The following is a 105,309-nucleotide window of genomic DNA, read 5'->3' on the forward strand; positions in this document are numbered from 1 at the left end:
AATTCGGATGTTTCTTCCGCTTTAATAAAGTTTTGGTAGAGCTTTTGAGCCATTCGTTTTTTGAGTGCCATTTGGTTGGCGACACGAGCAACTAACTCTTCATGAGAAAAGGGCTTTGTGATGTAATCATTAGCTCCTTCGATTAATCCTTCAAGTTGTTCTTCATGTGCTGCTTTTGCGCTGAGCAGTATTAATGGGATGTGACTCGTGTTGTTATCTGATTTAAGTTTGTGAGTCAGCTGTAAACCATCCATAACTGGCATCATAATGTCTGAGATGATTAAATCTGGTTGTTGGATGATAGCTGCTGATAAGCCTTGTTCGCCATTAGCTTCACAGGAAATACGATAGTGTGGCTGTAAAATGCGCTTTAATAAAACTTGCATTTCCGGGTTGTCTTCAATGATCAGCACGAGTGGTTTTAGCAGGGTATCTTGAATTGACTTTTCTTTGTTGGAGTCAGTCACTGTATTACGGTCGAATTCATTGTTATCACTATCATTTTGGAAAGTAACATTGTCTGGTACTGGAGTTTTTTCGTTTTCGTCGGCTGAATTTTCACTTAATGGAATCTGTGCCGCTACTGGAGTTGAGGTGATTAACTCAGAAATTAGTTCGTTTTCCCTTGTTGTTTTTGTAATTTGTTCTTGTTGTTCTCTCGAGTAGTGAGTCATTCCTTGCTTAAGTGTGATAATGAATTCTGCGCCTTTATCACCGTGGCTTTTTACACGAATTGAACCATTGTGTAATTTTAATAAGTCGCGAACTAATGCTAAACCAATACCGGTTCCTGGTTTTTGAATACTACTGCTCGACTGTCCTTGATAAAACCGGTCGAATATATGCTCCAGTTCTTCATTGGAAATACCAATGCCATAATCTCTAATAGTAATGATAAGTGAGCTATCTTCGCTTTTAGAATCGAGTGAAAGCTCTATCTTAGAGTTTTCAGAAGAGAACTTAATGGCATTAGTGATTAAGTTAGTCATTATTTTGTCAAAATGATCGGGGTCAAAATATAGGGTAGGTTTCGTTTCCAATCCATCGGCTACTAATTCTAGTTTTTGTTGTTTCATTTCCGTCTTAAACCTGGATACACAGCTTGTAATGGCATCTGCCACATTCAATTCTTCGAGTTGTACCTGCATTTTTCCTGATTCGATTTTTTCAACATCGAGAAATTGATTGATTAAATGCATCATATGTAAGTTATTATGTAATGCTGACTCAACTAGCTGTTTTTCTTCACTATTGTTTATTAGGTTTTCTCTCAATAGAATTTTTAGTGAGCCGACCGAAAGGGTGACCGCTGTTCTAAATTCATGAGAAATGTTGGTAAAAAAACGTGATTTAGTATCACTCAGTTCTTTTAGCTTATTCGCTAGAATACTTTTCCTTCTTAAGTTAGTGAAAATTAGCCACATCACTAATCCACTAAATACTAGAAATATGATAAATAGCCAGAATTGAAATTCTTTCTGACGTTTTTCAGCGAGTTTTAGCTGCTTTTCTTGCTCAATTAATTGGCTTTTAACTTCTGTTTCGAGTTCCAATCGTTTTAGCTCACTGTTTGACGCAGCTCGTGCAGCTCGCTCTTTAAATTCAGGTTCAATTACAGACTCGTAGTAGTGATAAAATAACTCTAGACCTCTAGTTCGAATCGTTGGGTTATTAATTGATATCAGTCGCTCATAAATGTCACTTCTTGCTTCTGCGGGTGTATTTTCTGGGAGTTGATAACAAGTATTTAAATCAGTGTCTCTATCCCAGTGAAATTGTGTAAGCTTTTGATAACAGGTTAAATAAGATCCCACGACTGTATTTTTTATGGGGGCAAGATCTGTGTCTTCTAATAAGTTTTGTGCTTGAACTATGTTGTTTGTTTTTGCATAGGAAAGCGCAAGAAAAACTTTCGCGTCTTTTAAGTAAACAGCTTCCATCTCAACAACTTTTTTAAAGTAAGGAATGGCTTTTGAGTAATCATTCAAATGTAATGTATATGCGGAGCCGATATTATAATAAGCCAGCTCCAAAAATTCATGTGAATCTCTAAGTGAGAGGCCCGATGCGGTTTTTATTAGCTCCTTATGTTCCTCTGCAAACTTTTCGAGCAGGCTGATTCCCTTTTTAATATACTCTTTATTGCCGTAAATAATATAAATAGTGGCGATGTTAAAATTGGCATCATAGATGTAGTCTTTGTATTTTTTAGGGCTGTTTTTTAAGACGTACTGATAAGTTGATAAAGCTTCAGCAACCATTCCTTTCGACTGTTGAAGCCACCCTAGCTCATTGTGCGCAAACATTAAGGCTCGTTCTTCACCTAATTCTTTTGTCGCTTCAATTATTTGGTCGTATGCGAATTTTATTTCTTCGTAGGGTTGAATGTTTGAAAGGCTGTCTAAACAGCGAATTCGCCATAAAAAATCAGTTGGGTATACTGTAAAGTTGTTGCAAATTTCAACGGCTTTGTCTTTTACTCCTGAAAAATAATATTCATCGAACAACAGCCTCTGCAGTGCATAGTTCTGAGAAATAAACGTTTCAGGTTGGTTGAAGTCTCTAGAAAAAGCGTTTTTATTAACTTTCGCTTCTAACCACTCTATTTTTTTTCTAACGCTCCAGTCATGAAAGTCTTCGGGTAATACTTCTTGTTCTCTATCCAAAACAAGTTGAAGAATTTGCTGTTGAAGCGCTAACTCTGAATAGACAAACTTTTGGTCGTTGGCAGTAGTTTGTGTCGTCAATATAAGAACTAAAACGCATTTGAAAAATAGTCGCAGAAAATTGTTCATCTTGTGTCTCAAAGAGTCGTTTTTATTAACTCTGCTGTAAACCTTCGCAAAAGATTCAGACAATAGCAAGAGTGGTAAATAGAGGTTGCTTTATGCAAGTAAATGGGCATTTATACTCGATATTTGCATGATTTATAATACTCTTCTTAATTTCGACGCTAATTATAGCAGCGACTCGCTAAAAAGCTGTCAATCGCTTCACAGTTGCAAACAATCTGACATCTCATAGATATCGACTATTCGGGGAGATAACGGGTCTTTGTTAAATTTCTCCTTCGATTTCTCAGATCGACCTACTATTTTAGTCATTTTTATTCTTGAAGCATTGTTTTGTTTAAATAATACATGAAACTTTCTGATGATAGGATTCCCAGGAATATTTTGATAGGCTGGTGGAGTTTAAAGTCAAGTTAATGGAGTGATGACAATGTGGGAATATAAAATAGTTGATTCTAATAACGCCGAGAAGGGTGGATTTTTGAAAGGTAGAACGGTTGAGCAAGTTGAGGCGTATCTGAACCAACTGGGGCAAGAAGGTTGGGAGATTATCGATCTCGATTTTCAAATGGATCCGACAATTCCCGGCGGTCCAGCGCATTTTCATGGTGTGGCCAAAAGAAAGAAATAAATGTTTTTGTATTTCAAAACCACAGTTTTCATTGGCCTTCACATTGTGATTACAATTGCTCAATAAGGGTGACTCAATTAAAATAGTCAAATGATAAATCTGGAATGGTCTGGTTTTTAAAATCGGGACTTTCGATGAGAGGTCTTATGCTACTTGATGATATTTCCATTGCTCCTCATTCTGTGGACTGGAATAAGGTTTTACATTATTGGGATTGGTTGCTGGCAGAGCAGCCTGAGTTTTCTATTTGGATGGTAACCCCATTTGCTGAGTTGATTACCGCTGATAGTGAAGGTTCTGTTTGGTTTATTTCAACTTCTGGCGCGAACTATGAAAAAGTAGCTGACTCTAAAGATGATTTTTTAGCGCTGATCGAGGATAAAGAAGCGCTTGATTATTTCTTTATGCCTTCCTTGGTCCATGAGTTAGTCGAGTCTGGGATGACACTGGGCCAAGACGAATGTTACAGCTTTATCACGCCTAATGTTTTTAAGGAGTGCTCGTTTGATCCCGAAAATTTTAAAGTTGCCAATATTGAAGATTACTTAATGGGTCTGGGTGATTTATTAGGTAAGCTCATGAAAACCGAGGCAGGACAAACGGCAACCTTGAATGATGATGGCGATTAAACGCAATTAACTTCCGCGTTTATAAAAAGTAGTCTCGGTTGCCAGTTTCATCTCGGCCGTGGACTCTTTTTGATCATCTTCCCTTTAAGGTTTTCGCCTCATCCATCGTTCGTCGATAGAATTTACCGAGTGCTTTATCTTTGGCGCGTTTTTCTGCAATGTTTGCCGAGTTTATAGACTCTTCACGGAGTAAATTTAAGTAATTTTTCAATCGTCTTTCATCCAGATCACCTAAGTCAATTGCATTGCGAACTGCGCATCCGGGTTCTTTTAAATGTTTACAATCTGAGAAGCGGCATTGATTCGCGAGCTCTTCAATATCAGTAAACGTTTTGGCGATACCGTCTTTGCAATCAGTAACCTGTATTTCACGCATGCCGGGGGTATCTAAAATTAAGCCGCCCGATTCTAGAATGATTAATGAACGTTGGGTTGTCGTGTGTCGACCTTTGTCATCATCTTCACGAATACTTCCTGTAGCTTGACGGCTGTTGCCGAGTAGGGAGTTAATTAAGGTGGATTTTCCCACGCCCGATGAGCCAAGCACACACACTGTGTTACCTTTTTTTAGCCAAGGCATTAGTTTGGAAACGCTATTTTCGTCGAGGCAATTGACATCCTCGACAGGCAAGAAGGCGTCGAGTTTTCTTACTTGAGCAACGAAGTGGTCTGGAGAAGAGCAAAGATCACTTTTACTTAAAATGACTACTGGATCGGCCCCGGCTTCATTCACTAGTGATAAAAATCGTTCAATTCGGTTAAGATTAAAATCGTCATTCATTGAGCAGACAATAAATGCGCTGTCTACATTGGCGGATATCAGCTGTCGCTTTAATTGTGATCCTGCTGCCTTTCTTTGAAAGCAGGTTTTGCGGTCGAGTAAACGTAGGAATCGATGCTGTTCGTCAAGTAAAAGCCAGTCGCCTACGACAAGGTCAGGCATTGAATGTGTTATGGGAATTTTAAAAGATTCTGAATCAGCAGTAACTAAAAGCTCATTTCGATGTTGCTCAACGACTCGAGCGGGGAGTGCACTTTCACACTCTTCTAACGATAATTGCTGTTGAAAAAAAGATTGCCAACCGAGTTTGGTTAATAAAGCGAAGTCAGACATGATAAACCCCTTAACTGGAGTGATGACTGGATAACAAAGAGGCTTTTTACCTCGATTTTTTAAACTGAGCTCAATGCCATTTACAACCGGTATGGAGCATCAAGTTTGGTCTGAAGTGATAGCGCTTTTATTCAACCCTAACCCATTCGATGCGATTATAGTACAGACAATTGAGCTGCACCATAGTCAATCTATCGTTTTTGAAAGAGTAGTATTGCTGCGTAATTCAGTTAAGTTTGACTATACTTAATTGTCGTCGTTTAACGACTTTCTTAAACATATTTTTGTGAGACTTAGTATTATTTGTTTAATTCAGCCGATAATATCGAAATCAATTGATAGCCGGAGAATTGACGGTTTTATGATGAGAAAGAATATTTTCAATAATGCTTTATTAATGCAGGAATAAGCATCATGGGTAAAGAAATTGAGCGAAAGTTTCTAGTTAACGAAGAGCTATTACCGCCGCTAGGGGAGGGGAATTATATATCTCAGGGTTATATTGATACTAAAGATAACACGGTAGTTCGAGCACGAATAAAAGGTGATGTAGGTTATTTGACGCTCAAAGGGGAAAGTGACGGAATAAGTTGTCTGGAGTTTGAATATGAGATTCCTTTGCTCGATGCGCAAGAAATAATCGAAGATCTCTGCAAAGGTAAAAGTATCGAAAAAACTCGGTATGAACTAAAAATAGGGGGACACCTTTGGGAAATCGATCGCTTTCATGGTGAAAATGAAGGGTTGATTATTGCTGAGGTCGAATTGGAGGATGAGAATGACGAAGTCGAGCTACCTGAATGGATAAAAAAGGAAGTGTCCGGTAAAGTCCAGTATTACAATTCGAGTTTATTGATTCACCCTTACAAAAACTGGTAGGAACAATATCCTTTTCTAAAAAATATCCATTACTTACGTCATCTTGCAGGACAATCCTTAGCCACTAATATGTGTTCCGTCCTTAGTTAAAAATCGACCTATTTTATAAACAGTTATAAATAGGTCGATTACTAATGTTCTATCAGCGAACTAGTCGCACGATGTGATTTCCTTTTCTAAAAATGTTCCATTACTTCTGTCATCTCGCAGGACCGTCCTTAGCCACTAATATGTGTTCCGTCCTTAGTCAAAAAGCGACCTATTTATGGTTACCCATAAATAGGTCGATTACTAACGTTCTATCGGCGAACAAGCCGCACGATGTGATTTCCTTTTCTAAAAATGTTCCATTACTTCTGTCATTTCGCAGGACCGTCCTTAGCCACTAAAATGTGCGCCGTCCTTAGTAATGAAGCCCCTGCGCTGTTGACGATTGACATCTTAGGGTCAGAGCTCGGTTTTGACGAGAAAAATGGGTTTCAGAAATACGACATCGTATATAACAAATACGACATTTCTTTATAAAACAATAAGATAGCGCGGCCCTAAAAGAGGGTTTTTAGTGGCTGAATGTTAAAATGACAACTCCTCGACTTCAATTTTTTGAACATCGATGGGTTGATTTTTCATAAATTGAGCTATGATTTCTTCAACTTTTGGTGAAGACATGAATAAATTATGGCCAGCATTTTCGACTAGAATTTGCGAAACATTGCTGTGATGTTGTACGGCTTGTCGCTGACTATCTGGATAGGTTCTCCCATCGAGGGTTCCACTAAAAAGTAATAGTGGTACGTTACTTTTTTGTGGCGTTCTGAACGTATCACCCAGATCTAAATCCGGATATATATTGACTAGTTGTGGCATTGGGAAGTTAAGTAAGTTACCCAATAGAGCGGTTTTTGCTTGCTCTTTAACAGTGGATAACCGCTGTTTAGTGATGCCAGAAGCAACGTCCATTGCCAGAGGCATTAGTTCAAATTTTATTCGTGGATCACTGAACATGCCTCGTTGTAAAACTTGTGTAAGCATTTGAGTGTTGCCAACCTCAATCATTTTATAAAGTTGCATCAATAGCATGAGATACTGTCCCGGATCGGCAATGGTCATAGCAGCAAGCCATTGCATGTGATGCTTTTGAAACAATAAATCAACCGGCGCTCCTTTCTGGTTTGGTATTGAAACTTTAATGGGATTTGCATCCAGTTGCGCGTGAACTTTGTTCATTAAAGCCGTCAAATCTGGGTAAGCCGATTTAAGATTGGGTGATTGATCGATCATTTTTTGGACACGCTCAAAGTAACGATCGGTTTGAAAGGGGAGTTTAACGGTTTGATCGAGACCTTCGGCGCTGGCCAAGATCATCTTATCGATTTTATCTGCAAAGAGTTGTGCGGCGGTTAAGGCCAGATGACTACCGTAAGAAATTCCCCATAACACGACTCTTTTAGCGCCTAAATGTTTTCTGAGAGCATCGATATCTAAAGCATTTTGAACGGTAGTGTAGCCTGTTACATCAAATCCTTTTTTACGCCAAAAAGCAAAGCATTCGGTTGCTGCTTTTCGATAGCGTTGCGTTATTGATTCAACAGAAATTGCTTGAGTAAGATTCAGTTCCTCAGAAGAAATACATTTGGGAGCCTTATCGGATTCGCCAGTGCCTCTTTGATCCAGCGCGATGACATCGCCAAATTCGCGCATTGCCATAAATAGTGGAAAGCGTTTGCCTTTTGCGGTAGCAATTCCAGAACCTCCAGGTCCACCTGATAAATAGATAATTGGTGGACCCTGTTTGGTACCTGTTGCTGGAAATCGAACGTAACGGATTTTAATTAAACGGCTTAGTGGATCGCTTCTGTTTTCTTGAACGTTAAGGTATCCCTGATAAGCTTTAACTGGGTTGCCGTGAGTCGGTTGAAAGTTGATGTTTACCTCGTTTTGTATGGGAGCACTCTTATGAATTTGATTATTTGCCCAGACATAGGAATACATAATGGATAAAACGATGATGGCAATCTGCTTTAGCTGTCGCATAGGGTGTTGTCTCTCGATTAATAAAAACCTTATGACATCAGAATTTTCATTTACAAGTGAGTGAATTTCGTTCAGAGGTGGTTGTTTTTGGGATGAATTCGGTTAACGGTAGCGCTTTTTCGGTAAGCGGTTATGCTTAATCTGTCACTTATTGATAGGTCGTGGCAATCTCAAACGTTTGAATATAACTCCACAGGAATCCAACTTGACTAACAAGCTGTCCTTTTTGTATTTGCTAATTTTGCTGGCTTATTCGGCAACACTTTCAGCAGACACATTGCGATCGTTAACTAAAAAACCCGTTTGGGTGTGTGACTCACTCGAACCAACATCGATGAAATTTCAGGACCTTGATAGCCGCTGTGACTCTCAAGAACTGGCTTCGATTGATCCACAATTGGGTCTTGTTTGGATCGTAATTTCCTTTACTTTGGATGACTCCTGGCAGTTAGATAATGAACCCTTGGGCTTGTATATTATGGGTAAGGCATCGAGCCGAATTTATCTCAATGGAAAGTTAGTGGGTAACAATGGCACACCGGCGAATGAACCTCAGAATGAGTTACCGGGTTATATGGATTCCGTCTTTTTTTTGCCCCGTCGATTGCTCAAATCAAAACAAAATTACATTGTTTTAGAAATGTCCTCACAACATGGTTATTTGCATTTAGGACGACCTCTGCACTTTATTGGCCTTGCTCGTTATGGTGAGGCAAATCGTTTTGTTCAGCAGTTCAGCCAAATTGGCTTGGTATTATCAGGTATATTTTTATTGGCATCCATTTATTACCTGACACTCTGTTTCAATTTACAGCAGCGAAAGCATGCATTGATTTTCTTTTTCATGTCGATTCTTTTAGCCGGCCAGTTATTTGCAGAAATATTTCGAGGCCTTTTTCAATATTCATATCCCATTCATGATTTGCGATTACTTCTGGTTACCGGCTTATCACTTGGGTTTGGTATTTGTGTGTTGTTTTATATTAGCCGTAAATATCAGGCCCGGCATTACTGGCATTGGACCTATTCGGGAGTACTATTAACGATAACTGCAGTGTTATTGTCACCTGGCTTTGATGCAAAAACAGGTATGGCAACTTTAATTCCAAGCTGTGTCGCCATTGTAATATTAGGTATTGAAATTAGGAAAACCTTTAAGTGGTCAAACTTTATTCTTTTACTTTCATTTTTGTTTTTTGCTTTAGCTATTATCGTGACACGAGGCTTTTTTCATGAAATTCTATTCTATGTTTTTGCGGCACTATTTATGTGTTATCTATTTGTTCTTCAGGCTAAAGAGTTTTCGCGCGAACAGTCGAAACGACAACATGAAAAAGAACTAATCGCTAAACTTGAATATAAGTTGGATCAAAGAAAGCAGCAAACAAAGCCAGCCAGTTTATCAATTCACAGTTCAGGAAAGTTAGAGAAAGTGATGACCTCAGATATTGTCTACGGTAAAGCATCGGGTGATTATGTTGAGCTGTATCTTAAAGAAAACCGTCAGACTTTATACAGTGGTTCGTTAAAGAATTTACTGGAGCAATTGCCAAATACCTTTATCAAAGTGCATCGATCTTTTATTGTTAATTTGGATAGTGTGCAAACGTTAGAAAGTGAATCTGGAACGGGCTCGTTACTGTTGAATGATCGCAGTAAAATTCCGGTGAGTCGACGAATGATGCCGAAAGTTCGTGAGTCGCTGCAAGTGAATTATTCGTGAATATTGACTCGCTTAGTCCGAAAATTTGAATCTTTACATACATCTAAGACGATATAGGCTTTTATCTTTCTGCCATTTCTATTAAAGGTTACTTGCTCAAACCTTGGTGATTTCTTTGGGGGACAATTATCCATTCGAGAATAATCTTATTCGAAAGTAATTTGAACGGATATTTTCAGACCACTATTCAATTGGGTGCGAACTGTTGGGGTTACCATTAAAAGAAATTAATCGCGAACATTGATGTCTAGTCGTTTCTAGTAAAACAGTGCATTAACACTATCAGTGAAATTTATACAGACATCATAGTGGACTTAAGTAACTTGTAAGAAAAGTTGACAGCTTCCTTGCTGTCTTAATGAGTTAAAATTATTCGTCGGATAATATTTGCATAAAAAACTCGCCAATATTGGACTCCACTTGGCCATCGCTAGCAACAATTTCGATTAAGTCGGTGCCAAAGAAGTCCTGATTTGGTGTGTAGGTAAAAGTAGGTCCTTCTCCGGTAATGGTGCCAAAATAAGGAGGAGCGACAACTCGATAAGTAAGTTCGTCATTTTCAGGGTCAAATGCCTCAACCGTAAACTCTAAAGGTTCGTTCATAAATCCATAGAATTGGTCACTTTCAATGACTGGAGCGGTATTTCTGGAAGACGCAATCACAATGGTTGCTGTTGCAACATTTGAATTCACGACGCCGTCATTAGCAACAAAAGTAAAAGTATCTTGACCCACAAATCCGGAATCTGGCGTGTAAATAAAGTTTGGACCTGCGCCTGATAGTGTTCCATTTTGCGGTGGAGAAACAATAGCAAATGTTAAGGGATCGTTATCAAGATCAATAACATTGACGGTAAATGTTAATTGACTGTCTTCTTGACCATTTATTTGAATATCCTCGGCGACGGGAGCATTGTTCAACGATGTAATATTCAAAAATATTGTCGCTGTATTAGAGTCTGCTTGACCATCGTTAGCAACAAAGTTAAAGCTGTCGTTACCACTAAATCCTGGATTAGGAACATACAGGTAAACAAAGTCACTACCAATCAAAGTCCCATTTTGTGGTTCCGATGTGACAGAGTAAGTAATGGGGTCACCATCAGGGTCATTGGCGACTAGAAATATTATAATGATTTCATCTTGCTTACCTTCGTATGACCCACCCACCGCAATAGGCGGAACGTTTTGGTCAACATTACATTCTGTTGGACCCAGGTAGATAAAATCCAACTTTCCTTTTTTATCCTTTTTCATTTTTGTTTTAGTCAGTTGGATGTTTGCAAAGCTGCCGATTTGGTAATCGAAGTTATCATCTTTTCCTTTCCCTTTTCTTCGCTCGTCGACTTCTCTTCGGTTAGACCAGACAGGAATGGTTATGATGGTATCTTCAAGATCTTCAAGTCGTTCTTTTGCATCTTTATTTTTCTTTACTTTTTCACGTGATTGAACAAAATCGCCAATCGATAAAACCGTATCATTAAAGTCATCCGGATTGATGTATATCTCACTATTCCCTGGAGGGATAAGGCTCTCTTCTAAACTACGTTTATCTTGATCGCCATCCCAGGTGAGCCAGTCAAATTCATCTAGCTTATCGCCAGCTTTGATTTTTTTGAACTTATCACCTATTTCAGCATCTTCAAAAAGTTCTTGAGATACCGTAATGGGATAAATTTCACAATGCTCATCGGCTTTAAGTGGAATAACAAGGAAAGTTAAAATAAAAGATATTATGAATGGATTAATGTTTTGCATCTTACACCTCGACAACAGATACTCAATCTACTTCATAGTATAAATTAACAGAGATATTGATAACTTCGTCGAGATATCTCTAAACTATTTTAGATTTTATTTCGAATAATCAGTATCGCAATATTTTTTGTGCGCTAGGTCACTATGATTTAGATAATGAACGCAGGTTTTGACTGCAAATTATTGTGAGGTATTTCGTAGCGCAAAGTTTGAACTAACATCGCAATAGTGAGTTATCTTTTACAGTTTAGAAATATAAAAGCATTTAAACTTAGTACGCTGAGTAAAGACTGTATTTATCAGTGACAGGTTTAATTAATGTGGTTTTTTTCGGAACGAAGCCAACTCAACATTTTAGGAAATCCATTTGGCTGGGTGGGTAGTTCGCACATATACCATGAGTAAAGCATCGGATATCCGAAACCATGCCCATTTTGAAATGCATTAATGATTGAATTTGAACCACCTTTGTAGCCATCAGGATGAAAAACAACATCAGGTGGCAAGTTTATATGGACTATAGCAGCCCAAGACCAGGCGATTGCTGCCATTTCATCACTGGCAGAATGACCGAAATCCTTAGCATCCCCACTTATAGAGAATCTTTGCTCTTCTGTTGAAATGGCGATGTGTCCTGCTTCATGGAGGATATCTCCCGAATGTTCTAGTCGTTCTGTATCAATTAATAGCGCACCATTTTCAATTTTCATACCAGGTAAGAAAGTTGTTTCGCTAATTGAACATAAGGAGAAATCAATATCGACTTTTTTAAGGAAACTCAGAATTTTGTCAAATGTATCGTTATGCATATTGTTTAAATTTCTTTAGTGGTTTTGGTGAATACTCGCAGTGCAAACCTATTTAGATAATCATATATTTATTATTATAGCGACAACATGTCTTTTGATAAGGCTAATAGTTTCTTTTTACTTATAAAGTATCAAGCAAAGAGTCTACATGAGGTGTTGTATTTGGGGTTGAATATGATTGCCAGGTTGCAATTTAGAAACCTAACTGCGTAGTTAAATAAGCAGTTAACTTTGATCATTTATTCTGAAATATTGAACCGGTTCATAATAATTATTTTAATTTTATCACATTGTGGTATTTTCTAAGTTGACGCTTATTGATTATCGGTTATGTTGAATGCGCTTTTATTTAATTTACAATGGAGTAACTAAAATGAATAAAAAGTTAATTGGACTTTCAGCAGCTTCTTTATTGTCAATGAGTCTTTATGCTGGCGATTATGTAGGCGTGAGCTATAAAATGGTCGAAGTAAGTGAGGGGAGCTTTTCTATTGAGCCGAGTGCTATTGATGGAAAATATGGGCATATGTTAACGAATAATATTGCTTTAGAGAGCCGTTTTGGAATTGGTGTAGCGGATGATGAAGACGTTGGCATTGATTCAATGATAGGTATATTTGGTGCTTATCATTTTAAATTAGATAGTATCGTTACTCCTTATGCAATTGCTGGCTTTTCAAGTACAGAACTATCTGTTCCAGGCGGTGACTCTGTTACTAGAAATGATTTTTCGTATGGCATTGGTGCTGATATTTCAATAGATAAAAAATCATCCATTAGTGTGGAATATGTTCAATACTTCGATAAAGACTTTTTAGAGGGTACGGCCATTAGTGCCGGTTGGACCTACAGTTTTTAATCAATCGATTAACGATTATCTTACCCGTCAACTAAGCAACAAATTATTCGTTGCTTAGTTGCTAAATTTTAATGTTCCACAATTCGCTTATCTAAATAATATTTATTTTTGAGTTTTGTTCTACTATTCAAATGTAAATCTTTACAATTTTTTAAAGAATTTTATTGACGAATTTGCTGGCCTAGCTATTCTTACGCTTTCGAAATAAAATGAACACTTAATGGAGTAATAAAATGAATAAAAAAGTTATCGGATTGGCCTTGGCATCTTTACTTTCAGCAGGAGCGTATGCTGACAATTATGCTGGCGTAAGTTACAAAATGGTTGAAATTGATGGTGGCGGAGGGTCGGTAGAGCCAAGTGCAGTTGAAGGGAAATTTGGTAAATTATTTACTAAAAACTTTGCTGTTGAAGGAAGACTAGGAGTAGGTATCGCTGACGATGACAGCATTGATGTTGATAGTATGATTGGTGTTTTCGCTGCATATCATTTTATGCCAAAAGAAAAATTTAATCCTTATGTCATTTTGGGATATGCTCGAACTGAAGTTTCTTTTCCTGGCGGTTCAAACTCTGAGACTGATGTTTCATATGGATTTGGCGGTGATATTGCGATGAATCCTGGTTCTGCTCTTAATTTTGAGTATGTTAACTATCTCGATAAAGACGGTGTTGAAGCCACTGCAATCAGTGTTGGTTGGACTTGGAAGTTCTAATCTATCACTAAATATTAATAGGTGAAGTTGATAGAATTTTATTGGCTTCACCCATTCCAACACACAAAGCAATTAGATAAAGCCATCTTCCCACAAGTCATTTATAACCTCTCATTCTTCACGCTTTGTTTCAAATCGCCCCGATTCCTAAAACAGTAATTCTGTTCAAACTTTGAATCTCATCACGCCTTGTGTTTGAACGCCGTATCAGAATGTCTAAAAAGTATTCGTTACTATTAACTTGCAATAATAAAAATTAGCGAAAGTGAGTTTAGCTGTACCCGAAGGGAGTAATTTTTTCTTTGAGTTTGTGTGCTGGTTCACTTTTTAGCTGAATTGAAACGCACATGGCCGTGTCACTAGAGATAGTTTTTGGTTTGGACCAAGCGTTATGGATGTTAATGGCGGGTAATTAAAATGATGATAAACGGGATCATTCAACGTTTTACAATGCTTTTTAGAAAAGCGTTCTTACTTCTTTTACTAACGACTCTTCTAAGTGCTTGTGGAGGTGGGGAATCTGAAGATTCCGATACGGATAACGGCAATTCTGATGATGATACGACGGAAGTGTCTGGTAATGGTCTTTGGGCCCACAAATTCGATGGTAGTTGGACATTACTTCCCGATTTTGCCGCGCTAACTCCCGTTTCAAGCCAAATTGTTGAAACTGTAGGTACCCATGATTTAGGTGAAAGCGATTATGGGCTTGTGCTAAACGGTTTGATAACGATTGATTCCGCTGGACAATATGAATTTCATCTTAATTCTGATGATGGATCAAAACTTTATATCAACGGTCAACTGATAGCTGATAACGATGGCGCCCATGGTGCTGTTACTGTCATTTCAGATATGCTCTCTCTGGACACCGGAGATCACCAGCTTCGTATTGAATACTTTCAAGGTGGTGGATCTCAGTCGCTATCATTAAGTTATCAATTGAATGGTGGAGATGTTATCGCTGTACCACCATCGATGCTGTCGCACACCGATGACCATATTGATCCCAATTTCGGCATTGATGACGGTTCAGATGACGGCTCAGATGACGGTTCCGATGATGGTTCCGATGATGGTTCCGATGATGGTTCCGATGATGGTTCCGATGATGGTTCCGATGATGGTTCCGATGATGGTTCCGATGACGGTTCAGATGACGGTTCAGATGACGGTTCAGATGACGGTTCAGATGATGGAACCGGAGACGATCCTGATAGTTGTGATACCGATTCTCCAACCGCAACCAATAGTTTAGCGACAGAGCAACAACTTGTTGCTAATGAGTTTCTTGAGTCAACTAATGAAAATTATCGGCTTTATATGCAAGGCGATGGCAATCTGGTTCTGAGAGAACAAGCTTCGGGTAACGCCATATGGTCCTCTGGCACTCACAATCAAGATGCGGTTCGAGTTCGATTACAAGGCGATGGGAATTTAGTCATTCGCAATTCAGAGGGCGGAGCAGTTTGGTCCAGTCGAACCGCAGGTTCTGGCGCAACTTATTTGATGTTACACAACGATGGTAACTTAATTTTGCATAACGCGAGTGATGAAGCTGTTTGGCAAACCGATACTAGTGATGGCACCGAAGATTGTCCAACCGATGATTCTGGTGGTGATACAGATACGGGTTCCGATGATGATACCGGTGGCTCAGGTGATGGCACCGCAGATAGTTTGAATCGTTTCTCTTCTCCCGATGCAGCATTGTATGCACGAAATGATGATCGCCAACTTGGTTTTCCCCAAATTATAGACACTGGCTTTGGTGGTAATGGGCATTCTGTTACTTGGGATGGAAGAGTCATTGTTCGTAAACGTACTCAAGGCTGGTTCGCCACGGCATTTCGACCAGAACGCATTGCGCGCAATAGCGACGGTTCAGTGGATTTTAAACAGGGTGCTTTTGGTAGTGATTTGTTAATGCTCGCTAATGACGATGCACCAGATATGCAAATAAACTGGTTAGCTATTGTCATTGATCCTGCCGAAACTCGTGAAAATCCTTATCCTTCAGATGCCAACGGAAATTTCGCTGCAAACGGCACACATCGTACATACAAAGCACTGGTTTATCATACTTCTAAGCGAAATGGTGATAATGATCAAATGGGATTTCAACGAGCCACAATCATTGTTAGTGACGCGAATACCCGAAATGCGCAAGTATTAAGTGCAGAATTTACAACTGAATTTCAACGCTTTCAAACAACAGAAAATTTAGATTTTCGCTGTATCGAACCTTCGGCAACCATTGATGGACGATTGGTGATTTGTCAGGGACATCCAGACAATGACGGCCGAATTGATAACTTAGTTTATAGTTGGAATCATACGCCAGGTGGAGTTAACGATTGGAGCGTTCCAAAGTCAATCGCCAATATGTATTGGGATGATAAGGATACATTGGTTGATGGTCTTCCTTTCTATGTGCGCTACCCGATTGCCGAACGTCCGTTATTAGACGCGACAGGTAACGATTATAATCCAGGTGAATTAGTTAAAGGTGCTTACCCTTGGGTGAGTCGAGATGGCTCCGAGTTATTTTTCCAAGCTTCACGAGAGGGCGTAAGTGCCCGAAGAACGGCGACGACAGTAGTTGGGCGATGGACAGGTTGGACTTTTCGACATATTGATGGGCCAATCAATCCAATGCGCGGTAAAAGCCGACTCTTCTTATCTTCTCCAGGAGCTTTTACGACCATGTGGGCTCCGTTCAAAGACGTCGATGATTTGAAAATTCCTTATTCTTTACGGGGACCGGTCTATCCAATTATTGGAAGTAACTCGCGTGATTATTCTGAAGTAGGATTCAACGATTATCTCGACGGCAATTTTATTCTTTATTATGGAATGAATGAGCAAGTCAATCGTGCCGGAAGTTATCAAGTTAATAAAACCAATGATACGTCGGGCAACTTTAATAATGGGGAGTTAATTGGCGCAAAATTTCCGCTTGAGTTTAATGAGCAAGATGAAATTGTTGGCCGTTATGGACAGGCGATTTATTTTAACGGCGGTGACTATATCCAGGTAACAAAAAATAGAGGTTGGAGTTCTTTAGCGAATGGCTTCACTATCGACTTTTGGGTAAAGAAAGTTAATGGTAGTGGTACAATTCAATTATTTAATATGCAAGATGGAATTTCGGTATCGCTTGCCAATGGTAGCAATTTAAAGGCTGAAATATGGGATTCTGAAGGTAGCTCTCAACGATTAACTGGTCCATCGATAACCACCAACGAATGGCAACATGTTGCATTAACTTTTGATGCAACAACAAAGGAAATGAAACTTTATTTAAATGGCATGACTCGTGCCGAACAAATTGCATCTAATTTTGGGGCGTTAAACACTACCGGACAAGTCAGAGTTGGTCCTCAGAACTCAAGTGGCTTGTTACTATTAGATGAAGTGAAAGTGTCGAATGTTAAGCGTTTAAACTATGAAATTGGTTACTATGCAAACGTAGATATTCATAGTGAAGCGAGTTCCACTCTTAAGGCAATGATTCCCTCGCATTTGCAGTCATTAAGCGGGCAGGCTATTTCAATCGACAATTTCAGTGAATCAGCAGCGGAGTTAGGTGAAGATTTATTTAATGACGTTATGCTGTCTAAAAATCGAGAGACTTCATGCGCAACCTGTCATGATCCAGAAAGAAACTTTACCGATGGACTCGCAATTGCTGAGGGCAATGAACCAACGGATGCTGGTGTTAGAAATACGCCAACTTTATTAAACCGATTGTTTTCGACATTTCAAGGTTGGAGTGGAAGTGCGGGTAGTTTAGATCGACAAGCGTCAATACCCATTCAGGCTGAGCATGAAATGAACTTACCGATGAATGAATTGATTTCACGTTTAAGCACAGAAGGTGAGTATGCATCGCGTTTTCAAAGTGTTTTTGGTGAAGGACCGAGCGAACAAACGATCAATTCTGCTTTAGCGAGTTTCCAGGCGATTCAGTTTTCGCCAAGAACTCGCGTTGATGATTTTAAAGCTGGTGATCGTTCTGCATTAACTGATTCAGAATACCGAGGTTTCTTGTTATTTGAAGGTAAAGCGCGTTGCAGTGGTTGTCACTCCGGTGATAACTTTACCGATGAAAGTTTTCGTAGTACAGGTCTGGTAACGAGCGATGATATTGGTCGCGCTGAAATGACGTCTCGAGATCGCGATTTCAAATTATTTAAAGTGCCGACTTTAAGAGGTATCAGCCAAACTGCGCCTTACATGCATAATGGTAGCATTGCGACTTTACGAGAAGTGCTTGATGCCTATAATGAGGGCTCAAATGAGCAGGTCGTAATCGATACCGATATTAAGCCATTAGAACTGACCGACAGTGAAATCACTGACTTGCTCAACTTCTTGAATGCTTTGTAAGCTTGAGTTTTCTAGTGAGAAGAAGGCCCGTATAGCGGGCCTTTTTAGTGGCTGGTTTTTAACCTTTTACAAAAACATAAACGAAGCGATTGGTTTTTCTGCGCAAATCTTTTTCAAAAACACTGACGTTCATGGGGTCGTTTGTATTAACTAATACATCGGAAGAATTTATTAGTTTAAATCCACTTTCTTCTAGTTGTTTTCTCGCAAAAACGCTTTCGATGCGATGCAGGTTTTGAGCGTCGTTTTTGCCACGTCCTGGTAAACTCTCATGATCGATAATTAATAGCTTTCCGCCAGGTTTTAATGCTTTATAAAGTTGAGGAATCGCTTTATCAAAAGTCACGTCCCAGCCGTTATCTTTATAAAATAAATCGTGAAAGCCTAAAACAAAAAAGACACTGTCATATTTGGCGCTTCCTAACTTAAAATTATCGACCTCACTGATTATTTTAGAAACATTATTAAGTCGATTGTTTGCTAGCCTTTTTTCGAGCTCTTTACCAATATAGGGTAGGTAGGCTTTATTGTTATGAAGTGTCACAGAGCCGGATGGTCCAACTGCTCGAGAAATCAATTCTGAGTAGTAACCTCCACCACCAAGAAAATCGAGTACCGAGTCACCAGGTTTAACTCCAACCAGTTCAATGATTTTCTCAGGATGGCTTGTTTTGTCGCGAGTTAAATCTTCTGGAGAGCGGAGAGTTAAATCAATGGCTGAAGCATTAACGGCGGCGAAGAGCAAGACCAATACTAAAGGAGAGAGGCGTTTAGATTTTTTCATGTAGAATCCTCGGTAAGTGAATTTGAAGTGATTCTACTCGATATCATCTTTTCCTGATCTTTAATAAAGCCTCATAGATGTAACCAGGTATTAGACTATTTAAATTTTATTCAATCTAGAATGAGCATCTATTTATAATAAATCAGTCACTTAGCTGTCGTTTTTAATGCTGATATCGAATTGGGCTATGGAACGGGATGAGTTTGAATCTCGGTCATCTAGAGTGACGCGAAAACATTAATTTTTCAGTGTTTGATATAATGTTCGTCTAAACTAAAGGTTACTCTTGGCATTCCATGGAGACGCCTATGAATCGAAAGCAGGAGTCGCTTCAAGCTTTATCCCAAAGCGGAACGGTCAATGAAAAATTATCCGTTCTACATAAGACAGTGAAAGAACAACATCCGTTTGTAGCTAGAATTGCTGTTGCTTTGTACGATACTTCAACGGGAAGTGTTCGAACGTTTGCTTATAGTAGTGATGATAGAACACCGTTAAAGCATTATGAGACTCAATTGGAAAACTGTCATTCGTTAAAAAAAGTGGCCGAATCAAAATCGCCACGTGTAATAAATGACTTAACTACTTATCAGTTGGATTCTAAAAATGAACATTCTAAAACGTTAGTGAATGCTGGGTTCGAGTCCAGCTATACGTTACCTATGATTTGGGAAAATTATTTTTTCGGATTTATTTTCTTTAATGCTAAAGAGAAAAACGTATTCCATGATCGAGTATTATCTGACTTAGATATGATTGGACATATGATTACGTTGATAGTGTTTAACGAACGTTCCAGGGTAAGAACATTATTAGCAACCATTAAATCCGCTTTAGATATTACCCACTCAAGGGATCCAGAGACGGGAAATCATATTGAGCGAATGTCACGTTATGCAAGAATAATTGCCAGAGAAGTGGCTGTACAATATCAATTGGACGATGCTTTTGTTGAACATGTCTACTTGTTTGCACCATTGCACGATATTGGCAAAGTTAAAATACCAGATAGTATCTTGCTGAAGAATGATAAATTAACTGAGAGTGAATTTGAAGTTATGCGAACGCACTCAGAGGCTGGCAAAAAGCTCGTGGAGAAGTTACTTGATAATTATGGACTATCCGGCGTAACCCACATTGATATGCTGAAAAATATTGTACTTTACCATCATGAAGCGATTGACGGATCGGGCTACCCTAGCCACTTAAAAGGATCGCAAATACCGCTCGAGTCGAGAGTCGTCACTGTAGCCGACATTTTTGATGCACTCACCAGTGAGCGTCCCTATAAAAAAGCATGGACTAATGACGAAGCTTTTAAAAAGTTAGATGAGTTAGCAAAAGATAAAGTGGATCCTGACTGTGTTGCAGCTTTAAAAAAGCATCGTGATAAAGTGGAACAGATTCAAAAACATTTTCAGGAAAATCCTTTCGGTTAAAGATTGTTTTTAGCATGATTAAAACGGATTATATGCCTGACTGACTTTTCACTTCTAACTGTAAATCATATTAATGTGTTTTAGATTTGTTTACCTTTGCCTGGTGAAAAATCAATCTCTCTGGTTATACGATCCGCAATGAAACCGTAAGCGATTTGTAAGTAAGTTTGTTGTTGATCGTTCTCTGAAGACCAAATACTCGCAATTTAGATTCTCCTGATATTCAATTAACCTATTGAAAAATAACAATAATTGTAAGTGGTAAGATGAGGTCAGTTAGCTTATCAATTGGAAATCAAAATAAAACCCCCATTTCATAATCCCTTTAAGAAGAAATTCTGTTTGCAATTCTTGGCAAGTTTTTTACCATTTTACGAGATTTTTTAGTATGGTATGCGGTCAAAATAATTTGTACATGAAGTTTAGGTTTATCAGGAGGTAAGATGAGAAAGTCATTAGTAGCGCTGGGTGTAGCCGCCGCTCTTGGATTAACAGCTTGCAGTCAATCAGATGATTCGTCTGATGAGAGTGTGGCAAAAGCGAAAAGCGTTAAAACCGTCCCAGAAAAAGCTGATTCAAAAACAAAAACGGAAGACTCTCAAGGCAAGGCCGAGATGGGAAGTTTCGGTGTCGAGTTAGATGCTCGAGACTTAAGTGTTAAGCCGGGTGACGATTTCTTTATGTATGCTGGCGGAACCTGGTATAAAAACTTTGAAATGCCCGCGGATAAAACTCGATTTGGAGCTTTCGATAAACTGGCCGATCGCAGTGAAGCGCAAGTCAAAGCCATAATTGATGATCTTGCCGATAAAAAAGATCTCAAGGGTGAGGCGAAGTTAGTAGCTGATTTTTATAATGCTTATATGGATGTCGAAGCCATCAATAAAAAAGGTATTACTCCTATTAAGCCGGTTTTAGATTCCATTACTAACATCAAAGATGTTGCTGGTTTAACCTCAACGTTCGGAAAAGCTTGGTTGGAGAATAGCGAGTCTCCACTGTCTGGCGGTATGTGGTTTAATCGTAAAAATCCTGATCAATATCAGTTCACTTTAGGAGCAAGTGGTTTAGGAATGCCAGATCGCTCTTATTATTTGGAAGACGGTGAGCGTTTCGCAAAATACAGAGATGAATATGTAAAACACATCGCTCAAATGCTTGAGTTTGCTGGTGAAGACAAAGCTCAAGAAAAAGCTCAAGCTATTTTAGATTTGGAAACAAAAATAGCAGAAGCACATTGGCCACGAGAAAAACGTCGAGACCGAGATTTAACTCTGAATCAATTTGATCGTTCTGAGTTTGAAAAAGAATTTTCAGGATTTGACTGGAGTGCCTTTTTTAAATCATCGGGCTTTAAAATTCCTCATATCAATGTCTCTCAGCCAGAGCCAGTAAAGAAAGTTATAGAGCTCATTAATAATGAGCCGCTGGACGTTTGGAAAAGCTATTTGACGTATCACACGATCAGTAATAATGCGTCACTATTGTCTGAAGATATTTACAAAACAAACTTTGAATTCTTCGGAAAAACGTTACGCGGTCAACAAGAACCTCGTCCTCGATGGAAACGGGCTATCAGTCAAATGTCGGGAACCGAGTCACTCGGATTTGCAATTGGCAAAGTTTATGTCGATCGTTATTTTCCTGAGTCATCGAAAGAACAAATGTCTGAGCTTGTCGAAAATCTTCGGACTGCTTTAGGTGAGCGTATTGAAAACTTGGACTGGATGGGAGAGGAAACTAAAGTTAATGCGCTGGAGAAGCTAAAAGCATTCCGCCCTAAAATTGGCTATCCTGACGAGTGGCCTTCGCTTGATGGATTAGAAATTACATCTTCGGATTTAATGAAGAATGTTCGTAATTTAAGACAGTTTTTCCAGGAGAAAGAAGTTGCACGTGAGTTAGAAAAAACGGATCGAGAGCGTTGGGGTATGGTGCCGCAACGAGTGAATGCCTACTATAACAGTTCATTCAACGAGATTGTTTTTCCTGCTGCAATATTACAGCCTCCGTTTTTCGATCCGAATGCTGATCCTGCGGTGAACTACGGTGCGATCGGTGCTGTGATAGGTCACGAAATGGGACACGGTTTTGATGATCAAGGCTCTAAATCGGACGCGAAAGGTATTCAAAGAAATTGGTGGACGGACGAAGATCGTGCCGCGTTTGAGAAAAAGGCAGATATGCTAGCTGAGCAATACAGCCAATATGAGCCTATCGAAGGTAATTTTGTGAATGGCCGTAATAGTTTGGGTGAGAATATCGGAGATGTCGGTGGGCTTTCAATGGCCTATCATGCTTATAAACTCAGTTTGAATGGCAAAGAAGCACCGGTTATTGAAGGGCTTACTGGTGATCAACGTTTCTTCCTTGCTTGGGCGCAAGTATGGCGAGAAAAACGAACAGAAGAATCTATGCTTTCGCAATTGCGAGCGGGAACGCATGCTCCTGGGCGTTTTAGAGCTCTAGCGCCACGTAATCACGATGCCTGGTATAAAGCATTTGATGTTAAACCAGAAGATGATTTGTACTTACCACCCGAGAAACGCGTAAAAATTTGGTAATTTAAATGTGCAATAAAAAAGCCGGCATATGCCGGCTTTTTTATTGGACGAAATGAATCGTTGGTCAATTACATATTGTCGAGTTGATTGACAATTTGATTGTACTCTTTGCCTTTAATTTGATCTTTGTATTGTTGAACCAGTTGATTGCGCTTTCTCATTGAAAGACGAGACGCTAAATTGCGGCCCATATCGGCGATATGGAAGAAATAGTTTCGACCTGAAATACGGTCGTAAACAATGTAAGTACAACTTCCACGTGTGTATCCAAATGACGCATCATCTTTTGGCTGTAATTCGATGAGTGATTTCATTGCGACATCGTTATTGACTTCAGATTTCTCTACACCGTCTTTGCGAATGATAATGTCATCACATCGGCCTGTAGGGTAGCGCAATTGAATATTTCTTGATATGTAGCTATTCGCTTGGCTGCCTAACTCGGTTAGTTTTTGATGCAAAGAGTTCGCAATGGCAACAACATAAGCATGATCAATTTCACCCTGCAATTCTTTTTCAACAAAAACAGCAATTGTTAATGCCGCTGCTAACGAATAGCTGCCTGTCAGTAAGTAGGCATTGTCATTATAACTATCACGATAGGCGCGATGGTTTTTCAATGAGGTTGCATAATTAATTAACAGTGGAAGAATCGACAAGTCAGGTGAATCGTCTTGTGCAGATGCATTGTAATATTCCATCATGTCTTGAAATGAGAGCAGTTCACTTTTCGCATCTTCGACATCGCTGGTTAAAACAACTTCGCGAACAATATTTTCGATTTGTTGTAATGATTGCTCATGCAATAAAACGTAGTCAGGGCCGCCAGATCCAAACAGTGCGTCTTTAATAAATGATTTAACGCCATTAACAATAGCGCTTTTTGCTCCGGATAAAATCCAACCGCCAACTGTTGACATGGTAATGGGATCAACAACTGATTGTTGTTCCATCAAAACATGATTGACACTGTGTTTTTCAGTGGCGATCTCTGGAACTTCTTCAAGTTTTTTTGCAGAAGTTAGTGTACTAAAAACTAAAGCAGAACAAACCAATAAATGTTTCATAATTAAAAATCTCCTTTAAAAATAAGAATAAAAAATGCACATTGATTTATCTAATCGTCCGTAACGTGCAGGCTGCAATCTATTGATCTCTTTCGATCAACTCAATATCAAAAGGTTAAAATACGGAGCAAGTTCATCAATAAGTGCTTATATATGTCTAAAGGAGATATTGGTGAGTTCAAATATAAACCAAGTTTATACTGAGCTTTGATTTTAAGAATAAGAGAAGTGTTAATAAAGGATGAAAGAATAAACAATTAACAAAGAAAGGATACTTTAAAAATTAAAAATTAATTGTTTTGCGTATAAAAAAAAGCCCGCTTTTGCGGGCTTTAAATCTGTATTAGCTTAGTACTATTTGGTTTTTCGTAGAAGTCTTGTTAAACCTAACAAGAGTATCGATCCAAATGCGAGTGAACCGCCGCCAGAGCCGCCGCCACTGCGTTTGTTTTTAACCGTTACGGTTACTTGCGCCGTGCTTGAACCACCCTTACTGTCGCTAACCGTTACTTCAAATCCAAGTGTTGAATCTGCAGTGACACTCGGAGCAGTAAACGTAGCAAGTGCCGAGTTAGCGTTTTGTAAAGTGACATTGGTTCCACTGGTTTGAGCCCAGCTGAAAGTTAATTGATCGCCATCGGGGTCACTACTTGAAGAAGCGTTGAGCGTAACGGTTCCGCGTTCGTCAACTTCGATTGATGCATTGGCAACTTGAGCAACCGGTAATTGATTTTGCTTATCAACGGTTACAGTAACCTGCTGGGTATTTGAAGCACCTGAAGGATCTGAGACGGTAACTTCAAAAATGAAGTCTGTTGCTTCATCCACACTTGGTGCAGTAAAGCTTGCTTGAGCCGTTGTTGCATTTTCAAGAGTGATGGTATCACCACTAATTTGCGTCCAACTGAAAGTTAAATCATCGCCATCAGGATCGCTACTGGGTGAAGCATCAAGCGTCACGTTTTCGCCTTCTTCAACACTGAGTGATGACTCGGTAACTTCAGCCACAGGAACTTGATTAATGTCGTTAATCGTTACTGTGACTTGAGCGGTACTGCTACCTCCGAAGCCGTCAGATACGGTAACTTCAAATACAGCCTCAGATGTATCGCTAACGGTTGGTGCGGTAAAGTTGGCAACGGCGCTATTCGCATTTTCAAGCGTGATTGTGTCACCGCTGATTTGAGTCCATGAGAAAGACAGCGCGTGTCCTTCAGCATCAGTACTGCCCGAAGCATCTAAGGATACAGACTCACCTTCGTCAACTGTAATGCTATCGGCAGCAAGATCGACGACGGGTGCTGTATTTTCAGCATCGATACAGGTAGTTTCACCGGCAAGGTTTATTGCCCATGAATTGATGGTTCCGGTATCTTGTCCTGCGCCATCAACAACACTCAATGTCCATTCACCAGCCAACGTTTTTCCTTCGAAGGCAGCTAACGATTCTGCAGCATCGAAATCGCCAGGAATGTTACCGATAATATCATCGGCAGAACCACCAGAAGGACTACGTAGAAGAACTGAAGTATCATCGGGACCAGTCAGTCTTATTGTCAGATCGCCAATCCAGGTATGGCTGATGTTTAAATCAATGGAGAATGAGTCTGCATCGATTGTTTGATCGCCAGTATCAAATGTGATGGTCGAAGTTACGCCATCAGGATCATTGTCTGGGATACTCGTCGCAGTTTCGTTGGTTTCTGTCACTGTGGCCGTTTGACCGGTTGGTAATTGATAGTTAGCCAATAAACTTTCTGCTGTACCATTGGCGGTATATTCAACGTTAAGGGCTAAGTCGATTGGTGCACCACAAACATGGTTTGCCGGCACAGACACTTCAAACAGTGACGTGTTGTTGGCAGTTTCTCCGGCACTTAAATCTGGGTATCCGCTTTCTGAAACTGGAATTTCGATATTGGCTGTTGTGCTCGATAAGGTGCCTGTGACATTGGTAATATCAAATTGACCGATATTTTCCATTGGGATTTGCACGTTAAATGTTTCGCCCGGATCAATGTCACCATCGTTGCCGGTATTAGAAACAACCAGCTCACCTTCTGCCAGGAATGACTCGAGAATACTCACTTGTCGGAATTTGGCACTTAACACTTGAGCGTGTGGACCATCGGGAAAGAGTGTTGCTGCCGTGGCAACTGTTTCTCCGGCCAGGTCACGCATTTTTAATCCAGAACCTAATCCGAATTGTGCTTCGAGAATAATTTGATCGACTTCTTCTCGAGTTTGGCCCTGGTTAATGAGCTCGATTAACGACTGGAATAATGGCGTCGACCAAAGCTCATCTCCCAGTTCACCATTGACGGTTGCATGAGCGCCGTAATTTTGTGAATGGTCATAAGTGAAGCCAGTTTGATCCATAACGCGGCCGGCCCAGCAGCTGCTGTGACCATCCCAGGTGAAAACCCAATTTGGATTAAAGGTTGGCCCATTAGCAGTACTGTAACTGTAAGAGCCGGCCCAGTAATCTCCAAAGCCTTCACCCATGGCACCCGTGTCACCGCCTGACCAGTTACTGTTAATGGAGTGATTGATAGCGTGACCGTATTCGTGAAGGATTACATCGGCATCTTCGTTATCGTCGACACAGCCGTGACCAAAAGCCATTCGGTTAGCACCGGGTTGGAAATAGGAGTTGTCATCGCCATTGGCACCATTCGCGTCTGCGACAATGGCACCTTCTTGAATGCCTGAATCGCCAGTAAAGCCAAGTGATTGCATGTACCGTTGATTTTGGTCAACGTGGAAGTAGGTCATGACGTCATTAAAGGCGACATCACCTCGTTTCTGATCCCAGTTACCCGTCGTTGAAGTGCTAGGGGCCGATGTCGGCGAATCCCAATCTTCGATGGAAACCCATGGGCCCTGTAAGCTATAGGTGCCATCGGCTAAAGTAATGTCTTCTAATGTTCGTGTTACGTAGGCTGCGTCAAAAGCAGAATCGGGTGAAGTATCAACAAGAGAACCATCGTTTAATGTTGTGCGTGGATCGGGATCAAATACCAAGGCACTTCCGGTTGCCATGACACCTTGTTTTTGAGTTTTTTGAGCCGTTTTTGCTTGAAACTGACTCAGAGCTGTTGTGAAGGAAACAGCTGCTTTATTGTGTTTAAACTGCCATTTTTTGTCTTTTGCATTGGCACTTTTGTCGATCGGCAAATCGGTTCGATATACCTGGATAAGCTTTCCAGTATTCGCATTAATGATTTGCTCCCATTCTCCGCGAGGTGCGGTTGCATTGATGCGAGTCACGTAAACTAACTCGAGACGCTGGCCAACTGGTAGGTAAACGAGTTCTGCTTTGGGCTCAGCTTGTAACTCACCATTGGATTGTAAGTTTTGCCAACTCAGTTCAAGAGAGCGATTGGCTGATAACGTTGATTTCGACTTTTGAGGTGCACTTTTGTAAGGATAAAGGTTATTAAACACTCTAACTTTTGACGCATCGCTATTGTCTATTGAAACGATAAGCTCACCACGCCAAACCGGAATTCCATTAACTTTTTGCTGATAGTGGTAGTGCGTTGCGGTTAAACTTTTTTTCGTTTTGTACAAAGAGACTTGGTTTAACAGTTCATTCAGTTCACCGTGAAGTTTGGAGCCTTGGATGGCGGATAATGGATTGTTGAGGTGTTTGTGATTATTGAGTTTGAAGTGAACGATTTTGCTGCTTTGACGGTGGTCGGTGTGTTCTGAAAGACTTTGTTCGGCCAAGGCTAGAGTAGAGCCAGATGCGAGTAGCGTCGATAGAATTACCTTCGACAAGGTGTTCTTCTTAAAGTGTCCCATTTTAGGTCCTTACATTTTTATACGAATTTTTAGAGTTGTAAGCGCAATTTTTATTATTTTTATTTTGCGATGCTTCGATTCTAAAGGACTTGGGTTTAAGATTTTGTGGTACTATTAACATTCAGCTCAGGTAATAATACCACTCTTTATGTACTATTTTTCGACCAGTTACGGCGTGGTTGCTGGTTCATTTTTATCAGGACAACTAGACAACTCGTCCCTCAAGAAGCAACCTTTTTTCGAACATTGCTAAATAGGCTGGCATGGCTTCTTCGGCTATTCGTTGCTGCTCAGTGGTTAGTTTAATTTCTTTTTGGGACGTACGTTTGAAGTGAGTGCTTTGCTCAACGGATGCGTACCAGTAGGGTGCCCAAACACCATCACTGTCTCTTTTTCCGCTTGGCCATTGCAACATTTGTTGATCAAATGGAATAGACAAGTGAGTGCATAGTTGCGATAGCATTTGCTGTGGGTGGTTTAAAACATCATCGGACTCAATAATGGGTATTTTTTGCTCAGTGAGTTCACAAAGTTCTTCATACAACTCAAACTGTCTCAGTACTCCAATATCATCTTGATTGACGGTAGGTCGGGAGCGAACATAGGACGCTACCACTGCGTGGGGATTTCTGATTAAGAAAACATGGGCTAGCGATTTTGCCCAATCCATGGAGTTCCCACGGAGCATATGATGAGTCATGTGTTTTTGATAAAAAATCGGAGATTCAACGTCAACTTCGGTGAGTTGCTGCTGTACTTCTCGCCAGCTGGTTGACTGTGACTCGATGATTTCTTGAAAGCCTGGATGATTAAAGCCGGTCTCTTTTAAGTAGCACGCATAAAAAGGTTCATCGACGACCGAGCAATCGGGACGATTTTCCCAGCTGCGCATCATCGCTGTTGATATGTTGCGTGGACCAGACCACATGGCAATACGCTTGGTCATTAAGCATCCTCCTGATGACAAGATTGTTCAACTAGAGCTGCGTAAAGATTGGATAATTTTTGCGTCATTGGTCCCATAGATTCATTGCCGATGGATCTTCCGTCCACATTAATAACCGGTGTGAGGCCGCCAAAGGTTCCCGTGCAAAAAGCTTCATCGGCAGAGTAAACATCGGTGAGGGAAAAGTTTTTCTGAAAAACCGGAATATTGTTTTCTTCGCAGGTTCGAATGACATTGGCGCGCGTGATACCTCCCAGGCAATAGTCACCACTGGATGTCCATACTTCACCATTACGAACAATAAAAAAGTGCGTCGAATTGCAAGTGGCAACAAAGCCATGAGGATCGAGCATAAGTGCCTCGTCGGCACCGGCTTTTGTCGCTTGAATACAAGCAAATATACAGTTTAATTTAGAGTGAGAGTTGAGTTTGGGATCTTGGACATCTGGATAACCGCGTCGCACATGAACAGTAAATAATTTAAGACCTGGATTGGGCACTGAAGCTTTGTACTCTGGAATAATAACGATGGTTGCTGGTGTTACTGTTATTCTTGGATCTTGATAGGGCGTTGCTTTTTCACCGCGAGTAACCATGAGTCGAATGTGCACGCCATCATGCATATCATTTGCTTCAAGTGTTGCGTAGATTCTTTCCACCAACTCTTTTTTGCTGAGCCCAATGTCCATATCTAATGCTTTCGCGCCTGAGAATAATCGCCCCATATGAGAATCAATAAATGCGAGTTTTCCCTGATGCAAACGAATGCCTTCCCAAACGCCATCGCCCAAAATAAATCCACTATCAAAAACACTGACTTTGGCTTCTTCCCGTGGATAAAGTTTGCCATTAATATTAATTTGAATAGACGCATTGCGTGGATCGTTTTGATAATTGTGAGCACCAAATCCCATAGAAATCACTCATAAATAAATTAGTAGAAAGCTAGACTAACGTATTCCTTGAGTTCCGCAAAACAAAATTAGACACATCTGATCATTTCGCTAACCCTATAGTTTCATAATATAAAGTGGTATCGAGACGACACTCTAAATAAGTATCAACAATTTGTTTTGACAAATGAAAGAAATCAAAAAGGCAATTTTCTTTCATGAATAACTAGATAGATCATCAAATCAAATAAAAAATCTCGAACAAAAATGAAAAACTATCTCACCTTGGAACATCTTGTCATTTAATTGTAATGAACTCTACTTTGCTGCCTAATCTTTAAACAGCTGGCTTGATTGAAGGAGTCATTTGATAGGGCAAGTATCAGGCCAGTGTGATTTTATCTTAAACAAAGAGAAAAACGAGGAATGCAAAAATGAAGACAATAAAAGTAAGTTTGTCGTTTTTGCTTTTCGGAATTTTAAGTAGTATTCCTTTAAGCGGAATTGCGAAGACATCTGTAAAAAATGAAAAAATAATTAGCGTACTCGAAGATGAAAAGCAAAACGATAATTTCTATCGTGTTTATTTTCCAAATGAGACTTTAGGTAACAAATTAGCAATAACTTTTCACAGTCAGCTCAGAGCAACTTTTAAAGACAAGGGTTACTCTGTATTAGAACTTAGTGAGAAGGATATTGAACGGTTAAAGCCATTCGGCTTTAAAATTGTTAAAGCACATGAGTTTATTCGACAAGAGAAGCAGCGTCTTGAAGGGTTGCAACAGCAACTCCGACAAAAACAGAATCTTCTCGAACAATCTGCGATCCCTGGTTATGATTGTTATGAAACCGTTGAAGAAACATTTGCGACAGCCGAATCAATGGTAACTGATTTTCCACAACTGGCATCGTGGATTGATGTTGGTGACTCTTGGGAGAAGTCAACTGGACAAGGTGGTTACGATATCAAAGTGTTAGTGTTGACCAACCAAAACAACGCGTTTGAAAAACCCAAATTATTTATCAATAGTGCGATTCACGCACGCGAATACACAACGGCACCGCTCAACTTAGATTTTGCTCGATGGTTGGTTGAAGGGTATGCAACTAACGCCGACGCGCGTTGGATATTGGATTATCACGAAGTCCATCTGATGTTGCAGACCAATCCTGATGGTCGAAAAATGGCAGAGGGTGGAAGTAGTTGGCGAAAGAATACCAATCAAAATTTTTGTGGGGCAACGTCAAGTCGGCGCGGTGCCGATCTGAATCGAAACTTTAGCGATCGTTGGAATATAACCAATGGACGTGGTTCGAGTGGTTGGGAGTGTAGTGATACTTATCGTGGGCCTTCTGCTGGATCAGAACCTGAAATTCAAGCGATAGAAAATTACATTCGCTCCATTTTTCCCGATCAACGTGGACCTAATGACGATGATGCAGCACCACTTACCGCAACCGGAATGCACATCGATATTCACAGTTACTCAGAGCTTGTATTGTGGCCTTGGGGTGATTCTGACGAACCGGCACCTAATGGCAGTCAGTTGCAAGCCTTAGGACGTAAGTTTGCTTTTTTTAATGGTTATATGCCACAACAGTCGATAGGGTTATACGCGACCGATGGAACCAGTGACGGAGTGAGTTACAGCGAGTTAGGCGTTCCCGCCATTACTTTTGAATTAGGCACCAGTTTTTTTCAACGTTGTTCCACGTATGAGAACACTATTAAGCCGAATAATTTACCGGCATTAATTTATGCGGCTAAAGTTGTAAACGCACCTTATGTGACACCATCCGGTCCCGATACTTTACAAGTGTCATTGAGTGATAACGCATCGACCGACGGTGTACCTGCAGGAATCGCAGTGACCTTAACGGCGAATACCAGCGATTTACGTTTTAGCAATCGTAATGGGACTGAACCGACTCAAAACATCGCTTCTGCGGAATATTATATTGATGTTCCACCCTGGCAATCTGGTGCGACAGCAATTCCTTTGACTGCAGCGGATGGTAGCTTTAACGCTAAGCAAGAATCGGTCACTGGAACGATTGATACCAGCAATTTATCGGTGGGTGAACACATTATATTTGTTCGGGCGAAAGATACGTCGAATATTTTCGGTGCGGTATCGGCTGTCTTTTTGCAAATTAATAATGAGGAACCACCTCTACTGGATTTTTCTTACGATTGTAATGGACTTGTATGTTCGTTTCAGGCATTAACCAATGGCACTGTTGCTGACTATCAATGGGACTTTGGTGATGGTAATTCGGGCAGTGGTCAACAAATAAGTTACGAGTATTCATCCGGTGGAACTTACTCAGTGACTCTGATTGTTACCGATGCGCAAGGTAACTCTGATAGTTTAAGTAAAGCGATAAATGTCTCAGGGGTAGATGATAGTTCGCTAGAAAATGGGATACCAAAAGCCGATCTATCGGCTGCACAAGGTGAGGAAATCAGATACTTAATGAACGTGCCTCCTGATGCGAGAAATCTATCCTTTGTTATCAAGGGCGGTACCGGTGACGCTGATTTGTACGTTCGATTTGGCGCAGAGCCGACAACCAGTGAGTATGATTGTCGCCCATATCGAAATGGTAATAGTGAAGTTTGTACGATAGATAACATTCAAACCGGCACTTATTACGTAATGTTGCGTGCCTATCGAGATTTCCGTGGGGTGAGTCTTACCGGATCTTATGATGTTGGTCCAATTGACGATGGCTCTTTTGAGGAATTGAATGTTTCCGGTGCACAAGGTGAATGGAAACACTATCAAATCGACTTACCTGCAGGTACCAGTTTATTGAAAGTTTCTATTGAAGGTGGAACCGGTGATGCCGATCTTTATGTGCGTCAAGGCAGTGAACCGACGACCAACCAATACGAGTGTCGACCGTATCGTTGGGGCAATAACGAAAGCTGCTCTTTCAATAATCCAGGCGCTGGGACTTGGTTTATTAGCTTGAGAGGATATTCGGAATTTAGTGGTGTTAATATCCGTGCAAGCTGGAGTGATAATTAGGCGAGGAGGGTTCTCGTTAATTCTTAGGAGGTGAAAGGATTCACCTCATTCAATATTCTTATGATTTTTATTTTTCAATCAATCGACGCATTCGACGTTTTGTTTTTCGTTCGTTGGATAGTCGCTATTATCTGATGGTATATTCTTCAAGACTTCTTTATCGCCTAACTCTAGCTTAAATGATGTGAGTTCTTTGTAATGCTTTCGACATAAAGAGATGTATCTTTCATTACCGCCAATTTCGATTTGCGCACCTTGAGTGACAGGCTTTCCTGAGGCATCAACTTTGGCAATAAAATTGGCTTTTTTCCCGCAATGACAAATCGTTTTCAGCTCGATGAGCTTGTCAGCCCAGGCCAACAAGGCTTCGCTACCTTCAAAGGTATCGGCTTTAAAATCGGTACGAATGCCAAAGGTTAAAACAGGTATGTTTAAATTATCAACGATTTCAGTAAGTTCATACACTTGTTTTCGTGATAAAAATTGAGCCTCGTCAACTAAAACACAGTCCACTTGATGGGATAATCCTTTTAGATGGTTTAAAAAGCTGAACGCTTGATTAAACGGGTAAGCTTCTTCGCTTAGTCCTGTTCTTGAGGCCACCAGATTTTTACCGTAGCGATTATCAATTTCGGGAGAATAAATGGCCGTGGTCATACCGCGCTCGCGATAATTGAAAGAGCTTTGTAGCAGGTAGGTCGATTTACCGGCATTCATTGAAGAGTAATAAAAATAAAGTTGTGCCATAACGACCCAATATCTGAAAGCTATCGCTGAATTATATCGTTGACGATGTGTGATGCAAGTGCCGATAGGCCCTGAGCAATAACATTGTTATAATTTCCACAAAATGAACCAAGAAAGAAGCATTATGCAGATTGTTGATTACAAAAGCGCTGAAGCACCTAAATTATTTGTTGAGTCACTGAGGGAAACGGGGTTTGGTGTGTTGGAAAATCATCCTATCGACCAAAACTTAGTCAACTCCATTTACGAAAAGTGGCAAGCTTTCTTTGATAGTGATGAAAAACATCAGTATCAGTTTGATGTTGAAAAACAAGATGGATTTTTTCCTTTTGAAACTTCTGAAACCGCGAAAGGTTTTGATGTTCCTGATTTGAAAGAATTTTATCATGTCTATCCTTGGGGGCGAATTCCTGAGCATTTGAAAGACGATATTTTAGAGTATTATCGTCGCACGTCTGAATTTGCGGCACAGTTGTTAAGCTGGATTGAGCAATACAGTCCATCGGAAGTGTCTGCTAATTATTCAGAACCTTTGTCGCAAATGATTAAGGATACGCCCAATACGTTATTACGTGTTCTGCATTACCCTCCGTTAGATGGCGTTGAACGAGAGGGGGCTGTTCGCGCGGCGGCTCACGAAGATATCAATTTGATTACTATTTTACCTGCGGCTAATGCGCCTGGTTTACAAGTGAAAAAGAAAGACGGTAGCTGGATGGATGTGCCGTGCAATTTCGGTAATTTAATCGTTAATATTGGCGATATGTTACAAGAAGCCTCAGGTGGTTATTTTCCATCTACCAGTCACCGGGTGATCAATCCTAGCGGAGAAGAGGCTAAACGTTCGCGCATTTCATTGCCATTATTTCTTCATCCACGATCGGAAGTGAAATTGTCCGAACGTCATACGCAGGCCAGTTATTTACTCGAACGGTTACGTGAATTAGGAGTCAAGTAATCGGTGTAAAATTCGGTGACACCAAGAATAAAAAAGGAGCAATTAGCTCCTTTTTTATTCTTAATAAATTAATTATTTAAATTTCGTTGCTGTGTAATTAGCTGATAGAAATAAATAGTCCAGCGATTGAAGCACTCATCAAGTTAGCCAGAGTTGCAGCAAGTAATGCTTTAACACCCATCGAAGCGAGTTCACCACGACGATTAGGAGCCATCGAACCGACTCCGCCCAATAAGATGGCGATGGAAGAAAGGTTTGCAAAACCGCACAGGGCAAATGTAATGATAACTTTCGTATGTTCGCTGAGAGAATCTTGGTAATTCACAAAGTCCAGATAAGCAACGAACTCATTGATGATCATTTTTTGTCCCAAAAAGCTTCCCGCAATGTGGGCTTCATCCCATGAAACACCCATTGCCCAGGCAATCGGTTGGAACAGGTAGCCAAGTATCGTCTGTAACGTTAGGCCATCGACACCAAAGAGGCTACCGACGTAACCGAGCGTGCCGTTAATCAATGCGATGAGTGCGACAAAGGCAATCAACATGGCGCCAACATTCACCGCCAATTGCGCGCCATTAATGGCTCCTTCGGCTGCAGCATCAATGACATTAACCTTTTTGGGTATTGCTTCTTTACCAAGATCTTCAATATCGTTTTTCGGCTCTTCGGTTTCTGGCATAACGAGTTTTGCCATCAGTAATCCGCCAGGAGCCGACATAAAGCTGGCAGCGATTAAGTACTTCAACTCGATACCAATACCGACGTAACCGGCAAGAATAGAGCCCGCAATGGATCCCATTCCACAGACCATAACCGCGAATAATTCGGAGCGCGTCATTTTCGCAACAAAAGGGCGCACAACTAAAGGTGCTTCTGTTTGGCCAACAAAGATATTGGCTGTAGCGCAGAGAGATTCAGGCCGGCTGGTGCGTAGCACCTTACGTAACCCACCGCCTAGAATCCGAATAACAAATTCCATGATTCGTAAGTGATACAAAACCGCGATGAGGGAAGAGAAGAAGATAATGACGGGAAGAACATGGAAGGCAAAAATAAAGCCCATATTGGTTTTGTCGGCCGCTTTGCCGAACATAAAACTGATACCGTCATTGGCGTACTCTAATAAGCTATTGACCGCATTGGAAAAAGATAAAAGCAGGTCTTTCCCAAATGGAACATAGAGCGCAAAGGCTCCGATGGCTAATTGAAGACCTAGCGCACCGCCAACGGTTCGCCAATTAATGCCTTTTCGATTACCAGATAACAGGTATCCCACCAAAAACACAGTACTAATGGCCAAAAGGCCTCGAATGATTTGTTCCACAGGTCCGTCACTGATGATTAGTTATTCATCGCTCTACGAAATAGAGCTGCTTAAAAAAGGGGCGCATCATACCAGTAATTCGCCTTAAATTCTAAAGGAGATTTATTTTGAGTCATTGAAAATCTTACGAACGCTCATGTTCAGTGGGCTGGAGAGACTATTGGATGGATAAAAAAGCTCACTTCAGTCGATAACGTGACTTAAGAAAGTCTGCTTTTCGTTTCAAAAAAATCCCTACTTGCTATGCGTTGATACTCCATCCGAAATTCAGTTATATTGACGCTCTGCCTAATAAGGAGAATAAAATGCACAGGCTCATTCCGTTTTTGTCTTTATTGATTATGTTGTTCGATATCGCCGCAGAAGATGCGGTGAAAAGTGACCCAAGGGCTGAGTTTATTCGCGAGCATTACGCCAAATACGAATACGAAATTCCCATGCGTGATGGTAAAACATTATTTACGGCAGTCTACGTTCCTTATGATGATTCACGTACATACCCGATGTTAATGTTGCGCACACCTTATTCTGTTGCTCCTTATGGCATTAATAACTACCGTAAATCGCTAGCCCCATCGTCTGAATTTGAAAAAGAAAAATTCATATTTGTCTGGCAAGACGTCCGCGGTCGTTTTCGATCGGAAGGTGAGTTTGTCAATATGAGACCACAAAACGCGTATCAGCGCGGTGGTCAAGCGGTGGATGATGCGACGGATACTTACGACACTATCGAATGGCTGGTTAAAAATATTCCTAATAATAATGGTCGCGTGGGTATGTGGGGCGTTTCTTATCCGGGTTATTATGCTTCGGTGGGGTCGATTAACGCTCATGATGCGTTAAAAGCTATTTCTCCACAGGCGCCCATTGCTGACTGGTTCTTTGATGACTTCCATCGCAATGGTATGTTTGCTTTGCCAATGGCTTTTGTTTTTTTCGATCGTTTCGATAATTTCCCCAAAGACAAACACAATTTTTGGCCTGAAGGTTTGGATTTACCAACACATGATGGTTACGATTTTTTCCTGGAGTTGGGTTCATTAGCTAACGTTAATAAAGTCTATTTTAAGAATGAGCGGCCTTTCTGGAATGATTTGGTAGCCCATCCTAATTATGACGACTACTGGAAACAACGGAACGTTTTACAGCACTTGAATGATACAGAACCAGCAACCTTGGTTGTTGGTGGTTGGTACGATACCGAAGATTTGTATGGACCATTACAAACCTACAAAACTATGTCGCGTAAAAACAAAGAAGATCATGTTAAGTTGGTGATGGGGCCATGGTCGCATGGCCAGTGGAACGGAGAAGACACCGATAATTTGGGCGAAGCAGAGTTTGGCTTTCAAACGGGTGAATGGTTTCAAGAGAATGTGTTATTGCCTTTTTTTTCTCAACACTTAAAAGGTAAAGATGCAAAAATTGCAACGGCGACCATGTTTGAAACAGGTGCTAACCGCTGGCGTCGATTCGATCAGTGGCCACCCAAAAATACCAAGTCATTGAGTTTGTTCTTTGCTGAGAAAGAATCCTTGTTATCCGAGCCACAAGACAAGCAAGAGCCGTTTACTGAGTACCTTAGTGATCCGCATAATCCAGTTCCACATTCGAAAAAAATTGGTCGCGGTTGGGATCGTCCCTACATGGTGGAGGATCAACGGTTTGCCGATCGCCGACCCGACGTTGTTTCGTTTGACACCGAACCGTTAAAAAATGATTTGACCTTGGCAGGCGATATTAAAGTTGACTTATACGTCTCTACTGACAAAACAGCGGCCGATTTTGTGGTGAAGTTGGTTGATGTGTTTCCGGGAAAGGATCCGAATACGGGAAAGCTCGATAAGAAAAATGGTAACCGACATGAGTTGGTTCGCTGGGGAGCCATAAGAGGTCGGTTTCGCGACTCGATGTCTAATCCGATTCCATTTAAACCGAACGAAATTACTCGAGTGTCATTTGAACTTTATGATGTACTGCATACGATTAAACGCGGACATAAGTTAAAGATTATGGTGCAAAGCTCAATGTTTCCGTTTTTGGATCGTAATCCACAAACTTACGTTGACAATATTTTTTATGCGAAAGACAGTGATTTTGTTAAAGCGAATCACCGCATCTATCATGATGGTAAACACAACAGTAAAGTGGTGTTGAGTGTACTTGATTAACATTTGTGGTGTTCGCTTGAATGATAGGTCGAGTATTGCGGGTAGTTAACTCAGGTTTGATGGTACATAAGCTTTACTGCCTAACTGCTTCTGGGTGATTTTCGGATGAATATAATATTTCTCGTTAATCGAGATATTGCGGGTAATTTTGCGTTAAATCATTTGTTGCCTCAGTTATCTGAGCACAAGGTGTCTTTGTTTCTTTCTGAGCGAGTTGGAAAACCAGGTTCTATGTCCGAACATCGCCAGTCGTTAGCCTTTTTTGAACAAACGTTATTTAATCAATTAGTAACGCCGCTATTGAATCAAAGAGAAAGTTACTCAAATTTTAAAACCTTTGAGCAGATGGCGCCTTTATTGGTTCAGCCACCCAAGGTTATGAATGATATTAACTCCTCTGAGAATTTGCGTGAGATCGAAAGTCTGAAACCGGATTTAATCATATCTATTCGCTATGGATGTATTTTAAAACAGCCGGCTATTGACGTACCTCGTTTCGGTGTTCTTAATCTTCACTCGGGTTTGTTACCTGAATATCGTGGCGTGATGGCAACTTTTTGGGCGATGATGAATGACGAGCCAACGATTGGCACAACGCTGCATTACATTGATAATGCGAAAATTGATCAAGGACCTGTTGTTAGTCGAGCACCTGTTTCTATGAATCCATCAGACTCCTATTTAATGAATGTTTTAAATTTATATAAGCCAGGTTGCGATCTGATTTTAAAGTCGATTGATCAATTGAGCCATCATGGCTCGCTGGATACTTTACCCCAAAATTTATCAGGTGCTTATTATACTTTTCCAACGGAAGAACAATGGGCTATGTTTTCTGACAAAGGACTGAGGTTGGTGGAAGAAGATAAGTTGACCGACTTTATAAAAGAGTATTATTTAGATGATTTAAAAGAAGACTTTAAAGTAAGCAGCCGATAATCCGTTAAGAGGTGCTTGATTAGTTATCGACTGCTACTTTATGGTCGTATTCTTTATTAGTGCGGCATCGGTTAATAAACGACTGATGATTTTTTGGTGAACCAATAACTCGAGCCAATAAATAGAATACTCGCAATTACGATTGAGTAAATGACAGCTTGTAATTGCATGTCTGATTGACTACCGACAGTTGCCATTGTGATGTAGCTCCATGGGTGGTAAACCCAATACTCAGAACTGCCAATTTGTATAATGCCCATTGTCGCAATGACTCCAACCGCGAGAGGAACAACGATGTTACTGAATCGCCAACTAATAGCATGTTGAATAATTAATACCGGTAAACAGGATACGAGAGAAAAGGTTAACGACTTGAATATCTTAAACTCAGATAGATCAAAGGTAATATTTAAACCGTCTGACACTCCAAATAAATGAAGCAGTAGAATACTGAATCCTAACCAGATATAGAGCATCACATTAGCGGCAAAGCAATAAACAAATGCTAAGATTAACTTCGCAATGTAAAGTTTAAATTGACTGACTGGCTGAGTGAGCATAAATCGCCAAGTATCATTTTTATGTTCGTTACCATTAAGCAAAGCCGTTATTAAAGCTAAGAAAAGTGGAAACATAAAGTAACTCCACAGCGCATTTGCTGTCATCCATAATGAAATCCAGCCCTTTTTTTCAATGGGGCCTAAGCCAGTTTTAACCAACACCATGGTTTGTAGTAGAACGACCATTAGTGGACAAACAATCATCATAAGCAGTGACAATGAACGCTTGGTTTTTAATAGTTCTACTTTAATTAACGTTATTAGCATCATTGTTGTTACCTTTGGTTGGTTTTTAAAAACCACTCTTCGAGAGAGGGCTGGTGGTAAATGGATTGAATAAGAGGGACATTTTGTTCAATGAGTTGTTGATTAACTTGTGTGACAGAGCTTTTGGCCAATCCTGTAACGCGAACTAATGACGATCCCGAAATTGATACGTTGTAAGCGTTGTGTAATAGAATCTGATGAGCTTTGTCTTGGTTCTCGACTTCCAGAGTGAGGTAGCCTTCACTTGATTGAGTGATTTTTGAAAGCTCATCTGTTTTTTCAACAACACCATTTCTGAGTAATGCGACATGAGACGCTACTTTCTCTACTTCATCCAGCAAATGACTTGATAAAAATACCGTGCATTCCATTTGATTGGGTAAGTCTTTGATGAGTTCTCGAATGTCTTGCATACCTTGCGGATCAAGGCCATTAGTTGGTTCATCTAATACGACGAGTTGCGGTGAGCCGAGTAAGGCATTTGCCAGTGCCAAGCGCTGTTTCATTCCCAGTGAAAAGTGACCGATTCGTCGATGCTTTGCTTCCAAAAGACCAACAATGCACAAAGTCTTATCGATTTCTGATTTTTTGAGTTGCTTAAGGTGACAGGTAATCGACAAAAACTCTTTTGCCGTTAGTTGGGGATAAAGTGAAGGAGCTTCAACTAGACTCCCTGTTTTTTGCTTGATCGTATTGGCATTATCTTTAAAGTTGAGTCCTAAAACGGACACTGATCCGGAATCCGATTTCAACAACCCCGTTATTAATCGTATGGTGGTTGATTTTCCTTCTCCATTATTGCCTAGAAATGCAAATACGCTGCCTTGGGGTACAGTAAAAGAAAGATTACTTAGCACTTTATGTTTGCCAAACGATTTTGAGACGTCACATAATTCAATGACATTTGCCATGATGATTTCCAATTAATAAATGATGTATAGATTTCATCATAAATTATTGTGTTGTGAATCGGCCTAGAGCAGGAATTGAGCCATAGGGTGATAGGTCTCGAGACCGATGTGGGGGAATTAATGTGTGGTATAGTTAACGCTCTATATTCTTTTAAGAAGGCGAGTTACTTGACCATTCGACTAACGATTGGCCAGAAATTATTTTTCAGTATATTGACGACGATATTAGTCGTTTCAATGATTGCATTTTTGGTGCTTTGGGGCGTTGGTCAGGCGCATTTACAGACGGAAAATGCACCTTTTAAACAATGGCAAAAGGACTATTTGGTTTCTCCAATTGCGGCAAGAAAATACTCTTTGGCCGATTATTTTCAAAACGTATTAAGCCAATATTGCCGTTCAGAAGAGTTGCATTCTGTTGAATCTGTGAATGAACAGTATGGCGCTACACAGATTAAGTCACTTTACGTGACAGGTTTGCAAGGACAGGTGGTTCGTTCTTGTGACGATCTCATCGACCAAAACGCCTTTCTATTACTGCCAATATATTCTCGAGATGATTTAGCTGATGCGTTAACCGGTGGCTTTAATTCGGGTGTCGAGCATATTGAAGAAAATCGCTATTGGATTGTTCAATCATTGAAGAACTCCGATAATGAAATTGTTGGAGCTATTGTTAGTGAACAAACATGGCAAATATCGCGTGAATTAGAAACATGGAGTTTTAAGACGAAGCAAGCTTTCAATACGATGATTCAATTTAGCTTAAGCAATTTGATTTGGATTATGCCATCTGCATTAACCATTGCTTTTATATTATCTCGGCGTTTAACTCGACAGCTGGCACAAGTTCAGAAAGTAATTGAAGAGTGGTCAAAAGGAAACTTTAATTCTAAAATTAAAGTGAACGGTCACGATGAAATAGCCAGTAGCTTACGTCGTTTAAATCAATTAGCCGATGACTTTCGTTATCTGCTAAATGAAAGAACTGTTAATGCAGAAACTCAAGAGCGACAACGAGTTGCTGCGGAGTTACATGATACCGTTAAGCAATTATTATTTGCGAACAACTTACAGCTGGGTAGTTGTAAAAAATCTCTGAAGGATGCTGCTAGCTTAGCTGCAATACAGCAAGCGATTAAAAATAATCAAGCTGCTTTTCAGCAAGTGAATCAGTTGATTTCGACATTGAAGCCTCAGGCATTGATTGGTGAAAATGCCTGGGGAACTATTGAACACATTGCAAAGCAGTGGGCAAATGAGAACAACAAAAAGATTTTCGTGGAATTGCCGCGGCAAGTTGTTTTATCGACTGAGGTAGCGCACGCTATTATTCGAGTAGTTCAAGAGTGTTTGCAGAATATAAAGAAACATGGCAACTCGGTGAGTCAAGTTCATATTCAAGTGAATGAAAACACTAAGGGAATTGTGTTAAATGTGCGTGATGATGGTTCGATTAATGATATACCGGAGTTAGGGCAAGGACTCGAACTACTACGTAATCGAATAGAATCGTTACAGGGGAGCGTTGAGTTTGATGTCGATAATGGATTTCGAGTATTTGCAAAAATTCCGCTCGTAACTTTAAGTGATAATATTGAGAGTGAGTAAATGATTAGTGTCTTGTCGATTGATGATCATGCCATTGTACGTCAGGGAATTGTAAGTTTTGTCAATAGCCAGGATGATATGGAAGTTGTTGCTGATAGCGGCGACCCTGAAGAAGGTTTACGGCTTATTGAGCAAACAGCGCCCGATGTTATTTTGATGGACTTGAAATTAAACCACGATATTGATGGCATTGAAGCAACGAGACGCGCAAAAATTTTAAGCCCTCGAAGTCAAGTGGTGGTTTTAACTTCATACCATCAGGACGAGCATATATTTCCGGCCATTGAAGCAGGAGCTTTATCTTATTTACTGAAAGATACCGATCCTGAAGCGCTCGCTGATGCAATTCGTAAAGCGTTTAAGCGTCAGGCTGTTTTATCTCCCTTCGTTGCAGAGCGAATATTGAAAGAAACTGAAACCAAAGGATTGGAAAGTCATCGCGTTAGTGTGCAACTTAGCCATCGAGAGTTGGAAGTTTTAAGGTTGTTGGCATCGGGATACAGTAATCAAGAAATCAGCGATCAACTAGGAATTGCGATCAAAACAGTGCGCTGTCATGTTAGCAACATATTAAGTAAATTGCATTTGCGTGATCGGACTCAAGCCGCGGTGACAGCATGGCAACAGGGTATTATGGATTGAGCGTGGTAAATTTAGAATGAAAGCAAACCAGATGTTATATCTGGCTTGCTCATTTGAGAGGCTAGAAACGATAGGTTGCTTTACCAAAGATAAATTGACCTCGAGGATTATGAACTCCCGAAACATAGCCAAATAGATCATTGTTGCCATCACCAATGGCAAAAGGTGGTTCTTCGTCAAATAAGTTTCTTACACCAAAACTGTAGGTTGTACTCAATTCCGTATCGTACTGAACTTGAACATTGACCGTCGTCATAGCATCAACGGTGCGTGACTTATTTTGGTCGAAGTCGAGTGAACCGTCGAAATCAATATCCGGTGTATCTTCAAACTCTCCGATGTAGTTAATCGAAGCGATTGCAGTCCAAGCGTTCATTGTCCATTCTACGCGTCCAATCCAACGGTGTTCTGGAAATTCATACTCACCTGTCCAATCGCGATCGTCTTTTTCAAATTTGGATAAAAACATATAATCCAAGTTGAAGTTGATCGTACCGCTGCCATCAAGAACCATTTGGTGATTGAAAACGAAATCAACACCTGATGCTTCTTGTGAGGTTAAGTTAAAGAATGAATTATTGACCGACGATAGTTCATTGGTAATTGGGTTTCGAGTACAAAAACGGTCATCAAACTCTGCGGGATCAGGGTTACAATAAAGATCGTAAACTAAACCAACGTCACCTTCGTCAATTTTATTGTCTTGAGTAATATTCCATACATCGACAGAAAAGTTTGTCGTGTTAGATATATCCCAAATTACACCGATGTTAACGCTTTCAGATTCTTCCGCTTGTAGATCGGGGTTACCTGAGAAAATAATGGTGTAATCGGTACTCGCGCCAACGGGGCTGGAGCAGAATGAAGCCGTTGATGGACTAATATTGGGATTACAGTAGGTATCTTCAAAGAATCGTGATTCTTGCGAAGGGCCTAAGCCAACTTGTGACAATGAGGGTGCTCGGAATCCGGTTCCCCAAGATGCACGTAGAGATAAGTTATCTTGAGCTGTCCAGCGTAGCGCAACTTTTGGGTTGGTGGAAGAACCAAAATCGCTGTAGTCGTCGTGACGTACCGCGAGTTGTAACTCTAAATCGAGCGTTAATGGCAACGAGAGTTCGGTATAAGCTGCCCAATGATCACGAGCGCCTTTCGCAGAAATGGATTCGGTACCGAAAATTAAACCGCGTTGAAATTGATCATCGGGACTATCGATAACTTTCTCATCACGGTATTCAAAACCTACGGCTAATGCAGCCATACCTGAATCCATTTCAAAAAGTTCACCTGACGACTTACCTTCGAAAGCAGTTAAGTGAGACTCACCGAGTCGGGTTAAATTAGTCGTGATCGCATCGATGACAGAAGCAGGGTTGTAAGTTCCGCCGAAAGGATTGTATCGGCCTGCATCAATTTCTTGTTGTAATAAATCAGTTCGCACCCATCCTTGTGACTTGGTGCCCGTTTGTAATGAACGGCTACGACCTTTTTGTGCCGATAACTCCCAATCCCAAACGCCAATGAAACCTCGTACACCAGCAACAAAACGCATGTTATCGGTTTCGATGTCCCAGCGTCGTGGACCCGCATCAACGGTACGGTGACGATCAATCGCGATATCCACACCAAAAGGATTATTAGGATGAGTGGAAGGAACGGTTAATCCGGCGTCGCCATCGAGAGGTGTTGGCGCGCCACCGGCTTCCGACGTATTGTGCTGAAATGAAACTTCACCAAATATTTCAACACCGCTAGCAAGTTCACGATCAAAGATAAACATCATGCCAGTACGTTCTGCTGCAGGAACTAAGAAACTGTATGGACCGTAGTCGAAAACACACGTTGCTCCGAAGGCTCGGTCTGCTGGACAATCTGGATCGATGGTGGTGACACCATTGACAATATAGCGACCAGGAAAACCACGCGACGAACGAAAGTCCATTCCACCAAAAGGTTCTTGATTGGCGGTACCTAGACTGCCTCGATCAATGTTCATTAATGCGGTATTAGAAAAATGGTCAATGATAAGTGTTGCATTACTGACGCTATCACCAAAACCGAAAACACCACTCACGGTTCGTTCATCAGCATCGGTATCGGTTGTATTACCGTATCCTAAGGATACTTCCGAGCTTACAAAGTCTCGTCTAAGGACGACGTTAATCACACCAGCGACGGCATCTGAACCGTAAATTGCAGAGGCTCCGTCTTTCAAAATTTGAATTTGTTCAACAGCACTCATAGGAATAGAGTTAATATCAACGAAGTTATTGACCACGCTTTCTGCAAATGAGCTGATAGTTACTCGTCGTCCGTTAATTAAAACGAGAGTCGCGTCAGAGCCAAAGCCTCGCAAGCTAACACCTGCTCCGCCATTCGCGGTTGAATCTTGACTATTACCCTCTGTTGAAAAGGTTCCTGAGCCAATCGACGGTAGGCGTTCTAAAAACTGATGTACGTTGTTGTAACCAGAACGATCCAGATCTTCTCGATCAAAAATGGTGACTGGCGACGGGCCTTCTGCGTCAGAGCGTTTTATATGAGAGCCAATAATTTGAATTTTATTCTCTTTCTCTTCCTCTTCGGCGGCATTGGCAAGAAAAGGCGAGCTTGCAACCAATGAGAGAGACAACAAAATGGGAATTTTTTTAAACGAAAAAAGAAACGTTTTGTTCATTTTATTATGTCCTGAAAATTTTTTGTTTAATAAATACAGAAAAATATTTCGAAAAAGTGCTTTATTGTTGTCTTTATTTGAGCGTTCTAGAAAATAACCGATTCTTATTCATAAAAGAACATGTATAGCGCTATGGTATCGATAAATAACTAACTTTTTAATGAAATATCGCGTAACGTATTAACTGAACTTGAGATGAAAAAGTAATTGGTAACTCAAAAATATAATATAGATTGTAAAATTGAGCTTAGCCACTTAAAACAAAAGAAAATATCTCGGTGATGCAAACTTAGCGATCTGCCACATACTGATTGAGGTAATTAAATTTCTGTTACAGAAATTTAATTTAAGAAAATGAACACGAGAATTTGATCTCGATTAATTTAAACGTGATGCAATTATGACTTTGCGCAAGCAAACCGTTTTTACAAGTGTTGTAGAACAATTGGGGTCAGGAAGATTCGTTTTCGGTCATTCCTCCGCTTGGTGAAGGTTCTTTGGATTCTGGTTTATTGATCATTGACGCTGCTCCGTTTGCAATAAATCGTAACTGGGTAATGGTGCTATTAATTAACTCTTGCTTATTTTCAACAGGGGCATCTAGATACTCAGCTCCATTATTAAAGGTGATCTTCACCAGGGCGTCTGACTGAAGCTTCGCAAGCGGTAAATCCAGTCCGGTAGTTTCGTGTAAATAGTCAGCCAGCTCTATTGTGAAATGCTGGACTTCTCGAGCGATTGCGTCGCGAAATGCTTTGGAGGTTCCTGAACGTTCTCTCAATAATAAACGGAAAATATTTGGATTGTTTTCAACAAACTCCATAAAGGTTTCTACCGAAACTTTGATGACACTGATGTCATCATCAAATTTTTTCCGTGCGCTGCGCATCAATTGTCGCAGTGTTACGCCGCATTCATCGACGAGTGTCAGTCCTAATTCTTCCATGTCTTTGAAGTGTCGATAAAAGGACGTCGGCGCAATACCGGCCTCTCGAGCAACTTCACGCAGACTCAAATTGGCAAAGCTTTGCTCGGCACTTAGCTGGTTAAGCGCGGCTTGAATGATCATTTGACGTGTTTTTTCTTTCTTTTGTGCTCGAATGCCCGCCATGGGATCGCCTGTATGGAGTAGAGATAAGGTTAAAAGGGTATGATGCAATGTATTGAAATATAAAACAAATAATTATTTTTACCAGTGTTCGAGTGAAATTATTGAACTGGACCGGAAAGATCCCTATAATTATTTTCGGCTAACATGTGTTAGCTGACTGGAGAGTAAACCGAGCCATTTCACCGAATTACGAAGAAATGCTGACTTTGCCTAAGAGTTGAGAAGGTTTCAATCAGCCATAAATTTGTCTACGATTGCGTACTGTCCAGTGAGTCAAATGTGTTTATCAGATGTAGGATCCTATGAATTCAGAAGTTCAAAAAACAGACACGAGTCGTTCGAAACATTCGAAGCCAAAACTCATTTGGCTCAACATCTCGGTTTTCTCTCTAACCAGTGCCATTGCTTTTATCGGTGTTCCTTTGTGGGGCTATTTTGTTGGGTTTGACGCGACACACTGGATTGTGACCCTGTTGTGTATCGGCTATTGCGGAATGTCCATCACTGCAGGGTATCACCGGTTGTGGTCACACAAAGCTTACGAAACTAACCGTTGGATTAAGCTGTTTTATGCGATTGGCGGAGCTTTCGCGGTACAAAATAGTGCTCTTCATTGGGCTTCTGATCATCGAATTCATCATCGTCATGTCGATGATAATGACCGCGATCCTTACTCTGCGAAAAGAGGTTTCTGGTATTCACACATAGGTTGGATGTTACGTGAGTATCAGGCCAGTCGTTACACGGATTATTCCAACGTTAAAGACTTACAGCGTGACCCTATTGTGATGTGGCAGCACAGAAATTATTTGTGGTTAACCTTAACGGTGAATTTTGGATTACCAATATTTATTGGGTTTCTTCATGGTGATGTGATTGGTATGTTATTGACGGCTGGATTTTTGCGATTGGTGATCAGTCATCACACGACTTTTTTCATTAATTCATTGGCTCACGTTTGGGGTAAGCAACCGTATTCTGATCGTAATACGGCGCGTGACAATGGCTTTTTGGCGTTACTGACTTACGGAGAGGGGTATCATAATTTTCACCATCATTTTCAAAACGATTATCGTAATGGTATTCGTTGGTGGCATTTTGACCCGACCAAATGGTTAATTAAAGTTCTTAGTTGGTTAAAGTTGGCAAAAAATTTAAAGCGTTCAGATGAAACGAAAATTGAAATGGCAAGGGCAGAAATGTTGCTTAATCAAACTCGTAAGAAAGTCATGCATTTTTCTTTACCCAATAAAGATGAGCTTCTTGATTCTCTGAAACATGAGTACGAAGTGTATTGTGCTAAACTGGCTGAATATTATTCGGTGAAACGAGAGTGGGTTTTGGCGCAGAAAAAACAATTGTCAGATAATTGTGATGCACAATCAGTTGAGATTAAACATAAGTACCAGCAGATTAAAGCGTTGGTCGCTCAGCATAAAGAGAATTGGTTGAATTATAATAAGCAGCTGAAATTAGCGCTTGCTTGATTCCGTTAAAAGTATTTTCTTCTTTTCGCAGAACCGAGTATCAATCACGTTTTACTAAGCGAGAAAAAGGCCACTGTGATGTGGCCTTTTTTCATCCAAATTAAGTCTATCGAAATCACTCTGGCTTTTGATTCAATACGCAATATTTTGTAAAATCTTTTAGTTCATTGGCTGTCCAGTCACCTTTAGGCTTTTCTTTCATTGCTTCACACCATTCATCGCTGCCCACTTTCGGCGCGCAACCAAGCGTCAGGCTTAAAGTGAGTAGTATTATAAAATATCGAGCAGTTTTCATACGATTCTCCAATGTTATACCGGCAGCCAATAAGTATTCGTTTGTAAGTGTAATACAGTCGTTGCAAGAATAAATTGACCCAGGTAGTAAAGTGGTAAGCCAATTAAGCGATTGTGAAATTGTGGTTTCTTAAATCGATTGTAGGCGACAAACAAATCAGAAACCATAAAAAGGGTTGCGCCCAATCCAACCAGGGTCGGTTCATTTTCAATTTTTATAGATAAGCCCAGCGAGGTCATCGCAAACAGTATTATCATATAAATAGGAACAAATAGTTTTAGTCGTGAGCTCGTCAAGTTAGGTTTAAGCCATTGATACACCTGATAACCAATAACTAGCATTATGCCAAAAGAAACGAGCCACTCGGTGTATTGGAAGGGCAGTTGAAAAAAGGCGACGATAAAAAAGACATGACCCAAAAAGAAGGCAATGATTCCCGCGGCAAGTCGGTTTTTATTTTGGGAAATTAGCAGCAAGTCGCCAATGACACAGATTAAAATAGCAATTAATATGCAATAAGAATAAAAATTATTCTGTGTTAATACGTTCGAGATAGTGTATCCAACTAATGATAGCGAGGTGATCAATTTACATGCGGCAGCTATGGTTTTTTTATTAAAAAAATCGCAACAGAGAAGCGTAAGCAAACTGGCACTGGCAAGTAGAATGAAATACATGATTAATTCTATGGTTATTTATTATTCTGGGTTATTCGTTTTGGATATAACAGACAGGTGTGAATAGTAACATTGAAAGCGAGATTTCAAACCCTGATAATTACACCAACTTTTTGGTCTGCAAAGCCAAAAAGTATTTGAATATTGAGTTGAGGCTTATATTCAAATCGCTCCCTTTTGCAATTGTTGGCAGTCCTAGTGACTGCCTTTTTTATTTCTACTCAGATTGTCTGGCTACAACGTTCACAAATCGAAAACGTAAATTTCGAACTCAATTTATTCAGTAAGTGCACTGCTCGTTTAAATATTAAACTAATAAACGGGTTGCCGTAACAATTGATCCGCGGTTTCGCACAAACGCTTTCTTTGGAATAAGAACTGACGTTTCCGGCCGCCTATTTGACGCCATAAAACAGCTGCTCTTACCGCCGACAATAGCAGTGCTCGTATTTTATCCTGATTAAGTTTGTTCTGGAGAATTTGTGGATTGCCCTGAACTTGAATTCGAAGCGGCAAGTTTGAAATGCTTTGAGTATAACTATCCGCCAATGATGAAATAACATTTGCCGCTAAGATATCTTCATAATCGAGTAATCGTTTAGAGTGCTCAATTCTTGAACTCAAAATTGATTGAACCTCAGGATTTTTTTCAAACTGTCTTTGTAGCGTCAGTATGTTGGCCATGTAGCGACCGTATTCGGCGTTTCGCTCATTGCCGTTAGCGTTTAACTGGTTACGCAGCATGCGCAGACCGGTTGTTAAACTGGCGCTTCCTGAATAAAGTTCAACAATTGAGTCGGCATCGAATTTAAAGATACTTTTGATGAGAGGTAAAGCTTCAGCTTCATCCAATTGTCCCTTCCAAGCAACTTTTTGTACTTGTTGAATCGCTTGTGAAATAGCGGCTAATGAGAGAACTATGTTTTCCATTGACATGCTCAGTGTTCCGTCTCTTGAGTCTTGATTTTATTAATTTGATTGATAATACCGCCGCCAAGGCAGGCCTCATTGTCATAAAACACGACTGACTGGCCAGGAGTAACCGCTCGTTGCGGTTCATTAAATTCAACGAGGAATTCGTTGTTCTCTAGTGGCGTGACTGTACAACTGACGTCTTGCTGTCGGTAACGAACTTTTGCCGTACATTGAAAGGTTTCGGTCGGTGATTCTCTAGAAACCCAATGCAATTGATTGCAAATTAAACCATCACTTAAAAGTAGTGGGTGATTGTGACCTTGACCAACGATGAGAACGTTATCTTTAACGTGTTTATCGACAACATACCATGGATCATCGCTTGAGTCTTTTAAGCCGCCAATTCCCAATCCTTTACGTTGCCCTAAAGTATGAAACATTAATCCTTGATGCTCGCCAATGGTTTCACCTTGATCGTTTTCGATAGGGCCAGGCTGGGCAGGAATAAATTGTTCTAAAAAGTCTTTAAATTTTCGTTCGCCGATAAAGCAAATGCCCGTGCTGTCTTTTTTTCGAGCATTGATAAAATCTTGTTCTTCAGCGATGGCGCGAACTTCGGACTTTTCGAGTTCCCCAACAGGGAATAATGTTTTTGCTAATTGCTCCTGACCCAAAGTGTATAAAAAATAACTTTGGTCTTTGTTGGTATCAAGTCCACGTAACAGTCGTTGTTTTCCTTCGATGATATCACGTCGGCAATAGTGCCCCGTGGCAATATAATCGGCACCCAGATGAATGGCGAAATCGAGAAAGGCTTTAAACTTGATTTCTTTATTGCACATGATGTCGGGATTTGGCGTTCTTCCGGCTTTATATTCTTCAAGAAAATATTCAAAAACACGATCCCAGTATTCGGCTGAAAAATTAACCGAGTGCAGTTCGATACCAAGCTTTTCACAAACAGCTTCGGCATCTGCCAGATCTTCAGCGGCACTGCAATATTCGTCAGTATCGTCTTCTTCCCAATTTTTCATAAACAACCCCTCAACCTCGTATCCTTGCTGTTGTAGCAAGTAAGCCGAAACTGAAGAGTCAACGCCGCCTGACATACCGACGACAACTTTGGGTTTGTTTTCGCTCATTATTGAATAACCGTATTTCTAACCATAAACGTGCGTTACTTTTTCGGCAGGCGAGTATAACATAACTCTGCCATTGCAAGCTCGTTTGCGCAAAAGTGAAATTGATCCAGGCTGTACCGCTGACCATTACGATAGTCGTCTAAACATTGTAATACCAGTGCGCTGCGTAATTGCCTGCCAAGGTTAATAATGTCGTCGAGCGTCATCCAATGAGCCGCAATAATATCATCGTCTTGAGGAGCCAAGGCATTGACGTCTTTTACCGATCCGATAAAACAAAATCGAAAATAATGTTTGCCATTAGTTGCCGGGCTTAAAAAATAACTCCCTAACAAATGTTCTGGCGTAAAATCGAGACCGGTTTCCTCAAATACTTCTCGTTTAATGGCATCAGGAATGGATTCATTCGGTTCAACATGACCCGCGGGCTGATTGTAAACAGTGTTTCCGCTGGAATCTTTTTCTTCCACAATCAAAAAACGTTCGTTGTGTTCAATAATGGCGGCAACGGTTAAGCGAATATCTTGCATTGAATTCCTTAGGTTTTATCAGTGTTTTACTATTTTAAACTCACCGGGCTGTAATTCATTAAGCTCCCAGTGGCCAACTTTTGCACGAATAAGTCGGAGCGTGGGGTATCCTACGGCCGCAGTCATTCGTCGCACTTGGCGATTTTTTCCCTCTTTGAGGGTTAACTCTAGCCAGGTGGTTGGAATGTTTTTACGAAATCTCACCGGTGGTGAGCGTTCCCAAACATTGGGCGTTGCAATTATTTTAGCACTGGCGGGTCGGGTCCAGCCGTCTTTTAACTTGACCCCGCGAGAGAGTTTGTCGAGTGCTTCGCTGTCGGGAACTCCTTCGACTTGCACCCAGTAAACCTTTGCTTGTTTGTGTTTTGGATCGGTAATTTTGTGCTGCAGCTTACCGTCGTTCGTCAGTACCAGTAACCCCTCGGAATCTTTGTCGAGTCGTCCCGCAGCATAAACCCCTTTCTCGGTGATGTAATTTGACAGTAAGTCATCATTGGGCTCACCGGTAAATTGGCACAGGGTATTGTAAGGTTTGTTGAATAAGACAATTTTTCGATTCATAACGGGTCGTTAGATTAAAAAGTCGAGCAAAAATTAGACTATACTGTTGCGAACTCTACGCATTGTACCGTGAAGTGATCCTTTGTGCAGTGCAGAGAATCATTATTTCGCGTATAATATGCGCCGCTTAATCAATGAACATAACAAATCGACAAGGCTGGAGCAGGAGGATATTTCTCCGAAGCTTCTCCGCAGCCGTGTGCAATCAACCAGTAAATGGGAAATGCAATGACAACATCTAAAATTATTTATACGTTGACCGATGAAGCTCCTGCGTTAGCAACTTATTCATTTTTACCGATTGTTGAAGCCTTCACTCGAGTATCGGGTGTTGAAATGGAAACGCGCGACATATCGCTTGCTGGTCGAATTCTTGCGACTTTTCCAGAGCGATTAAGTGCTGAGCAAAAGCAATCGGACGATTTAGCTTACCTAGGTAATTTGGCGAAAAAGCCAGAAGCCAACATTATTAAATTGCCGAATATTTCTGCGTCAGTTCCTCAGCTAAACGCTGCTATTAGCGAACTACAGAAAAAAGGTTTCGACATTCCTAATTATCCCGAAGAGCCTTCAACTGACGAAGAAAAAGATATTAAAGCACGTTACGACAAAATTAAAGGAAGTGCGGTAAATCCTGTGCTTCGTGAAGGTAATTCCGATCGTCGAGCGCCATCTTCGGTAAAGCAATATGCTAAGAACAACCCTCATTCAATGGGAGCTTGGTCTTCCGATTCCAAATCACACGTTGCCAGTATGCAAGACGGCGACTTTTTCGGAAGTGAAAAGTCTGTAACCATCGCTGGTGCATCAGAAGCGAGCATTAGTTTTGTCGATGACAGTGGTGCAGAAACATCTTTGAAAGATGGAATTAAATTATTAGATGGCGAGGTAATAGATTGTGCTCGTATGAGTCAATCCGCTTTGCAAACGTTTTTTAAAGAGCAAATTGAAGACGCCAAGGCGCAAGGTATTTTGTTCTCACTTCATTTAAAAGCCACCATGATGAAAGTCTCTGATCCCATCATGTTTGGTTACGCGGTTCGTGTTTTCTTCAAAGATGTATTTGAAAAGCACGCTGCAACACTTGAAGAGTTGGGTGTTGATGTGAATAACGGCATCGGCGATTTATACAGCAAACTCGATAAGTTGCCGCAAGAAAAACGCGATGAAATCGAAGCTGATTTAAAAGCGGTTTATGAGTCACGCCCTGAAATGGCTATGGTTGACTCTGATCGTGGAATTACTAACTTGCATGTGCCAAGCGATGTCATTATTGATGCATCGATGCCAGCAGCGATTCGCACATCTGGTCAAATGTGGGGACCGGATGGAAAAACAAAAGACACTAAGTTTGTTATTCCAGACCGTTGTTACTCTGGTGTTTATCAAGAAACTATCGAGTTTTGTAAAAAACACGGTGCTTTTGACCCTGCGACCATGGGTAGTGTGTCAAACGTTGGTTTGATGGCACAAAAAGCAGAAGAGTACGGTTCACACGACAAAACATTCCAGGCTCCTGGTAAAGGTACCATTCGTGTTAGCGACAACAGCGGTAATCTTTTAATGGAGCAATCGGTTGAAGAGGGCGACATTTTCAGAATGTGCCAAGTTAAAGATGAGCCGATTAAAGATTGGGTTAAGTTGGCTGTAAATCGCGCGCGCGACACGGGCAATCCAGCAGTGTTCTGGCTTGACGAAAAACGCGCTCACGATGCTGAGTTAATTAAGAAGGTTAAAGAGTATTTACCAGAGCACAACACCGATGGTCTCGACATTCATATCTTGTCACCGGTAGAAGCGACTCGTTTCTCTTTAGAGAGAATCATTGAAGGCAAAGATACTATTTCGGTGACCGGTAATGTTTTACGTGATTATTTAACGGATCTTTTCCCAATTTTAGAATTAGGAACCAGCGCAAAAATGCTTTCGATTGTTCCTTTAATGAATGGCGGCGGTTTGTTTGAAACCGGTGCGGGTGGATCGGCTCCAAAGCATGTTCAGCAGTTTGAAAAAGAAAATCACTTACGTTGGGATTCTCTCGGTGAGTTCTTAGCATTAGCGGTGTCATTAGAACATTTAGGTTCCAAGTTTGATAATCCTAAAGCCATCACACTTGGTAAAACGTTGGACGAAGCGACGGCTAAGTTTTTAATGGAAAATAAATCACCTTCGAGAAAAGTTGGTGAGCTTGATAATCGAGGTAGCCATTTCTATTTAACTCTTTATTGGGCAGAAGCTTTGGCTAATCAAAGTGACGATGAAGACCTTAAAGCAACCTTCGCACCTGTTGCAAAAGCGATGGCTGAAAAAGAGAGTGATATTGTCGCTGAGCTTAACAAAGTTCAAGGTCAAGCAATGGACATTGGTGGCTATTTCCGTCCCGATCCAAAACTCGCGTTAGCAGCTATGCGACCAAGTGCAGCGTTTAACGAGATTTTAGAGTTATTGAAGTAGGGCAGGGTAAGCCAAACCGGAGGTTTGGCTATTTATCCGATCGTATGATCCGATTCAAAAATAAAAGGCTCCAGCGGAGCCTTTTATTTATTCTGCTTCTTTCTGATCTTCGGTTGGTGTGATATCTGAAGCGTGTAACCCCTTCGGACCTTCACTCACCTCGAATTTAACTTCCTGTCCAGCTTTTAGACTGCGATATCCATCCATATTGATGGTTGAATAATGAACGAAGATGTCTTCGTTTCCCTCCTCGGATCGTATGAACCCATACCCTTTTGCATTATTAAACCATTTTACGGTTCCCATAGGCATAACTACTTTCCTCTATCCTCAACAGTGATTACATCTCAAATCGCTAACTTTTTGTTTTTAATTACGATTTGTAGCACCCGCCCAATGATTTGCACAATTAGTAACCATTGTCAAGGGAGACCTTGAGATAAGGCTTGAAAAAAGCCAAATTCGGGCCCATTATCACCATAATTGAATGTTGTATGGTATCCTCGATGCCCTAACATATAATCCAAGCAAAATTTTATCGGTAAACTAAACTTAATTATGAGTAACCAAGATCAGAACGATTGGGAAATCGATCACGGGATAGCGGTAGAAGAGTCCGAACCAGAAGTTAAACCGCCACCCATGTACAAAGTCGTGTTGCTCAACGATGACTACTCGCCAATGGACTTTGTTGTCGAAGTAATAATGAAGTTTTTTGGCAAGCAACGCGAAGAAGCGACTAAAATTATGTTGCAGGTACATTACGAAGGCAAAGGCGTTTGTGGCATTTACCGAAGTGAAATAGCAGAAACGAAAGTTGTTCAAGTGAACGAGTATTCAAAGGCCAATCAACATCCGTTGATGTGCATCATGGAAGAAGCATGAAACCTTTGGAGCAAGGTTAACTTTGGTTGTATAAGGTGTTGTTATGCTTAGTAAAGATCTGGAATTGACGTTAAACTTAGCGTTTAAACAAGCGCGCGACAAGCGTCATGAATTTATGACTGTGGAGCATTTGTTGCTGGCATTGCTGGACAATCTTATTGCCTCTAATGTGCTGCAATCTTGCGGTGCAGACTTGTCAGAGCTCAAACAGCAGCTCACCGACTTTGTTGATGAAACAACGCCTTTGATTCCTCAGCATGATGAGGGTCGGGAAACACAGCCAACACTCGGTTTTCAACGCGTACTACAGCGTGCCGTTTTCCATGTTCAATCTTCGGGTAAGAAAGAAGTCACCGGAGCAAATGTGTTGGTGGCGATTTTTAGTGAACAAGAGTCGCAGGCTGTCTATTTGCTGCAACAGCAAAAAATTACTCGCCTCGATATTGTGAATTACATTTCTCACGGCATTTCAAAAGTTGGTGATGAAGAGTCGGACAACAACACGACATCATCGGAAGTCGAAGACGAAACAAGCCAAGAATCAACGGGCAAAAGTCCACTTGAGGCGTATGCTACCGATTTGAATGCTCTTGCCGAAGAAGGGAAGATAGATCCTCTTGTCGGGCGTGGTCCAGAACTGGAGCGGGCCGTACAGATTTTATGCCGTCGACGAAAAAATAATCCGTTATTTGTCGGTGAAGCTGGTGTCGGTAAAACAGCGATTGCCGAAGGCTTGGCCAAACGAATTGTTGATGAAGATGTTCCAGAAGTGATTTTGGATGCTCATGTTTATTCGCTCGACTTGGGTGCGCTATTGGCCGGAACCAAGTATCGAGGGGATTTTGAGAAACGTCTTAAAGCGCTTTTAGCAGAGCTTAAAAAGCAAGAACATGCGGTTTTGTTCATTGATGAAATTCATACCATTATTGGCGCCGGTGCTGCGTCTGGTGGTGTTATGGACGCGTCAAATTTAATCAAGCCTATGTTGGCGAGTGGTGAGCTCCGCTGTATGGGATCGACCACATTTCAAGAATATCGAGGCATTTTTGAGAAAGATCGAGCCCTGGCGCGACGATTCCAGAAAGTCGACATCAACGAGCCGAGCATAGAAGAAACTATTAAGATTTTGAAAGGGCTTAAATCGCGTTATGAGAGTCATCATGATGTTAAATACTCGTCGCCCGCGCTCAAAGCGGCAGCAGAGTTGTCTGCCCGTTATATTAACGATCGTCACCTACCTGACAAAGCGATTGACGTTATTGATGAAGCGGGGGCGAATCAACGGTTACAGCCTGAAAACAAGCGTAAAAAAGTGATTGGTGTGCATGATATTGAAAATATCATTGCCAAAATAGCGAAGGTGCCGCCAAAAACTGTTTCAGCGTCCGATAAGGATTCTCTCAAAAATCTGGATCGTAATTTGAAAATGGTGGTTTTCGGGCAGGATGAAGCGATTGATACCTTATCAAATGCGATTAAGTTGTCTCGCTCTGGATTGGGCAATGAAGACAAGCCAGTCGGCTCTTTCTTATTTGCCGGACCAACAGGCGTCGGTAAAACAGAAGTAACGCGACAACTTGCCAAAATCATGGGAATCGAACTCATTCGATTTGATATGTCGGAGTATATGGAGCGTCACACGGTGTCTCGTTTGATCGGTGCGCCTCCGGGTTATGTTGGCTACGATCAGGGCGGGTTGTTAACTGAGGCAGTCAATAAAAACCCTCATGCAGTTGTTTTATTGGATGAGATTGAGAAGGCTCATCCTGACGTTTACAATCTGTTGTTGCAGGTTATGGATCACGGGACATTGACGGATAATAATGGGCGTAAAGCTGATTTTAGAAATGTCATTTTGGTTATGACGACTAACGCTGGAGCGGCTGAACTCATCAAGCCGTCCATCGGCTTTCAGCAAAATGAGCGTGATAATGACAATATTGAAGTTATTAATCGCACCTTTACGCCTGAGTTTAGAAATCGTCTCGATGCGATTGTTTGGTTCCGCGGGCTGTCCGAAGAAGTCATATTATCAGTGGTTGATAAGTTTATCGTTGAGCTTCAGACGCAACTCGATGACAAACACGTTAATCTCGAAGTGTCGCAAAGCGCACGTAAATGGCTGTGTGATAAAGGCTACGATGCCAACATGGGTGCTCGACCAATGGAGCGAGTTATTCGAGAAGATCTTAAGAAACCGCTTGCCGATGAGTTGCTTTTTGGTCGGTTGACGCAGGGTGGCCACGTTAAAATCGATTTGGATGACAAAGAAAACGAATTGATTTTTGAAGTGGTTGGTAAAGAAGAGGTCGCAACAACTTAATTGCTTGCGACTTAAAGTGGTCAGGAGTTTTTGACCGCTGTCTTTGTCGAATATTGTTTTAAGATTAACCGTTAAAATTTAAGTGAGACACAATGAAAAAAGCCTGACAATGTCAGGCTTTTTTTAATCTTTCCGGAATTAACGAGACCGGAATACAATACGACCTTTCGATAAGTCGTAAGGCGTCATTTCGACAGTTACTTGGTCGCCAGTAAGAATACGAATGTAGTTTTTTCGCATCTTCCCTGAAATATGTGCAGTAACAACATGTCCATTCTCAAGTTCAACACGGAACATGGTGTTGGGTAACGTTTCTAAAACCGTTCCTTGCATTTCAATGTGATCTTCTTTCGCCATCGATGAGTAAAACCTTCCAGTATCGCTAAAATTTAGCGCGTAATGATGCCTTAATGTACAGAAATAATCAAAAAAAATTGCGTTAAACGAGCGCTAAATGTCGCATTTATTGAAAAAGAGGATAACTTGACGAGAAATAGGACGAAAATGAAGGGGTTAAGTGAGTAAAACCCAGCGATTACCAATAAAGCAATCCAGTGGTCGATACTCTGATTTGTATTTCATTTTTTGACAATCCTTTACTAAATATCCCAAATAAACATAATCCATAGAGTCTTTTCTTGCCTCTTCAATCATTCGTAAAATGGCTAATCGACCTAAACTGTAGGATGAGTAATCCGGATCGAAGTAGGTATATACAGCAGAAATGCCACTGTCTAAAATATCAACAACTGCACAGGCAATTAATTTTTCTTCGTCGTAAAACGATAAAAACTTTGACGATACCCAAGGGCTAAGTAAAAAGTCTTTGTATTGCTGCTCGGTTGGTGGATACATATCACCGTCAGCATGACGTTCTCTCAAATAGCGTTCGTACAGCGCATAATGTTTTTCTGAGAATTCGGCGGCTTCGGCTCGAAACTCAAATTTTTCGCCTTTTTTCAGGCATCGCCTTTGCGTTCGATTGGGTTGGAATCGTTTAACAGGGATCCGTACAGGAACACACGCCTGACAATTTTCGCAATGCGGACGATAGATATGATTACCACTACGACGAAATCCAGTCTCACTTAAGCGAGTATAAAGTTTTTGGGTGATTATTTTCTCGGGATCAAGAAAAACAGTCGTCGCTTGTTGATCTTCCAGATAAGAACATCGGTGTGACGGCGTCGCATAGAATGTCAATTTTAATAACTCGTCGTTAGGATCCTGTTGCACAGCATTGGTCTCTATTAAAATCGATAAGTATTCGTCAGGTCTTGACTTGACCAAAAATTCAACGGAACTTTTTTATCCCGATACTCATAAAGATAGCGTAGAAATTCCCGTCTGGAAACTTCTTTTGCGCCAAGTCGCATTAGATGCGGGTTTGGCATTTGGCAATCGATCAATGGAAATCCGGCATTGGCGCAATGTTTAGCAAGATAAAACAGGGCAACTTTCGATGCATCGGTCGCTCGATGAAACATGGATTCGCCAAAGAATAAATGCCCCATAGAAACGCCATAGAGGCCACCTACGAGTTGGTCGTCGAGCCAAACTTCGGTGGAGTGAGCAACTCCATTTTGGTGCAGATTCTCGTACGCTTTAATCATCTCGTTGGTAATCCACGTCGATGGACGATTTTTTGAGTATTCCGCACAATGCCGAATCACACCAGAAAAGTCGTGATTCAAAGTGACGGTAAAGCGAGTTTTGCGTAACGTTTTGAGCAGACTTTTTGCGGGTTTTAAATCATCGAGGAAAAATGCGGCGCGCGGGTTAGGACTCCACCAAAAAACCGGTTCGCCCGGATTAAACCAGGGAAAGATACCTTGGTAATAAGCTGCGACAAGCAGTTCATCTGACAAACAACTGCCGAAAGCCAGTAGTCCATTGGGAGCTACTAGAGCTTGCTCAACTGGTGGAAAGTCATCTGGACGTTCAATATAAGGTAACTCAATGGTCATTTATTCTCAGTCTTACTTATTTATGTCTACACTTATCAATACTTTATTTATTGTAATCAAAAGATGGACGAAACATTAATGCGTTTTTCTGATCTTGGATTAAAAATGGGAGATGTTATGCAAATTCAGGTATCGGCGGAATCTGAAGCCCGATATCCGGTTAAATTATTGGGTTTTCTGCCCGATTGTAGTGTCATCATTTCTGCGCCCTCTGAGAAAAAAGGAAAACCTATTTTTTTAAAAGAAGATCAACTCGTCACTTTGCGATTTGTGGTGAATCATGTTGCCAGTGGCTTCACATCAAAAGTTTTAGGAATGCGCACCTCTCCCAGTCCTTATATTCACCTGGAAATGCCCAAAGAAGTCGAAGCGGTTGAAGTAAGAAATGCAGTACGAGTTAACACTGAGATTCCGGCAACCTTAATTAACGAAACTCATAAAAGTAATCCTATGGCGGTAAACCTTGTTAATTTAAGCGTGCTTGGTGGTCGATTAGAAAGTCAAAAAAAAATTGCATTGATCGGCGACGAATTGAGTCTGACTATGACACTCAGTCTGGATGATATTGATAAAGTGGTCACATTAGATTGTGTCGTGAGAAATAAAGGAAAAGTTGATGAAAGGAAAGAAGGAGAAGAGGGCAGTCAAATCTTGAACTGGTATGGTTTTCACTTCAAGTTTCAAGACGATGAAGATCGATTATTACTGAAAGCGTTTGTTTATCAGGAAATTTTAAGGTCGCTGCACTTGTTATAAACAAGCGCAGCATTTTGAGACTGTTCTGATATTGAACTATAGATTGTCGAGATATTTTTCCGCATCTAAAGCTGCCATACAGCCCGCTCCCGCGCTAGTGACGGCTTGGCGATACACATGGTCAGCAACGTCTCCAGCGGCGAACACGCCTTTAATGCTAGTTTGAGTAGCGTTGCCTTCTAAACCCGACTGAATTTTAATGTAGCCATCTTTCATGTCTAATTGACCATCGAAAATCTGAGTATTCGGTTGGTGGCCAATCGCAATGAAAACACCGTGCACGTCCAACTCTTCTGTTGAATCATCTTTGGTGCTTTTTAGTCGTAAACCAGTAACGCCCGAATCGTCGCCCAGTACTTCATCGAGTGTTCGATCCCAGTGCAGCACGATGTTACCGTTCTCTGCTCGTTCGAGGAGTTTGTCACGCAGAATTTTTTCTGAGCGAACATCATCACGTCGGTGAATCAAATGAACTTCAGATGCTAAGTTTGATAAGTAAAGCGCTTCTTCGACAGCGGTATTTCCACCGCCAACAACAGCGACCTTTTGATTGCGATAGAAGAATCCATCGCAAGTTGCACAAGCGGATACACCTTTACCCATAAACGCTTGCTCAGATTCCAGGCCTAGATATTTAGCTGAAGCGCCGGTGGCTATGATAAGGGCATCGCACGTATAGCTGCCTGAGTCGCCTTTCAACTGGAAAGGTTTTTCTTTTAAGTTGACTTCGTTGATGTGGTCGAAAATGATTTCGGTACCAAAGCGTTGTGCATGCTTCTCCATGCGTTGCATTAGCTCTGGACCTTGAACACCATCATTATCGCCTGGCCAATTGTCAACGTCGGTTGTGGTTGTCAGTTGGCCGCCCTGTTGCATACCGGTAATAATCACGGGTTCGAGGTTGGCTCGAGCTGCATAAACTGCGGCAGTATAACCTGCGGGTCCTGAGCCTAAAATTAACAGTCGGCGGTGTTTAACATCACTCATTTGGTGTTCTCCAATTGTATCGCATTCTATTTTTGGCTAAGTGTAAATCCTTCAAAGATTAGGAACAATGATAATCCAGCGATTTCTATTATCAATTTTTTAAATTAAAAAAAGCCATCCGAGGATGGCTTTAGTTCAACTTTGAAGATCGTTGCATAATGACTCAGTATTTTAAACTCAAGAAAATTAGAGTCGTTTAGGTTAAATACCAAGCGCAACTTTAGGATCGACGAACTCAAGATCCTGACTTTCAGCAACACTTTTATGAGTGACTTTGCCGCGGTAAACATTGAGACCATTGAGTAGGTGCTGGTCTTCCGCCAATGCTTTTTTATAGCCTTTGTTAGCCAATGCGATAATGTAGGGCAGGGTTGCATTATTTAAGGCAAAAGTTGATGTGTAAGGCACGGCGCCTGGCATATTAGCAACACAATAATGGACCACATCGTCAACGATGTAGGTTGGATCGGCGTGCGTTGTTGCTTTTGAGGTTTCGAAGCAACCGCCTTGATCAATTGCCACATCGACAACGGCCGCACCCGGTTTCATTTGATGGACCATGTCTTTAGTCACTAATTTAGGCGCTGAGGCGCCAGGTATTAGTACACCACCAATCACTAATTCGGCGCTCAATACGTGCTGTTCGAGAGCATCTTTACTTGAAAATACGGTCTCAATACTGTGGCCAAATTGCTGATTGATACGACGTAAAACGTCAATATTTCGATCAAGCAGTACGACGCGTGCGCCCATGCCTACTGCAATTTGAGCGGCATTACTCCCGACGACACCACCACCGATGATGGTTACCTTAGCGGGAGACACACCAGGCACTCCGCCGAGTAGCATACCGCGGCCCATGCGAGATTTTTCCAAGCATTGCGCGCCAGCTTGTATTGACATTCGGCCGGCAACTTCTGACATAGGCGCCAATAATGGCAAGCCGCCCGCTGCGCTAGTGACAGTTTCATATGCAATGCAAATAGAGCCGCTATTAATTAAATCTGTTGTTTGCGGAACATCGGGAGCCAAGTGAAGATAAGTGAATAAAATCTGACCGTCTCGGATGTGCTTTCGTTCTTCTGCCAAAGGCTCTTTTACTTTGACGATCATTTCTGCTTCGGCATAGACCTCTTCAGCAGAATCTTTAATGGTTGCACCGACCGCTTGATAATCGTGATCGGTAAAGCCAATTCCAATACCGGCGTTGTGCTCGACGATAACATCATGACCGTGGGCAACGAGTTCTCGTACGCTGGCAGGAACCATCCCAACGCGATACTCGTGGTTTTTAATTTCTTTTGGTACACCAATTAGCATTGCAATCTCCAATGACTGACCTTGTTCTGAAGGCGCAAGTATAATCGGTTGTTGGCAACATATCTCACTGAATAATCTATAAAGTCAGGATAATCTATTGTATAGTGATTCATAAATAGATAAATGTATTGTTAATATGAGTGAAAGTGGACGAATCCTCGATAGGATTGATAAGTCGATCTTGCGTGAATTGCAACGTGATGGCCGTATGCCAAACGTCGAGCTGGCAAAGCGAGTCGGCTTAAGCGCAACTCCTTGTTTGGAACGTGTTCGGCGACTGGAAAGTGAAGGCTATATTACGGGCTATTCAGCCCGAGTTAATCCACAGAAGTTAAGTTATGGATTATTGGTCTTTGTGGAAATTACACTTGAAAAGACCTCTCCCGATGTATTTCACGATTTCAAAAGTGCAGTTTGTGATTTACACGAAGTATTGGAGTGTCATCTAGTATCCGGAGACTTTGACTATCTGGTTAAGGCGCGGGTGGTCGACATGGCGGCGTACCGAACCTTACTGGGAGAAACATTACTGACATTGCCCGGTGTGAGTGAGTCTCGAACTTACGTCGTAATGGAAGAAGTAAAGGAATCTTCTGAGATTCATATTGCCTAAGCTAAAGATATACTGCAGTCGCGTGTTATTATACGCGGGTTTATTGGGAGAACAGGTGGTTCGATTTGGGTAAAAAACAAACAATAACGGAACAAACCGAGATTTCATCGCCGATTAGCTCACGCATTCGTGAGGGTGTTGTTATATGTCTTGGTGCAGTTGCCTTGTTTTTATTATTGGCGCTGGCGACTTACCATCCTCAAGATCCGGGTTGGTCTTATACTGGCGTTGGTGAGTCGGTGCAAAATTCAGCGGGTCGAGCAGGCGCCTGGTTAGCCGATGTTTTTTTACAACTGTTTGGCTATCTCGCTTATGTATTTCCATTTATGGTGACCTATCTGGCTTACCTTATTTTTCGTGAACGCAAACTAATTGAGCAGCACGACTGGCGTTATTGGTTGCTCCGAGGTTCTGGTTTTCTTCTCACTCTTATTGCCGGAACAGCCATTGCCAGCTTGAATTTTCATGATCCTGCGGTTCAACCCAGCTACACGTCAGGCGGCGTTTTTGGTCAACTAGTGGGTGATACTTTATTTGACGCTTTTAATGCATTAGGCACAACACTCATACTGCTCGCTTTGTTTTTAACCGGATTTACTTTGTTCACCGGATTATCCTGGTTTCGTCTTATGGAACAAATTGGTGAAAAAGTTTTAAACGCACTCGATGCGATTCATTCAAAATGGCTTGAGTTCCGTGAGCGTCGTAATGAACAGCGAGAGTACGAAGAGAAGAAAGAAACGCGCAAAAAAGCGATTGAGCATGAAAAAGTCAAGCGTGAAACGCGCGCACCCATTCGCATAGAGCCGGTAGTGAATAAAATAGAGCCGAGTCCTCGAGCGCAAAAAGAAAAGCAACAAAAATTATTTGATGAGCCCGTCGAAGGTGAGTTGCCTCCGATGAATTTGCTGGATGAACCGTCAGAGACTCAATACCCTATTTCTGAAGAATCACTTGAGGCCATGTCGCGCCTGCTTGAGAAAAAGCTGGCTGACTTTGGGGTTAAAGCAGAAGTTGTTGCGGTAAATCCGGGGCCGGTAATCACGCGTTATGAACTTGATTTGGCTCCCGGAGTAAAAGTTAGCAAGATCACCAATTTAGCGAAAGATCTAGCTCGAGCGTTGGCGTCGGTTAGCGTACGAGTGGTTGAGGTAATTCCTGGTAAACCTTACATCGGTATCGAGTTACCGAATGAACATCGAGAAATTGTTCGGTTAAAAGAAGTCGTCGGATCAAAAGAGTTTGATGGTTCGAAATCGAAACTGAGCATGGCGCTCGGAAAAGATATTTCTGGCCTACCGGTCGTTATTGATTTGGCGAAGATGCCGCACTTGTTGGTGGCGGGTACAACTGGGTCGGGTAAATCGGTCGGTTTGAATGCCATGTTGGTGAGTATTTTGTATAAGTCATCACCTGAAGAAGTTCGTTTTATTATGATCGATCCAAAAATGCTGGAGTTGTCCGTTTACGATGGTATCCCGCATTTATTAGCGCCGGTAGTGACGGATGTTAAAGAATCGGCCAATGCATTGCGATGGAGTGTTGCCGAAATGGAGCGGCGCTACCGACTCATGGCGGCAATGGGAGTTAGAAACCTCGCTGGTTACAATCGTAAAGTTAAAGATGCTATTAAAGCAGGTGAACCGTTAACGGATCCCATATGGACTCCTGAAGACGATATGAGTAACGAACCGCCGCTTTTAGATACTTTGCCGCAAATTGTTATTGTAATTGATGAATTAGCCGACATGATGATGATTGTCGGCAAAAAAGTGGAAGAGTTGATTGCACGCATTGCGCAAAAAGCGCGAGCTGCCGGAATACATTTAATTCTTGCCACACAGCGGCCTTCGGTTGACGTTATTACCGGTTTAATCAAAGCGAATGTACCGTCACGAATTGCTTTTCAAGTATCGTCGCGAATTGATTCTCGAACCATACTCGATCAAATGGGCGCCGAGCATTTGTTAGGACAAGGTGACATGTTGTATTTACCGGCCGGAAAAAATATTCCGACGCGGGTTCATGGTGCCTTCGTTGACGATGACGAAGTCCATCGCGTGGTTGCTGATTGGCAAAAACGAGGCGAACCTGAGTTTGAAGAAGCCATTACCTCCGGTGTTTCTGAAACAGAAATGATGGGCATACCCAAAGGCAGCGAAGAAGAAGCGAGCGCAGAACGAGACGAACTCTACGATCAAGCCGTTGCCATTGTGACTGAATCTCGTCGGGCATCAATTTCGGGTATTCAAAGACGATTAAAGATTGGCTATAACCGTGCCGCGAGAATGATTGAAGAAATGGAAGCGGCGGGTGTGGTCAGTGAAATGCAGTCAAATGGTATGCGTGAGGTCATTGCACCACCACCACCCAAGCATTAGTCACTAATCCCTATACGATATAAAAATATGATAGAACAATTTGGAATAATTATGACGTTGAAGAATTGGTTTAAATATTGTGTTGTTTTACTGACGGCGGTTCAAGTCACCTACGCTTCAGATGCGGATAAGCTGGTTGATATTACCAAGGATATCACGAGCGTGAGTGCTGAGTTTGAGCAGGAAATTCGCGATCAGTTTAACAATTTAAAAGATAAATCGAAGGGTGTATTTCAGCTTAAAAAACCCTTTAAGTTTCTGTGGCAGACGCAAAAGCCTTTTCAACAATTAATAGTTTCTAATGGTGATGTATTGTGGACTTTCGATCAAGACCTCGATCAAGTCAACATTGAGTCTTTAGATAAAGCCATGGGGAATACACCTGTCTTTTTTCTTGGTGCCGACGCGAAAACATTGAACGAGAGTTTTAATATTACACTCTTGCCCAGTGGTCAATCTGATGCAAAAACGTTTGAGTTAACGCCGCGTAACAATGAAAATACGTTCGAGCGAATGTTAGTGTTATTTAATGACGGACAATTAAAAGAAATATTGCTAAAAGATACTTTAGGTCAACAAACTTCGGTGGAGTTTTCAGCCGTAAATATGAATGTTGAATTGGCCGATTCAACATTTGAGTTTACCCCACCTGAAGGCGTCGATGTACTCGACTCTCGTCGTTCAAAACCGTCGCCAACTCAGCCTCCTGCAAAGCCAGTTGAGCAGTATTAACTGTGGCACAACATAATGGATTTATTTGATAACCAACAACCGTACCGACCTTTGGCCGATCGAATGCGGCCTCGAACATTGGATGAATACGTTGGCCAGGAACATTTGTTAGGCGAGGGCAAGCCTCTTCGAAAATGTATCGCCAGTGACCAATTGCATTCGATGATTTTTTGGGGCCCACCCGGTGTTGGTAAAACATCTTTAGCTCGTTTAATTGCACGTGAAACTTCCTCTAACTTTATTGCTGTCTCGGCAATTATGAGTGGCGTTAAAGATATTCGTGCTGCGGTTGAGCAAGCGAAGCAGTCTCAGGTTCATGGTAATAAAACGTTGTTGTTTGTCGATGAGGTGCACCGATTTAATAAGTCGCAGCAAGACGCATTTTTGCCTTTTATTGAAGATGGCACTTTTGTTTTTATCGGTGCAACTACTGAGAATCCTTCATTTGAATTAAATAATGCTTTGTTATCTCGATCGCGCGTTTATCGTTTGTCTCGACTTAAAGAGAATGAGTTACAACATCTATTAAAGATGGCTGTGTCGGATTCGGAGCGTGGATTAGGTGAATTAAATTTATCATTGAGCGATGAAGCAACCGAATTACTCATTCAGTCGTCTCATGGCGATTCACGACAATTATTGAATTATTTGGAGATTGCTTCAGATTTTGTTGCCGACGATTCAACGGCTCGATTGGAAAAACATCATATTGCCGAAGTTGTGGGAGATAAAGTACGCCATTTTGATAAAGCGGGCGATGTATTTTACGAACAAATTTCTGCTTTGCATAAATCGGTGCGAGGTTCTTCGCCCGATGCCGCCCTTTATTGGTTTTGTCGAATGATCGATGGTGGTTGTGATCCGCTTTACGTTGCTCGTCGAGTCGTGCGAATGGCGAGTGAAGAAGTGGGAAATGCCGATCCTCGCGCATTAACGGTGGCACTTAATGCTTGGGAAGTGCAAGAACGTTTAGGATCGCCAGAAGGTAAATTGGCGATTGCACAGGCAATTTTGTATTTGGCCAGTGCGCCTAAAAGCAATGCGGCTTATCGGGCGTATGGTGAAGCGAAGCAATTTGTTCGGGATGATCCGGGATTGGATGTCCCTGTTCATTTAAGAAATGCACCGTCAAAATTGATGAAGCAATTAGGGTATGGGCAAGAATACCGATATTCTCACGATGAGCCAGAAGCGTATTCTGCAGGTCAAACATATTGGCCAGATGACCTTGAACCGGTTAATTTTTATCAGCCTGTAGAACGCGGGCTGGAAATACAAATTAAAAAGAAGCTGACGCATTTAAGCCAGCTCGATGCCAAAGCGAGAAATCAATAAATGTCCGCTCAATGGATATATATTTTTGCCGTGGCGTCGGGAAGTGCCTTGGGCGGTGTTTTGCGTTTTTTGACGCGTGAATATTTGCCGGTGCTAGTTCCAATTGATTTTCCCATAGGAACATTAGTTGTGAATGTATTAGGCTGCTTTGTTGCTGGTATTTTGCTCATTTATTGGCAGGGTGTTCAAGTTAATCCAGTATTAAAAGCTGCGATAATGATTGGTTTTCTTGGCGCGTTAACGACTTTTTCATCCTTTTCTGTCGATACTTTGGTATTGTTTCAAGAGCAACAATTTATAAAGGCTGTAACCAATGTGGCCCTAAATATGGCATTAAGCTTAATTGCTGTTTTTTTAGGAGCATGGATTGGTGGTAGAATAACGCAAATTTAAAATTAGTAATGAGTGAAGGTAATTCATGATCGACCCGAAACTGTTGAGAAACGATCTGGATGCGGTCGCCGCCAATTTGGCGCGTCGAGGTGTGGCACTGGATAAAGATGAAATTATTCAGCTGGAAGAACAGCGAAAAGCAATCCAGGTAAAAACCGAAGACTTACAGAATCAGGCTAAGACTAAATCGAAAATGATTGGTCAATTAAAAGCCAAAGGCGAAGATGCGCAATCGGTAATGGATGAAGTGGCTGAGTTGAAAAAACAAAGAGCCGATGCCGAGCATGAGTTGAAAGAAGTGCAAGAAAAGTTGAGTGACATTCATTACTCAACGCCAAACTTGATTGATGACTCGGTACCCGATGGTAATGATGAAGACGATAATGTCGAAATTCGACGTTGGGGTGAGCCTCGTACTTTTGATTTTGAAGTTAAAGATCACATTGCACTGGGAGAAATGGGGCAGGGTCTTGATTTTGCTGCCTCGGCAAAACTAACTGGCTCGCGATTCGTGGTGATGAAAAACCGAATGGCACGACTGCATCGAGCTTTGGTTCAATTTATGATTGATGTCCATACCTCTGAGCATAACTACGAAGAAGTGTATGTGCCTTATATGGTTAATCGAGACAGCTTGATGGGAACAGGACAGTTACCAAAGTTTGAAGAAGATTTGTTCGCGATCAAAGGTAGTACTCAAGACAATCGACCATTGTATTTAATTCCAACCGCTGAAGTTCCATTAACGAATTTAGTGCGTGATGAAATTGTGAAAGGCGATGAGTTGCCACTTAGGTTTGTGGCACATACACCATGTTTTCGTTCAGAAGCTGGCTCATACGGAAAAGATGTAAAAGGCTTAATTCGTCAGCATCAGTTTGAAAAAGTCGAGTTAGTACAAATTGTTCGACCTGAAAACTCGATGGATGCGCTTGAGGAATTGACCGGGCACGCTGAAAATATTTTGAAGTTACTTGGTTTGCCATTTAGAACGGTTATTCTTTGCAGTGGTGACATTACTTTCGGTGCAACGAAAACTTATGACTTGGAAGTTTGGTTACCTGGGCAAAACGCTTATCGCGAAATATCTTCGTGCAGTAATCTCGGAGACTTCCAGGCGCGGCGTATGCAAGCTCGGTTTAGAGACGATAAAAAACCCGAGCTCGTGCATACATTAAACGGTTCCGGTTTAGCGGTTGGCCGAACATTAGTTGCGCTGGTAGAAAACTACCAACGTGAAGATGGAAAGATTGATATTCCTGAAATATTGCGCCCTTACATGGGTGGCTTAGAAGTTATTTAGACACCGCTTAATTTTTTGTTTGAAATTAAAAGTCTTAGGTGTCGAAAATAATGCAATAAAAAAGGGCTCAAATGAGCCCTTTGTTTTAACTCTAACTTTACTTACTTTTCATTTTGTTCCAGCTTTGCTAATAACGCATCAAATCCTTTTTCTACATCAACGGATTTCAATTGTTCACGATAGTTTTGCAGTATTTTGACGCCTTCAACAGAAATATCAATGACTTTCCAGTCGTCATAGTCTTCCATCATTTTTAACGTATATATGATACTGAATGATTCGCTTTCTTTAGACACTAGCTCACTGTAAACCCAGGCCGTTTGCCTGGTTCGTGAAAAATTAGTTTTAATAAAATTGAAAGTGTGACCGTCGTAATTATTCAGGCCTTGCGCATAGGTCTTTATAATGTGGTCAACAAAAGCATCGGTAAAGCGTGTGCGTTGTACATCGTCGAGCTTATCCCAAACTTTACGTTTTAACACGCGCTTTCCTAAGCCTTTGGTATCAACCAAAGGAACCAAGTTTTCTCGAACAATTTGATGCGCAAAATGCTCATCAGACTCTAATTGGGTTCGGTTGTTCTCTAGCAGCGCAATCATGTTATCGGCTGCATTTTTTAACAACACATCCGGTTCGGACGCTGCATTAGCGACCGAACTGGTAACTATCAACCCTAAGGCAAACAACAAGTGTTTCATTAGATTCCTTTTATCCCTTGCGTTACTTATTGAAGTTCAATTTCGTTATTTTCTAACTTTTTAATGACTGAGTCGAGACCGTCTTTTTGAATTTGTTGCGCAAATTGATTACGGTAGCTTGAAGCCATGCTAATGCCTTCAATGCGAACATCAATCACTCGCCAAGCATCCAAACCTTTGGGTTTTCTGAGTAAGTAGTCAATTTTTACCGGCTCACCCTTAGGCTGGTTCATAACACTTTTAACACGAGCTGCTGTTTCTTTGCTGTTGTACTCAGTATCTTCAAATTCAAATGACTGACCTTCGTATTGAGCTAAGCCTTTGGCGTAAGTATTCACCACTAAATTTACGAATTCTTCAACAAATTTTTGTTGTTGTTGAGGAGATGCGTTTTTCCATTCTTTAGCAAGAACTCGGCGACCAAGTCCTTCTTGATCGATGTAAGGTACTAACTCTTTTTTGACCAGTTCGACAGCCATGTCTGGATTGTCTTGTAGTTTGTCCTGATTTTTTTCAAGATAAGAGACGATGTTATCGGCAACGCCTTTGAGCATGTCTTTTGGATCGGACTCTGCAAACGTTGTAGCCGAGAATACAAAAAGCAAAAGAGCAACAAATCTATTTACCGTGGTTGTCATTTTAGGTTCCTTGAAGTTTCAGTGTTCGTATTTTAACGAGTTTTTCGATACTAGTCTCTGATTCTATCGGCGTAATAATTAACTAAAGCTTAACGAAACATGTCTACTAATACGTTTATAAGCACCTTTTGGGTTTCGGAAGCCCGGCTATCTTCGTGGCCTGTTTCGCAGCGCCTTTAGGAAATAGCTTGTGGAGATAGATGCTGTTGCCTTTTTCTTCGCCAAGTTCTTTCGCCAGGTACTTCACTAGTGGTCTAATAGATGGACTAGTTTCGTACTCCTCATAAAAACGTCGGACAAATCGAATAACTTCCCAATGATCGTCACTTAATTCGATATTTTCGCCTTTGGCAAGCAGTGGGGCAAGCGTTTCGTCCCATTGTGCCGGATCCAGCAAATAGCCTTGTTTATCCGTTGAAATATGGTCTGGCAGGGCATTCATCAATGAAACGTCCAGGTTAGGGTTTTAGTAAATTCCGCGGTTAGAGCAACAAAGGCATCATAGTCGGGCACCCAGTCGATCGAGGATGTATCTGATATGCCCCTCACAGTGGCATCAATTTTAAGCACTTTTGCTGCTTTTAGTTTGGGAGCTAACACATTGTTTTTTATAAGATAACAGCCGTCTTCTATTAATAGCAGTGAGTCATTCGAACTCATCGATGCGACTAGCGTTTCTAGCTGCTCTTCGCTTATGGGGCGATTAACTATGTGTAAACAACTCATAACGAAAACACCTGTGACGAGCGTTCAATGAGGTTTTTGTATTCTGCATCATTGAGAATCTCGACCTTTCTTAGCAATTGCTCAGGCAATAAGCCGTAATGTGTGAGGCTTTTGTGGTAAACATATAAATGCTCAATATCGTAAAGGTCTAATCCGTTGAATAAACGAGTGTATTCTTTTTGACCGACGAGTTTGGGGTGCTGGTCATCGATGAGTTGCCAAACTCCTTCACCGACAAAGAGCAGACCAACCGATTGGTCAAACGAAGCGGCAGCGAGAGCCATATCCAGTTGCTCTTTTCCAGAGTCCGTGGAATAAGGCGGTTTGGTAAAGATATAGAGTTGATTCATTAAGCCGCCTAGGAAAAGTGAATAACACGATCGGAGTGACTTGAGGCTTCAACCCACTCACCAAGGCCAGCAATATGAAAGTCAGCGTTAACGTTGTGGTCCGGTAAACCAGCCAACTCAGCATCTTCCTGGCTAACAATACCGCGTTTATTGGCGACAGAAACGCACGCATTTATTGTTAAATCGTATTGGCTCGCCAAACTGCTCCAGCCTTGCTGAAGATTTTGCTCATCATTCGCAGGGTTCCACAATTCATTCGCAACATAAACAGCATCGCCATAGAAAAAGACTGAGTGGACACTGTGGCCTTGCCGGTAACAAGCGTCGACAAACCGCTGGGCCGAAGAATGAGCCTGAGAAGTGTAGGGCGAACCGGTAACTAATATTGCGTACTTAAGAGCCATAATTATGGGTATCTTGCTGATTTGGCACTATTTTACCATAAGACAGGCATTAAAAAACCCGGCCGAGGCCGGGTTTGTGTTCAGAAAACGACGAAGAATTAATCGTCGCCGCTGAATGCTGCTAACAAGTGCAGAATATTCATGAACAACACATAGATGTTAATGAATACACTCATAGCGGCCATGATGTAGTTGGTTTGCTCACCACGCATGATTGAGCTGGTGTCGTACAAAATGTAGCCAGATATTAGTAGCACCATCGCAGCTGAGATAGCTGTGCTTAAACCACTAACGTGCCAGCCAGCAAAGTAGTTTCCGATGAAGTAAATAAGTGCAACACCGAAAACAACCATTAGTCCTGCGAATAAAAAGCCTCGCATGAAAGTAAAGTCTTTGCCTGTTTTCAGTACATAACCTGAAAGGGCGAAGAAAATAAGGCCGGTTAGTCCAAGTGCTTGGATAACGATTTCACTACCAAAATTGGCAACATAAAGGTTGATGATTGGGCCCGCATAAAAACCTAAGAACCCGGTGAATAAAAACATCATTAAAATTCCCAACCCACTGTTGGAAGTTTTAGCCATGATAAACGGCATACCGATAATGATGGCCAGATACAACCAAGGTGAAATTGGGGCGATGTTCATTGCCATTGCAACGCCAGCTGAAATGGCACTAACAATCAAGGATGCAGCAACCAACAAATAAGTATTTTTCAATACCTTGTTAATTTCTACACCGCTCGACATTGAGCGATCAATGGTATTAACATTACGTTCCATAGGGACTTTTCTCCGAATTACAACAAGTTAAGTTATTACTGTAGACAAATATATCAAATAATAGTTTCACTACAAGTATTATCGTGTTGCAGATTATTTCATAATCATGTCTGTTTATGCGTTGTTCAATTTCATAAAAACATAGAAAATTTTACACGAAAAGCTTGATTCTTAAAATGTTTCTAGTATTATTCGGCCTTCTTCGCGGAGGGATGGCAGAGCGGTTGAATGCACCGGTCTTGAAAACCGGCATGGGTTAATAGCCCATCTAGGGTTCGAATCCCTATCCCTCCGCCACTTACTCTTGTAGTTACAATAGTTTAGTGGCTCTCCGAACTTTCTAATCTCTAATATATTTTCTCTATTTCTAAACTGACTGTGGCTGCTTTTGTGCCCAACGCGTTTTGTTTTCTGCAAAATAATCTAGAATCGTTGTTTCCGTAATCTGTTATCTTGCTATCCAATAACATTGGGTTTGAAGTTTCAAAGTTCAAGAGAGAAGTGAGCTATAAGCTCATTTTTGCTGAGCTTTGGGAAGCTTTCATTATCGGTAGTCGGTAAATTAACGATATATGATAACGAATTCTTTTGTTGCGTTAGTCGTTGCGTTCGAGGTGAATGCTTGACGCAGTATTGGGACGCAAGCTGATATTTTTTGCGGCTTGGTGTAAATGACTTTCTGCTAAGTGCGCGTAACGTTGTACCATTTTTAAGCTGGTCCAGCCGCCAAGTTCCATTAACTCGCTTGGAGTCGTTCCGCGCATGATATGCCAGCTGGCCCAGGTGTGCCTGAGATCGTGCCAACGAAATGGAGTAAGCCCCGCACGTTCTATCAGTGGCTTCCAGGTGTCTTTATTATCGATCTGTACGAACGGTTTGCCATGGTAAGTAAAAACGTATTCGGGATGATTGCCGACATTATTGCGAATGATCTGCAGCGCTTCTTCATTCAGTGGAACGCGAATAGTACGTTTTCCTTTAGCTGAATGGGCTGGAATAAATGCCTGGCGGTTTTTCATGACGATCCATTCCCATTGCATTCCGAGGCAGTTGGATTTTCGTACGCCAGTCAGTAGCGAAAAGCGGATGGGATCTTTCAAATGTTTGGGCGCACAGTCGATCAAGCGTTGGGCTTCTTCTGGTTTTAACCAGCGAGGCTCTCGATTGCCTTCATCTAAAAATCGTATGTTTGGGACGCGATCAATCCACTCCCATTCTTTCTGTGCCAAGTTAAACAACGATCGAAGCGTTGAGGCGATTCGATTACGCCGCGCATTCGAGCATTCGCGTTCGTCTTGGTATTCATCCAGAATGTCATCAATCAAATTGCGATCGATGTCTTCCAAATGAATGTCTGGTGTGTTTCGCGCGAAAAGGTTCGTTAGTATGTCGATATGACTGTAAATATCCGGGTAACTGCGCAACTCTTGCTTTTCTCTTAAAAATTTAACTGCCGCTTTATCCCAAGGGGTTTTGGGTTTTATACCTAGTCTGTCCTGTTCAAATAGGCGGCGCTTTAACCGGGCTTCGACTTGTTCGGCTTCAGACTTTTCAGTTGCGCCCGTGCTCTTGCGGTAGCGCTTTCCCTTAAAGTAGAAATTGGTGTAATAAAACTGTCCTCGTTTGATAACAGACATGGTGAGCTCTCTCTAGTGTTAATATCAAATGGATTTCTTTGAAAGTACTTTGAACGAATAAAATTCACGAGATCAGACACAACAAAAACATGGGAACGGCCAATTTTGGCAGCGGGTAATTCGCCAGACTTAACCAACTCTAGAATTGTATCTTTGTGACACTTTAAATAATTTGCAGCTTCTGCAGTGCTTAGAGTTTTAAAGGCATTCATTAGTCCACTCTCTTTAAATTAGAACCGCACTTGGAATACTAACTCTCTCTTTCACTCCGTCGGCTTGTCTGCGCTGTCTTTTAGGTTTTTGCGACACTCTGCGTCTATCGAATATTGTTCGGCGCTGAGAGCGGATATTGTAAGAGCCTACAATGTGGAGACCATCCTTGGTTTCTATCTTGCAGACAAACCGTTCAGGGTGTTTTTCTAGAAAGATGGTTCGGGGATAAATTGTCTGGATGTCACGAATCCATTCGCCAAAGCTGTGTCCAATATACTCGACCATAATCATCGGTAGATTTGTTATTTTGTTCGTTTCCATCGTTACCGGTCCTGTTGTGTTAGAAATGACATCATTTTTTAAATACAGCAATGAATAATCCGCGATTTACCTTCTAAAAAAGATAAATCAATATGATTAATATAATAAATCAATATGATTTAGTCAATTAACAAAGAACAACAACAATGTCATCAAAAGGAAAGTATTGGTAAATGTTGAAGTAGGTAGGATGATTAAATAGCATTAAACACGTTACCGCTGTATTTAATGCTACTGTGAGTTAGCGGTGCGTTGAAAAGATGAGTTGAGACTGCCTCGTGTACTCAGACATAGTTAGATGAATATTCTGATGCTTTAACTCATCTTTTAGAGACTTAAGTAAATCAAACTGATTCAGTGTAAGCTTTTGAATGGCTATTTTTATCTCAAGTGAGCCGGAGTTTTCGCTGCAGCGAATTTTTAATAAAGAAAGATTATCACTTTCTGCTGCAACATTAATTGTTGCTGCTAAGCAATACCAAAGCTTGTCCATTTGTGATTGCGATAATTTATAATTAATCGCTTCTGGAGTCGCTGTAAAGTCGAGCTTTTCTGATAATTCACTCACCATTTCTAGTGACGATTGAAATTGAGAAACAATTCCTAAGGTTCTTGCTGTTTTGGGCAATTCAAAGGGGAGTGCTGTCATTGGAAAGAACCAATCAGACTGTGGTTCGATCTCGTCTTCGAGAATATGATTGAGCTCGTATTCTAATCCTTCAATTTTTGCTTGGCTTTTTTCCAGTTTCTTATTGAAAAGTCTGTATTGATAAATGAAAACACCGACGAAGATAGTACTCAGTGATAAAACCAATATAAGCCATTGAGGTAAGTTCGCAGGAGTCGTTACATCGACATTAAACTCTCTGGTTCCGGAGCCACTTTTAGAATGAAAGTGAACGCGAATAATGTTATTTCCCGGTGGTAAACTGTTGAAGAATAAATTGCTGCCAAACTTTAATTCTCTCATTGGAGAGTTATTCAGGCTGTATGAAAAGGTAATGGGAAACTTATCAAAATGATTAACACCTGATATTAAAAATTCCAGTGGCGAATCATGTTCTAAAGTTTCAGGTATTTCTAAGTTGGTATAAACGGGTAGAACAGGCACATTATTGTCGTAGCGAAAGTCAACCAGCTCTGTCCAGCCATTTAATCCTTGAGCAATTAATTTATCGTCAATATAGGAAATAGCTCCTCTGAGCATTTCTTTTGGATACAACCCATTTCGAAAGTCGAAAATTTTAAACCAGGGATTACTGATATCATTGGTATATGCGAGTCCGGCGAGCGTCGAAATTGCAATTTTATTGGAGTCGGGGTAAACAAAGATATCGCTTATCGTATTACTTGGTAAGTTACTATTCTCACTGGTGTATTCATAAATTTTTGAATCATCGTTATAAACAATGAGACCATCGCCGTCCGTACCGATCAATAAGTTACCATTGTGATCAGTTTCCAGCTTCCAAACCACTTTGTCCGCTTCATATTGAGTAATGGAGTGTCCCTTTTGATACTTGTAAAAGCCTTTTGTTGTTCCAATCAGTAAATAACCATTGTGATTTAAAAGGCTTAAAATCGTATTAGAATTTAAGCCGTCACTTTTCTCAATGTGATCAATTAAGTTCAGTTGGTAATCGTATTTATACACGCCATCGGAGTCTGTCCCAATGTAAATAGCATCATTTGAGTTTGTATCGATGGTTAAAACAATTTTATTAGTCAGTATTTCTTCTACGAGATGACCTGACTCATCAAGAATAGAGACGCCTTTAAAATGACCTACCCATAAGCGGTTTAACAGGTCTTTTTTCATCGCAATAATTCGGTTGTCTGGAAGCACATCATCAGAAATTAAATTCCATTGATTATCCATACCTTCTTGCCAGACACCTTCACCAAAAGCCGCAATCCATTTTTTACCAGGTGTTTGCAACATGGAGTGGAAGTAAGTTCCTACCGTAGAGCTCTTGTAGCTTTTAATCTTCTTTCTATTTGGGGGTAACTGGAAAACCCCATTGTTAGTTGTTGAAGCCCAAACAATACCTGTGTTTTTATCGTACTCAATGTCGGATACGGTTTGATCGGAATTGAATCTCTCGCAGTCATTTAATTTTAAATAGCTAATTTCGCATTCGATTAAACCTTTGGGAGTACCCACTAACAGGTTTTTTCCTGCTACTAAAACGTTACGAATAACTTCTCCTTTGAGAACAAGTTGAGATGACGAGTTGTTTTTAGCAACAATGTAAAGTCCATCTTTGCTTCCAAGGTAGTCAAAGTTATTGTCGTTAGCGAACGAAAGTATCGGTGTTTTGCGAAAGTTAAGCAGTCTTTTTGGCAATTTAGAGATGTAGCCAACGCCATTGTCTGTTGCAACAATTAAGTCGGTACCGAACATTTGGACAGAGTTAATTGATTCTTCAAAACTGTACGAGTTTTCCTTCTTGAAGTTACTGTTAAAAATAACGAGTTTATCTTCTAACACAACAGCAATTTGAGTATCGTTAATTTTTTTGATGTCGGTAACGGTTACACCATCAAGTAAGGTTTTTGTAATCTTTCCATTTTCTATAATTTGAAGGCCGCCATCATTGTTCATTCCAACCCAAGCGGTGTAAGAGGGTGTTTGGCCAGACAGAGATGTCGAAACGTAAACAGCGTTAACCTGCGAGCTATTTAAGCTTTCAACAGAACCAGGCGAGCTTTGAAACAAATTGAAGTTCTTGCCGTTGTATCGAGCAAGTCCATTATAGGTTGCTATCCAAAGATATCCGTGAGAATCGTAGAAGAGTGCTGAGGTACGATTGGTAGGCAACCCTACCTCAAAGTTTATGTGTTTAAAGCTTTCTACCGTTTCTAATTTAGTCGCCGCCAACTGGTTTGTGAACGTAACCGCCACAATTGCCAATAAATGAAGGGGCAGACGACTGTGTCTCTGCTTCTTCAATGCTGTGTAAACTTTTAGAAACCATTTTCTCATTCGTATCCGTACCGCTTTTGAAAACTACTATATAAGTTGGCAGTCTAGGGTCATCGGGATTCTTTTTATTTGCCCAAGCTGAACGGAGCATATTCCCGTATCTTTCCCCGTACTCAGCGTCCAGACCTTTGGCGAACAATTCTACATGCTGATCATCGAAAAGCAATGAACCTACATTGCTTCCGCCGTCTGTACACTCTGTAAAAACATCAACTTGCAAATAAGAGCCGTCAGGCAAAAGCAAGCTTGCTGACATATCTGCAACTTTTGCTCTATCTGTCGCTAAAATTTGAAAGCAAGAAATAGCAGATAGTAATAATATTACTGTTTTCATTTTAAAGTCCTTTCGATAGCCGAGACATTATATTAGACCGGAGTACTCTTTGTGCATAAATATTGTAGCTGATAGTATTATATTTATGAGATGTTTGTATACCGGCTATCTTTTTAGTCAAACACAGATAGTACGAAAATTAATCTGTGAATGAAAGCTCAAGAACTTTTATAAATTCTTCGTTGGGTTCCTCCCAGGCAGAATATTTATTGAATGCCAAGTTTTTATAATAATCATTCCAAAATTCAGGAAGCATTCTATAGTCTCGATTGCCTAGTTCAGGATAGCCCTGACTATCCATTAGTCGTTTAAAACTGGCCCGACTAATTAATCCTCTTTCTAAAAAGCAGTGCATTTCAGAAAGGGTTATTTCAAGATCTTCAGCAACGGCTATTATTTTCTCTCCACTTAATTTCGAAAGTGCTCTTCTTGCATTTTCAATAATGGTGAGTTGTTGTAAGCATTCATCTTTAGGAATAGCCGTTGAATCCGGATCAATTTCTTTTCGTTCTTCTTTATGGTCCTCAATAAGGCTGGAATAAAGCTTTATTATTTTTTTTGATTTTTCTTCTAATTCTAGTTTTTCAAAGTCATTATCCTGTAAAGCAAGTTTGATTGCATCGGATAATACTGAAAGTTCTAATTTTGAGATTGGACGTTTGGAAGAGTGTTTTCCATTTGAATATGAAAAGAACTCATCATCGAGTGCTTCTCTAGGAAGTTTAAAAGCTCTCTCTATTTCTTCAGCCAAGCTATCGCCAATCGCACGACTCGGAGAGATGCCTGCAAATTGTGTTGCTTGTTGTACAGACTTACCTAACTGATTTGCGAAGACAGTTAAGCCGCCGCGACCCGTTTCATCTTGTAAGTCCAAGACAATTTGGCGGCAGTTATTATGACGTATTCTGGCGTGTTTTCTCATCCACATATTATTTAATTTAAATCAAGTTGATTCAACAATCAATATGATTAACAAAATCTTGATAAAATAAATCAATATGATTTAGTATCTCCTCTGAGGAGGAGTGCAATGAAAAAACAAAAAACAGCCAATCCTTGGTTTCGGTTGTATTCCGAAATCATCGACGACCCCAAAATGCTCATGCTTTCATTTGAAGATCGTTGGCATTATGTCGCGCTCTTGTGTTTAAAGTGTCAGGGTGAGCTCGATAAAGAAGCGAACGCCGATAAGCTGCAACGTAAAGTGGCTTTAAAACTCGGTGTCTCCATTTCCAACCTGGATGAAGTAAAACGAAGGCTCAAGGAAGAAGAGTTAATCGACGAAAACTTTCAACCCATCAATTGGAACAAGCGACAATTCAAAAGCGATTCCAGTGCCGCTCGCGTTCGAAAATACCGGGCAAAACAAAAGAAAACGGAAATTAAAAACGTTACATGTAACGGCGATGTAACGGCCTGTAACGCTAATGTAACGCTTGAAAACTTAACATCTCAAATCAAACCAGCCGCTGAAAGCCCTATAAATAAAGAGCGGCCGCGAATGGAACAACAATGTAACGTTACAGTAACGCCCTCAGAGACAGATACAGAGACAGAAATAAAAAGATCTCCCTCTAAGGAGGGAGATCCAAAAAAGTCCGATGCGTTTGAGAAAATTCCAATAACCACGCATTGGCAACCATCGCTTCAAGCAAAAACCTTAGCCAAGTTGCAAGGCCTTACCGATTTTGAACATCAAGACACGCTCGAAAATCGCGGTGAGTTTATCTCTTACTGGATTACAGCAAACCGAGGAGGTGTGCCCATTCTGTTAACGCCTGACGAATGGGATCACAAGTACATTAAAAATCTATTGCGAGGCAAACAACATGACCAGGCAAACGCATCGACATCGCGAGTTTCTGCCGCAGAGCGCGCTCGACTGCTGGACAAAACCCTGTCCGACTTTTGATCCCAAGTGGGTTAAAGCGGTTCAGCGTTTGTGGCAACGGTTGGGTGCGAAATATGGTTTTTCATTGTGGGAAAGTCGCTTTGGTGTGGCGGATGAATCGAACCCCGCATTTCGGGAGTGGGCGACCGATTTACTCGAGGTAGATCCACACGCGGTAGCTAAAGCGCTGAATCATTTACCGAGTTATTTACCCAATCAAATTGAATTTATGCGCTTGGTTAAAAGCTTTTGTCCGCCAGAGCCAGAAAAGCAAGAAACAGCAGCAGAGCGACAACAACGAGAAGCAATGCAAGCTCAGCTATCCAGCAGAATTCAACAAGAGCGAGAGCATGTGGCAAAGCTAATCGATAAATCCATGCGTGAAGAAATTGTACGAAAACTTCGTCAGCGCTGGTCTACAACCGACTGGTCGTGCTCTGCAGTGAGCGACTGGCTGGTTGAGCAAGAGCAGCTAGAAAATAGTAAATCAAACATATCAAACGAGGAGGCGACCCAATGAGTTTTCAAACAACTGAGCGAAATTTAAAGCAGTGGGGTTACTGGAAGCGATCGCATGGTATTCATTTAGGCTATGGTGAAAGCGCGTTAGCGATTCGTAAACCTATTGGCTACACTTTGACAGATGATGAAGCTCTAGCGGTCGATAAGGCTGTATCTGAGCTTAAAGTGAGAACCTCAAATTCAATGATTGGTAGTTTGGTAGAAGATTACTTTTTAGAGCCAGAGATGAGTTACCTCGATTTAGCTTCTCGCTATAAATTAAAGAAGCCGAAAGTGCGAGAAATGATTTTAATTGGTGTGGGGTGGGTTGATGCGAGAATACAAAATCATACAGAGACAAGATTATGACTAAAAGTATTCATTTTTTTTATATAACTCTTTTTGTATTTTCAATGTCTGCTTACTCAACTGATAAAACTTTAGGTTCGTTCTTATCGCATTTAGAAAGTGGAAAACCATTATTTCAAGATGAACATCAAGAAACTAGTGTGCTGTCTGTCCAAGCGTACAAAGGATTTTTCTTAGTTGAAATTGGTTCATCCGTTGATGGACTTTGTAGTGGGTTAGGTCTAAATACGTATAATTATGAGGGTAAACTCTTAGATAGTTTAGAGCTTGTGAGAATGTGTGATACAGACGGCGGAGAGCTGGAGTCGGTAAATTACGACCTCATTAATGAAATATATAATGTCAAGGTAATAACTGTAGCTAATGGATATGACCATTCAAAAATAACATCTTACGTCGTAAAAGAGTATAAGCTTGACCCAATGAGTGGGACCTTTGTAGAGGAGGACCCCTACAAGTTCTGCAATAGTCGCAAGTACCCAGAAATTTCGGAGATGACTTTGCAACCTGGTTCGCTTGATAAGTTATCAGCTAGAACACTTAAGTTAATGAGAAATGAAATTTTTGCCTCGTATGGATACGAATTTAAGTCAGAAAGGCTAGCTGGCTATTTTGAAAAATGCAGTTGGTATAAACCGTATCAAAAAGATGTTTCTGGTTTTCTAACTGACCTAGAGAAGAAGAATATTGAAGCAATTCTTAATCAGGAAAAAAAATTGGAGAGTAATGCGATTAATTAAAGAAGGTTGGCAGTTTGACAGAAGATTGCTTTCTAGTGCCAGAAATCAGTTATTCCGAATTAGCTTCTCGATACAAGTTAAAAAAGCCTCAAGTGCGAGAAATGATTTTAATTGGTGTTGGATGGGTAGATGCGAGAATGCATTCTTATTTTTTAAGTTAAGGGCTGCTATTTGTTTGCTTCTATTAAGCGGCTGTACTTCAATTTTTTATAACTCTGACTCAAATTTAAACTTAGCAAATTATGGTTGCAAATATGTTGATGGGCATTTCGATAATAATGAAACTTTTATCCCTAGTGGTTTAGTTTGTCCAAGATCAACACCTTCTGACTCACTTTCAGAAAACGAGTGTAAATGGAAAGCAAGCTATTATAGAAATGATGGCGTATTAGTTGAAGGTCATTACAGATGTAGCCCCAAGAAAAATCATTTAACTCCCAACTTTGGCGGTAATTGTCACTATGTGAGCAGCTATTACAGAAAAGATGGCACTTATGTGCGAGGTTACACTAGATGTCGAAAATAAGCGTGAGAATCAAGTGGTTGAAACGTGAGTTTGAGATTGAAAGATAAAATGCTGCTAAAGGATGCCATTCTAGGCGCGAGTTATCATAAAGGTGATGATAAATGTAAATGGTATGATGACCTGCCTTCACATCTAAAAGATCACGAGATAGGGAAATTAATTTACGCAGCTCTCTACAAGAATGATAAGCGCGCACTTGATAAAGCTGCAACTCTTCTGACAGGAGACAAGAAAAATGCGTGGCTTGGTTTAGAAAAAATGTAAGCATTTTCTTACATGATGCTCAGTATCTTTTCCTACATACAATTTACTCGATTGTCCTAGTATTAATCTAAAATCGAAGATTATATTCAAAATGGAGAACTGTAGCATGACATTAGATAATAATAAACTTGAGCTTACTCTTAAAGCCTGGGAGAAGACTGTCGATGTCCAGATGCATTTCAACGACTTATGCTTGAAAGTTCGTTCTTTTGCAATGTCGATATTGGGTGTAATGTTAGGAGGCGCGGCTATTTCATATAGATACGGTGGTGATGTAGTCATGTCAAGCTTAAGTTTTCCTATTGCGGCAATATTTATTAGTGTGTCAATCATAATTTGGGCTGCTTTCTACCTAATGGATAGATACTGGTACCATGAGTTATTAAGAGGTGCTGTAATTCATGGTCGCAAGTTGGAGAAGGTTCTTAACAAGAATATTCCGGAAATTGCGCTTGCAAACTCTATTCGAAAAACTAGTCATGCATCATTAAGCTTGAATGCTGCCAAAAAGTTAGATTGTTTTTACATTTTTATACTGCTGGTACAGATTTGCGCACTTATAGCTGTTTCTCAAGGTTCTGTTGAAATAAGTAATTAGTCTGTTTGTAAAAATAAAAGTGATGTTTCTAATTATTTAATATGTGACTGTCTATTTTTATAAGAATTCACAAGAGTCATAGTTATGATTAAAGCAAGAAATTACAAATGTTTTGAAGATGAAACCGGTTTTGAGAAATTTTGTCGAGTAAACTTGATTGTCGGAAGAAATAACGCAGGAAAGTCATCTTTATTAGATTTAATCGAGTGTTTAATTAATGACGATTATTTTTTTCATCGCTCAACATGGAGGGGTAATAAATCCCCACAGATAATTGTTGAGTCGAAAATACCTGAATATATTGTTAATCAAGTTTTCAAGCCTAATGTAAGCGGAGGTGCGGTTCAAGGCAATCATCGAAATTATGGAAATCAGTTTATCGAAAAAATGATAAAATGGTCTATCGGATTTGAAGGTGTAAGGGAGCTAGTAGAATGTGATGACAGTGATATTTGTCCCACCTTAGAAAATGCTGGTAGCTATTCGAGAGCTCTAGTGCATGCTATGCCCCATCCGTTAATAAATAAAAATTTTCGACGTCTCTCTGCTGAGAGAGATATTCGACCTGAGCCAGATAATTCAAATATAATAATCGGAACGGATGGAAGCGGTATAACAAATGCGATTCAAAACTACATCAATAAATCAAATTTACCGAGTGAATTAGTAGAGAGTTCTATTCTTAAAGCGCTAAACTCAATATTTGCACATGATGCGATATTTACTGATATAGTTTGCCAGTTACATGAAGATGGCAACTGGGAAATATATCTTGAGGAGAAATTTAAGGGGCGTATAGCTCTCTCTCAGTCAGGAAGCGGTTTAAAGACGGTTATGTCAGTGCTTGCATGTTTGATTTTGGTACCTCGTTTTGAAGAAACTAACTTGAACAAGTATGTGTTTGGATTTGAGGAGTTGGAAAATAATTTACATCCAGCCTTGTTAAGACGCTTGAATAACTATATTTATGAACAGGCGTTAGAATATGATTATTCATATGTTTTAACTACTCATTCTAATGTCTTAATTGATCAGTTTAGTAAGCGGCCTGACGCACAAATAATTCATGTATCTAATGTTAACTCAGTTGCTACGTGCACAACCGCTAAGACATATATAGAGAATAATGGGATTATCGATGATCTTGATGTCAGAGCGAGCGATTTGCTGCAGGCTAATGGAGTGGTTTGGGTAGAGGGACCATCAGATAGAATCTATTTGAATAAGTGGATTGGTTTATGGAGTGATCAAGAGCTGAGGGAAGGGACTCACTACCAAATAATATTTTATGGAGGAAGATTACTTTCTCATTTGAGTGCGGAATCTCCAAGTTGTGATAAATCTGGTGTGTCAATTCTAAATACAAATCGAAATGCAATAATATTGATTGATAGCGATAAAAGAGCTGCTCAGACACCATTAAGTAAAACCAAAAAAAGAATACAAAAAGAGTTCAACACCATGGGGGCTCTGTGTTGGATAACTAAAGGAAGAGAGATTGAAAACTATATCCCTAAAGAAGTTGTTAATAACTTTTTGCGCACTAATACTTCTGCTCAAGTAGGGCAATATGAGTCATTTTTTGAATATTTAAATGGTATTGATAAGGGGCAAGGTGATAGATATGTTGCGAAGAAGCCTTTATTAGCTGAAAAGCTAGCTCCTATCATGAACAAAGAGAACATGATTGATATATTAGACCTAGATGTTTCTATGGAAAATGTTTGTAATACGATAAGAGCATGGAATAATTAGTATATTTTATTTGAAGCTTTTAATTGCAATGAATATTGCATCGTTCAACCAAAAGGTGTATAAAGTCAGCTAAGCTTTAAAAGTTTATTACTTCAAAACCCTGCTTGTTTTCAAGCGGGGTTTTTTTATGCCTGCGCTAAGGTACTTAATGCATAACATCTCTACGGGCCTCGCGGTTCAAGCGCCTTTTTCTTATACCGCAATAGAAGCCGCAAAACCGAAGCTCTCATTTTTTCAAAGCATAATGATCGATTTTGGAACCAGTGTTTTAACCTGGGGAGAAGCTTTTCAAATGATGGCGGCGTTTACTGGTTTTGTGGCCATAGTATTTCGCATTGTCGACTTTTTTAAAGAACGAAAACAAAAGGAAACCAAGCTATGAAGCTGATTCGTGGTTATATTCCATCGTTTGGTGTTTTTGGTGAGTTGCTCGATCTCGATGGCAATCATTTAGCATACTCAACTGAGCGGTTATGGAACAACAATATTTCGTTTCAAAGCTGTGTGCCCGAAGGTGTGTATGAACTAAAGCCTTATGAATACAAAGGTGAGCTCGAAACTTTTGCGTTAGAAAATAAAGCGCTCAACGTGCAAGTGCAGGCAACGCATAATCGATTTGTTCGTTGGGGTTGTTGCTTTCATGGTGCTAACTGGCCGCATCAATTGCAAGGCTGTATTGCACCGGCTACCGAATTTATGCCGCTGTATAACGCAGCGTTTAAACGCACGATGTTTGGCGGTTCTTCGAGTGGTGTTGCACTGGGTAAAGTGTTGGATTACTTGCACGACTCTGGCGATAGAACCTTAGAAATTTCTCACCAACGCGCGGTTGTCGCGGCTTAAACTCCACATTGCTTTCGTGGGAATGATTCCCGTTGTACGAAAGCTCTTTTTATTCGAGGTAAACCATGGCGCATCCTGCATTAATTGGCGGTGTGTTTGAGATTGGCAAACAACTCATCGATCGCATCTGGCCAGATGAAACCGACAAAGCCGAAGCGCAATTAAAATTGTTGTTAGCGCAACAGAACGGCGACTTAAAGCAATTAGAAACACGGCTCTCTGCCATACTCGCTGAAGCAAACAGTAGCGACCCTTGGACGAGTCGTGCCAGGCCATCGTTTTTGTATGTGATTTATATTTTTATTTTATCGGCCATACCGATGGGCTTTTTATTTGCATTTGAACCAACCGTTGCTGAGCGTGTAACGCATGGTGTCACGCTGTGGTTGCAAGCCATACCAACCGAGTTATATACGTTATTTGGTGCAGGCTTTTTAGGTTATGCGCATTACCGCAGTAAAGATAAACACACACAAAAGAACACTCAATAATGCCAGCACGCGCTAAACGTCCATGTCGTTATCGACTGTGCAAAGGCTTAACGATTGAGCGTCATGGCTTTTGTAGTGAGCATGCAGAACATGCGCGCAGCTGGAGTAACGTTCACACTCAATCCGCCAGCGTTCGTGGCTATGGTTATGCCTGGCAAAAACAACGTAAGCGAGCCATAGCTCGAGACTCTGCGTTATGTCAGCCCTGTTTACGGGAAGGTCGAGTAACGGCTTTCAATTCGGTCGACCACATAACACCTAAGAGCGCCGGTGGTAGCGATGCATTAAGTAACCTGCAGTGCATATGTAAAGCATGTCATGCATTAAAGACGCAACAAGAATCACAACGAGCGAGAAATTAATTGAGGGTAGGGGGTGTTTAATCTCTACAGTTTATCGCCGTCTGACCACCGCCCTAGGTCCATTTTTACGCGCTAAGAAATTAAAAGAGTTTCACCACGATTAACTCTTGTTTTGTAATTTGATGAGCTTGTGCATTATGCCGATAATTCGTTTATTGGCCTTATTATCCTCGTAGCTTTTTGCGCCGAAGAAAAGTAGAAGTACTATGATATAGGTTTCTGAACTGGGCTCCGAACCGAATTTAATCGACAAGGAGAAAATTAAAGCAAAAATGATTAAAATTAGCGCGAAATCATAGGGATCTCTAGAAGGCTTTTTTTGGAAGGCTTCTAGCTCTTCATTCAGCTTGTGTATTTCTAAGATGTCTTCTGCGACTTGGGCATTACGCTCAGTTTCTGCGTTGTGTTCACTCATGTTCAATTCCTAATTTTGATGAAAGTGAAATTATATACTTTTTAAATACTTAAGAGCGGTCAAAACTTTCTCTGTTGTCAGTGAATATTTACATATAATCGAGAGTAATAAAATGCAAGGTCGATTACCCGACACTTCAAGTTTAGCGGTTGCTAAACATCCAAAATTCGACGAAGGTCAAAAGCAAGCGGAAGAAAATGAAGAGAAACATAAGTTACTCGCAAAGCAATTAAAGCCACGTGGTTTAACTAAAGATGAGACTAAAGTTTGGGATCGCGTCGCCTTGGAGCTGTCAAAAAACAACCGACTGAAATCGTTGTATGTGGATGTCATTCATCAGTATTGCGTGGTGAAAGTGCGCATGGATGGATTACGCGGTGAGCTCGATAAAGACGATTGGTATTATGTGACGATGGGACGCCACGGTGAACAGTGGAAGTCTCGCCCGGGTGTCGCTCAATTAAACGATGACTTTCGAAAGTTTATGCAATTGACGGCGCACTTGGGATTATCACCGGCGACCGAATTGCGGTTTAACGCCAAGCAAGGCGATTTGTTTGAAAATGAATTTGATGGCTTGTAAGTGATGGGTGGTAAGCGATGTCAGCGACCGATCATCTTGACGATATTCTAGCGTATTGCGATCGCGTGCTGTCGGGTGAGCGTCCCGCGTGTCAGTGGGAACGGCTTGCGGTGGAACGATTTTATGATGACTTCGAGCGCTCAAAAACCGGCGATTTTGAATTTTACTTTGATGTGGAAAAAGCGGTGCAGCCGATTAAGTTCATTGAGCTGTTACCGCACGTCAAAGGCAAGTGGGCGAATCGCAAGGGCCTTGCCAAACGCATTCAGCTGGAAGGTTGGCAAAAATTTATTATCGCGAATTTATTCGGTTGGCTAAAAAAGTCGACGGGCTACCGGCGTTTTGTGGTGGCTTACATTTGTGTGTCGCGTAAAAACGGCAAGTCGATTATTGCGGCCGGTGTTGGTCTTTACATGTTGGTGCAAGACAACGAATTTGGTGCTGAAGTTTATTGCGGAGCGACGACCGAAAAACAAGCGTGGGAAGTGTTTCGTCCCGCCAAGCAAATGGTCGAGCGAACGCCACAACTTCGAGCCGCTTACGGATTAACGGCGCATGCTAAACGATTGGAGTGCGATAAAAAAGGCTCGCGTCATACGCCCGACGGTTCCAAGTTTGAACCGGTGATTGGTAAACCGGGCGATGGAGCGAGTCCCTCGTGCGCGATTTTGGATGAAGTGCACGAGCACGACGATGATGTGTTATTCGATACCATGCTCACCGGAATGGGCGCACGTGAACAGCCCTTGTTATTGATGATTACCACAGCGGGCACCAATCCCTCGGGGCCGTGTTTTCAGCATCAAAAAGATCTGCAGAGAACCTTAAGCGCGAATGCCGGTGAGCGTAACGAAGAACTCTTTGGCATCGTTTACGGCATTGATAAAAACGACGATTGGACCTCGACCGAGGTGCTGGAAAAAGCCAATCCGAATATCGGCATATCGGTCGGTAAAGACTACTTAATCGCACGACAAAAAGATGCGATGCGCAGCCCCCGAAAACAAAATGCGTTCAAGATTAAACACCTGGACGAATGGGTGTATGCGAAAAACGCCTGGCTCAATATGGTCGATTGGGCGAATGCGGCCGACACGAGTTTAGAGCGTGATGACTTTATTGGCTGCAAAGCCATTAAGGGTTTGGACATGTCGAGCAAACTCGACATTACGGCCGACGTGACGATGTTTGAAAAAATGATTGAGGGCGAACAGCACTTTTTCTTTTTTGGCAATTACTACATTCCGGAAGCGCTGCTTAAAGATCCGGATAAACAACTCTACGTCGAGTGGGAACATCAAGGGCATCTCATCACCTGCGAGGGCGACACCATCGATTACGAGCAAGTGCAATCCAATGCGATCAACGAGTGCCGATTGTTTGATATCGAAGAGCTGGCGTTTGATCCCTGGGGTGCGACGCAAATCGCGCAGAATATTCACAAAGCGAATTCGGACATTGAACTCGTGGAAGTGCCGCAAAGCTATGCGATTAGTGATGCGATGAAAGAGTTTGAACGGCTTTTAAAAGAAGGTCGCATTCATCACGATGGCAATCCGGCATTGTCCTGGATGATGGGCAATGTGGTCGCCAAAGAAATCGACGATGGCAAAAAAATTCGGCCCGTCAAAGAAGAGCGGGACAATAAAATTGACGGTGCGGTTGCGGCCATTATGGCGCTCAGTCGGGCCATTGTTATCGATGAACAGCAAGTCGAACATTATGGTGTGTGATTGATGGGATGGTTTTCTAACTTAGTGAGTGCACGAACCACTACGGCCTCAAAACCGGCCCAGTGGTTTATCAATTTAATCGGCGGCGGCCCGACCGGTTCGGGTGAAATCATTAACGCTGATAACGCCATGCGCATTACGGCGGTGCTGCAAGCGGTGCGCATTTTGGCCGAGTCGAGTGCGTCACTTCCGTTAAAGTTGTATCAACGAAACGGCAACAACAAACACGAAGCGACGGATCATCCGGCGTATCAACTGGTGTATTCCTCACCGAATGAATCGATGACTTCGTTCGATTGGCGCGAAGCGCAAATGGTCGCGTTGGGTCTGCGCGGCAATGCGTACAGTTTGGTGAAACGGGATCATCAAGGCGCTTTAGGTGAGCTCATTTTATTGCATCCGGATAAGACAAAAGTCGTAATGAGTCAATCCGGCAAGCTCTTTTATGAATCGATGGAAACCAATAAAACGCATCCGGCGCGTCATATCCTCCATCAAAAAGGACTCAGCACGAATGGATTGATGGGACTGAACCCGATTGAAATGACGCGCGAAGCGTTAGGGTTATCGGTGGCTGCCGAAAAACATGGCGCGACGACCTTTAAAAATGGTGCGACACCGACCGGCATTTTAGTGACGCCCGATAAAGCCAAGCCCGAACAAATCAATGAGTTAAAAAAGTCCTGGAAAAAAGAAAACGGCGGGAACAATAAAAACGGTGTGGCGGTGTTGCACAGTGGTATTAAGTACCAACAAATCAGCGTCAGTAATGCCGACGCGCAATTTTTAGAAACCCGAAAATTTCAGATTGCAGAAATCGCGCGCATCTTCAATGTACCGGTGCATTTGCTGCACGATATGGATCGCTCCACCTTCAACAACATCGAGCACATGAGTTTGGCGTTTATTAAATTCTCGTTACGGCCGTGGCTCATTCGCATGGAGCAGCGGCTCAACTTGTCATTGCTGAGGCCGGAAGAACGCCATCACTATTACTTTGAACATAACTTGAGTGCGCTCGAACGTGCCGACATAAAAACGCGTTTCAGTGTGTATGCGCAAGGGCGGCAGTGGGGCATTTATTCGGCCAACGATTGTCGGCGCAAAGAAACCGAAACCTTGCGCGATGATGATGAGGGGGACAGCTACCACACGCCGCTCAACATGATGGACCAGGACGCGATTAACGATGCAAAAGACGCTTCGAACGAACCCTCAAAAGAAACAGGACACGACGAATGAATCATCCTTACTTGTTTTCACTGTTGGTTAATGAACCTTGGGCAATTGCTTCCCAAAAAATGGACGTGTTGTTAGAGATTATTGAAAAAGGTTTACTGACTGGCGCGCTCACTGAGACGCAAAAAGCCGGTCTTACCGGTCAGCGATTGGAGTCCGATGACACCCTCACCGGCGGTGTTGCGGTAATGAATGTGACCGGCACGCTCGTTAATCGAACCTCGGGTCTTGCCAGTCTTTCAGGCGTGCGTTCTTACGCGAGTTTATCGAATGAATTGCAAAGCTTACTGGATAACGAACTGGTCCAGCACATTGTGCTCGACATTGATTCCGGCGGCGGCATGGTGGCCGGTTTGTACGATTTTGTGGACCAGCTGTATGAGGCGCGTTCCGTTAAACCGATTACGGCCATTATTAACGACTCGGCATTTTCGGCGGCCTATGCCATCGCAAGTTCCGCCTCGCGCATTATTGCCAGTCGAACGGGCGGGGCGGGTTCCATTGGCACCATTGCGAAACTCGTCAGTCGCAGCAAACAACACGAACGTCTGGCGATGGAGATTGAAACGATTACTGCGGGTGCAAAGAAAGCGGATCTCGATCCGGACACGCCCATCACCGATTCGGCGCGTCAGAAAGTGCAGTACCAGGTCAATCAATCGAACGAACTTTTTTTACAAACGGTCTCGCGCAATCTGGGATTGCCCATCGATACCCTACGCAGTTATGAGGCGGACTTTTTTACCGGTGAGGATGCCAAAGCGATGGGGCTGGTGCACGACATTATGAGTCCAAGAGACGCGTTTTTATCGATTGTTTCGGACACTCAAAAGAAACCCACCCACTCATCGTTGCAAAGGCGCGCCAAAGCCATCGCGCTGCAATAACGCATTTTACTTGAGACACATCACGGCGACTTCGGTCGCCGTTTTTATTGCCCCTTTTTTTAAACCCATGAGGACATGAGCCTATGTTAACCATTGAGTCATTAAAAGCGCACCTGGCGACAATCAAAGGTCGCATTGTTGAAATTGCGAAACTCGAGTCGAGCGGTGAAACGCTGACCGAAGAACAAATTACCGAATTTAATTCGCTGGAAGAAGAGTTTGATACTTACCAGGAAAAACTCAAACGTGCCGAAGCGGCCGAGCGTTTGGAAATCACCGAAATCGAATCGAACGGTGATAACGTTGAGGTGATTGGCAAAGTCGAAAAGCCGATTGAAAAAGGTCAGGCGATTGGTCTCTTTACCCGAGCCATTGCGGCCAATAAAGGCAGTCTTCGCGATGCGGCGCATTTTGCTGAGCAAGAAGGGTACCCAACGATTGGCGCAGCGCTCAATACCCAAACGGGGAGTGCGGGCGGCTTTGTCGTGCCACCGGGGTATTCGCGTGAGTTTATCGAAATTCTTCGGCCCAGTGTGTTAATGCGAAACTTAAACGGCGGGTGCCGTGAAATTCCGATGCCCGACGGTCAGCTCGAAATGGGCCGCGGGGCTTCAAGTGCGTCGGCCAGTTACCAAGCGGAAGGCGAAGACATTATTAAGTCGGAACCCAGCTTTGGTGACTTTAAACTGTCGAAGAAAAAGCTCACCGGGTTAGTGCCGGTCTCGAACGACCTGGTGCGTTTTGGCACCAGTGAAGCGAATCAGTTTGTGCTCGATGACATTGTCCAGGTGGTGGCAGAGCGTGAAGATTTAGCGTTTTTGCGCGATGATGGCACGGGCAATTTAGTCAAAGGGTTGCGCTATCAAGCCATCCCGTCAAACCTCATTGTCTCGAGTGGGAATTCCGCGCTGGACATTGAACGCGATTTTCAAAAGCTCATTGGCTGCTTGCGCCGAAACAACATTAAGATGACGCGCCCAGGGATTGTGCTTAGTGAACGCACCTTTACCTTCTTGGAAACCTTGCGCGATCAGAACGGCCACAAAGTGTATCCGGAATTATCGGAAAGCGGCCGGATTGGCAAAGTCCCGGTCGGTTGGTCAACGACGATCCCTGAAAACTTAGGCGCGAATGGCGATGAAACCGAAGTGTACTTGGTCGACTTTCATCATGCGGTGATTGGTGAAGCGCACCGCTTAACGCTCGATGTGTCGACCGAAGCCTCCTACAAAGATGGCACTGAACTCGTCTCGGCATTCTCGCGCGACCAAACCGTTATTCGGGTGATTGAAGAGCACGACTTTGGTCTGCGTCATGGCGGCGCGGCGGCTATCTTAACCGGCGTTCGCTGGGGTCTATAATTAATTTTCCATCCTTACTTTCTAACCATTCGAACTTTTCATTTTGGAGAACCAATCATGTCGGATAAAAAAGACGTCGCACTTGAGCGTGTGATTGTGCAGTTTTTAAAACACCAATCGCCGTACAACAAAGATGAAGTCGCTGGGTTTGATAAAGATCACGCCGAGGCTTTGATTCAAGCGAAAGTCGCCAAGCTTTACAAACAATAAACGAGTCTTCGGTCATGAACATTGTGCCTTTGACCCCGCGAGGTGTTGAGCCGGTCTCGGCTTCTCACCTCAAACAGAGCATGAATGTGCTGCACGATCACGATGACGAACTGATTGAAACTCTTCAGGCGACGGTTCGGGAATTTGTCGAAGAGGACTTGCGTGTGATCACCACCGAGCAAACGTTTCGGGGATATTGTTCGAGTTTTTCGGAGAGCATTTATTTTCCGGTCCGTCCGATCCGGCGCATTGGGTCTCTGAGTTATTTTGACCGCAATGGCGTGTTTCAAACCTTACCGCCCGACCATTATCAATTCGATGGTCATTCGCGATCGCCATCGCTTAAACCCGCACCGGGTTACGAGTGGCCCACGACACAAACCGATCGCAGCAGTGCGGTGTGGATTGAGTTTACGGCCGGTTTTGATGCGATTGAAAATGTCCCAAAGCCGATCCTTCATGCCATCAAACTATTGGTCGGTCATTTTTACGAAAACCGAGAAAGTACGGTGCAAGGCATTAACGTGTCCATGCTGCCGCAGGGGTATGACTTTCTCGTGCAATCCTATCGTAATTATTCTTTTTAAATAGTCGTTTTCAATAAAGCGCCTTAAGGAGGCTTATGAACGCCGGAAAATTAAAACGGCGCGCGGTGTTTTTGCGTCCGGTAAAAACTGAGAATCGGTTAAAGGAAATCGAAACCCAGTGGGAAGTGTCAACGCAAGCCATCGTTCGATTATCACCGATGAGCAGCAAAGAATATTTTGCCAACGTGCAAGCCAAAGCCTCAATCACCCATAAGATTGTCATGCGCTATCAGCCGGGCATTACGGCACTGATGAAAGTTATGATGGATGGCCGACATTTTGAGGTGATGGCTCCGCCCATTGACGTCAGCGACCGTCATCGTGAATTGATTTTACTGGTGAAAGAACATGTCTGAGATTGACGGTTTAAAAGCGTTATCGAAAAAGTTATCCGAACTCGGATCACAGCTGGGCGGTAAAACCTTGCGGCAAAGTTTACTGCGTGCCAGTACGCCCACCGTGAAACAGATTAAACAAAATTTAGCGCACGGAAAATCACCGCACAAAACGTATAAAGGTCGTTTGGTCGCACCGGGATTTGCCCGGCGAAATGTCGCCCGGAAATCAAAACTCTCGCGCGATAAGACGACCGCCTTTGTGTTTATTGGGGTGAAACCGGAAGCCTATTACGCGGTCGCGTTTTTGGAATTGGGCACGCGGTTTATTCCGGCCAATCCCGTATTCACTCGAGCCTTGGAGCAAGACCAATCGAACATTGTCGCGCGTTTTTCCGAGCTACTGAAAGACAAGATTGACACCATTGGCCAGTCATCATGATTTTTCAAACGGTGATTGAAACGCTCTGTTCGGACGACGAGTTATCTCAGCAGGTCGCGGTGGTTCGAGCGGTGCATTTGGATGAAGACGATGAGCTTCCCGGCATTACGGTCAAGAAAAGCGACCGGGAGCTGGATTACTCCTGTGATGGTCCGAGTTCATTTACTCGCGTTCGGGTTGAGCTCGGATTATGGACCCATTCGATGGCTGCGAGTGAAACGATTGGCAAAGCGCTCAGGCGCGTGATGCACGCACTGCCCAAGCTCAGCCAAGACTGTCCCATTCATCGGGTGCGCCTGGAGCGTGAAATCGATGCGTTTCATTTTGATGAATCGGAAGTCCAATCCAATTTTATTTTTTCTATTGATTATCAAGAGGAGTAAGCCATGTCGTTTACAGACGGTTTGGGGTTGTTACTGGGCAATGGTGCCGAGGAAGAAAGTTTTGAGCGGGTGCCGGAAATTTTATCGGTCAGTGGTCTCGGCTCCACCAACGCCGAGTACGATACGACCAATTGGGATTCGGATGCGAAAGAGTACATCGCCGGATTGTCGGAGGGCAATGAAATGACGATTGAAATGAATCGCCTGCTCGACAGTCAGGAGCAAAACATGCTGATTGCCGATGTGGAAAATCGTGCGAAACGCAACTTTCGATTAACGATGGACGACTTGGTTCAAACAGAAACCTTTGCCTTTACGCTCACTTTAAAATCTTGGTCGGTGTCGCCCAACAAAGAAGACAAACACACGTTGTCCATCACGGGAAAAATCTCCGGAAAAATCATTCGTTCTATTCGACAAAATAACATTGGTTAAGGACACCCACATGCTCAGTGAACTTTTCAGTGATTTAACGTTAAACCACGTCGATTTTAAATTGCCGAATGGCAAAATGCTTCGACTGTCACCGCTCACGGTCAATCAACGAATCGATACGTTAGAAAAAATCAAAGTGCTGCGTGAACAGCCCGATAACCATCAAGGCTTGATGGATTTCTATCGTGAGGTGGTGGCCCTGTCGGCGCTCGATGAGGATTTTAAACCGCGCTTAACGGATGCTGATTTAGCGTTTTTACAGCGTTATGACGATGGCCGGTTACTGTCACAGATGTTTGCCGACATCGTTCAATTGTCGGGCTCGACCGACGTGCACCTTGAGGCGGCAAAAAAAAAGTCCGAGTCCCCCACCTCAAATTCCTGATGCAATTGGCGCTCGATTTGGGCTGCACCTTGGGTGAACTCAATGAGCGCATGACAAGCCGCGAACTCACGCTATGGATGGCGTTTTATGAGGCGCAGCCACGGGGCGTTGAACGCGATAATTATCACGCCGCCATGATTTGTACGTTACTCGCGAACATTCATGCTCCGAAAGGCAAACGATTTGAGCTTGATGATTTTATGCACGCGCCGCAATCGGACAAAAAAGAGCGTGAAACCGCCGCAACGCTCGCGCGTCTTCGCGCCTTAAGTACCCCGGCCGACTAATCCTTTTAACGACGAGTTTTTTTACATGACAGATTTAGCCAAATTGGTGGTGAAGCTTGAAGCCCAATCGGCCAAGTACCAAAAAGAGCTCGAGTCGGCCAACCGAAAACTCGGGCGATTTGAAAAGCGCACCAAAAAAAGCATTGGCAATATCAAAGTCGCCTTTGGCGCGCTCGGCGGTATCGTGGCGTTTAAAAAAATCTTTGATGCCACCGCGAAACAAGAGCAAGCGTTTAAGCAACTTGAACAGGGCATTGCTTCGACCAATAAACAGGTGGGCTTTTCCGCGAGAGAACTCGCCGGTTACGCCTCCGAATTACAAGCGGCCACTACCTTCGGCGATGAGTCGATTATTGAAGCCCAGTCGCAGCTTGTCACCTTTACCCGCATTACGGGGGAAGAATTTAAAAAGACGACGGAACTCGCGCTGGATATGTCGGCGCGCTTTGGCGTGGATTTAAAATCAGCGACCTTGCAACTCGGTAAAGCGCTCAATGATCCGGTGGCTAACTTAAGCGCGCTCAGTCGGGCGGGCATTCAGTTTTCAAAAAGCCAGAAAGACGTGATCAAATCGCTGGTTGAATCGGGACGTTTGACCGACGCGCAAAACCTGATTTTAAAGGAGTTGGAAGTTCAGTTTGGCGGTTCGGCCCGAGCGGCGCGCGATACTTTTGGGGGGGCGCTGCAAGCCCTCGGCAATAACCTCGGCGATTTGCTCGAAGGCGATGGCGGACTCAATGACGCGAAAGATTCGATTGAACGTTTCAATAAGCAGCTGGCCGATCCAAAAACGAAACGCGCGGCGCAAGAACTGATCAGCAAGCTCATTGATGGTTTTTCCAATCTCGCGTCGATCATGGCCGAAATTCCCGACTTTGCGAAATGGCTCGGCGAAGAAATTGCCGCCGCCATTCATGGGCCCAATGATCTGATTCGGATTAACGATGAACTGGCCGAGAAAACCAACGACTTGGCCCAGGCGCAGCAACAGCTCGATGCTGCGCTCAAACAAACGAGCCAAAGTCAGTACGGTTTTAACGTGGGCTCAGACCCCAGAATCATTGAAGCGCGGATTGAAGCCATTGGTCGAGAAATTGAGACGCTCAATGAACGCAAAGCGCTGCTCGAGCCAACCCTCAGTCCAACCGAAAAGCCGAAACTGCCGGAGGTCGTCAAAACGGGGCTGGGCAATGCGGGCGGTTCCGGCGCTAATAACTTAGATACGTCGGTGCTTGACGACGCCGATCGGTTATCCCAGCTCGCCGAACGCATTGTCAGTGAAACAACGCCCAAAATTGAAGCGGTCAACGCTAAGATAGTTGATACCTCTAAGCTCTTATCCCAGGGCCTGTTAACCGAAGAACAAGCCGATGCGGCGCTGGCGGTCTACATCGACCAGTTGTCGAATTTGGAGTTTGCCGATCTGCAAGCGCACCAGGACAAACTCACCCGGCTCTCGGAAGGCTTTGCCAGTGAAATGGAACTGCTCACCGCCCAGCGGGATGAGCGACTGGCGCTGTTAAACGATCAAAAAACGCAAGAGCTGCTCTCCGAGCAAGAAATTGCCGAACTCAAGCTCAAAATCAATCAGGATTACCACCAGGCGAAAATCGACCTCGAAAAGAAAAGCGCCAGCAGTGTGCTCAGCATTGCGGAAAACTCCCTCACCGGGATTAACACCGCGCTCACGAAATCCGGGCGCACCGGGTTTAACGAATCGAAAAAAATGAAAAAAGCGAATGCCCTCATTGCCACCAAAGATGCGGCGGTCAGTGCTTACAGTGCGCTCGCGGGTATTCCAATTATTGGGCCGGCGCTTGGCGTTGCGGCTGCGATTGCAGCCACCAAATACGGCATGAACCAAGTGGCGGGGATTTCCAGCAGCCAATACGGCAGTTCGGGTTCGGGCGGAACCGGCGCTCCCTCAAGCGTCTCGGCTTCCAGTGGCGGCGCGTCGCGCTTTCGAACGCCGCAAGCCGCTAATGACGTCAACAACGCCCAGGAACAAGCTGAGGCGATGGCAGAGTCGAAGCGCGTGGAAGTGTCGATGACGGTGGACGATTTTACCGGCGAGCCGATGCGGCTTTTGTTTGAAAAAATGAATGAGGAATCGGCGGACATGGGCTTTGAGTTTTCCGCGCAAGGGCAAGGCTTATGATGCAGCTCTTAGGTGATAATTTGCTGAATAATCCGGGGGTGCTGCTCAGTGCGAGTTCCACCGGGGCCGGCACCTTTATTGACAATATTCACGACGGTAATTTGTACGACTATTGGCAGTCAGGTAATTTCGGGCAGCAAACGATCGCTATTGATCTTGGTGAGTCGCGTACTGTGAATGCTTTAGCTCTAATTGGCCATACGTTTTATTCGTCGAGCGTTACAACGTTAATTGTTCGTCAACTAAACAACGATAATGAATTATTAAGCTCTGACGAATTAACTATTGCCCATGATAATGCAGAACTTTGGACGCTAACGGAGCAAACAACGACACAGAAAATAGAAATTAAATTTGATGCGGTTTTAGCGTTGCCGAGAGTTGCCTGTCTTTACGTTGGACGTCAAATACAATGTCCTCGTTCCCCAGCTTTCGGAAATGAGCTTCCTTGGATGGATAATCAGGTAAACGTTTTAGCAACGCGTAATACTTTTGGTCTTGCTCTTGGCTCCATGGCAAAAAAAACGTCAGGGATTTCTTTGTCCTATACGTTACGTTATGTTCCTATCACCTGGGCCGAGTTCGAGTGGTGTCCTTTTATCGAAAAAGCGCTTCATACTCCTTTTTTTGTTCGACTGTCAGAAAACTTCTCGCAAGTGATTTATGCGACGCTTGATGAAATTAAAAATCCTTCCATCGTTGATCCTGAGTATTGCCATTTACCCTTTAAATTTACCGGAAGTTTGCGTTAACTCATGGATAATAAATTAGCGAAAACACCTTATTTTGAAGTGGAGTTGATCGTCGATGCGTGCGCTGAAAACTTTGGGCAAGCGCCCTGTACCGCAACCGGTGAGCCTTGTCATAAGACGCGCAAAACGTGTCGAGATCCAGACAACTATTCCGTGGTGCCAAAATCTTATAAGTTGTGTTCAGCCATAGAAAACTTTCCGCGCGGCCAAGATTTAATTCCTTGCATCACCGACGTGTCTCTAGCGCCAACGAGTATTACTGGCGGTCGAGGATTAGGGAGTCGCGCTAAAGTGACGGTGCGTGCGCAAGATTTTAAACACCACGATCGCGGTGTTGATCCTTATTTTAGCGAGCGTTCTTACGATACGTCTCGAGGAACTTTTTTTGGAAAGTGGCTTGCTCGGAATCCCTATTATCAGGCTCGCAAAGCGATCGTGCGATCGGGTTTTTTATCGGAGCCTTACGATCCGTCGTTTTTACTCACTCAGCATTTTTTAATTGAGCACATCAGTAATCCCAGCGGACGCAATGAAGTCACAATGACCTTCAAAGACGTGCTCAAGCAAGTGGACCCCAAGCGCGCCAAATACCCAGCGATCAGTGAGGGCGAGCTTGCATTTAAATGTGAAGTTGCTGATGACTGGATTTCTGTTAAGCAAGGCCAAGGCTCGTTCTACCAAGTGAACGAACATATAACAATGGGAGCCGAAATTCTTAGGGTATTAGATATTGACGGTGATGATTTAATGGTGGATCGAGCTCAGTGGAATACTGAAGCACTTGCTCATTCTGTAAATACTAAGGTGCAGCAATGTAAAACTTATATCGATGAAAACTTGGTCGATATTATCAGAGACGTTTTAATCAATGGTGCAAATATTTCTTCTGATTACATTGATGATGAGGCTTGGGAACAAGAGAAACAAGCGTGGCTTCCTAATTATAATTTAACTGCGCTAATTCCAAAACCAGAAGGTTGCGACAAGCTTTTAAATGAATTGATGGAAATAGGATTGCTCGATGTGTGGGAAGATAGTGAAGCGCAAATTATAAGATTGAAGGCAAGCTCTCCTTTTCGGTCAACGATTGATGTAATTCGAGATCCAGATTTTGTTTCTGGCTCATTAAAAGTATCGGATAAGCCAGACCTTAGACTCTCTCGTGTTTGGGTACGCTTTGGTTTACGAAATCCATTAAAAAAACTTGATGATGAGACTAACATTGCGCGCGGTTATGCATTAGGTGATCGAGAAAAAGAAGCGCCTGAACAGTACGGAGATAAACGCGCAAAAGTGATTACAAGTCGTTGGTTGCAAGACGATGAGTTACATCGTGATCATGCTTTCAGTTTAACCAATCGATTACTTTCACGGTACAAAGATAATCCGAAAATGTTTGAGTTCCGACTTTGGATGGGGCGTTCTTTTCTGCCTAAAACGGGCGATGTTATTAAGCTTTCCGTTGAAGCATTACAAGATGTGACTGGAGCTCCAATATTAAAAACATGCCAAATCGTTGAGAGGTCCTCTGATTTGAATCAAGGGCACATGAAATACAAAGCGTTAGCGTACGATTCAACGATTAATGGTGGAGATGGTGATAACTCAATCGTTATTGCAACTAACCAGTTTAACTATAATTTATGGTTAGCTGTTGGTTCTCCTCCAGAGCCGATTGAGTTAAGTGTTTTTATTGAAGAGAACGTTTCTATTTGCTCGCGGAGTGCAGAGCTTGCTTCATTTGTAATTGGTAACTTTGCGCCCGGCAGTCTTATTCGGATGCAGAATCGAGGTGCCATTAAAGGCGCTGGAGGTGATGGTGGACATGGTGGTGGTCGTCTTCTTCGAATGGAAATTATTCATGGCGAGCGGCAGCCTGCAGTGGTTGAATTTGAAAAAGATGCAACACCTGGTGAGTTTGGCGGTCACGCTATATTGGGAGCCGAAGGAGTTGCTCTTTACATTGATAATGAAGATGGATTAATAGCTGCGGGTGATCCAGGAGAGGATGGAGCGTTTGATCTCGTTACTTATCAATGTGTCGATGGCGTCTGCGATGTGCCGGAACCATTACTCGGTCATGGTGGAAGAGGAGGCGATGGATGTCTGCCAGGTAAAGGTGGGGATGGCGTATACCAAGGAAATGAAGGAGAAGATGGCCTGGAAAATGAGTTGGATGTAGGAGGGCAAATAAAATCAGGTGCTGCCATTTATCATCCTCAAGGAAGAGTAATTATGGAGCAAGATGGAATAGTTTTAGGAAGGATTGAGCAATTGGAAACTGACAATTCATAATTCCAATTAAGTGTGAATAATACCTCGCTCAATTGAGACATCTCTTACAACTCGAACATCTCATTTCGTTAACACTAAAAAATTCACATCCGTATGATCAATTGTATAACTTGAAGTAAGGAAGTTGGTTATGCGAACGGAAGATTTAGATTACAAACAATTCGAAAGAAGTTCTCGTTATATTCAAGAAGGTAAGCATTGGTATTTTAAAACAAGGGAAGGCGATTTTTTAGGTCCTTATGAAAGTGTTCATTCAATGCTGGAAGCCGAACAAATTTATATTGCTCTAATGAAACAGCATTCGAAAGTTGCTTGAATTAATACTGAAGTGTATCGAGTGGCGAGCTAGTACCTGTTTCATTTCTTTGCATTACATGTGTGTATATTTGAGTGGTTGAAACGTCTTTATGTCCAAGAAGTTCTTGTATTGTTCTTAGGTCAGAATTAGTTTCAAGTAAGTGTGTTGCAAAAGAATGCCGTAGTGTGTGGCAGGAAATTTTCTTACCGAGTCCACAATGTTTAGCTGCAGCTTTTAAATGTTTCGCTACTACACTTGGATGAATATGGTGCCTGCGCCGGATATTGGATTGAGGATCTTTACTAATTTTCAGACTGGGAAATACCCATTGCCATGAAAGTTCTTTTCCTGCATTAGGATATTTCTTTTCGATGGCGTATGGTAGCTGAACACCAGGGATATTTAAGGCTCTATCTTGTTGGCAAAGATTTTTCGTTAGAGAAATTTGTTCTGTAAGTGTTTCGCGACATGATTTTGGAAGTGGGACATGGCGATCTTTCCCACCTTTTCCTTGCCGAACAATGATTTGGTGTCTATCAAAATCAATATCTTTCACGCGTAGTTGATGAACCTCCATTTTTCTCAATCCAGCACCATACATTATTTGAGCCATTAATAAAGGGACTCCATACATACAGGAAAACAAGTTAGAAACTTCATTCTTTGAAAGTACAACAGGTAAATATTGAGTAGGTTTAGCCCATTTAAGATTGGTTATTTTATCGATATCAATTTTGAGAATGTGTCGATAAAGAAATAGAAGTGAGCAAAGCGCTTGATTTTGAGTCGCAGGTGATACCTTTTTATTAACGGCAAGATGCGTCAAGAATTGACCAATTTCCGACTCTCCCATTTCTTTTGGATGTTTAACATTATGGAAGTAGATGTATCTACGAATCCAATGGACATAAGTTTTTTCCGTTAAATAGGAATAGTGCTTAGCTCGCAAAGTGAATCTTACTTGATCTAAGAGTTTCGGTTTCTTTGTCATTTTAAGCACCTCTTACTAAATACTACTTATGTAAGTAGTTTAAATCAAGCGGCAAAGCGATCTTTCTAGGAAGCTATTTTTGTAAGTTGTTGATTTCTAAATAAATTAAAATTTGAGAATTGTATTAAATGCGCTTGGGTGAATAATAACAGGAATCTCTATTTGAAATAGATGTGTATCTGATTGATAATTATGAGTAATTTGAAAAAACTAAAGTTGTATATACTTATTAAATGCGCTTTAGTGAATATAATTACTAGTTAAGTTTCCAAGGAAGTCATGAGCCAGAATATTGAAATCATAGATCTAGGTTTTTCGGTCGCTGATGCCGAAGATATTATATTTAGATTTGACGGTTCTGATCTCGTATTAGAATTCAATGATTGGCAAGAAAACCATATCACCATCAAGTGCGAGAATACGTTAGGTTTTAAATTTCAAAATGCGGAATATGAGATGTCAGAGTCTGAGCGCTTTGATTCTTGTCACATTGTAAATGATTCTGAGTGGGTAAAAGAGCATCTCAAGCAAGGTGAAGCTTGGGAGGGTGAAAGTTGGTTTCACTATAAATTAAACTTTAATGCGGCTGGTGTGGTAGAGGTTCTATGTTCCAAACTAGCCAAAACTTAACAAGGCCAAGCACAATCGCCCCTTTGGGGCTGGACCTCCGCACTGCGTGCTCCGGCCTGTGTTGGCGGCGTTATGCGGTTTCCTAATTGGAAGATTAGTGCGGGAAAGTAATGAACATAAAGGAAATGAAAGAAAATTTAATCAGCTACTTGCTTCAGGGATGCCGTAGCCACATCAAAGCTATTGAGAGTGAATCTGACATAGGTGTGCTTGGTTCATATATGTTTATGTGTGCTGAAGGTTACTATGGATTTGGAATTGTTTGCTGTGAGCAGGAATTATTGGACGCTAATGATAAGCTTGATGTAAATAAGTGGCACCTAAGCATTGGTACAGTTGATCACTTTGCTAAAGCTGAAGAGTATATTTCAGAAATAAGTGATGAGTTCTACGATGGTGAAATCGAGGATGAAGATGCGGGTGATCTAGATGACTATGATGATGATCAATTATGGCTCTATGTATCGGGATTCTATGAAGATTGTATAATTAGTGTATTCCGGTTGCTGGAGAGCGAAGGTTTTTTCGAATCAAGTTCGTTTAGCAGTTCAGTATTATTAGGTGTTGTGATGCCTGATCCAGATAGTAATAATAAAGCAGCTATATTGCGAGTATCTGAGAGATTAAACTCTCCAGAGTTGCACCAAAAGGTTCTCGCAAGCAACGGGTGCTTTTTCCAGTGATAGCCAATGGTTCACAACAATAAGCGCATAACAAGCAATTCAAGCCGACCGCAGGCGGCGGCTTAATCGGTCGTTATATGCCATGATCTTTCGAAATGAATCGCCAGAAGAAAGCCTAGGTTATGCCGACACCATATTGTTAGGTGTTGAAGTTTTCGAGTCATATATCGATGTGGTTGCGGAATATTATGATCAATCAAAATTAAACATTCGATTTCGACAAGCTTCGCTAATTAAGTATCCAGATGATGGTCCTGAGCGAGTTGAATCTGCAAAAGTATTAAAACTGAACGAAGGACGAAGGAGATTGATTCTTCGTGACGACGATAATATTGTATTCTTTGAGATAGAGTACTCTCATTGTGAGAGCATATAACATGTGCCATCAATTGAAGGCATGAAGAAAAGGCACCTCAATTGAGGCAGACGTTATACACACAAATGGAACTAAAGAAGCCTGAAATAAAGTCCTGGGATTGTGTGGACCATGATCCCATTGATGAGTGGGCCCCCGAAGACAGAGAGAATGTTGATTTTTGGTTCAATGTTTCGATCGGAATTGAGGGAGAGGCAAGCGCAGATAATTTTCAAGTTCATGTGGTGAGCGAAAGTATGCTCTCACGATGTACTGAGAAAAACTATTTAATTGTGATTCCTTACTACGAGAGTTGGGATAACATTATAGATGCGGTGAAAGTGAAAATAGAGAGCTGCACAGACGTAAGTTGGTCCGGAATGGCACCACAAATAGCGAAATTATTTTTGTGGGAATATGAGAGCTAAACTTAGATTGTGTATAACAAGACAAAGCAGCATATGCGAAAAGCACAATGCTGTTTGAAGCGTTAAGTGTATGAATAGTCCAGAGCTGACAATTAAAGATAACTTTGTTGACTCGCCAAATGAGTTATTTACGTATATTCGAAATAATGTAAAGTGGGAT

101 protein-coding genes and 1 tRNA gene (1 of these 102 cut by a window edge) are annotated in these 105,309 nt (G+C 41.8%); 60 read left to right on the forward strand and 42 right to left on the reverse strand.

Annotation, left to right across the window (positions count from 1 at the left end; genetic code table 11):
- On the reverse strand, positions 1 to 2,795 hold the 5' portion of the coding sequence (locus FAX86_RS17385; protein ID WP_144394752.1) for a hybrid sensor histidine kinase/response regulator transcription factor. It extends 364 nt beyond the left edge of the window; only the first 2,795 of its 3,159 coding nucleotides appear in the window; the start codon lies at positions 2,793 to 2,795; its stop codon lies off the left edge, out of view.
- Positions 2,796 to 3,222: 427 nt separating this feature from the next.
- On the opposite strand from FAX86_RS17385, the gene FAX86_RS17390 reads away from it, so the two are divergent.
- Both FAX86_RS17390 and FAX86_RS17395 read left to right on the forward strand, forming a co-directional pair.
- On the forward strand, positions 3,223 to 3,423 hold the full coding sequence (locus FAX86_RS17390; protein WP_164503655.1) for a DUF4177 domain-containing protein: 201 nt from the start codon (positions 3,223 to 3,225) through the stop codon (positions 3,421 to 3,423).
- Positions 3,424 to 3,569: 146 nt separating this feature from the next.
- Complete coding sequence (locus FAX86_RS17395) at positions 3,570 to 4,052, forward strand: T6SS immunity protein Tdi1 domain-containing protein (RefSeq protein WP_164503656.1); 483 nt, start codon at positions 3,570 to 3,572, stop codon at positions 4,050 to 4,052.
- Positions 4,053 to 4,125: 73 nt separating this feature from the next.
- Here FAX86_RS17395 and rsgA read toward each other — a convergent pair whose 3' ends face one another.
- On the reverse strand, positions 4,126 to 5,166 hold the full coding sequence (gene rsgA / locus FAX86_RS17400) for a ribosome small subunit-dependent GTPase A (protein WP_144394755.1): 1,041 nt from the start codon (positions 5,164 to 5,166) through the stop codon (positions 4,126 to 4,128).
- A gap of 414 nt (positions 5,167 to 5,580) precedes the next feature.
- On the opposite strand from rsgA, the gene FAX86_RS17405 reads away from it, so the two are divergent.
- The gene (locus FAX86_RS17405; RefSeq protein ID WP_144394756.1) at positions 5,581 to 6,045 is read left to right on the forward strand and encodes a CYTH domain-containing protein; all 465 of its coding nucleotides are present in this window, start codon (positions 5,581 to 5,583) and stop codon (positions 6,043 to 6,045) included.
- Positions 6,046 to 6,618: 573 nt separating this feature from the next.
- Here the strand turns inward: FAX86_RS17405 and FAX86_RS17410 are convergent.
- Positions 6,619 to 8,079 carry an alpha/beta fold hydrolase gene (locus tag FAX86_RS17410; RefSeq protein ID WP_205859244.1) on the reverse strand — a complete coding sequence of 487 codons (1,461 nt, stop codon included), beginning with the start codon at positions 8,077 to 8,079 and terminating at the stop codon, positions 6,619 to 6,621.
- 205 nt (positions 8,080 to 8,284) lie between these two features.
- Here FAX86_RS17410 and FAX86_RS17415 point away from each other — a divergent pair, with 205 nt between their 5' ends.
- A complete protein-coding gene (locus FAX86_RS17415; RefSeq protein ID WP_144394757.1) occupies positions 8,285 to 9,802 on the forward strand; it encodes a LytR/AlgR family response regulator transcription factor in 1,518 nt (505 codons plus the stop codon).
- 369 nt (positions 9,803 to 10,171) lie between these two features.
- On the opposite strand, the gene FAX86_RS17420 is transcribed toward FAX86_RS17415, so the two are convergent.
- Positions 10,172 to 11,560: a cadherin-like domain-containing protein gene (locus FAX86_RS17420; RefSeq protein ID WP_144394758.1), complete on the reverse strand. Its 1,389-nt coding sequence runs from the start codon at positions 11,558 to 11,560 to the stop codon at positions 10,172 to 10,174.
- Positions 11,561 to 11,871: 311 nt separating this feature from the next.
- The gene (locus FAX86_RS17425) at positions 11,872 to 12,369 is read right to left on the reverse strand and encodes a hypothetical protein (protein ID WP_144394759.1); all 498 of its coding nucleotides are present in this window, start codon (positions 12,367 to 12,369) and stop codon (positions 11,872 to 11,874) included.
- Positions 12,370 to 12,742: 373 nt separating this feature from the next.
- On the opposite strand from FAX86_RS17425, the gene FAX86_RS17430 reads away from it, so the two are divergent.
- The 3 genes from FAX86_RS17430 to FAX86_RS17440 all read left to right on the forward strand — a co-directional run bounded on the left by FAX86_RS17430 (position 12,743) and on the right by FAX86_RS17440 (position 18,336).
- On the forward strand, positions 12,743 to 13,228 hold the full coding sequence (locus tag FAX86_RS17430; RefSeq protein ID WP_164503657.1) for an outer membrane beta-barrel protein: 486 nt from the start codon (positions 12,743 to 12,745) through the stop codon (positions 13,226 to 13,228).
- A gap of 233 nt (positions 13,229 to 13,461) precedes the next feature.
- Positions 13,462 to 13,944, forward strand: a complete 483-nt coding sequence (locus tag FAX86_RS17435; protein ID WP_144394761.1) for an outer membrane beta-barrel protein — start codon at positions 13,462 to 13,464, stop codon at positions 13,942 to 13,944.
- Between the two features lie 417 nt (positions 13,945 to 14,361).
- Complete coding sequence (locus FAX86_RS17440; protein WP_144394762.1) at positions 14,362 to 18,336, forward strand: cytochrome c peroxidase; 3,975 nt, start codon at positions 14,362 to 14,364, stop codon at positions 18,334 to 18,336.
- Between the two features lie 58 nt (positions 18,337 to 18,394).
- On the opposite strand, the gene FAX86_RS17445 is transcribed toward FAX86_RS17440, so the two are convergent.
- Positions 18,395 to 19,120 carry a class I SAM-dependent methyltransferase gene (locus tag FAX86_RS17445; protein ID WP_144394763.1) on the reverse strand — a complete coding sequence of 242 codons (726 nt, stop codon included), beginning with the start codon at positions 19,118 to 19,120 and terminating at the stop codon, positions 18,395 to 18,397.
- 308 nt (positions 19,121 to 19,428) lie between these two features.
- Between FAX86_RS17445 and FAX86_RS17450 the strand changes: the two genes are divergently transcribed.
- Together FAX86_RS17450 and FAX86_RS17455 are read left to right on the forward strand one after the other, a co-directional pair.
- Positions 19,429 to 20,559: an HD domain-containing phosphohydrolase gene (locus FAX86_RS17450; protein ID WP_144394764.1), complete on the forward strand. Its 1,131-nt coding sequence runs from the start codon at positions 19,429 to 19,431 to the stop codon at positions 20,557 to 20,559.
- A 443-nt stretch (positions 20,560 to 21,002) separates the two neighbouring features.
- Positions 21,003 to 23,123 (forward strand): M13 family metallopeptidase, encoded by a 2,121-nt coding sequence (locus FAX86_RS17455; protein WP_144394765.1) that lies wholly within the window; start codon positions 21,003 to 21,005, stop codon positions 23,121 to 23,123.
- A gap of 68 nt (positions 23,124 to 23,191) precedes the next feature.
- Here the strand turns inward: FAX86_RS17455 and FAX86_RS17460 are convergent, their stop codons facing one another.
- The 4 genes from FAX86_RS17460 to FAX86_RS17475 all read right to left on the reverse strand — a co-directional run bounded on the left by FAX86_RS17460 (position 23,192) and on the right by FAX86_RS17475 (position 29,857).
- Positions 23,192 to 24,190, reverse strand: a complete 999-nt coding sequence (locus FAX86_RS17460; RefSeq protein ID WP_144394766.1) for a hypothetical protein — start codon at positions 24,188 to 24,190, stop codon at positions 23,192 to 23,194.
- 354 nt (positions 24,191 to 24,544) lie between these two features.
- A complete protein-coding gene (locus tag FAX86_RS17465) occupies positions 24,545 to 27,997 on the reverse strand; it encodes a PKD domain-containing protein (protein ID WP_144394767.1) in 3,453 nt (1,150 codons plus the stop codon).
- Between the two features lie 205 nt (positions 27,998 to 28,202).
- Entirely contained in the window at positions 28,203 to 28,943 is a 741-nt protein-coding gene (locus FAX86_RS17470) for a sulfotransferase-like domain-containing protein (RefSeq protein WP_144394768.1), read from the reverse strand.
- A complete protein-coding gene (locus FAX86_RS17475; RefSeq protein ID WP_144394769.1) occupies positions 28,943 to 29,857 on the reverse strand; it encodes an aminotransferase class IV in 915 nt (304 codons plus the stop codon). Before FAX86_RS17475 ends, FAX86_RS17470 begins: the two co-directional genes overlap by 1 nt.
- A 413-nt stretch (positions 29,858 to 30,270) precedes the next feature.
- On the opposite strand from FAX86_RS17475, the gene FAX86_RS17480 reads away from it, so the two are divergent.
- Positions 30,271 to 32,871, forward strand: a complete 2,601-nt coding sequence (locus FAX86_RS17480; RefSeq protein WP_164503658.1) for a M14 family zinc carboxypeptidase — start codon at positions 30,271 to 30,273, stop codon at positions 32,869 to 32,871.
- 78 nt (positions 32,872 to 32,949) lie between these two features.
- On the opposite strand, the gene FAX86_RS17490 is transcribed toward FAX86_RS17480, so the two are convergent.
- Entirely contained in the window at positions 32,950 to 33,618 is a 669-nt protein-coding gene (locus FAX86_RS17490) for a thymidine kinase (RefSeq protein ID WP_144394770.1), read from the reverse strand.
- Between the two features lie 124 nt (positions 33,619 to 33,742).
- On the opposite strand from FAX86_RS17490, the gene FAX86_RS17495 reads away from it, so the two are divergent.
- The gene (locus FAX86_RS17495) at positions 33,743 to 34,576 is read left to right on the forward strand and encodes an isopenicillin N synthase family dioxygenase (protein WP_144394771.1); all 834 of its coding nucleotides are present in this window, start codon (positions 33,743 to 33,745) and stop codon (positions 34,574 to 34,576) included.
- Between the two features lie 97 nt (positions 34,577 to 34,673).
- Here FAX86_RS17495 and FAX86_RS17500 read toward each other — a convergent pair whose 3' ends face one another.
- Positions 34,674 to 35,894, reverse strand: a complete 1,221-nt coding sequence (locus FAX86_RS17500; protein ID WP_205859248.1) for a NupC/NupG family nucleoside CNT transporter — start codon at positions 35,892 to 35,894, stop codon at positions 34,674 to 34,676.
- 314 nt (positions 35,895 to 36,208) lie between these two features.
- Between FAX86_RS17500 and FAX86_RS17505 the strand changes: the two genes are divergently transcribed.
- Together FAX86_RS17505 and FAX86_RS17510 are read left to right on the forward strand one after the other, a co-directional pair.
- On the forward strand, positions 36,209 to 38,074 hold the full coding sequence (locus tag FAX86_RS17505; RefSeq protein WP_144394772.1) for a CocE/NonD family hydrolase: 1,866 nt from the start codon (positions 36,209 to 36,211) through the stop codon (positions 38,072 to 38,074).
- 105 nt (positions 38,075 to 38,179) lie between these two features.
- Positions 38,180 to 39,013, forward strand: coding sequence for a formyl transferase (locus FAX86_RS17510; protein WP_144394773.1), 834 nt, complete (start codon positions 38,180 to 38,182; stop codon positions 39,011 to 39,013).
- A 71-nt stretch (positions 39,014 to 39,084) separates the two neighbouring features.
- Here the strand turns inward: FAX86_RS17510 and FAX86_RS17515 are convergent, their stop codons facing one another.
- Positions 39,085 to 39,843, reverse strand: coding sequence for an ABC transporter permease (locus tag FAX86_RS17515; protein ID WP_144394774.1), 759 nt, complete (start codon positions 39,841 to 39,843; stop codon positions 39,085 to 39,087).
- Between the two features lie 5 nt (positions 39,844 to 39,848).
- Positions 39,849 to 40,751 carry an ABC transporter ATP-binding protein gene (locus FAX86_RS17520; protein WP_144394775.1) on the reverse strand — a complete coding sequence of 301 codons (903 nt, stop codon included), beginning with the start codon at positions 40,749 to 40,751 and terminating at the stop codon, positions 39,849 to 39,851.
- 168 nt (positions 40,752 to 40,919) lie between these two features.
- Here FAX86_RS17520 and FAX86_RS17525 point away from each other — a divergent pair, with 168 nt between their 5' ends.
- Both FAX86_RS17525 and FAX86_RS17530 read left to right on the forward strand, forming a co-directional pair.
- Entirely contained in the window at positions 40,920 to 42,362 is a 1,443-nt protein-coding gene (locus tag FAX86_RS17525; RefSeq protein WP_164503659.1) for a sensor histidine kinase, read from the forward strand.
- Positions 42,363 to 43,004 (forward strand): response regulator, encoded by a 642-nt coding sequence (locus tag FAX86_RS17530; protein ID WP_144394777.1) that lies wholly within the window; start codon positions 42,363 to 42,365, stop codon positions 43,002 to 43,004. It abuts the gene before it with no gap.
- Positions 43,005 to 43,065: 61 nt separating this feature from the next.
- On the opposite strand, the gene FAX86_RS17535 is transcribed toward FAX86_RS17530, so the two are convergent.
- Both FAX86_RS17535 and fabR read right to left on the reverse strand, forming a co-directional pair.
- Positions 43,066 to 45,681 carry a TonB-dependent receptor gene (locus FAX86_RS17535; protein ID WP_144394778.1) on the reverse strand — a complete coding sequence of 872 codons (2,616 nt, stop codon included), beginning with the start codon at positions 45,679 to 45,681 and terminating at the stop codon, positions 43,066 to 43,068.
- A gap of 451 nt (positions 45,682 to 46,132) precedes the next feature.
- Entirely contained in the window at positions 46,133 to 46,792 is a 660-nt protein-coding gene (gene fabR / locus FAX86_RS17540) for an HTH-type transcriptional repressor FabR (RefSeq protein ID WP_144394779.1), read from the reverse strand.
- Between the two features lie 302 nt (positions 46,793 to 47,094).
- Here fabR and FAX86_RS17545 point away from each other — a divergent pair, with 302 nt between their 5' ends.
- The gene (locus FAX86_RS17545; protein ID WP_144394780.1) at positions 47,095 to 48,279 is read left to right on the forward strand and encodes a fatty acid desaturase; all 1,185 of its coding nucleotides are present in this window, start codon (positions 47,095 to 47,097) and stop codon (positions 48,277 to 48,279) included.
- 115 nt (positions 48,280 to 48,394) lie between these two features.
- Here the strand turns inward: FAX86_RS17545 and FAX86_RS17550 are convergent, their stop codons facing one another.
- The 6 genes from FAX86_RS17550 to FAX86_RS17575 all read right to left on the reverse strand — a co-directional run bounded on the left by FAX86_RS17550 (position 48,395) and on the right by FAX86_RS17575 (position 52,399).
- A complete protein-coding gene (locus FAX86_RS17550) occupies positions 48,395 to 48,574 on the reverse strand; it encodes a DUF3012 domain-containing protein (protein WP_144394781.1) in 180 nt (59 codons plus the stop codon).
- Positions 48,575 to 48,588: 14 nt separating this feature from the next.
- Positions 48,589 to 49,251: a lysoplasmalogenase gene (locus FAX86_RS17555; RefSeq protein WP_144394782.1), complete on the reverse strand. Its 663-nt coding sequence runs from the start codon at positions 49,249 to 49,251 to the stop codon at positions 48,589 to 48,591.
- 312 nt (positions 49,252 to 49,563) lie between these two features.
- Positions 49,564 to 50,181: a high frequency lysogenization protein HflD gene (gene hflD / locus FAX86_RS17560; protein WP_164503660.1), complete on the reverse strand. Its 618-nt coding sequence runs from the start codon at positions 50,179 to 50,181 to the stop codon at positions 49,564 to 49,566.
- An 8-nt stretch (positions 50,182 to 50,189) separates the two neighbouring features.
- Complete coding sequence (gene mnmA / locus FAX86_RS17565; protein ID WP_144394784.1) at positions 50,190 to 51,308, reverse strand: tRNA 2-thiouridine(34) synthase MnmA; 1,119 nt, start codon at positions 51,306 to 51,308, stop codon at positions 50,190 to 50,192.
- 35 nt (positions 51,309 to 51,343) lie between these two features.
- Entirely contained in the window at positions 51,344 to 51,838 is a 495-nt protein-coding gene (locus tag FAX86_RS17570) for an NUDIX hydrolase (RefSeq protein WP_144394785.1), read from the reverse strand.
- 18 nt (positions 51,839 to 51,856) lie between these two features.
- The gene (locus FAX86_RS17575; protein ID WP_144394786.1) at positions 51,857 to 52,399 is read right to left on the reverse strand and encodes a pseudouridine synthase; all 543 of its coding nucleotides are present in this window, start codon (positions 52,397 to 52,399) and stop codon (positions 51,857 to 51,859) included.
- A 228-nt stretch (positions 52,400 to 52,627) separates the two neighbouring features.
- Here FAX86_RS17575 and FAX86_RS17580 point away from each other — a divergent pair, with 228 nt between their 5' ends.
- A complete protein-coding gene (locus FAX86_RS17580) occupies positions 52,628 to 54,853 on the forward strand; it encodes an NADP-dependent isocitrate dehydrogenase (protein WP_144394787.1) in 2,226 nt (741 codons plus the stop codon).
- An 87-nt stretch (positions 54,854 to 54,940) separates the two neighbouring features.
- On the opposite strand, the gene cspD is transcribed toward FAX86_RS17580, so the two are convergent.
- A complete protein-coding gene (gene cspD / locus FAX86_RS17585; protein WP_281286435.1) occupies positions 54,941 to 55,159 on the reverse strand; it encodes a cold shock domain-containing protein CspD in 219 nt (72 codons plus the stop codon).
- Between the two features lie 252 nt (positions 55,160 to 55,411).
- Between cspD and clpS the strand changes: the two genes are divergently transcribed.
- Together clpS and clpA are read left to right on the forward strand one after the other, a co-directional pair.
- Positions 55,412 to 55,738 carry an ATP-dependent Clp protease adapter ClpS gene (clpS, locus tag FAX86_RS17590; RefSeq protein WP_144394789.1) on the forward strand — a complete coding sequence of 109 codons (327 nt, stop codon included), beginning with the start codon at positions 55,412 to 55,414 and terminating at the stop codon, positions 55,736 to 55,738.
- A 43-nt stretch (positions 55,739 to 55,781) separates the two neighbouring features.
- Positions 55,782 to 58,061, forward strand: coding sequence for an ATP-dependent Clp protease ATP-binding subunit ClpA (gene clpA / locus FAX86_RS17595; protein WP_144394790.1), 2,280 nt, complete (start codon positions 55,782 to 55,784; stop codon positions 58,059 to 58,061).
- A 138-nt stretch (positions 58,062 to 58,199) separates the two neighbouring features.
- Here the strand turns inward: clpA and infA are convergent, their stop codons facing one another.
- From infA to aat, 3 genes are all read right to left on the reverse strand, one after another.
- Entirely contained in the window at positions 58,200 to 58,418 is a 219-nt protein-coding gene (infA, locus tag FAX86_RS17600; RefSeq protein WP_144394791.1) for a translation initiation factor IF-1, read from the reverse strand.
- A gap of 156 nt (positions 58,419 to 58,574) precedes the next feature.
- On the reverse strand, positions 58,575 to 59,297 hold the full coding sequence (locus FAX86_RS17605) for an arginyltransferase (RefSeq protein WP_144394792.1): 723 nt from the start codon (positions 59,295 to 59,297) through the stop codon (positions 58,575 to 58,577).
- Positions 59,298 to 59,311: 14 nt separating this feature from the next.
- Complete coding sequence (gene aat / locus FAX86_RS17610; RefSeq protein WP_144394793.1) at positions 59,312 to 60,028, reverse strand: leucyl/phenylalanyl-tRNA--protein transferase; 717 nt, start codon at positions 60,026 to 60,028, stop codon at positions 59,312 to 59,314.
- A 63-nt stretch (positions 60,029 to 60,091) separates the two neighbouring features.
- Here aat and FAX86_RS17615 point away from each other — a divergent pair, with 63 nt between their 5' ends.
- Positions 60,092 to 60,784, forward strand: a complete 693-nt coding sequence (locus FAX86_RS17615) for a flagellar brake protein (protein WP_144394794.1) — start codon at positions 60,092 to 60,094, stop codon at positions 60,782 to 60,784.
- Positions 60,785 to 60,820: 36 nt separating this feature from the next.
- On the opposite strand, the gene trxB is transcribed toward FAX86_RS17615, so the two are convergent.
- A complete protein-coding gene (trxB, locus tag FAX86_RS17620; RefSeq protein WP_144394795.1) occupies positions 60,821 to 61,771 on the reverse strand; it encodes a thioredoxin-disulfide reductase in 951 nt (316 codons plus the stop codon).
- Between the two features lie 201 nt (positions 61,772 to 61,972).
- The gene (gene ald, locus FAX86_RS17625) at positions 61,973 to 63,091 is read right to left on the reverse strand and encodes an alanine dehydrogenase (RefSeq protein WP_144394796.1); all 1,119 of its coding nucleotides are present in this window, start codon (positions 63,089 to 63,091) and stop codon (positions 61,973 to 61,975) included.
- A gap of 136 nt (positions 63,092 to 63,227) precedes the next feature.
- Between ald and lrp the strand changes: the two genes are divergently transcribed.
- The 6 genes from lrp to serS all read left to right on the forward strand — a co-directional run bounded on the left by lrp (position 63,228) and on the right by serS (position 69,848).
- Entirely contained in the window at positions 63,228 to 63,704 is a 477-nt protein-coding gene (gene lrp / locus FAX86_RS17630) for a leucine-responsive transcriptional regulator Lrp (RefSeq protein WP_144394797.1), read from the forward strand.
- 65 nt (positions 63,705 to 63,769) lie between these two features.
- Positions 63,770 to 66,085, forward strand: a complete 2,316-nt coding sequence (locus tag FAX86_RS17635; RefSeq protein WP_205859245.1) for a DNA translocase FtsK — start codon at positions 63,770 to 63,772, stop codon at positions 66,083 to 66,085.
- Positions 66,086 to 66,136: 51 nt separating this feature from the next.
- Positions 66,137 to 66,817 carry an outer membrane lipoprotein periplasmic chaperone LolA gene (gene lolA, locus FAX86_RS17640; RefSeq protein WP_164503661.1) on the forward strand — a complete coding sequence of 227 codons (681 nt, stop codon included), beginning with the start codon at positions 66,137 to 66,139 and terminating at the stop codon, positions 66,815 to 66,817.
- A gap of 15 nt (positions 66,818 to 66,832) precedes the next feature.
- Positions 66,833 to 68,152: a replication-associated recombination protein A gene (locus tag FAX86_RS17645; RefSeq protein ID WP_144394799.1), complete on the forward strand. Its 1,320-nt coding sequence runs from the start codon at positions 66,833 to 66,835 to the stop codon at positions 68,150 to 68,152.
- A complete protein-coding gene (crcB, locus tag FAX86_RS17650; RefSeq protein WP_144394800.1) occupies positions 68,153 to 68,545 on the forward strand; it encodes a fluoride efflux transporter CrcB in 393 nt (130 codons plus the stop codon).
- A 25-nt stretch (positions 68,546 to 68,570) separates the two neighbouring features.
- Positions 68,571 to 69,848 (forward strand): serine--tRNA ligase, encoded by a 1,278-nt coding sequence (gene serS / locus FAX86_RS17655; protein WP_144394801.1) that lies wholly within the window; start codon positions 68,571 to 68,573, stop codon positions 69,846 to 69,848.
- 101 nt (positions 69,849 to 69,949) lie between these two features.
- On the opposite strand, the gene FAX86_RS17660 is transcribed toward serS, so the two are convergent.
- The 7 genes from FAX86_RS17660 to FAX86_RS17690 all read right to left on the reverse strand — a co-directional run bounded on the left by FAX86_RS17660 (position 69,950) and on the right by FAX86_RS17690 (position 73,446).
- The gene (locus FAX86_RS17660) at positions 69,950 to 70,546 is read right to left on the reverse strand and encodes an MlaC/ttg2D family ABC transporter substrate-binding protein (protein WP_144394802.1); all 597 of its coding nucleotides are present in this window, start codon (positions 70,544 to 70,546) and stop codon (positions 69,950 to 69,952) included.
- Positions 70,547 to 70,572: 26 nt separating this feature from the next.
- A complete protein-coding gene (locus FAX86_RS17665; RefSeq protein ID WP_144394803.1) occupies positions 70,573 to 71,184 on the reverse strand; it encodes an MlaC/ttg2D family ABC transporter substrate-binding protein in 612 nt (203 codons plus the stop codon).
- A 115-nt stretch (positions 71,185 to 71,299) separates the two neighbouring features.
- Entirely contained in the window at positions 71,300 to 71,626 is a 327-nt protein-coding gene (locus FAX86_RS17670; RefSeq protein ID WP_144394804.1) for a TusE/DsrC/DsvC family sulfur relay protein, read from the reverse strand.
- A complete protein-coding gene (gene tusB / locus FAX86_RS17675) occupies positions 71,626 to 71,910 on the reverse strand; it encodes a sulfurtransferase complex subunit TusB (RefSeq protein WP_144394805.1) in 285 nt (94 codons plus the stop codon). Before tusB ends, FAX86_RS17670 begins: the two co-directional genes overlap by 1 nt.
- Positions 71,907 to 72,260 carry a sulfurtransferase complex subunit TusC gene (gene tusC, locus FAX86_RS17680; protein ID WP_144394806.1) on the reverse strand — a complete coding sequence of 118 codons (354 nt, stop codon included), beginning with the start codon at positions 72,258 to 72,260 and terminating at the stop codon, positions 71,907 to 71,909. The genes tusB and tusC overlap by 4 nt, the downstream gene beginning before the upstream one ends.
- Positions 72,261 to 72,268: 8 nt before the next feature.
- Entirely contained in the window at positions 72,269 to 72,664 is a 396-nt protein-coding gene (gene tusD / locus FAX86_RS17685; protein WP_144394807.1) for a sulfurtransferase complex subunit TusD, read from the reverse strand.
- A gap of 98 nt (positions 72,665 to 72,762) precedes the next feature.
- Positions 72,763 to 73,446 (reverse strand): Bax inhibitor-1 family protein, encoded by a 684-nt coding sequence (locus FAX86_RS17690; RefSeq protein WP_144394808.1) that lies wholly within the window; start codon positions 73,444 to 73,446, stop codon positions 72,763 to 72,765.
- Between the two features lie 206 nt (positions 73,447 to 73,652).
- Between FAX86_RS17690 and FAX86_RS17695 the strand changes: the two genes are divergently transcribed.
- Positions 73,653 to 73,743, forward strand: a tRNA-Ser gene (locus FAX86_RS17695).
- Between the two features lie 299 nt (positions 73,744 to 74,042).
- Here FAX86_RS17695 and FAX86_RS17700 read toward each other — a convergent pair.
- From FAX86_RS17700 to FAX86_RS17725, 5 genes are all read right to left on the reverse strand, one after another.
- The gene (locus FAX86_RS17700) at positions 74,043 to 75,074 is read right to left on the reverse strand and encodes a tyrosine-type recombinase/integrase (RefSeq protein ID WP_425467802.1); all 1,032 of its coding nucleotides are present in this window, start codon (positions 75,072 to 75,074) and stop codon (positions 74,043 to 74,045) included.
- The gene (locus tag FAX86_RS22875) at positions 74,963 to 75,295 is read right to left on the reverse strand and encodes a helix-turn-helix domain-containing protein (RefSeq protein WP_144394810.1); all 333 of its coding nucleotides are present in this window, start codon (positions 75,293 to 75,295) and stop codon (positions 74,963 to 74,965) included. The genes FAX86_RS17700 and FAX86_RS22875 overlap by 112 nt, the downstream gene beginning before the upstream one ends.
- Positions 75,296 to 75,858: 563 nt before the next feature.
- Positions 75,859 to 78,522 (reverse strand): ligand-binding sensor domain-containing protein, encoded by a 2,664-nt coding sequence (locus tag FAX86_RS17715; RefSeq protein WP_164503662.1) that lies wholly within the window; start codon positions 78,520 to 78,522, stop codon positions 75,859 to 75,861.
- The gene (locus FAX86_RS17720; RefSeq protein ID WP_144394813.1) at positions 78,485 to 78,937 is read right to left on the reverse strand and encodes a hypothetical protein; all 453 of its coding nucleotides are present in this window, start codon (positions 78,935 to 78,937) and stop codon (positions 78,485 to 78,487) included. Before FAX86_RS17720 ends, FAX86_RS17715 begins: the two co-directional genes overlap by 38 nt.
- Positions 78,938 to 79,076: 139 nt before the next feature.
- A complete protein-coding gene (locus FAX86_RS17725) occupies positions 79,077 to 79,688 on the reverse strand; it encodes a hypothetical protein (RefSeq protein WP_144394814.1) in 612 nt (203 codons plus the stop codon).
- Positions 79,689 to 79,967: 279 nt separating this feature from the next.
- On the opposite strand from FAX86_RS17725, the gene FAX86_RS17730 reads away from it, so the two are divergent.
- The 12 genes from FAX86_RS17730 to FAX86_RS17785 all read left to right on the forward strand — a co-directional run bounded on the left by FAX86_RS17730 (position 79,968) and on the right by FAX86_RS17785 (position 87,277).
- Positions 79,968 to 80,849 carry a DnaT-like ssDNA-binding domain-containing protein gene (locus FAX86_RS17730; protein ID WP_144394815.1) on the forward strand — a complete coding sequence of 294 codons (882 nt, stop codon included), beginning with the start codon at positions 79,968 to 79,970 and terminating at the stop codon, positions 80,847 to 80,849.
- 28 nt (positions 80,850 to 80,877) lie between these two features.
- Positions 80,878 to 81,348, forward strand: coding sequence for a hypothetical protein (locus tag FAX86_RS17735; RefSeq protein ID WP_144394816.1), 471 nt, complete (start codon positions 80,878 to 80,880; stop codon positions 81,346 to 81,348).
- The gene (locus FAX86_RS17740) at positions 81,345 to 81,698 is read left to right on the forward strand and encodes an antiterminator Q family protein (RefSeq protein ID WP_144394817.1); all 354 of its coding nucleotides are present in this window, start codon (positions 81,345 to 81,347) and stop codon (positions 81,696 to 81,698) included. Before FAX86_RS17735 ends, FAX86_RS17740 begins: the two co-directional genes overlap by 4 nt.
- Positions 81,695 to 82,438: a YARHG domain-containing protein gene (locus FAX86_RS17745; protein WP_144394818.1), complete on the forward strand. Its 744-nt coding sequence runs from the start codon at positions 81,695 to 81,697 to the stop codon at positions 82,436 to 82,438. Before FAX86_RS17740 ends, FAX86_RS17745 begins: the two co-directional genes overlap by 4 nt.
- Positions 82,425 to 82,964 carry a hypothetical protein gene (locus FAX86_RS17750; RefSeq protein WP_144394819.1) on the forward strand — a complete coding sequence of 180 codons (540 nt, stop codon included), beginning with the start codon at positions 82,425 to 82,427 and terminating at the stop codon, positions 82,962 to 82,964. Before FAX86_RS17745 ends, FAX86_RS17750 begins: the two co-directional genes overlap by 14 nt.
- Before the next feature lie 36 nt (positions 82,965 to 83,000).
- Positions 83,001 to 83,228, forward strand: a complete 228-nt coding sequence (locus tag FAX86_RS17755; protein WP_144394820.1) for a hypothetical protein — start codon at positions 83,001 to 83,003, stop codon at positions 83,226 to 83,228.
- A gap of 106 nt (positions 83,229 to 83,334) precedes the next feature.
- On the forward strand, positions 83,335 to 83,826 hold the full coding sequence (locus FAX86_RS17760; protein ID WP_144394821.1) for a hypothetical protein: 492 nt from the start codon (positions 83,335 to 83,337) through the stop codon (positions 83,824 to 83,826).
- 84 nt (positions 83,827 to 83,910) lie between these two features.
- A complete protein-coding gene (locus FAX86_RS17765; RefSeq protein WP_144394822.1) occupies positions 83,911 to 85,581 on the forward strand; it encodes an ATP-dependent nuclease in 1,671 nt (556 codons plus the stop codon).
- Between the two features lie 148 nt (positions 85,582 to 85,729).
- On the forward strand, positions 85,730 to 85,963 hold the full coding sequence (locus tag FAX86_RS17770) for a hypothetical protein (protein WP_144394823.1): 234 nt from the start codon (positions 85,730 to 85,732) through the stop codon (positions 85,961 to 85,963).
- The gene (locus FAX86_RS17775; RefSeq protein ID WP_144394824.1) at positions 85,960 to 86,424 is read left to right on the forward strand and encodes a DUF5675 family protein; all 465 of its coding nucleotides are present in this window, start codon (positions 85,960 to 85,962) and stop codon (positions 86,422 to 86,424) included. The genes FAX86_RS17770 and FAX86_RS17775 overlap by 4 nt, the downstream gene beginning before the upstream one ends.
- Positions 86,425 to 86,489: 65 nt before the next feature.
- Positions 86,490 to 86,915, forward strand: coding sequence for a holin family protein (locus FAX86_RS17780; protein WP_144394825.1), 426 nt, complete (start codon positions 86,490 to 86,492; stop codon positions 86,913 to 86,915).
- Positions 86,915 to 87,277, forward strand: coding sequence for an HNH endonuclease (locus FAX86_RS17785; RefSeq protein WP_144394826.1), 363 nt, complete (start codon positions 86,915 to 86,917; stop codon positions 87,275 to 87,277). Before FAX86_RS17780 ends, FAX86_RS17785 begins: the two co-directional genes overlap by 1 nt.
- Positions 87,278 to 87,377: 100 nt before the next feature.
- Here the strand turns inward: FAX86_RS17785 and FAX86_RS17790 are convergent, their stop codons facing one another.
- On the reverse strand, positions 87,378 to 87,692 hold the full coding sequence (locus FAX86_RS17790) for a hypothetical protein (protein ID WP_144394827.1): 315 nt from the start codon (positions 87,690 to 87,692) through the stop codon (positions 87,378 to 87,380).
- A 112-nt stretch (positions 87,693 to 87,804) separates the two neighbouring features.
- Between FAX86_RS17790 and FAX86_RS17795 the strand changes: the two genes are divergently transcribed.
- The 17 genes from FAX86_RS17795 to FAX86_RS17870 all read left to right on the forward strand — a co-directional run bounded on the left by FAX86_RS17795 (position 87,805) and on the right by FAX86_RS17870 (position 102,080).
- A complete protein-coding gene (locus FAX86_RS17795) occupies positions 87,805 to 88,275 on the forward strand; it encodes a P27 family phage terminase small subunit (RefSeq protein ID WP_144394828.1) in 471 nt (156 codons plus the stop codon).
- A 17-nt stretch (positions 88,276 to 88,292) separates the two neighbouring features.
- A complete protein-coding gene (locus FAX86_RS17800) occupies positions 88,293 to 90,008 on the forward strand; it encodes a terminase large subunit (RefSeq protein ID WP_144394829.1) in 1,716 nt (571 codons plus the stop codon).
- A 3-nt stretch (positions 90,009 to 90,011) separates the two neighbouring features.
- Complete coding sequence (locus FAX86_RS17805; protein WP_144394830.1) at positions 90,012 to 91,250, forward strand: phage portal protein; 1,239 nt, start codon at positions 90,012 to 90,014, stop codon at positions 91,248 to 91,250.
- On the forward strand, positions 91,247 to 92,134 hold the full coding sequence (locus tag FAX86_RS17810; RefSeq protein WP_144394831.1) for a S49 family peptidase: 888 nt from the start codon (positions 91,247 to 91,249) through the stop codon (positions 92,132 to 92,134). Before FAX86_RS17805 ends, FAX86_RS17810 begins: the two co-directional genes overlap by 4 nt.
- Before the next feature lie 83 nt (positions 92,135 to 92,217).
- On the forward strand, positions 92,218 to 93,495 hold the full coding sequence (locus FAX86_RS17815; protein ID WP_144394832.1) for a phage major capsid protein: 1,278 nt from the start codon (positions 92,218 to 92,220) through the stop codon (positions 93,493 to 93,495).
- 57 nt (positions 93,496 to 93,552) lie between these two features.
- Positions 93,553 to 93,705 (forward strand): hypothetical protein, encoded by a 153-nt coding sequence (locus tag FAX86_RS22310; protein WP_164503663.1) that lies wholly within the window; start codon positions 93,553 to 93,555, stop codon positions 93,703 to 93,705.
- 14 nt (positions 93,706 to 93,719) lie between these two features.
- Positions 93,720 to 94,292: a head-tail connector protein gene (locus tag FAX86_RS17820; protein ID WP_144394833.1), complete on the forward strand. Its 573-nt coding sequence runs from the start codon at positions 93,720 to 93,722 to the stop codon at positions 94,290 to 94,292.
- A 35-nt stretch (positions 94,293 to 94,327) separates the two neighbouring features.
- Positions 94,328 to 94,648, forward strand: a complete 321-nt coding sequence (locus FAX86_RS17825; protein WP_144394834.1) for a phage head closure protein — start codon at positions 94,328 to 94,330, stop codon at positions 94,646 to 94,648.
- On the forward strand, positions 94,641 to 95,069 hold the full coding sequence (locus FAX86_RS17830; RefSeq protein WP_144394835.1) for an HK97-gp10 family putative phage morphogenesis protein: 429 nt from the start codon (positions 94,641 to 94,643) through the stop codon (positions 95,067 to 95,069). The genes FAX86_RS17825 and FAX86_RS17830 overlap by 8 nt, the downstream gene beginning before the upstream one ends.
- A complete protein-coding gene (locus FAX86_RS17835) occupies positions 95,066 to 95,452 on the forward strand; it encodes a hypothetical protein (protein ID WP_144394836.1) in 387 nt (128 codons plus the stop codon). The genes FAX86_RS17830 and FAX86_RS17835 overlap by 4 nt, the downstream gene beginning before the upstream one ends.
- A 3-nt stretch (positions 95,453 to 95,455) precedes the next feature.
- The gene (locus FAX86_RS17840; protein ID WP_144394837.1) at positions 95,456 to 95,887 is read left to right on the forward strand and encodes a phage tail protein; all 432 of its coding nucleotides are present in this window, start codon (positions 95,456 to 95,458) and stop codon (positions 95,885 to 95,887) included.
- A 10-nt stretch (positions 95,888 to 95,897) separates the two neighbouring features.
- On the forward strand, positions 95,898 to 96,272 hold the full coding sequence (locus FAX86_RS17845) for a hypothetical protein (RefSeq protein ID WP_144394838.1): 375 nt from the start codon (positions 95,898 to 95,900) through the stop codon (positions 96,270 to 96,272).
- A 29-nt stretch (positions 96,273 to 96,301) separates the two neighbouring features.
- Positions 96,302 to 96,559, forward strand: coding sequence for a phage tail assembly protein T (locus tag FAX86_RS17850; protein WP_205859246.1), 258 nt, complete (start codon positions 96,302 to 96,304; stop codon positions 96,557 to 96,559).
- A 25-nt stretch (positions 96,560 to 96,584) separates the two neighbouring features.
- Positions 96,585 to 98,717: a phage tail length tape measure family protein gene (locus FAX86_RS17855; RefSeq protein ID WP_144394840.1), complete on the forward strand. Its 2,133-nt coding sequence runs from the start codon at positions 96,585 to 96,587 to the stop codon at positions 98,715 to 98,717.
- Positions 98,714 to 99,469, forward strand: a complete 756-nt coding sequence (locus FAX86_RS17860; protein WP_144394841.1) for a hypothetical protein — start codon at positions 98,714 to 98,716, stop codon at positions 99,467 to 99,469. Before FAX86_RS17855 ends, FAX86_RS17860 begins: the two co-directional genes overlap by 4 nt.
- Positions 99,470 to 99,472: 3 nt before the next feature.
- On the forward strand, positions 99,473 to 101,764 hold the full coding sequence (locus FAX86_RS17865; RefSeq protein WP_144394842.1) for a hypothetical protein: 2,292 nt from the start codon (positions 99,473 to 99,475) through the stop codon (positions 101,762 to 101,764).
- 130 nt (positions 101,765 to 101,894) lie between these two features.
- The gene (locus tag FAX86_RS17870) at positions 101,895 to 102,080 is read left to right on the forward strand and encodes a DUF6316 family protein (RefSeq protein WP_144394843.1); all 186 of its coding nucleotides are present in this window, start codon (positions 101,895 to 101,897) and stop codon (positions 102,078 to 102,080) included.
- 1 nt (position 102,081) lies between these two features.
- On the opposite strand, the gene FAX86_RS17875 is transcribed toward FAX86_RS17870, so the two are convergent.
- Positions 102,082 to 103,053 carry an integron integrase gene (locus FAX86_RS17875; RefSeq protein ID WP_144394844.1) on the reverse strand — a complete coding sequence of 324 codons (972 nt, stop codon included), beginning with the start codon at positions 103,051 to 103,053 and terminating at the stop codon, positions 102,082 to 102,084.
- A 279-nt stretch (positions 103,054 to 103,332) separates the two neighbouring features.
- Between FAX86_RS17875 and FAX86_RS17880 the strand changes: the two genes are divergently transcribed.
- The 4 genes from FAX86_RS17880 (at position 103,333) to FAX86_RS17895 (ending at position 105,149) form a co-directional block, all read left to right on the forward strand.
- A complete protein-coding gene (locus tag FAX86_RS17880) occupies positions 103,333 to 103,683 on the forward strand; it encodes a hypothetical protein (protein WP_144394845.1) in 351 nt (116 codons plus the stop codon).
- Positions 103,684 to 103,793: 110 nt separating this feature from the next.
- A complete protein-coding gene (locus tag FAX86_RS17885) occupies positions 103,794 to 104,366 on the forward strand; it encodes a hypothetical protein (protein WP_144394846.1) in 573 nt (190 codons plus the stop codon).
- An 82-nt stretch (positions 104,367 to 104,448) separates the two neighbouring features.
- Positions 104,449 to 104,742, forward strand: a complete 294-nt coding sequence (locus FAX86_RS17890) for a hypothetical protein (protein ID WP_144394847.1) — start codon at positions 104,449 to 104,451, stop codon at positions 104,740 to 104,742.
- Between the two features lie 41 nt (positions 104,743 to 104,783).
- On the forward strand, positions 104,784 to 105,149 hold the full coding sequence (locus FAX86_RS17895; RefSeq protein WP_144394848.1) for an Imm8 family immunity protein: 366 nt from the start codon (positions 104,784 to 104,786) through the stop codon (positions 105,147 to 105,149).
- The last annotated feature ends 160 nt before the right edge of the window (positions 105,150 to 105,309 follow it).

The organism is Pleionea sediminis (assembly GCF_007570825.1).
GTDB classification, from domain to species: domain Bacteria; phylum Pseudomonadota; class Gammaproteobacteria; order Enterobacterales; family Kangiellaceae; genus Pleionea; species Pleionea sediminis.

Coding starts and splice junctions, on each gene's coding strand:
- FAX86_RS17835 (WP_144394836.1), top strand. CDS start 95,066: ATGATTTTTCAAACGGTGATTGAAACGCTCTGTTCGGACGACGAGTTA.
- FAX86_RS17760 (WP_144394821.1), top strand. CDS start 83,335: ATGACATTAGATAATAATAAACTTGAGCTTACTCTTAAAGCCTGGGAG.
- rsgA (WP_144394755.1), bottom strand. CDS start 5,166: ATGTCTGACTTCGCTTTATTAACCAAACTCGGTTGGCAATCTTTTTTT.
- FAX86_RS17865 (WP_144394842.1), top strand. CDS start 99,473: ATGGATAATAAATTAGCGAAAACACCTTATTTTGAAGTGGAGTTGATC.
- aat (WP_144394793.1), bottom strand. CDS start 60,028: ATGACCATTGAGTTACCTTATATTGAACGTCCAGATGACTTTCCACCA.
- FAX86_RS17765 (WP_144394822.1), top strand. CDS start 83,911: ATGATTAAAGCAAGAAATTACAAATGTTTTGAAGATGAAACCGGTTTT.
- FAX86_RS17570 (WP_144394785.1), bottom strand. CDS start 51,838: ATGCAAGATATTCGCTTAACCGTTGCCGCCATTATTGAACACAACGAA.
- hflD (WP_164503660.1), bottom strand. CDS start 50,181: ATGGAAAACATAGTTCTCTCATTAGCCGCTATTTCACAAGCGATTCAA.
- FAX86_RS17470 (WP_144394768.1), bottom strand. CDS start 28,943: ATGACCAAGCGTATTGCCATGTGGTCTGGTCCACGCAACATATCAACA.
- FAX86_RS17690 (WP_144394808.1), bottom strand. CDS start 73,446: ATGGAACGTAATGTTAATACCATTGATCGCTCAATGTCGAGCGGTGTA.
- crcB (WP_144394800.1), top strand. CDS start 68,153: ATGTCCGCTCAATGGATATATATTTTTGCCGTGGCGTCGGGAAGTGCC.
- FAX86_RS17810 (WP_144394831.1), top strand. CDS start 91,247: ATGAATCATCCTTACTTGTTTTCACTGTTGGTTAATGAACCTTGGGCA.
- FAX86_RS17450 (WP_144394764.1), top strand. CDS start 19,429: ATGAATCGAAAGCAGGAGTCGCTTCAAGCTTTATCCCAAAGCGGAACG.
- cspD (WP_281286435.1), bottom strand. CDS start 55,159: ATGGGAACCGTAAAATGGTTTAATAATGCAAAAGGGTATGGGTTCATA.
- FAX86_RS17820 (WP_144394833.1), top strand. CDS start 93,720: ATGAACATTGTGCCTTTGACCCCGCGAGGTGTTGAGCCGGTCTCGGCT.
- FAX86_RS17480 (WP_164503658.1), top strand. CDS start 30,271: ATGAAGACAATAAAAGTAAGTTTGTCGTTTTTGCTTTTCGGAATTTTA.
- FAX86_RS17550 (WP_144394781.1), bottom strand. CDS start 48,574: ATGAAAACTGCTCGATATTTTATAATACTACTCACTTTAAGCCTGACG.
- FAX86_RS17770 (WP_144394823.1), top strand. CDS start 85,730: ATGCATAACATCTCTACGGGCCTCGCGGTTCAAGCGCCTTTTTCTTAT.
- serS (WP_144394801.1), top strand. CDS start 68,571: ATGATCGACCCGAAACTGTTGAGAAACGATCTGGATGCGGTCGCCGCC.
- FAX86_RS17730 (WP_144394815.1), top strand. CDS start 79,968: ATGAAAAAACAAAAAACAGCCAATCCTTGGTTTCGGTTGTATTCCGAA.
- clpS (WP_144394789.1), top strand. CDS start 55,412: ATGAGTAACCAAGATCAGAACGATTGGGAAATCGATCACGGGATAGCG.
- FAX86_RS17645 (WP_144394799.1), top strand. CDS start 66,833: ATGGATTTATTTGATAACCAACAACCGTACCGACCTTTGGCCGATCGA.
- FAX86_RS17405 (WP_144394756.1), top strand. CDS start 5,581: ATGGGTAAAGAAATTGAGCGAAAGTTTCTAGTTAACGAAGAGCTATTA.
- FAX86_RS17890 (WP_144394847.1), top strand. CDS start 104,449: ATGATCTTTCGAAATGAATCGCCAGAAGAAAGCCTAGGTTATGCCGAC.
- trxB (WP_144394795.1), bottom strand. CDS start 61,771: ATGAGTGATGTTAAACACCGCCGACTGTTAATTTTAGGCTCAGGACCC.
- FAX86_RS17505 (WP_144394772.1), top strand. CDS start 36,209: ATGCACAGGCTCATTCCGTTTTTGTCTTTATTGATTATGTTGTTCGAT.
- FAX86_RS17535 (WP_144394778.1), bottom strand. CDS start 45,681: ATGAACAAAACGTTTCTTTTTTCGTTTAAAAAAATTCCCATTTTGTTG.
- FAX86_RS17530 (WP_144394777.1), top strand. CDS start 42,363: ATGATTAGTGTCTTGTCGATTGATGATCATGCCATTGTACGTCAGGGA.
- FAX86_RS17860 (WP_144394841.1), top strand. CDS start 98,714: ATGATGCAGCTCTTAGGTGATAATTTGCTGAATAATCCGGGGGTGCTG.
- FAX86_RS17720 (WP_144394813.1), bottom strand. CDS start 78,937: ATGAAAACAGTAATATTATTACTATCTGCTATTTCTTGCTTTCAAATT.
- lolA (WP_164503661.1), top strand. CDS start 66,137: ATGACGTTGAAGAATTGGTTTAAATATTGTGTTGTTTTACTGACGGCG.
- FAX86_RS17520 (WP_144394775.1), bottom strand. CDS start 40,751: ATGGCAAATGTCATTGAATTATGTGACGTCTCAAAATCGTTTGGCAAA.
- FAX86_RS17825 (WP_144394834.1), top strand. CDS start 94,328: ATGAACGCCGGAAAATTAAAACGGCGCGCGGTGTTTTTGCGTCCGGTA.
- FAX86_RS17490 (WP_144394770.1), bottom strand. CDS start 33,618: ATGGCACAACTTTATTTTTATTACTCTTCAATGAATGCCGGTAAATCG.
- FAX86_RS22310 (WP_164503663.1), top strand. CDS start 93,553: ATGTCGGATAAAAAAGACGTCGCACTTGAGCGTGTGATTGTGCAGTTT.
- clpA (WP_144394790.1), top strand. CDS start 55,782: ATGCTTAGTAAAGATCTGGAATTGACGTTAAACTTAGCGTTTAAACAA.
- FAX86_RS22875 (WP_144394810.1), bottom strand. CDS start 75,295: ATGAATGCCTTTAAAACTCTAAGCACTGCAGAAGCTGCAAATTATTTA.
- lrp (WP_144394797.1), top strand. CDS start 63,228: ATGAGTGAAAGTGGACGAATCCTCGATAGGATTGATAAGTCGATCTTG.
- FAX86_RS17800 (WP_144394829.1), top strand. CDS start 88,293: ATGTCAGCGACCGATCATCTTGACGATATTCTAGCGTATTGCGATCGC.
- FAX86_RS17870 (WP_144394843.1), top strand. CDS start 101,895: ATGCGAACGGAAGATTTAGATTACAAACAATTCGAAAGAAGTTCTCGT.
- FAX86_RS17780 (WP_144394825.1), top strand. CDS start 86,490: ATGGCGCATCCTGCATTAATTGGCGGTGTGTTTGAGATTGGCAAACAA.
- FAX86_RS17475 (WP_144394769.1), bottom strand. CDS start 29,857: ATGGGATTTGGTGCTCACAATTATCAAAACGATCCACGCAATGCGTCT.
- FAX86_RS17805 (WP_144394830.1), top strand. CDS start 90,012: ATGGGATGGTTTTCTAACTTAGTGAGTGCACGAACCACTACGGCCTCA.
- FAX86_RS17790 (WP_144394827.1), bottom strand. CDS start 87,692: ATGAGTGAACACAACGCAGAAACTGAGCGTAATGCCCAAGTCGCAGAA.
- FAX86_RS17545 (WP_144394780.1), top strand. CDS start 47,095: ATGAATTCAGAAGTTCAAAAAACAGACACGAGTCGTTCGAAACATTCG.
- FAX86_RS17845 (WP_144394838.1), top strand. CDS start 95,898: ATGCTCAGTGAACTTTTCAGTGATTTAACGTTAAACCACGTCGATTTT.
- FAX86_RS17840 (WP_144394837.1), top strand. CDS start 95,456: ATGTCGTTTACAGACGGTTTGGGGTTGTTACTGGGCAATGGTGCCGAG.
- FAX86_RS17885 (WP_144394846.1), top strand. CDS start 103,794: ATGAACATAAAGGAAATGAAAGAAAATTTAATCAGCTACTTGCTTCAG.
- tusC (WP_144394806.1), bottom strand. CDS start 72,260: ATGAATCAACTCTATATCTTTACCAAACCGCCTTATTCCACGGACTCT.
- FAX86_RS17510 (WP_144394773.1), top strand. CDS start 38,180: ATGAATATAATATTTCTCGTTAATCGAGATATTGCGGGTAATTTTGCG.
- tusD (WP_144394807.1), bottom strand. CDS start 72,664: ATGGCTCTTAAGTACGCAATATTAGTTACCGGTTCGCCCTACACTTCT.
- FAX86_RS17580 (WP_144394787.1), top strand. CDS start 52,628: ATGACAACATCTAAAATTATTTATACGTTGACCGATGAAGCTCCTGCG.
- FAX86_RS17425 (WP_144394759.1), bottom strand. CDS start 12,369: ATGCATAACGATACATTTGACAAAATTCTGAGTTTCCTTAAAAAAGTC.
- FAX86_RS17665 (WP_144394803.1), bottom strand. CDS start 71,184: ATGACAACCACGGTAAATAGATTTGTTGCTCTTTTGCTTTTTGTATTC.
- FAX86_RS17445 (WP_144394763.1), bottom strand. CDS start 19,120: ATGAAAAAATCTAAACGCCTCTCTCCTTTAGTATTGGTCTTGCTCTTC.
- FAX86_RS17460 (WP_144394766.1), bottom strand. CDS start 24,190: ATGAAACATTTATTGGTTTGTTCTGCTTTAGTTTTTAGTACACTAACT.
- FAX86_RS17880 (WP_144394845.1), top strand. CDS start 103,333: ATGAGCCAGAATATTGAAATCATAGATCTAGGTTTTTCGGTCGCTGAT.
- FAX86_RS17395 (WP_164503656.1), top strand. CDS start 3,570: ATGCTACTTGATGATATTTCCATTGCTCCTCATTCTGTGGACTGGAAT.
- FAX86_RS17815 (WP_144394832.1), top strand. CDS start 92,218: ATGTTAACCATTGAGTCATTAAAAGCGCACCTGGCGACAATCAAAGGT.
- FAX86_RS17390 (WP_164503655.1), top strand. CDS start 3,223: ATGTGGGAATATAAAATAGTTGATTCTAATAACGCCGAGAAGGGTGGA.
- FAX86_RS17435 (WP_144394761.1), top strand. CDS start 13,462: ATGAATAAAAAAGTTATCGGATTGGCCTTGGCATCTTTACTTTCAGCA.
- FAX86_RS17455 (WP_144394765.1), top strand. CDS start 21,003: ATGAGAAAGTCATTAGTAGCGCTGGGTGTAGCCGCCGCTCTTGGATTA.
- FAX86_RS17830 (WP_144394835.1), top strand. CDS start 94,641: ATGTCTGAGATTGACGGTTTAAAAGCGTTATCGAAAAAGTTATCCGAA.
- FAX86_RS17750 (WP_144394819.1), top strand. CDS start 82,425: ATGCGATTAATTAAAGAAGGTTGGCAGTTTGACAGAAGATTGCTTTCT.
- tusB (WP_144394805.1), bottom strand. CDS start 71,910: ATGAGTTGTTTACACATAGTTAATCGCCCCATAAGCGAAGAGCAGCTA.
- FAX86_RS17495 (WP_144394771.1), top strand. CDS start 33,743: ATGCAGATTGTTGATTACAAAAGCGCTGAAGCACCTAAATTATTTGTT.
- infA (WP_144394791.1), bottom strand. CDS start 58,418: ATGGCGAAAGAAGATCACATTGAAATGCAAGGAACGGTTTTAGAAACG.
- FAX86_RS17660 (WP_144394802.1), bottom strand. CDS start 70,546: ATGAAACACTTGTTGTTTGCCTTAGGGTTGATAGTTACCAGTTCGGTC.
- FAX86_RS17440 (WP_144394762.1), top strand. CDS start 14,362: ATGATGATAAACGGGATCATTCAACGTTTTACAATGCTTTTTAGAAAA.
- FAX86_RS17740 (WP_144394817.1), top strand. CDS start 81,345: ATGAGTTTTCAAACAACTGAGCGAAATTTAAAGCAGTGGGGTTACTGG.
- FAX86_RS17875 (WP_144394844.1), bottom strand. CDS start 103,053: ATGACAAAGAAACCGAAACTCTTAGATCAAGTAAGATTCACTTTGCGA.
- FAX86_RS17410 (WP_205859244.1), bottom strand. CDS start 8,079: ATGCGACAGCTAAAGCAGATTGCCATCATCGTTTTATCCATTATGTAT.
- FAX86_RS17670 (WP_144394804.1), bottom strand. CDS start 71,626: ATGAATGCCCTGCCAGACCATATTTCAACGGATAAACAAGGCTATTTG.
- FAX86_RS17785 (WP_144394826.1), top strand. CDS start 86,915: ATGCCAGCACGCGCTAAACGTCCATGTCGTTATCGACTGTGCAAAGGC.
- FAX86_RS17775 (WP_144394824.1), top strand. CDS start 85,960: ATGAAGCTGATTCGTGGTTATATTCCATCGTTTGGTGTTTTTGGTGAG.
- FAX86_RS17515 (WP_144394774.1), bottom strand. CDS start 39,843: ATGATGCTAATAACGTTAATTAAAGTAGAACTATTAAAAACCAAGCGT.
- mnmA (WP_144394784.1), bottom strand. CDS start 51,308: ATGAGCGAAAACAAACCCAAAGTTGTCGTCGGTATGTCAGGCGGCGTT.
- ald (WP_144394796.1), bottom strand. CDS start 63,091: ATGCTAATTGGTGTACCAAAAGAAATTAAAAACCACGAGTATCGCGTT.
- FAX86_RS17420 (WP_144394758.1), bottom strand. CDS start 11,560: ATGCAAAACATTAATCCATTCATAATATCTTTTATTTTAACTTTCCTT.
- FAX86_RS17465 (WP_144394767.1), bottom strand. CDS start 27,997: ATGGGACACTTTAAGAAGAACACCTTGTCGAAGGTAATTCTATCGACG.
- FAX86_RS17745 (WP_144394818.1), top strand. CDS start 81,695: ATGACTAAAAGTATTCATTTTTTTTATATAACTCTTTTTGTATTTTCA.
- FAX86_RS17575 (WP_144394786.1), bottom strand. CDS start 52,399: ATGAATCGAAAAATTGTCTTATTCAACAAACCTTACAATACCCTGTGC.
- FAX86_RS17430 (WP_164503657.1), top strand. CDS start 12,743: ATGAATAAAAAGTTAATTGGACTTTCAGCAGCTTCTTTATTGTCAATG.
- FAX86_RS17555 (WP_144394782.1), bottom strand. CDS start 49,251: ATGTATTTCATTCTACTTGCCAGTGCCAGTTTGCTTACGCTTCTCTGT.
- FAX86_RS17795 (WP_144394828.1), top strand. CDS start 87,805: ATGCAAGGTCGATTACCCGACACTTCAAGTTTAGCGGTTGCTAAACAT.
- FAX86_RS17855 (WP_144394840.1), top strand. CDS start 96,585: ATGACAGATTTAGCCAAATTGGTGGTGAAGCTTGAAGCCCAATCGGCC.
- fabR (WP_144394779.1), bottom strand. CDS start 46,792: ATGGCGGGCATTCGAGCACAAAAGAAAGAAAAAACACGTCAAATGATC.
- FAX86_RS17615 (WP_144394794.1), top strand. CDS start 60,092: ATGGACGAAACATTAATGCGTTTTTCTGATCTTGGATTAAAAATGGGA.